The organism is Tenacibaculum geojense (assembly GCF_042676005.1).
Classification (GTDB): Bacteria; Bacteroidota; Bacteroidia; order Flavobacteriales; family Flavobacteriaceae; genus Polaribacter; species Polaribacter geojense.
Genome location: NZ_JBHTJR010000030.1, coordinates 1 through 115,343, shown reverse-complemented (window position 1 = coordinate 115,343; position 115,343 = coordinate 1). Strand labels below are relative to the sequence as shown.

General features: G+C 31.2%; 110 protein-coding genes and 2 tRNA genes (1 of these 112 running past the window's edge). 59 read left to right on the top strand and 53 right to left on the bottom strand.

Going from position 1 to position 115,343, the window contains the following annotated elements; genetic code table 11:
- The 3 genes from sufB to sufD form a co-directional block, all read left to right on the top strand.
- On the top strand, nt 1–190 hold the final stretch of the coding sequence (sufB, locus tag ACFQ1U_RS06010) for a Fe-S cluster assembly protein SufB (protein WP_386106346.1). It extends 1,259 nt beyond the left edge of the window; the window shows 190 of its 1,449 coding nt (coding positions 1,260–1,449); its start codon lies beyond the left edge, outside the window; it ends in the stop codon at nt 188–190.
- 86 nt (nt 191–276) lie between these two features.
- Nucleotides 277–1,029: a Fe-S cluster assembly ATPase SufC gene (gene sufC / locus ACFQ1U_RS06005; RefSeq protein ID WP_386106344.1), complete on the top strand. Its 753-nt coding sequence runs from the start codon at nt 277–279 to the stop codon at nt 1,027–1,029.
- Nucleotides 1,030–1,113: 84 nt separating this feature from the next.
- A complete protein-coding gene (gene sufD, locus ACFQ1U_RS06000) occupies nt 1,114–2,427 on the top strand; it encodes a Fe-S cluster assembly protein SufD (RefSeq protein ID WP_386106342.1) in 1,314 nt (437 codons plus the stop codon).
- Between the two features lie 35 nt (nt 2,428–2,462).
- On the opposite strand, the gene ACFQ1U_RS05995 is transcribed toward sufD, so the two are convergent.
- The 5 genes from ACFQ1U_RS05995 to ACFQ1U_RS05975 all read right to left on the bottom strand — a co-directional run bounded on the left by ACFQ1U_RS05995 (nt 2,463) and on the right by ACFQ1U_RS05975 (nt 8,186).
- The gene (locus ACFQ1U_RS05995) at nt 2,463–2,972 is read right to left on the bottom strand and encodes a GNAT family N-acetyltransferase (RefSeq protein WP_386106340.1); all 510 of its coding nucleotides are present in this window, start codon (nt 2,970–2,972) and stop codon (nt 2,463–2,465) included.
- Between the two features lies 1 nt (nt 2,973).
- Nucleotides 2,974–3,339 (bottom strand): DUF2200 domain-containing protein, encoded by a 366-nt coding sequence (locus ACFQ1U_RS05990; RefSeq protein WP_386106338.1) that lies wholly within the window; start codon nt 3,337–3,339, stop codon nt 2,974–2,976.
- 2 nt (nt 3,340–3,341) lie between these two features.
- Nucleotides 3,342–4,001: a hypothetical protein gene (locus tag ACFQ1U_RS05985; RefSeq protein WP_386106336.1), complete on the bottom strand. Its 660-nt coding sequence runs from the start codon at nt 3,999–4,001 to the stop codon at nt 3,342–3,344.
- A gap of 110 nt (nt 4,002–4,111) precedes the next feature.
- Nucleotides 4,112–5,323 (bottom strand): 2-oxoglutarate dehydrogenase complex dihydrolipoyllysine-residue succinyltransferase, encoded by a 1,212-nt coding sequence (gene odhB / locus ACFQ1U_RS05980; protein ID WP_386106334.1) that lies wholly within the window; start codon nt 5,321–5,323, stop codon nt 4,112–4,114.
- 112 nt (nt 5,324–5,435) lie between these two features.
- The gene (locus tag ACFQ1U_RS05975; protein ID WP_386106396.1) at nt 5,436–8,186 is read right to left on the bottom strand and encodes a 2-oxoglutarate dehydrogenase E1 component; all 2,751 of its coding nucleotides are present in this window, start codon (nt 8,184–8,186) and stop codon (nt 5,436–5,438) included.
- A 242-nt stretch (nt 8,187–8,428) separates the two neighbouring features.
- Between ACFQ1U_RS05975 and ACFQ1U_RS05970 the strand changes: the two genes are divergently transcribed.
- From ACFQ1U_RS05970 to ACFQ1U_RS05930, 9 genes are all read left to right on the top strand, one after another.
- Nucleotides 8,429–8,502 (top strand) — tRNA-Asn (locus tag ACFQ1U_RS05970).
- Nucleotides 8,503–8,563: 61 nt separating this feature from the next.
- A tRNA-Asn gene (locus ACFQ1U_RS05965) sits at nt 8,564–8,637 on the top strand.
- Nucleotides 8,638–8,682: 45 nt separating this feature from the next.
- Entirely contained in the window at nt 8,683–9,810 is a 1,128-nt protein-coding gene (locus ACFQ1U_RS05960) for an aminotransferase class I/II-fold pyridoxal phosphate-dependent enzyme (RefSeq protein WP_386106332.1), read from the top strand.
- Between the two features lie 72 nt (nt 9,811–9,882).
- On the top strand, nt 9,883–10,497 hold the full coding sequence (gene bioD / locus ACFQ1U_RS05955; RefSeq protein WP_386106330.1) for a dethiobiotin synthase: 615 nt from the start codon (nt 9,883–9,885) through the stop codon (nt 10,495–10,497).
- A complete protein-coding gene (gene bioA, locus ACFQ1U_RS05950; protein WP_386106328.1) occupies nt 10,494–11,759 on the top strand; it encodes an adenosylmethionine--8-amino-7-oxononanoate transaminase in 1,266 nt (421 codons plus the stop codon). The genes bioD and bioA overlap by 4 nt, the downstream gene beginning before the upstream one ends.
- 1 nt (nt 11,760) lies before the next feature.
- Nucleotides 11,761–12,915, top strand: coding sequence for a beta-ketoacyl synthase N-terminal-like domain-containing protein (locus ACFQ1U_RS05945; protein WP_386106326.1), 1,155 nt, complete (start codon nt 11,761–11,763; stop codon nt 12,913–12,915).
- 54 nt (nt 12,916–12,969) lie between these two features.
- Nucleotides 12,970–14,067, top strand: coding sequence for a biotin synthase BioB (gene bioB / locus ACFQ1U_RS05940; RefSeq protein WP_386106324.1), 1,098 nt, complete (start codon nt 12,970–12,972; stop codon nt 14,065–14,067).
- A 91-nt stretch (nt 14,068–14,158) separates the two neighbouring features.
- Nucleotides 14,159–15,034 carry a cupin-like domain-containing protein gene (locus tag ACFQ1U_RS05935; protein WP_386106322.1) on the top strand — a complete coding sequence of 292 codons (876 nt, stop codon included), beginning with the start codon at nt 14,159–14,161 and terminating at the stop codon, nt 15,032–15,034.
- Between the two features lie 85 nt (nt 15,035–15,119).
- Entirely contained in the window at nt 15,120–15,818 is a 699-nt protein-coding gene (locus tag ACFQ1U_RS05930; protein WP_386106320.1) for a Bax inhibitor-1/YccA family protein, read from the top strand.
- Nucleotides 15,819–16,167: 349 nt separating this feature from the next.
- On the opposite strand, the gene rseP is transcribed toward ACFQ1U_RS05930, so the two are convergent.
- Nucleotides 16,168–17,517: an RIP metalloprotease RseP gene (gene rseP / locus ACFQ1U_RS05925; RefSeq protein WP_386106318.1), complete on the bottom strand. Its 1,350-nt coding sequence runs from the start codon at nt 17,515–17,517 to the stop codon at nt 16,168–16,170.
- Between the two features lie 177 nt (nt 17,518–17,694).
- Between rseP and ACFQ1U_RS05920 the strand changes: the two genes are divergently transcribed.
- Nucleotides 17,695–18,372, top strand: coding sequence for an SCO family protein (locus ACFQ1U_RS05920; protein WP_386106315.1), 678 nt, complete (start codon nt 17,695–17,697; stop codon nt 18,370–18,372).
- Here ACFQ1U_RS05920 and ACFQ1U_RS05915 read toward each other — a convergent pair whose 3' ends face one another.
- The 9 genes from ACFQ1U_RS05915 to ACFQ1U_RS05875 all read right to left on the bottom strand — a co-directional run bounded on the left by ACFQ1U_RS05915 (nt 18,373) and on the right by ACFQ1U_RS05875 (nt 27,163).
- Entirely contained in the window at nt 18,373–18,717 is a 345-nt protein-coding gene (locus ACFQ1U_RS05915) for an SdpI family protein (protein WP_386106314.1), read from the bottom strand. It lies immediately after the preceding gene.
- 4 nt (nt 18,718–18,721) lie between these two features.
- Nucleotides 18,722–19,591 (bottom strand): acyl-CoA thioesterase, encoded by an 870-nt coding sequence (locus ACFQ1U_RS05910; RefSeq protein ID WP_386106312.1) that lies wholly within the window; start codon nt 19,589–19,591, stop codon nt 18,722–18,724.
- Nucleotides 19,592–19,622: 31 nt separating this feature from the next.
- Nucleotides 19,623–20,834: a GNAT family N-acetyltransferase gene (locus ACFQ1U_RS05905; RefSeq protein ID WP_386106310.1), complete on the bottom strand. Its 1,212-nt coding sequence runs from the start codon at nt 20,832–20,834 to the stop codon at nt 19,623–19,625.
- Nucleotides 20,835–20,876: 42 nt separating this feature from the next.
- Complete coding sequence (locus ACFQ1U_RS05900) at nt 20,877–21,830, bottom strand: hypothetical protein (protein WP_386106308.1); 954 nt, start codon at nt 21,828–21,830, stop codon at nt 20,877–20,879.
- 81 nt (nt 21,831–21,911) lie between these two features.
- The gene (locus ACFQ1U_RS05895; protein WP_386106306.1) at nt 21,912–22,169 is read right to left on the bottom strand and encodes a SemiSWEET family sugar transporter; all 258 of its coding nucleotides are present in this window, start codon (nt 22,167–22,169) and stop codon (nt 21,912–21,914) included.
- 1 nt (nt 22,170) lies between these two features.
- Nucleotides 22,171–24,984 (bottom strand): leucine--tRNA ligase, encoded by a 2,814-nt coding sequence (leuS, locus tag ACFQ1U_RS05890; protein WP_386106304.1) that lies wholly within the window; start codon nt 24,982–24,984, stop codon nt 22,171–22,173.
- 106 nt (nt 24,985–25,090) lie between these two features.
- Nucleotides 25,091–25,633 carry a DUF2911 domain-containing protein gene (locus tag ACFQ1U_RS05885; protein ID WP_386106302.1) on the bottom strand — a complete coding sequence of 181 codons (543 nt, stop codon included), beginning with the start codon at nt 25,631–25,633 and terminating at the stop codon, nt 25,091–25,093.
- A gap of 87 nt (nt 25,634–25,720) precedes the next feature.
- A complete protein-coding gene (locus ACFQ1U_RS05880; RefSeq protein WP_386106300.1) occupies nt 25,721–26,758 on the bottom strand; it encodes a transporter in 1,038 nt (345 codons plus the stop codon).
- Nucleotides 26,759–26,842: 84 nt separating this feature from the next.
- Nucleotides 26,843–27,163 (bottom strand): hypothetical protein, encoded by a 321-nt coding sequence (locus ACFQ1U_RS05875; RefSeq protein WP_386106298.1) that lies wholly within the window; start codon nt 27,161–27,163, stop codon nt 26,843–26,845.
- A 201-nt stretch (nt 27,164–27,364) separates the two neighbouring features.
- Between ACFQ1U_RS05875 and ACFQ1U_RS05870 the strand changes: the two genes are divergently transcribed.
- Nucleotides 27,365–27,559: a hypothetical protein gene (locus ACFQ1U_RS05870; protein WP_386106296.1), complete on the top strand. Its 195-nt coding sequence runs from the start codon at nt 27,365–27,367 to the stop codon at nt 27,557–27,559.
- 56 nt (nt 27,560–27,615) lie between these two features.
- On the opposite strand, the gene tyrS is transcribed toward ACFQ1U_RS05870, so the two are convergent.
- Nucleotides 27,616–28,920, bottom strand: a complete 1,305-nt coding sequence (gene tyrS / locus ACFQ1U_RS05865; RefSeq protein WP_386106294.1) for a tyrosine--tRNA ligase — start codon at nt 28,918–28,920, stop codon at nt 27,616–27,618.
- Between the two features lie 62 nt (nt 28,921–28,982).
- Here tyrS and ACFQ1U_RS05860 point away from each other — a divergent pair, with 62 nt between their 5' ends.
- Entirely contained in the window at nt 28,983–29,987 is a 1,005-nt protein-coding gene (locus ACFQ1U_RS05860; RefSeq protein WP_386106292.1) for an SDR family oxidoreductase, read from the top strand.
- Here the strand turns inward: ACFQ1U_RS05860 and ACFQ1U_RS05855 are convergent.
- Genes ACFQ1U_RS05855 through ACFQ1U_RS05845 form a run of 3 tightly spaced genes read right to left on the bottom strand, consistent with a single transcriptional unit; the run spans nt 29,979 to nt 32,502 of the window.
- Nucleotides 29,979–30,440, bottom strand: a complete 462-nt coding sequence (locus ACFQ1U_RS05855) for a DUF4296 domain-containing protein (RefSeq protein WP_386106290.1) — start codon at nt 30,438–30,440, stop codon at nt 29,979–29,981. The genes ACFQ1U_RS05860 and ACFQ1U_RS05855 overlap by 9 nt on opposite strands.
- Entirely contained in the window at nt 30,441–31,781 is a 1,341-nt protein-coding gene (locus ACFQ1U_RS05850) for a dihydroorotase (RefSeq protein ID WP_386106288.1), read from the bottom strand.
- Nucleotide 31,782: 1 nt separating this feature from the next.
- Nucleotides 31,783–32,502, bottom strand: coding sequence for a polyprenol monophosphomannose synthase (locus ACFQ1U_RS05845; protein ID WP_386106286.1), 720 nt, complete (start codon nt 32,500–32,502; stop codon nt 31,783–31,785).
- 66 nt (nt 32,503–32,568) lie between these two features.
- On the opposite strand from ACFQ1U_RS05845, the gene ACFQ1U_RS05840 reads away from it, so the two are divergent.
- On the top strand, nt 32,569–33,207 hold the full coding sequence (locus ACFQ1U_RS05840) for a DUF4271 domain-containing protein (RefSeq protein ID WP_386106284.1): 639 nt from the start codon (nt 32,569–32,571) through the stop codon (nt 33,205–33,207).
- 12 nt (nt 33,208–33,219) lie between these two features.
- Entirely contained in the window at nt 33,220–33,966 is a 747-nt protein-coding gene (locus tag ACFQ1U_RS05835) for a uroporphyrinogen-III synthase (RefSeq protein ID WP_386106281.1), read from the top strand.
- Nucleotides 33,967–34,013: 47 nt separating this feature from the next.
- Here the strand turns inward: ACFQ1U_RS05835 and radA are convergent, their stop codons facing one another.
- The 4 genes from radA to panC form a co-directional block, all read right to left on the bottom strand.
- Nucleotides 34,014–35,372, bottom strand: a complete 1,359-nt coding sequence (gene radA / locus ACFQ1U_RS05830) for a DNA repair protein RadA (protein WP_386106279.1) — start codon at nt 35,370–35,372, stop codon at nt 34,014–34,016.
- 139 nt (nt 35,373–35,511) lie between these two features.
- Complete coding sequence (locus ACFQ1U_RS05825) at nt 35,512–36,462, bottom strand: lysylphosphatidylglycerol synthase transmembrane domain-containing protein (protein ID WP_386106277.1); 951 nt, start codon at nt 36,460–36,462, stop codon at nt 35,512–35,514.
- Between the two features lies 1 nt (nt 36,463).
- Nucleotides 36,464–36,814 carry an aspartate 1-decarboxylase gene (panD, locus tag ACFQ1U_RS05820; protein ID WP_386106275.1) on the bottom strand — a complete coding sequence of 117 codons (351 nt, stop codon included), beginning with the start codon at nt 36,812–36,814 and terminating at the stop codon, nt 36,464–36,466.
- A 44-nt stretch (nt 36,815–36,858) separates the two neighbouring features.
- Nucleotides 36,859–37,716 carry a pantoate--beta-alanine ligase gene (gene panC / locus ACFQ1U_RS05815; protein WP_386106273.1) on the bottom strand — a complete coding sequence of 286 codons (858 nt, stop codon included), beginning with the start codon at nt 37,714–37,716 and terminating at the stop codon, nt 36,859–36,861.
- 98 nt (nt 37,717–37,814) lie between these two features.
- Here panC and ACFQ1U_RS05810 point away from each other — a divergent pair, with 98 nt between their 5' ends.
- The 3 genes from ACFQ1U_RS05810 to glmS are packed head-to-tail and all read left to right on the top strand — an operon-like array spanning nt 37,815 to nt 42,027.
- Nucleotides 37,815–38,633, top strand: coding sequence for a glycogen/starch synthase (locus ACFQ1U_RS05810; RefSeq protein WP_386106271.1), 819 nt, complete (start codon nt 37,815–37,817; stop codon nt 38,631–38,633).
- A 15-nt stretch (nt 38,634–38,648) separates the two neighbouring features.
- Nucleotides 38,649–40,163, top strand: coding sequence for a DUF4270 family protein (locus ACFQ1U_RS05805; protein WP_386106269.1), 1,515 nt, complete (start codon nt 38,649–38,651; stop codon nt 40,161–40,163).
- A 7-nt stretch (nt 40,164–40,170) separates the two neighbouring features.
- Entirely contained in the window at nt 40,171–42,027 is a 1,857-nt protein-coding gene (gene glmS / locus ACFQ1U_RS05800; protein WP_386106267.1) for a glutamine--fructose-6-phosphate transaminase (isomerizing), read from the top strand.
- A 51-nt stretch (nt 42,028–42,078) separates the two neighbouring features.
- Here glmS and ACFQ1U_RS05795 read toward each other — a convergent pair whose 3' ends face one another.
- Genes ACFQ1U_RS05795 through ACFQ1U_RS05785 form a run of 3 tightly spaced genes read right to left on the bottom strand, consistent with a single transcriptional unit; the run spans nt 42,079 to nt 44,729 of the window.
- Nucleotides 42,079–43,038 (bottom strand): endonuclease/exonuclease/phosphatase family protein, encoded by a 960-nt coding sequence (locus tag ACFQ1U_RS05795; protein ID WP_386106265.1) that lies wholly within the window; start codon nt 43,036–43,038, stop codon nt 42,079–42,081.
- On the bottom strand, nt 43,039–43,470 hold the full coding sequence (locus ACFQ1U_RS05790) for a LexA family protein (RefSeq protein ID WP_386106394.1): 432 nt from the start codon (nt 43,468–43,470) through the stop codon (nt 43,039–43,041). It lies immediately after the preceding gene.
- Nucleotides 43,471–43,472: 2 nt separating this feature from the next.
- Complete coding sequence (locus tag ACFQ1U_RS05785) at nt 43,473–44,729, bottom strand: Y-family DNA polymerase (RefSeq protein WP_386106263.1); 1,257 nt, start codon at nt 44,727–44,729, stop codon at nt 43,473–43,475.
- Between the two features lie 36 nt (nt 44,730–44,765).
- On the opposite strand from ACFQ1U_RS05785, the gene hflX reads away from it, so the two are divergent.
- The 3 genes from hflX (at nt 44,766) to ACFQ1U_RS05770 (ending at nt 49,735) form a co-directional block, all read left to right on the top strand.
- On the top strand, nt 44,766–45,968 hold the full coding sequence (gene hflX / locus ACFQ1U_RS05780) for a GTPase HflX (protein WP_386106261.1): 1,203 nt from the start codon (nt 44,766–44,768) through the stop codon (nt 45,966–45,968).
- Nucleotides 45,969–46,115: 147 nt separating this feature from the next.
- A complete protein-coding gene (locus ACFQ1U_RS05775; RefSeq protein WP_386106259.1) occupies nt 46,116–46,847 on the top strand; it encodes an energy transducer TonB in 732 nt (243 codons plus the stop codon).
- A 44-nt stretch (nt 46,848–46,891) separates the two neighbouring features.
- A complete protein-coding gene (locus ACFQ1U_RS05770; RefSeq protein WP_386106257.1) occupies nt 46,892–49,735 on the top strand; it encodes a TonB-dependent receptor plug domain-containing protein in 2,844 nt (947 codons plus the stop codon).
- Between the two features lie 56 nt (nt 49,736–49,791).
- Here ACFQ1U_RS05770 and ACFQ1U_RS05765 read toward each other — a convergent pair whose 3' ends face one another.
- From ACFQ1U_RS05765 to ACFQ1U_RS05740, 6 genes are all read right to left on the bottom strand, one after another.
- The gene (locus ACFQ1U_RS05765) at nt 49,792–50,889 is read right to left on the bottom strand and encodes a CNNM domain-containing protein (protein WP_386106255.1); all 1,098 of its coding nucleotides are present in this window, start codon (nt 50,887–50,889) and stop codon (nt 49,792–49,794) included.
- Between the two features lie 79 nt (nt 50,890–50,968).
- Nucleotides 50,969–51,841 (bottom strand): DUF3078 domain-containing protein, encoded by an 873-nt coding sequence (locus tag ACFQ1U_RS05760; protein ID WP_386106253.1) that lies wholly within the window; start codon nt 51,839–51,841, stop codon nt 50,969–50,971.
- Between the two features lie 83 nt (nt 51,842–51,924).
- Complete coding sequence (locus ACFQ1U_RS05755) at nt 51,925–52,434, bottom strand: DUF2480 family protein (protein ID WP_386106251.1); 510 nt, start codon at nt 52,432–52,434, stop codon at nt 51,925–51,927.
- Nucleotides 52,435–52,437: 3 nt separating this feature from the next.
- Complete coding sequence (locus tag ACFQ1U_RS05750; protein ID WP_386106249.1) at nt 52,438–53,868, bottom strand: hydroxymethylglutaryl-CoA synthase family protein; 1,431 nt, start codon at nt 53,866–53,868, stop codon at nt 52,438–52,440.
- 9 nt (nt 53,869–53,877) lie between these two features.
- A complete protein-coding gene (locus ACFQ1U_RS05745; protein WP_386106247.1) occupies nt 53,878–54,198 on the bottom strand; it encodes a DUF59 domain-containing protein in 321 nt (106 codons plus the stop codon).
- Between the two features lie 126 nt (nt 54,199–54,324).
- Nucleotides 54,325–54,750, bottom strand: a complete 426-nt coding sequence (locus ACFQ1U_RS05740; protein WP_386106245.1) for a SufE family protein — start codon at nt 54,748–54,750, stop codon at nt 54,325–54,327.
- 104 nt (nt 54,751–54,854) lie between these two features.
- Between ACFQ1U_RS05740 and ACFQ1U_RS05735 the strand changes: the two genes are divergently transcribed.
- The 4 genes from ACFQ1U_RS05735 (at nt 54,855) to glpQ (ending at nt 60,318) form a co-directional block, all read left to right on the top strand.
- Nucleotides 54,855–55,781 (top strand): PfkB family carbohydrate kinase, encoded by a 927-nt coding sequence (locus tag ACFQ1U_RS05735; protein WP_386106392.1) that lies wholly within the window; start codon nt 54,855–54,857, stop codon nt 55,779–55,781.
- 73 nt (nt 55,782–55,854) lie between these two features.
- On the top strand, nt 55,855–57,753 hold the full coding sequence (locus ACFQ1U_RS05730) for an amidophosphoribosyltransferase (protein WP_386106243.1): 1,899 nt from the start codon (nt 55,855–55,857) through the stop codon (nt 57,751–57,753).
- Between the two features lie 89 nt (nt 57,754–57,842).
- On the top strand, nt 57,843–59,336 hold the full coding sequence (locus ACFQ1U_RS05725; protein ID WP_386106241.1) for a YfcC family protein: 1,494 nt from the start codon (nt 57,843–57,845) through the stop codon (nt 59,334–59,336).
- A 1-nt stretch (nt 59,337) separates the two neighbouring features.
- Nucleotides 59,338–60,318, top strand: coding sequence for a glycerophosphodiester phosphodiesterase (glpQ, locus tag ACFQ1U_RS05720; protein WP_386106239.1), 981 nt, complete (start codon nt 59,338–59,340; stop codon nt 60,316–60,318).
- Here the strand turns inward: glpQ and ACFQ1U_RS05715 are convergent.
- Together ACFQ1U_RS05715 and aspS are read right to left on the bottom strand one after the other, a co-directional pair.
- Nucleotides 60,305–62,086, bottom strand: a complete 1,782-nt coding sequence (locus tag ACFQ1U_RS05715; protein ID WP_386106237.1) for a chloride channel protein — start codon at nt 62,084–62,086, stop codon at nt 60,305–60,307. The two genes, glpQ and ACFQ1U_RS05715, sit on opposite strands and share 14 nt — an antisense overlap.
- A gap of 85 nt (nt 62,087–62,171) precedes the next feature.
- Nucleotides 62,172–63,926, bottom strand: coding sequence for an aspartate--tRNA ligase (gene aspS, locus ACFQ1U_RS05710; protein ID WP_386106235.1), 1,755 nt, complete (start codon nt 63,924–63,926; stop codon nt 62,172–62,174).
- A gap of 118 nt (nt 63,927–64,044) precedes the next feature.
- Between aspS and ACFQ1U_RS05705 the strand changes: the two genes are divergently transcribed.
- From ACFQ1U_RS05705 to ACFQ1U_RS05695, 3 genes are all read left to right on the top strand, one after another.
- Nucleotides 64,045–64,380, top strand: a complete 336-nt coding sequence (locus tag ACFQ1U_RS05705) for a HopJ type III effector protein (RefSeq protein WP_386106234.1) — start codon at nt 64,045–64,047, stop codon at nt 64,378–64,380.
- 174 nt (nt 64,381–64,554) lie between these two features.
- Nucleotides 64,555–65,187 carry an FMN-binding negative transcriptional regulator gene (locus ACFQ1U_RS05700; RefSeq protein WP_386106232.1) on the top strand — a complete coding sequence of 211 codons (633 nt, stop codon included), beginning with the start codon at nt 64,555–64,557 and terminating at the stop codon, nt 65,185–65,187.
- A gap of 19 nt (nt 65,188–65,206) precedes the next feature.
- On the top strand, nt 65,207–65,917 hold the full coding sequence (locus tag ACFQ1U_RS05695) for a M50 family metallopeptidase (RefSeq protein WP_386106230.1): 711 nt from the start codon (nt 65,207–65,209) through the stop codon (nt 65,915–65,917).
- Between the two features lie 4 nt (nt 65,918–65,921).
- Here ACFQ1U_RS05695 and ACFQ1U_RS05690 read toward each other — a convergent pair whose 3' ends face one another.
- The 3 genes from ACFQ1U_RS05690 to pheS all read right to left on the bottom strand — a co-directional run bounded on the left by ACFQ1U_RS05690 (nt 65,922) and on the right by pheS (nt 68,897).
- Nucleotides 65,922–67,289 carry an alanine/glycine:cation symporter family protein gene (locus ACFQ1U_RS05690; protein WP_386106228.1) on the bottom strand — a complete coding sequence of 456 codons (1,368 nt, stop codon included), beginning with the start codon at nt 67,287–67,289 and terminating at the stop codon, nt 65,922–65,924.
- 105 nt (nt 67,290–67,394) lie between these two features.
- Nucleotides 67,395–67,790 carry a hypothetical protein gene (locus ACFQ1U_RS05685; protein WP_386106227.1) on the bottom strand — a complete coding sequence of 132 codons (396 nt, stop codon included), beginning with the start codon at nt 67,788–67,790 and terminating at the stop codon, nt 67,395–67,397.
- An 87-nt stretch (nt 67,791–67,877) separates the two neighbouring features.
- Nucleotides 67,878–68,897 carry a phenylalanine--tRNA ligase subunit alpha gene (gene pheS, locus ACFQ1U_RS05680; protein WP_386106225.1) on the bottom strand — a complete coding sequence of 340 codons (1,020 nt, stop codon included), beginning with the start codon at nt 68,895–68,897 and terminating at the stop codon, nt 67,878–67,880.
- A gap of 184 nt (nt 68,898–69,081) precedes the next feature.
- Here pheS and gdhA point away from each other — a divergent pair, with 184 nt between their 5' ends.
- The 23 genes from gdhA to ACFQ1U_RS05565 all read left to right on the top strand — a co-directional run bounded on the left by gdhA (nt 69,082) and on the right by ACFQ1U_RS05565 (nt 93,239).
- A complete protein-coding gene (gene gdhA / locus ACFQ1U_RS05675) occupies nt 69,082–70,425 on the top strand; it encodes an NADP-specific glutamate dehydrogenase (RefSeq protein WP_386106223.1) in 1,344 nt (447 codons plus the stop codon).
- Between the two features lie 252 nt (nt 70,426–70,677).
- The gene (locus ACFQ1U_RS05670) at nt 70,678–72,120 is read left to right on the top strand and encodes a PSP1 domain-containing protein (protein ID WP_386106221.1); all 1,443 of its coding nucleotides are present in this window, start codon (nt 70,678–70,680) and stop codon (nt 72,118–72,120) included.
- Nucleotides 72,098–72,595: a gliding motility lipoprotein GldH gene (locus ACFQ1U_RS05665; protein WP_386106219.1), complete on the top strand. Its 498-nt coding sequence runs from the start codon at nt 72,098–72,100 to the stop codon at nt 72,593–72,595. The genes ACFQ1U_RS05670 and ACFQ1U_RS05665 overlap by 23 nt, the downstream gene beginning before the upstream one ends.
- 1 nt (nt 72,596) lies before the next feature.
- Nucleotides 72,597–74,909 (top strand): transglycosylase domain-containing protein, encoded by a 2,313-nt coding sequence (locus tag ACFQ1U_RS05660; RefSeq protein WP_386106216.1) that lies wholly within the window; start codon nt 72,597–72,599, stop codon nt 74,907–74,909.
- Nucleotides 74,910–74,930: 21 nt separating this feature from the next.
- Nucleotides 74,931–75,632 carry a CoA transferase subunit A gene (locus ACFQ1U_RS05655; protein ID WP_386106214.1) on the top strand — a complete coding sequence of 234 codons (702 nt, stop codon included), beginning with the start codon at nt 74,931–74,933 and terminating at the stop codon, nt 75,630–75,632.
- A 2-nt stretch (nt 75,633–75,634) separates the two neighbouring features.
- Nucleotides 75,635–76,291 (top strand): 3-oxoacid CoA-transferase subunit B, encoded by a 657-nt coding sequence (locus ACFQ1U_RS05650; RefSeq protein ID WP_386106212.1) that lies wholly within the window; start codon nt 75,635–75,637, stop codon nt 76,289–76,291.
- Nucleotides 76,292–76,357: 66 nt separating this feature from the next.
- Nucleotides 76,358–77,119 (top strand): exodeoxyribonuclease III, encoded by a 762-nt coding sequence (locus ACFQ1U_RS05645; RefSeq protein WP_386106210.1) that lies wholly within the window; start codon nt 76,358–76,360, stop codon nt 77,117–77,119.
- Between the two features lie 21 nt (nt 77,120–77,140).
- Nucleotides 77,141–78,469, top strand: coding sequence for a lytic transglycosylase domain-containing protein (locus tag ACFQ1U_RS05640; protein WP_386106208.1), 1,329 nt, complete (start codon nt 77,141–77,143; stop codon nt 78,467–78,469).
- Nucleotides 78,470–78,520: 51 nt separating this feature from the next.
- Nucleotides 78,521–79,513 (top strand): DUF4837 family protein, encoded by a 993-nt coding sequence (locus tag ACFQ1U_RS05635; protein ID WP_386106206.1) that lies wholly within the window; start codon nt 78,521–78,523, stop codon nt 79,511–79,513.
- A 106-nt stretch (nt 79,514–79,619) separates the two neighbouring features.
- Nucleotides 79,620–81,086, top strand: a complete 1,467-nt coding sequence (locus ACFQ1U_RS05630) for a DUF5687 family protein (protein WP_386106204.1) — start codon at nt 79,620–79,622, stop codon at nt 81,084–81,086.
- 17 nt (nt 81,087–81,103) lie between these two features.
- Nucleotides 81,104–81,799 carry an ABC transporter ATP-binding protein gene (locus tag ACFQ1U_RS05625; protein WP_386106202.1) on the top strand — a complete coding sequence of 232 codons (696 nt, stop codon included), beginning with the start codon at nt 81,104–81,106 and terminating at the stop codon, nt 81,797–81,799.
- Between the two features lie 88 nt (nt 81,800–81,887).
- Complete coding sequence (gene porW / locus ACFQ1U_RS05620; protein WP_386106200.1) at nt 81,888–84,104, top strand: type IX secretion system periplasmic lipoprotein PorW/SprE; 2,217 nt, start codon at nt 81,888–81,890, stop codon at nt 84,102–84,104.
- A 7-nt stretch (nt 84,105–84,111) separates the two neighbouring features.
- A complete protein-coding gene (locus ACFQ1U_RS05615; RefSeq protein WP_386106198.1) occupies nt 84,112–84,528 on the top strand; it encodes a bactofilin family protein in 417 nt (138 codons plus the stop codon).
- Nucleotides 84,497–84,727, top strand: a complete 231-nt coding sequence (locus ACFQ1U_RS05610; protein ID WP_386106196.1) for an AtpZ/AtpI family protein — start codon at nt 84,497–84,499, stop codon at nt 84,725–84,727. Before ACFQ1U_RS05615 ends, ACFQ1U_RS05610 begins: the two co-directional genes overlap by 32 nt.
- Nucleotides 84,717–85,118 carry a DUF6168 family protein gene (locus tag ACFQ1U_RS05605; protein WP_386106194.1) on the top strand — a complete coding sequence of 134 codons (402 nt, stop codon included), beginning with the start codon at nt 84,717–84,719 and terminating at the stop codon, nt 85,116–85,118. Before ACFQ1U_RS05610 ends, ACFQ1U_RS05605 begins: the two co-directional genes overlap by 11 nt.
- A gap of 94 nt (nt 85,119–85,212) precedes the next feature.
- The gene (gene atpB, locus ACFQ1U_RS05600) at nt 85,213–86,385 is read left to right on the top strand and encodes a F0F1 ATP synthase subunit A (RefSeq protein ID WP_386106192.1); all 1,173 of its coding nucleotides are present in this window, start codon (nt 85,213–85,215) and stop codon (nt 86,383–86,385) included.
- A 36-nt stretch (nt 86,386–86,421) separates the two neighbouring features.
- Nucleotides 86,422–86,616 (top strand): ATP synthase subunit C, encoded by a 195-nt coding sequence (locus ACFQ1U_RS05595; RefSeq protein ID WP_010181760.1) that lies wholly within the window; start codon nt 86,422–86,424, stop codon nt 86,614–86,616.
- An 86-nt stretch (nt 86,617–86,702) separates the two neighbouring features.
- On the top strand, nt 86,703–87,200 hold the full coding sequence (locus ACFQ1U_RS05590; protein ID WP_386106189.1) for a F0F1 ATP synthase subunit B: 498 nt from the start codon (nt 86,703–86,705) through the stop codon (nt 87,198–87,200).
- Nucleotides 87,201–87,209: 9 nt separating this feature from the next.
- On the top strand, nt 87,210–87,767 hold the full coding sequence (gene atpH, locus ACFQ1U_RS05585; RefSeq protein ID WP_386106187.1) for an ATP synthase F1 subunit delta: 558 nt from the start codon (nt 87,210–87,212) through the stop codon (nt 87,765–87,767).
- A 5-nt stretch (nt 87,768–87,772) separates the two neighbouring features.
- Complete coding sequence (locus tag ACFQ1U_RS05580; RefSeq protein ID WP_386106185.1) at nt 87,773–89,269, top strand: hypothetical protein; 1,497 nt, start codon at nt 87,773–87,775, stop codon at nt 89,267–89,269.
- Between the two features lie 5 nt (nt 89,270–89,274).
- On the top strand, nt 89,275–90,855 hold the full coding sequence (gene atpA, locus ACFQ1U_RS05575) for a F0F1 ATP synthase subunit alpha (RefSeq protein WP_386106183.1): 1,581 nt from the start codon (nt 89,275–89,277) through the stop codon (nt 90,853–90,855).
- A gap of 62 nt (nt 90,856–90,917) precedes the next feature.
- The gene (atpG, locus tag ACFQ1U_RS05570; RefSeq protein ID WP_386106181.1) at nt 90,918–91,778 is read left to right on the top strand and encodes an ATP synthase F1 subunit gamma; all 861 of its coding nucleotides are present in this window, start codon (nt 90,918–90,920) and stop codon (nt 91,776–91,778) included.
- A gap of 117 nt (nt 91,779–91,895) precedes the next feature.
- Nucleotides 91,896–93,239 (top strand): PPC domain-containing protein, encoded by a 1,344-nt coding sequence (locus ACFQ1U_RS05565; RefSeq protein ID WP_386106179.1) that lies wholly within the window; start codon nt 91,896–91,898, stop codon nt 93,237–93,239.
- A gap of 34 nt (nt 93,240–93,273) precedes the next feature.
- On the opposite strand, the gene ACFQ1U_RS05560 is transcribed toward ACFQ1U_RS05565, so the two are convergent.
- Entirely contained in the window at nt 93,274–94,608 is a 1,335-nt protein-coding gene (locus tag ACFQ1U_RS05560) for a cytochrome-c peroxidase (protein ID WP_386106177.1), read from the bottom strand.
- 109 nt (nt 94,609–94,717) lie between these two features.
- Complete coding sequence (locus tag ACFQ1U_RS05555) at nt 94,718–96,487, bottom strand: 1-deoxy-D-xylulose-5-phosphate synthase (RefSeq protein WP_386106176.1); 1,770 nt, start codon at nt 96,485–96,487, stop codon at nt 94,718–94,720.
- A gap of 38 nt (nt 96,488–96,525) precedes the next feature.
- On the opposite strand from ACFQ1U_RS05555, the gene rsmI reads away from it, so the two are divergent.
- Nucleotides 96,526–97,197: a 16S rRNA (cytidine(1402)-2'-O)-methyltransferase gene (gene rsmI, locus ACFQ1U_RS05550; protein ID WP_386106174.1), complete on the top strand. Its 672-nt coding sequence runs from the start codon at nt 96,526–96,528 to the stop codon at nt 97,195–97,197.
- Nucleotide 97,198: 1 nt separating this feature from the next.
- Here rsmI and ACFQ1U_RS05545 read toward each other — a convergent pair whose 3' ends face one another.
- The 7 genes from ACFQ1U_RS05545 to ACFQ1U_RS05515 all read right to left on the bottom strand — a co-directional run bounded on the left by ACFQ1U_RS05545 (nt 97,199) and on the right by ACFQ1U_RS05515 (nt 101,120).
- Nucleotides 97,199–97,891: a hypothetical protein gene (locus ACFQ1U_RS05545; RefSeq protein WP_386106172.1), complete on the bottom strand. Its 693-nt coding sequence runs from the start codon at nt 97,889–97,891 to the stop codon at nt 97,199–97,201.
- Between the two features lie 3 nt (nt 97,892–97,894).
- The gene (locus tag ACFQ1U_RS05540) at nt 97,895–98,566 is read right to left on the bottom strand and encodes a hypothetical protein (protein ID WP_386106170.1); all 672 of its coding nucleotides are present in this window, start codon (nt 98,564–98,566) and stop codon (nt 97,895–97,897) included.
- Nucleotides 98,567–98,941: 375 nt separating this feature from the next.
- Nucleotides 98,942–99,211: a hypothetical protein gene (locus ACFQ1U_RS05535; RefSeq protein WP_386106168.1), complete on the bottom strand. Its 270-nt coding sequence runs from the start codon at nt 99,209–99,211 to the stop codon at nt 98,942–98,944.
- 9 nt (nt 99,212–99,220) lie between these two features.
- Nucleotides 99,221–99,475, bottom strand: a complete 255-nt coding sequence (locus ACFQ1U_RS05530; protein ID WP_386106166.1) for a hypothetical protein — start codon at nt 99,473–99,475, stop codon at nt 99,221–99,223.
- Nucleotides 99,472–100,143 (bottom strand): hypothetical protein, encoded by a 672-nt coding sequence (locus ACFQ1U_RS05525; protein WP_386106164.1) that lies wholly within the window; start codon nt 100,141–100,143, stop codon nt 99,472–99,474. Before ACFQ1U_RS05525 ends, ACFQ1U_RS05530 begins: the two co-directional genes overlap by 4 nt.
- A gap of 2 nt (nt 100,144–100,145) precedes the next feature.
- Nucleotides 100,146–100,781 carry a hypothetical protein gene (locus ACFQ1U_RS05520; RefSeq protein ID WP_386106162.1) on the bottom strand — a complete coding sequence of 212 codons (636 nt, stop codon included), beginning with the start codon at nt 100,779–100,781 and terminating at the stop codon, nt 100,146–100,148.
- Nucleotides 100,782–101,120, bottom strand: coding sequence for a PadR family transcriptional regulator (locus ACFQ1U_RS05515; protein ID WP_386106160.1), 339 nt, complete (start codon nt 101,118–101,120; stop codon nt 100,782–100,784).
- Between the two features lie 142 nt (nt 101,121–101,262).
- Between ACFQ1U_RS05515 and ACFQ1U_RS05510 the strand changes: the two genes are divergently transcribed.
- Both ACFQ1U_RS05510 and ACFQ1U_RS05505 read left to right on the top strand, forming a co-directional pair.
- On the top strand, nt 101,263–102,309 hold the full coding sequence (locus ACFQ1U_RS05510) for a 2Fe-2S iron-sulfur cluster-binding protein (protein ID WP_386106158.1): 1,047 nt from the start codon (nt 101,263–101,265) through the stop codon (nt 102,307–102,309).
- A 19-nt stretch (nt 102,310–102,328) separates the two neighbouring features.
- Entirely contained in the window at nt 102,329–103,015 is a 687-nt protein-coding gene (locus tag ACFQ1U_RS05505; protein WP_386106156.1) for a LysE family translocator, read from the top strand.
- On the opposite strand, the gene mgtE is transcribed toward ACFQ1U_RS05505, so the two are convergent.
- The 5 genes from mgtE to ACFQ1U_RS05480 are packed head-to-tail and all read right to left on the bottom strand — an operon-like array spanning nt 103,002 to nt 108,027.
- Nucleotides 103,002–104,351: a magnesium transporter gene (gene mgtE / locus ACFQ1U_RS05500; RefSeq protein WP_386106154.1), complete on the bottom strand. Its 1,350-nt coding sequence runs from the start codon at nt 104,349–104,351 to the stop codon at nt 103,002–103,004. The two genes, ACFQ1U_RS05505 and mgtE, sit on opposite strands and share 14 nt — an antisense overlap.
- Nucleotides 104,341–105,144 carry a 16S rRNA (adenine(1518)-N(6)/adenine(1519)-N(6))-dimethyltransferase RsmA gene (gene rsmA / locus ACFQ1U_RS05495; protein WP_386106152.1) on the bottom strand — a complete coding sequence of 268 codons (804 nt, stop codon included), beginning with the start codon at nt 105,142–105,144 and terminating at the stop codon, nt 104,341–104,343. Before rsmA ends, mgtE begins: the two co-directional genes overlap by 11 nt.
- On the bottom strand, nt 105,141–105,863 hold the full coding sequence (gene bla, locus ACFQ1U_RS05490) for a subclass B1 metallo-beta-lactamase (protein WP_386106150.1): 723 nt from the start codon (nt 105,861–105,863) through the stop codon (nt 105,141–105,143). Before bla ends, rsmA begins: the two co-directional genes overlap by 4 nt.
- A 4-nt stretch (nt 105,864–105,867) precedes the next feature.
- Nucleotides 105,868–106,197, bottom strand: a complete 330-nt coding sequence (locus tag ACFQ1U_RS05485) for a DUF4286 family protein (RefSeq protein ID WP_386106148.1) — start codon at nt 106,195–106,197, stop codon at nt 105,868–105,870.
- A gap of 51 nt (nt 106,198–106,248) precedes the next feature.
- Nucleotides 106,249–108,027, bottom strand: a complete 1,779-nt coding sequence (locus ACFQ1U_RS05480) for a tetratricopeptide repeat protein (protein ID WP_386106146.1) — start codon at nt 108,025–108,027, stop codon at nt 106,249–106,251.
- Between the two features lie 120 nt (nt 108,028–108,147).
- Here ACFQ1U_RS05480 and ACFQ1U_RS05475 point away from each other — a divergent pair, with 120 nt between their 5' ends.
- Nucleotides 108,148–108,291 (top strand): hypothetical protein, encoded by a 144-nt coding sequence (locus ACFQ1U_RS05475; RefSeq protein WP_386106144.1) that lies wholly within the window; start codon nt 108,148–108,150, stop codon nt 108,289–108,291.
- Nucleotides 108,292–108,351: 60 nt separating this feature from the next.
- Here the strand turns inward: ACFQ1U_RS05475 and serS are convergent, their stop codons facing one another.
- Together serS and ACFQ1U_RS05465 are read right to left on the bottom strand one after the other, a co-directional pair.
- Complete coding sequence (gene serS, locus ACFQ1U_RS05470) at nt 108,352–109,626, bottom strand: serine--tRNA ligase (RefSeq protein WP_386106142.1); 1,275 nt, start codon at nt 109,624–109,626, stop codon at nt 108,352–108,354.
- A 57-nt stretch (nt 109,627–109,683) separates the two neighbouring features.
- Entirely contained in the window at nt 109,684–110,616 is a 933-nt protein-coding gene (locus ACFQ1U_RS05465; RefSeq protein WP_386106390.1) for a bifunctional riboflavin kinase/FAD synthetase, read from the bottom strand.
- Nucleotides 110,617–110,798: 182 nt separating this feature from the next.
- Between ACFQ1U_RS05465 and ACFQ1U_RS05460 the strand changes: the two genes are divergently transcribed.
- Complete coding sequence (locus ACFQ1U_RS05460; RefSeq protein WP_386106140.1) at nt 110,799–113,549, top strand: TonB-dependent receptor; 2,751 nt, start codon at nt 110,799–110,801, stop codon at nt 113,547–113,549.
- A gap of 12 nt (nt 113,550–113,561) precedes the next feature.
- Nucleotides 113,562–115,214: a G-D-S-L family lipolytic protein gene (locus tag ACFQ1U_RS05455; protein ID WP_386106138.1), complete on the top strand. Its 1,653-nt coding sequence runs from the start codon at nt 113,562–113,564 to the stop codon at nt 115,212–115,214.
- Nucleotides 115,215–115,343: the final 129 nt, after the last annotated feature.

The window sequence follows — 115,343 nt, the reverse complement described above, 5'->3', positions numbered from 1 at the left end:
TGAAGCTACCACTAGTAAAATTGGTGAAGATCAATTATTTTATTGTAACCAAAGAGGTATTGATACGGAAAAGGCTATTGCATTAATTGTAAATGGTTTTAGTAAAGAAGTATTAAATAAACTACCTATGGAATTTGCAGTAGAAGCTCAAAAATTATTAGAAATTTCATTAGAAGGTAGTGTAGGGTAATTAACCTATACCGTTAAATTTCAACAATTATTAAAAATTAAACTTACGCTTATAGCCAACAGCTTAAAGCCAATAGCATAAGAACAATGTTAAAAATAGAAAACTTACACGCAGAAGTAGAAGAAAAATCAATCTTAAAAGGATTGAATTTAGAAGTTAAGGCAGGAGAAGTACATGCAATTATGGGACCTAATGGTGCAGGTAAAAGTACCATGGCATCTGTAATTGCTGGTAAAGAAGAATACGAAGTTACTTCTGGAACTATCGAATTAGAAGGTGAAGATATTAATGAATTAGCTCCTGAAGAAAGAGCACATAAAGGTGTATTCTTATCATTTCAATATCCTGTAGAAATACCTGGTGTAACAGTAACTAACTTTGTTAAAACATCTATTAACGAATCTAGAAAAGCACAAGGTTTAGAAGAAATGCCAGCTAAAGAAATGCTTCAAAAAATTCGTGAAAAATCTGAATTATTAGAAATAGATCGTAAGTTTTTATCTCGTTCTTTAAACGAAGGGTTTTCTGGTGGTGAGAAAAAGCGTAATGAAATATTTCAAATGGCTATGTTAGAGCCTAAACTGGCTATTTTAGATGAAACTGACTCTGGATTAGATATTGATGCTTTACGTATTGTAGCTAACGGAGTTAACAAGTTAAAATCTAAGGATAACGCTGTTATAGTAATTACGCACTATCAACGTTTATTAGATTATATAATTCCAGATTATGTACACGTTTTACACGATGGTAAGATTGTAAAAACAGGTGACGCATCTTTAGCTTTAGAATTAGAAGAAAAAGGGTACGACTGGATTAAAGAAGAGGTGAATAGTTAAGTAAAGTTTGAAAGTTATGGTTTAAAGATCAATATACTTTTACCAAAAAACATTACAACTTTATAAACTTTAGAACTTAAGAAAATGGAATTAAAAGATAAATTACTATCATCATACGTTGCCTTTGAAAACGGTAAAAACATCAATTCTGATGTTCATGACATTCGTTCAAAAGCGCTTCAAAACTTCGAGAAATTAGGTTTTCCTACAAAAAAACTAGAAGCTTGGAAATACACTTCTTTAAACGCTGTTTTAAAAGAAGACTATTGTATTTTTCCTAAGGCTAAAAAAGCTGTAGAATTAGCGGATGTAAAACAGTATTTTATTCATGATATAGATACATATAACATTGTGTTTATTGATGGTAAATACAGTTCTTTTTTATCAAATACCACACACGATGGGAAAGATATTTGTTTGTTATCGTCAGCATTAACAAAATCAAAATACAAAGCTGTTATCGAAAACTATTTTAACAAAATAGCGAAGCAAGATAATATGACTTCTTTAAACACTGCGTTTACAAACGAAGGTGCTTATATTTATATACCAAGAAATGTAGAAGTTGAAAAACCAATACAAATCATCAATTTTACAACTGGCAGTGAAGCAGCAACTATGGTTCAGCCGCGTAATTTAATTATAGCTGAAAGAAATGCACATGTTCAAATTATTGAACGTCATCAAAGCTTAACAAGTAATCCTGTTTTAACAAATGCTGTAACAGAGATTTTTGTTGACACGCATGCTAATGTTGATTACTACAAAATACAAAACGATGTAGCTACAGCATCTTTAGTAGATAATACCTATATAGAGCAACAAAAAGAAAGTTATTGTTCTGTACACACTTTTTCATTTGGAGGAAATATTACACGTAATAATTTAAATTTCTTCCAAAAAGGAGAGCACATAAACTCTGTTTTAAAAGGAGTAACTATTACTGAAGGAAAACAACATGTAGATCATCATACTTTAGTACATCATATTGAACCTAATTGTGAAAGCCATCAAGATTATAAAGGTATTTATAACGATAGATCTACAGGAGTATTTAATGGTAAAGTAGTTGTAGAAAAAGAAGCTCAAAAAACAAATGCATATCAGCAAAATAACAATATTTTGATAAGTGATAAAGCAACAATTAATGCTAAACCACAATTAGAAATATTTGCTGATGATGTAAAATGTTCACACGGTTGTACCATTGGTCAGCTAGATGATCAAGCATTATTTTATATGCAACAAAGAGGTATTCCTAAAAAAGAAGCAAATGCTTTATTAATGTATGCTTTTGCGAACACAGTTTTAGAAAGTGTAAAAATACCAGAAGTAAAACAACGAATTACTAAATTAATTGCGGATAAATTGGGCGTTAATATAGGATTTGACTTATAAATTACAAAACCGACTGATTAATCAGTCGGTTTTTTTTATAATTTAAATAGCATTAGCTCTTCATCATCGTTTGGTATTTTAATATATCTTTCAAAAGTCAAACCAAGCTTCTTTAATAACTTTTGAGAAGAAATATTCTCTTCCAATGTAATTGCACTAAGTTGATCTACATTGAATTCTTTAAAACCTAAATTTTTAATAAAATTAGCTGCTTCAAAAGCATAACCTTTACCTTCATAATCGGGTAAAAAGGCAAAACCAATATCTAAACCATCTATTCCCTCTCTATCATATAATCCACAACTTCCAATTTTAACATTATCACTTTTACGAATTACTGTAAAGTTACTGTGCCCTAATTTTTCTAATTGTGAAAGCATTCTTTTATTAATATAATTTACAGCATCATTTACGGTCTTAATATTTCTGTCACCAATAAACTGAATCCATTTTGGACTATTTAATAGTTTATAAATAAATGGAGCATCATCAACTGTAGTAAAGCGTAAAAACAACCTTTCAGTTTCATAAACTTTCATGTTCATTTTAGTTTCTTAAAATTTTATCCATTTTTTTACCTTTAGCTAATTCATCAACCAATTTATCCAAATAACGAACTTGTTGGGTTAGTTTATTATCAATTTCTTCCACTCTATACCCACAAATAACACCTTTAATTAAATTTGCATTAGGGTGTAAATTGGCTCTATTAAAAAAGTCTGAAAATGTAACCTTATCATTAATTAACTGATTTAAATCATCCACTGTAAAACCAGTTAACCACGAAATAACTTCATGTAATTCATCTTTTGTTCTTCCTTTCTTTTCCACTTTAGTAATATAATGTGGATATACGGATGCAAAAGTCATCTTAGCAATCCGTTCATTATGTTTATCTGATGTTATTGCCATAATTAATGCTTTAAGTGTTTATCATGTTTTATTAGTGATTTCATCAAAAAATAATATGCTAAATTGTATAGTAGTACGCTTAACATTAAATAAAAAGTGGTGGTACCTTCAATTTTTTTTGCTCCAGATAATGAATCTGAAACTACAAATATAAAAACTGATAATAGCATTTCTAGGTTACCATATTTAGGTCCTGTTGCTAAAATATTAGCAAAAGAAACAGCCAATAAAAACATCAAACTTACTGTTGTGAAAATTGATAAGTAAAAGAATAAAGTAGAAACATACATCGTATACAAAACAATACTAATGGCACATGTTAACACTCCAAATATGATAAATATACTTTTATAATCTTTTCTATTAGGACGTTGATATAGTAACAAAATACTCCATATTGCCCTTAAACAACATAAAGAAATTAATCCACTAATTGTATAAGCATTCAAAGAGAATAAGAAACCAGTAGAAACTATTAAAACACATAATAAAATAAAACTGATAGTTATTCTTTTTATAGCAACATACCCATATAATACAATTGATGATAAACTTAAAAACCTAGTAATAGGTAATAAATTATGTTTATTAAAATAAATCATTAAAACATCAGCAATCCAAAAAACAATAAAAAAAGATAATAGAACTTGTTTTTTGAGCATGAGGTAATATTTAATTGGGTAGCATTATAAAAATATAATAAAAATCCCACACATAAAAATGTGTGGGATTTTTAAAAAGAGTTATTTTAAAATAATTGCTTAAGCAATTATTACATTTCTAAAGCTTTTGTTGGATTACCATCCATTAATAATTCAACAGGATTTTCTAAGGCCTCTTTAACAGCAACTAAAAACCCTACAGATTCTTTCCCATCAATAATTCTATGATCATATGATAAAGCTACATACATTATTGGTTGAATTACCACCTCACCGTTAACAGCCATTGGTCTGTTAACAATATTATGCATTCCTAAAATAGCACTTTGTGGTGGGTTAATAATTGGAGTAGATAACATAGAACCAAATACTCCACCATTAGTAATCGTAAAAGTACCTCCAGTCATTTCATCAACTGTAATTTGCCCTTCACGTGCTCTAATAGCTAAGCGTTTTACTTCACTTTCTAACCCTCTAAAAGTTAAATTTTCAGCATTTCTAATTACAGGTACCATTAAACCTTTAGGACCTGATACTGCAATTGAAATATCTTGAAATTCAAAAGAAACCATTTCTTTACCATCTATCATAGAGTTAACGGCTGGGTACATTTGTAAAGCACGTACACAAGCTAAAGTAAAGAAACTCATAAAACCTAAACCAACTCCGTGTTTAGCTTTAAATGCTTCTTTATATTCATTTCTTAAATCGAATATAGGTTGCATGTTAACCTCATTAAAGGTAGTTAACATTGCTGTTTCATTTTTAACAGAAACCAAACGTTCAGCAACTTTTCTTCTAAGCATTGATAACTTTTTACGCTCAACACCTCTAGATCCTGCTCCTGGAGTTCCCATAGAAGGGACTGCTTTAACAGCATCTTCTTTTGTTACTCTTCCATCTTTACCAGTACCTTTAACATCAGAAGCACTCATCCCTTTTTCTGCTAAAACTTTTTTAGCTGCTGGTGATGCAGTTCCTGTTGCATAAGTTTCTTTAGCTGGTTCAGCTTTTGGTTCTTCTTTTTTATCTTCTGCTGGTTTCGTTTCTTCTTTTTTTGGAGCCTCAGAACCTTCAGGTTTTTTAGCATCCATATCAATTAAACATACTACAGCTCCTACCGCTACTGCGTCTCCTTCTTCTGCCTTAAGCGTAATAATTCCGCTTTCTTCAGCAGGCAACTCTAAAGTTGCTTTGTCAGAATCTACCTCGGCAATTGGCTGATCTTTCTCTACATAATCGCCATCTTCAACTAACCAAGTTGCTATTTCTACTTCCGTGATTGATTCCCCCGGAGAAGGAACTTTCATTTCTAAAATCATTAGTTCTAAATTTTATGTCTAAAATAATTCTTTTTTCTATTTGTTGGGCGTTCCCTTATGGGCCGGGCTTTTCGCGCTACATGGTAGCTAGCTTCAATCCCTAACGCAAATTTTAATCAAAAACCTTATCAATAATTGCTTGATGACGGCGTTTAAAACGTGTACTAGACCCTGCAGCTGGTGCAGCTCTGTATGCTTCAGAAGCACATTCTAATCTCGCTAACTCAAAACGCTCTAACATATAACCCCAAGCTCCCATGTTTTTAGGTTCTTCTTGAGCCCAAACATATCGTTCTACATTTGGATAAGAATCCATTACAGCTTTAATTTTATCATTGTGTAATGGAAATAATTGTTCTATTCTAACTAAAGCTACGTCTTCTCTACCTAAATTCTCACGTTCTGCTAATAAATCGTAATAGAATTTACCAGTACAGAACACCATTTTAGTAACCTTTGATTTGTCAATAGTATCATCAATTACTTCTTGGAAACCACCTTCTGCTAAATCTTCAATAGTATTAACAGCTTTAGGATGACGTAACAAACTTTTTGGAGTAAATACCACTAACGGTTTTCTAAAATCACGTTTCATTTGACGTCGCAAGATATGATACATATTTGCTGGTGTAGAACAATTAGCAATTGTCCAGTTATCAACAGCACTCGATTGCAAGAAGCGTTCAATTCTAGCAGATGAGTGTTCTGGTCCTTGACCTTCATATCCGTGAGGTAACAACATTACCAAACCGTTTTGTAGTTTCCACTTGTCTTCTGCAGATGAAATATATTGATCAAAAACAATTTGCGCTCCATTGGCAAAGTCACCAAACTGAGCTTCCCAAATTGTTAAAGTATCTGGTGAAGCCATAGCATAACCATAGTCAAAACCTAACACTCCATATTCAGATAAATGTGAATTGTATATGGTAAACTCTCCTTTAGTCTTTGGGTTTTTGTTAAGTAAGTTTACACGCTCAAGAGTTTCTTCATCTCTCATAATAGCGTGACGATGTGAGAAAGTACCACGCTCTACATCTTCTCCAGAAATACGAACATTAAATCCTTCTTCTAGTAATGTTCCATACGCAAGGTTCTCAGCAGTTCCCCAATCAAGAGAATTGTCTTCAAAAACCATTTTAGATCTTCCTTGTAAAATACGCTCTGCTTTTCTTACAAATTTGTGACCTTCTGGTGTAGATGAAATTACTTTTGCAATATCTTTTAAAGCCTCTACAGAATATTTAGTATCTACAGGCTGAAGCATGTCTTCTAACTGTTTTCTAATAAACTTATCCCAAACTTCTGGCATAAATTCACTAATAGTAGAAGTATCTTTCTTTTTTGACTCTTGGAACTCAGCTTCCAACATTTCTTTAAAATCAGTAGTAATTTGATTTAAGTAAGTTTTATCAATACTACCTTCTGCAATTAACTTTTCGGCATAAATATCTTTTGGATTTTTATGCTTAGCAATTGCCTTGTATAATTTTGGTTGTGTAAAACGCGGCTCATCTCCTTCGTTATGACCATATTTTCTATACCCTAAAAGATCTATAAAAATATCTTTCTTAAACTTCATACGGTATTCTACAGCTAATTCCATTGCATGGCATACGGCTTCTGCATCATCAGCATTCACATGTAATACCGGACATAAAGTTACTTTAGCAATATCAGTACAGTAGGTACTCGATCTAGCATCTAAATAATTAGTTGTAAAACCAACCTGGTTATTAACTACAACATGAAGTGTACCTCCTGTTTTGTATCCATTTAACTGAGCCATTTGAACCACTTCATAAACTACACCTTGACCTGCTACCGCAGCGTCTCCATGTACAAGAATTGGTAAAATTTTAGAATCGTCTCCTTCATATACCTCATCAATCTTAGCTCTGGTAATACCTTCAACTAACGGATCAACGGTTTCTAAGTGAGAAGGGTTTGGCACCAAATTCATTTTCATTTTTTGGCCACCTTTATACTCTTTACTTAATGTTAATCCTAAATGGTATTTCACATCACCATCAATAGTTTCATCTTCAAAATCTTTACCTTCAAATTCGCTAAATAAATCTCTTACTGGTTTTTTAAAGATATTTACTAATGTATTTAGACGGCCACGGTGCGCCATTCCTAAAACACATTCTTCAACTCCATAGGATTCTGCTGCTTCTCTAAGAACCATACTTAAACCAGGAATTAAAGTTTCTCCTCCTTCTACAGAAAATCGTTTTTGACCAACGTATTTAGTTTGCAAAAAACTTTCAAAAGTAGAAGCTTGGTTTAATTTAGATAAGATATATTTTTTATCATCTAAACTGTATGAGGGATGATTGTCATTTTCATTTAAACGATTTTGCCACCATTTAATCTCTTCTGGATTTCTTAGGTACATATATTCAACACCAATACTATCGCAATAAATAGCTTTTAAGTGATTGATGATATCTGATAACGGTTTAGGACCGATGCCTAAAATTTCACCAGCAGTAAAAACAGTTGATAAATCGTTGTTCGATAAGCCGAAGTTTTCAATATCTAAGGTTGGGGTGTATTTTCTACGCTCACGAACTGGGTTTGTTTTGGTAAACAAGTGACCTCTGGTTCTGTAACCATTAATAAGATCTACTACCAAAAACTCTTTACGAACTTCTGCCGGTATAGCTACCTCTACCTCTTCATCTGTTAAAGAGTAGTTTTCATTAGCAAGGTCATATCCTTGAAAAAAACTTCTCCAGCTTGGTTCTACAGCATCTGGGCTTTTTTGGTATTGTTCGTATAAATCACCAATAAAACCAGCATGCGCTGCATTTAAGAACGAAAACTTGTCCATATATTTTTTAGTACTTTTCTTTATTAAGAATAATGAACACAAAAGTACAACTTTTGATAAAATCTAGCTGTTTTTTTGCATTTTTTTGCCTTGTTTTATTTAAAACATATCATTTGTTTTTATATGTAAAATTAACAAAAACAAAATATTATCATTGTTTTAGCTTTTAAACACTTTTTTTAGCAACTTTTTTTTCAAAAAAAATTTGCAGAAATAAAAAAACTACTTAAATTTGCACTCGCATTTTAAACGATGAACGTTTAAATTCCTCCTTAGCTCAGTTGGTTAGAGCATCTGACTGTTAATCAGAGGGTCCTTGGTTCGAGCCCAAGAGGAGGAGCAAAGGCAACGTAGAAGCCGATAATTTCTACAATTTAAATATATTAGTTCTACATGAACATTCCTCAATAGCTCAGTTGGTTAGAGCATCTGACTGTTAATCAGAGGGTCCCTGGTTCGAGTCCAGGTTGAGGAGCAAAAAAGACTTACATAATTGTAAGTCTTTTTTTATTTTTACCACATGTTTTTACCTTCAAAACTTCAATCTAAATTAAAAAAACGAATAGATAATACTTCGTTAAGAAGCCTACATCAAAAAAACAATTTGATAGATTTTTCTTCAAATGATTATTTAGGTTATGCAAGTAATGAAGAATTGTTTTTTAAAACACATCAATTTTTATTAGATCGAAATTTAAAAATTAATGGAGCTACTGGCTCAAGACTTTTAACAGGTAATCATGAATTATATACCGAAACTGAAAGTTTATTAGCAACGTTTTACAAAACTGAGAGCGCTTTAATCTTTAACTCTGGTTACGATGCCAATATTGGATTTTTTTCATGTGTTCCGCAACGAGACGATATTATTTTATATGATGAATTTGTGCATGCTTCTATTAGAGATGGTATTCAGCTATCTAATGCAAAAGCTTTTAAATTCAAACATAACAACATTGCGCACTTAGAAGAATTGTTACTTAAGTTTTCATCCAAAAAAACAACCTTATATGTGGTTACAGAATCTGTTTTTTCTATGGATGGTGATTCTCCAAACCTTATCGAGATAAGTAATATTACTACAAAACATAATGCCTTATTAATTATTGATGAAGCACATGCCGTAGGTGTTTTTGGAAATGGATTAACTCCTAAATTACAATTAGAAACTACTGTGTTTGCAAGAATTATAACCTTCGGAAAAGCCTTTGGATGCCATGGAGCAGCAGTTTTAGGGAGCGGAGCGTTAATAAAATACCTTATTAATTTTGCCAGAAGTTTTATTTACACTACTGGATTATCTCCACACTCCATTGCAACTATATTACAAACACATCTGTACTACATCGAAAGTAATACACAAAAACTTCATAGTAATATTCATTTTTTCAACAAAGAAATTAAACGTTTAGATATAGCTAGTTTATTTATACAAAGCAACTCAGCAATTCATTGTTGTATAATATCTGGTAACGAGAAAACTAAGAAAGTAGCCAACAAACTTCACGAAAAAAACTTTGATGTAAAACCAATTTTATCTCCAACGGTTTCTCCAGGAAAAGAACGTCTTCGTTTTTGCTTACACAGCTATAATTCTGAACAAGAAATTACAAATGTTTTAGAGAACCTTAGTATTTTTGCTCACTAAACTCAAAAAGCTATTAGTAGCTTAAATTTTAAAAATACTTAAAAGCAATTTTTTTGCTTTACTTCATATAATATGGAACAAAAAAAATATTTCATAACAGGTATTTCTACCGAAGTTGGAAAAACTGTGGCAGCTGCTATTATAACAGAAGCGCTTCAGGCTGATTATTGGAAACCTATCCAATCAGGTGATTTAGATTATTCGGACACAGATAAAGTTAAAAAATTAGTTAGTAACCCAACTTCTGTATTTCACAAAAACTCTTATGCGCTCAAAACCCCAATGAGTCCACATGCAGCTGCAGAAATTGACGGGATTACTATTGATATTCAAAACATTAAAGAACCCACAACAAAAAACCATTTAGTTGTTGAAGGTGCTGGTGGCTTATTGGTTCCTTTAAATAATAAAGCTACCATTTTAGATATCATTCAACCTAACTATAAAGTTATTGTAGTTTCTCGTCATTATTTAGGAAGTATTAATCATACTTTACTAACCATTAAATTATTACAAGAAAAAGGATTTGATGTAATGGTTTTATTTAGTGGTAACGAGCATCCTACTACAGAAACGATTATAGAAAAAATGACAAATGTTTCTGTATTGGGTAGAATAGACGAAGAGCCTTTTATAGATGAGAATGTAGTTAAAGAATACGCTGAAAAGTTTAAAAATTTATTATGAGTTTAACCAAAAGAGACAAAAAACATCTTTGGCATCCGTTAACCCAACATAAATTACACTCAGAGCATTTAGCAATTGCTAAAGCAAAAAATGCAATATTGATAGATGATAACGGTAATGAATACATTGATGGAATAGCATCTTGGTATACATGCATGTACGGACATTGTAATGAATATATAACTCAAAAAGTTAGTGCTCAAATGCAACAATTAGATCATGTTGTTTTTGCTGGATTTACTCATGAACCTGCCATTAAACTTTCTGAAGAACTTATAAAAATACTTCCTAATAATCAGGAAAAATTATTTTTCTCTGATAACGGATCCACTTCTGTAGATATTGCCATAAAAATGTCTCTTCAATATCATTTTAATCAAGGTGAAAAAAGAGGAAAAGTAATTGCTTTAGAAGGTGGTTTTCATGGTGACACGTTTGGTGCAATGTCTGTTTCAGGGTTATCTGTATACAACGGTCCTTTTGAAGATTTTTTTATTGATGTTGCAAGAATTCCCGTTCCAACAAAAGAAAATATTTTATCAGTAAAAAAACAGTTTTTGCAATTAATTCAAGAAAATAAAGTTGCCTCTTTCATTTTTGAACCAATTGTACAAGGAGCTGCAGCCATGCAAATGCACGATCCTTCTTTGTTAGATGAGTTAATCTCTTTAGCTAAAGAAAACAATGTATTAACTATTGCTGATGAAGTTATGACTGGTTTTGGAAAAACAGGAAGTTATTTTGCTTCTGATTACCTGCAAAACAAACCAGATATTATTTGTTTATCTAAATCATTAACTGCAGGACTTGTTCCAATGGCTATAACAAGCTGCACCCAAAAGGTTTATGATGCTTTTTTAAGTAATGATATTTCAAAAGGCTTTTTCCATGGTCATACATATTCAGCAAATCCTATTGCATGTACAGCTGCGCTAGCTGGAATCGAATTATTACAAACAGAAGTTATTCAGCAACAAATAAAAAAAATCACATTAAAACACCAAACGTTTGCTAACGAAATTAAATCTCATCCTAAAGTAAAAACTACTCGACAGCAAGGAGTTATTTTTGCATTAGATTTAGATGTAGAAATGGAACGTTATGGAAACTTAAGAAATAAATTATTTAATTTTTTTATGCAAAATGGTGTATGCTTACGACCATTAGGAAATACTATTTACATTTTAGCTCCTTTCGTTATCACAAATCAACAGCTAGATAAAATATATGCAACCATTAAAAAAGCATTAGAAATTTTGTAGCATGACACAACCAATTTACATTAATTCTTGGGCTTCTATTTCTGCTTTAGGTAGTAATCCAGAAACCATTTGGCAAGCATATTTAGACAATAATCATTACTTAAAAAAAAGAGATTTTAATCAATATACGGCTTTTGTTGGTAGATTAGCTGATGAAGATTATAAGCTAATTGAAAATATAAAAAATAGCGACAATAAATATAAAAACCTTGATAAATCTGTTCTTTTTGCATTATACACCGCACGATTAGCGACAAAAAAAGCAGGATGGGATAATAATGATAATTTTGGGGTTAATTTTGGATCCTCTAGAGGAGCTACTGAATTATTTGAAAAATACCATCAAGAATTTTTAAAAACAGGGGTTTCATCAACATTAAGCTCTCCAACGACCACCTTAGGTAATATTTCTTCTTGGATTGCGCATGATTTACAAACCAACGGACCAGAAATTTCTCATTCTATAACCTGTTCAACAGCGCTACATTCGTTGTTAAATGGAATTGCTTGGCTACAAGCCGGTATGTGTTCTAAATTTTTGGTTGGCGGAAGCGAAGCTCCACTTACTGACTTTACCGTAGCACAAATGAAAGCATTAAAAGTGTATAGTACTAAAAACGACACCTATCCTTGTAAAGCTTTTGATGTGAACAAAACCAAAAATACAATGGTTTTAGGTGAAGGTGCTACCGCAGTTTGTTTAGATATTAAAAAAAATAATCAAACCGTAGCTACTATAGAAGGTATTGGCTATGCAACAGAATCTCTCCAACACAATACTTCGGTAACTAAAGATGCTGAGTGTTTTCAAAAAAGCATGAAAATGGCCTTAAAAAACACTGATCCATCTACAGTAGATGCTATTGTAATGCATGCTCCAGGAACAATTAAAGGAGATAGTTCAGAAGTTAATGCAATTGCTAAAGTTTTTGAAAATCATCAACCTTTTTTAACCACAAACAAGTGGAAAATTGGACATACATTTGGAGCATCTGGCTTATTAAGTTTGGAACTTGCTTTATTAATGCTACAACATCAAAAAACAATATCTGTACCATTTGCACCAGTCCAAAAACAACCTAAAAAATTAAACAAAATATTAGTTAATGCCGTAGGATTTGGCGGAAATGCCGTTTCGGTTTTAATTTCAAAATAGCCAAAAAAATACATTTAGTTTTCCTACATTTGAAAGCAATAAACAACGAAGTATATGAGCGAGACAAGACACAACTGGACGAAAGAAGAGATTTTAGCAATATACAACAAGCCTCTAATGGATTTATTATACGAGGCAGCTACAATACACCGTAAGCATCACGATCCAAACACCGTACAAGTTTCTACATTATTATCAATAAAAACAGGTGGATGTCCTGAAGATTGTGGATATTGTCCACAAGCAGCGAGATATCATACAGATGTAGAAGGAAATGATTTAATGACCGTACAACAAGTTAAAGCTCAAGCTTTACGTGCAAAATCCTCTGGAAGTTCTAGAGTTTGTATGGGGGCTGCATGGAGAAATGTGAAAGACGGACCAGAATTTGAACAAGTATTAGAAATGGTAAGAACCATTAATAAACTTGATATGGAAGTTTGTTGTACATTAGGTATGCTTACTGAAAACCAAGCACACCGTTTAGCAGAAGCTGGTTTATATGCCTACAATCACAATTTAGATTCATCTGAAGAATATTATAAAGAAGTAATTTCTACTAGAGGTTTTGAAGATCGTTTACAAACTATTGATAACGTTCGTAAAACTAACGTTACGGTTTGTTCTGGTGGAATTATTGGTATGGGAGAAGCAGAAGAAGATAGAGCTGGAATGTTAGTAGCATTGGCCACTTTAAATCCACAACCGGAATCTGTTCCAATTAATGCCTTAGTTGCCGTTGATGGTACGCCGTTAGAAGATCAAAAACCAGTTTCTATCTGGGAAATGGTAAGAATGGTAGCAACTACAAGAATTGTAATGCCAGAAACTCAAGTGCGTTTATCTGCTGGTAGAACTCAAATGAGCCAAGAAGGACAGGCAATGTGTTTCTTTGCAGGTGCTAACTCTATATTTGCCGGAGACAAACTATTAACAACTCCTAACCCTGATGTTAATGAAGACATGAAGTTATTTGAGTTGTTAGGATTAAATCCTCAAAAACCATTTATTAAAAAGATGCAACCTACTACAGTAGAAGCTCAAGACTCTCAATTCCAACCATTAGGAGAGAAACCAAAATGGACAAGACCAGGACATACAATTGAAAGAAACGAATTAAAAAAGGAAGAAGCTAAAAAAGTAAAAGCATAAACATTATTAATTCATGTATTTGTTTTAACAATTTGTATGTATAAACGTTTCATAACGTTTTCTTAACTTTGCGGTTATCAAATTTTAACTAATGGGATTACAATTAGTGCAAATAGATAGGGTAGAAACCATTACAAAAGAAGACTTTATCAAAAACTACTTTAAACCTCAAAAACCTGTTGTTATTGAGCGCTTTATTGAAGATTGGCCTGCATATACTAAATGGTCATTAGACTATATGAAAGAAGTTGCAGGAGATAAAACTGTACCGCTTTATGATGATAGACCTGTAGATTATAAAGATGGGTTTAATGAGCCACATGCAACCATGAAAATGAGTGAGTATGTAGATTTATTAAAACGTGAACCTACTAAATTTAGAATCTTCTTATGGAATGTTTTAAAGGAAGTACCTGTTTTACAAAAAGACTTTTCTTTTCCTGATTTTGGGTTACGATTAATGAAAGGTTTACCAATGTTATTCTTTGGAGGTAGAGACTCATATACTTTTATGCATTACGATATTGATTTAGCCAATATTTTCCACTTTCATTTTGAAGGTAAGAAAAAGTGTATTCTTTTTGATCAAAAACAAAATAAACATTTATACAAAATTCCACACTCTTTAATAACAAGAGAGGATATAGATTTTAATAATCCGGATTTTGATAAGTGGCCTGCTTTAAAGAACGCAAAAGGATTTGTTACCGAATTAGAACATGGTAATGTATTATATATGCCTGAAGGCTATTGGCATTATATGCGTTATATTACTCCAGGTTTTTCTATGAGTTTACGTGCCATAGCAAGAAACCCTAAAAACCTCGGAAAAGCTATTTATAATGTATTTATCATGCGAACTATAGATAATGTAATGAGACGTATTAAAGGTCAAAATTGGATTGACTGGAAAAACGAACAAGCAATTATCCGAACAAATAAAGTTAACGGTATATCAAAAAAATAATTAAAAGACGCTAATTTAAGCGTCTTTTTTTTTACAACGTATATTAAAATATTATGTACTTTTAACCAAACAAAATAAATTAACTATGGAAAATTTAAATAACAGAATGCTGTTAACACATGCAACTGATACTGAACGAGTAGAATTTTACAAAAAAACATACACCCATGTAGCTGGTGGTGTTTTAGTGTTTTTACTTTTCGAGTATTTATTATTTCAAAGTAGGCCAATTGTTGAATTTGCACTCTCTATGACACAAGGATATAAATGGCTGTTATTTTTAGGTGGTTTTATGCTAATTACAAATTATGCAGAGAGTACAGCTTTAAAAACAACCAATAAAAATCTTCAATACATAGCTTATACAGGTTATATTTTTGCAGAAGCTTTCATATTTATTCCTTTAATATATATGGCTATTATTTATACTGGAAGCTTTGAAATTTTAGAACAAGCTGGTATTGTTACCTTAACTTTATTTGTAGGTTTATCATCAGTGGTATTTATTACTAAAAAAGACTTTTCTTTTTTAAGAGCTGGACTTACAATAGGCTTTTTTATTGCATTAGGCTTAATAATAGCTGGCATGTTGTTTGGCTTTAACTTAGGTTTATGGTTTTCTGTAGCGATGTGTTTATTGGCAGCAGGTTCAATTTTATACCAAACCTCAAATTTAATTCATAAATTCTCTACAGATGATTATATACCAGCAGCTTTGGGGCTATTTGCCTCTTTAATGTTATTATTTTGGTATGTTTTACAAATTTTTATGTCTAGAGACTAAATCAAACAATAAATTTTAATCATAAAATAGGGGCAAAAACCCCTATTTTTAATTTAACATTTTGTTAAACAATAAAATAAAATAAAAACTACATGATATTTTGTAACTTGGTTGTTAAAAACCAAGCTTTATGAAAAGATGTCCACATTGTCATTCTAGTGAGAGAAGGAGAACTAGAAGATCAAAAATTTTCAAACTACTCCCATTTGTTCGTTTTTATTATTGTTTAAACTGTGGTAAAAAGTACTATTGGGTACATTATTTAAACGTTGGTGTTAAATTAGCCAAATAAAAAAGAGAGTGCTTTAAAACACTCTCTTTTTTATTTATATCATTATATTAAAAACTTTTAGGACGTAAAAAGTTTGAAAATATCATTCCCATTTGCTAATATTAGTAACGTTAATAAAATTAAGAATCCTACTAACTGAGCATACTCTAAAAACTTATCGTTTAATTTACGTCCGGTAATCATTTCTGCTAACGTAAATAATACATGACCTCCATCTAACGCTGGTATTGGTAACAGATTCATAAATCCTAACATAATAGACAAGAAAGCTGTTATACTCCAAAAGGTATAAGCACTCCATTGCTCTGGAAAAATACTTGCAATAGATATAAAACCTCCAACCCCTTTGTAAGCGCCTGTACTTGGATTAAAAATCTTTTTTAATTGCTTTACATAACTTGTTAACGTATTCCATGTTTTTGATGTCCCCGCCGGTATTGCCTCTCCAAATGAATATTCTTTTGTAGCAAGTGTATAATACCCTAATGCTTCTAAATCACTAAAACGTAAGGTACCAAAAACTACTTCTAATTTACCTTCATTTGACACAGATGCAGGAACTGTTAACTGTTCTTTTTTTCGTTGAACTGTTAACTGAACGTTTTTACCTTTAAACAAAGCTAATGTACTTTTAGCTTCATCATAATATTTAATTGGAGTACTATCAACAGCAATAATAACATCTCCTTTTTGCAATCCAGAATTAATATTTCTAGAGTCATTCGGAACATTATTTACTGCAAAAGGATATCTAGGAACAATAAAACTACCTCCATCTTTACCTCTATCTACGAGTTTAGAAATAAAATCTACAGGAATTTCTTTGGTTACTTTTTCTCCTTTCCTTTCAATTGTAAAGTTATTACCATTAATTAATTCCATTGGAATTTCTCCAAATTTTTGGATTTCTTTACCATCTACAGCTAAAATTTTATCTCCAGTTTGTAATCCAAGGTTTATAGCCAATGAGTCTTCTACCCAAATACCATCTTTAACACTTGAGTTTGGTAAATAACTTTCACCGTAAGACCACATTAACATTACATATATAAACCACCCTAAAACAAAATTTACAATAACACCACCTAGCATTATAATTAATCGTTGCCAAGCTGGTTTAGAACGAAACTCCCATGGTTGAGCAGGTTGTTTCATTTGTTCGGTATCCATACTTTCATCAATCATACCAGCTATTTTAACATAGCCTCCTAAAGGAATCCAACCAATACCGTATACAGTTTCTCCTATTTTCTTTTTAAATATTGAAAACTTATAATCGAAAAACAGGTAAAACTTTTCTACCTTGGTTTTAAATAATTTTGCGGGTATAAAATGTCCTAATTCGTGAAGTACAATTAATAACGATAAGCTAAGTAAAAATTGAGATGCTTTTATTAATATTTCCATAAAAGGTAATTAGACTGTAAATTAAATTAATCGAGCAAATGTACGTTTTTAAATACAGTATTAAAAGCTCATTGAATTGCAAAAAAATGTATTTAACAAACATTTTAGATATAATTTGACAATTGTCATTTCATTCTACTCTTTTTAAGCCGTATTTTTGCAATACAATTTGCAATTATGGATCTTATTTTTTTTAAAAAATCTAGAAATACTTTTATTTTTTTACTCTTTTTTACCATTGTTGGTGTTCCTGTATTTTATCATTTGGTAAAACAAGATGAACGACTTCCTATATACAACCCCGCAGATATCAATCCAAAATTAGTAGATGCTTCAGTAAGAAATAAAAGCAAAAATCATAAAGTTGGAGATTTTAAACTCATCAATCAAAATGGTGAGCTTATCACTAATAAAAATTACGATGGAAAAATCTATGTAGCCGATTTTTTCTTTACTCGTTGCCAAACTATATGTATAGCAATGGCATACAATATGAGTGAATTACAAGAACACTTTAAAAATGATGATGAAATTATGTTTTTATCTCATTCGGTAACTCCTGTAATGGATAGTGTACCGCAGCTAAGAAAATATGCTGATGAAAAAGGTGTAATTGATGGAAAGTGGAACGTTGTTACTGGTGATAAAAAACACATTTACGATTTAGCACGTAAAAGTTATTTTGCCGTTTTGGATGAAGGTAATGGTGATGAAAATGACTTTATTCATACAGAAAACTTTGTGTTAATTGATAAAGACAGACGAATTCGTGGCTCATATGATGGAACCAAGAAAGAAAACATGCAAAAAATTATTGAAGATATTGAATTGTTAAAACAAGAATATCAAGACTAATTACTTAAGTCTGTTTCCTTCATCATCAAAAGTTTTATTAATACTTTGTTCTGTTTTTAATACTGCCACACCTATACTTAACAGGAGAATTGCCATTGGCTGCCATGTTATTGATGGATTTATAGAAGCTAATACCAATGATGCAACTAATGAAATAGCTGAGTAAATTAGAAATTGTTTGGTAAAAAATGTATTAGCATATTGCCAAATATCATCATTCTTCATGCTTTTAGGTGTTCGATAACCGTATAAATGATTAATTTTTTTAGGTGGAAAAAAATAAAAAATCAAACTAAAAACAAATAATAATCCGTTTACTGATAATACGTAATAATATGGGTTCATAAATTTATTTCTTTTTTAATGGACGCATTAATCCTTCTTGAGCTACCGATGCAACTAAAGTTCCGTTTCTTGTAAAAATATTTCCTCTGGCAAAACCTCTTGCTCCATATGTATTGGGGCTTTCAATAGAAAAAAGCATCCAGTCATTAAAATCAAAATCACGATAAAACCACATAGAATGGTCTAAACTCGCCATTTGAGTATTACCAAAAGTAGCCACGCTAGCATTTGGGTTTAAACAAGCTGTTAAAATATTATAATCTGAAATATAGGTTAATATTTGTTGTTTAATCGCTAAAGATAAATCGGTAGTATTTCCTTTTACTTTAAACCATACATCTACCTGTGGTGGTAAATCTTTTTGCTCTAACGGATTAGGTACCTCAACAGGTTTAAAATCTATTGGTCGTTCTATTGCTAAAAAAGCCTTCATTTTTGAAGGTAAAAAATCACCAAATTGAGTAAGCATATCATTCCAGCTTAATAATTCTTCTGGTTGCTTTATGATTTTTTTGATGTCTTTTTGATGTTCATAACCTTCTTCTTTTTTGTGAAAAGAACAAGCTAGAATAAAAATAGTTTTATCATTTTGATGAGCGGTAACTCTTCGTGTAGAAAAACTACCACCGTCTCTTATAACTTGAACGTTATATGTAATTGGTAGTGTTAAGTCGCCTGCTTCTAAAAAATAGGAATGTAATGAGTGTAGTGTTCGAGATTCAGAAACAGTTCTGTATGCCGCATTTAGTGATTGTGCTAATACTTGCCCTCCAAAAACATTAGGACTCCCAATATCTTTACTAACTCCATTATAGTTATTGTTTCCAATATCTTCTAAAGTTAATATTTGTAATAGTTCTTGAACGTTTTTCATTAGTTGGTTTTTGTATTCAAATATACTTCTTTTACCGCGGAGTAACCAATGTTTTAGCTTTGAATGGTTTGTTTTGCCTAAATGGAGTTGGTTTGATATAACTAATTAATTTACCTAAAATTTTATTAGATAAACTACTTTTATGTCGTAAGTAAATAGTTAAATCTTGAGGCACAGCACCTACAGAACTTTTAATCTCACTTGCTGTACGTCCAAAATTAATACGATGTAATCGATTTTCGATTGCTATTTGCACATAATCATATAACATTCGTTGATATATGGCAAACTCTTTATTGTATTTGTAGTCTATACCAACAAAATGAGCATCTAAATTGTTATTATTAATCATTGCAGATAAAAAACCTACCAGTTTGTTGTTTAAAAAGTAGGCTTTTACTTTATAGTTTTCTGGAAAGTTTACAAGCAAATCTTTGAAGGTTTCAGTAGAAAACTCACCTAAATTAAAATCGGCTTTACTACTTACATTTTTGTACAAGCTATCTATCTCTGTTGCATAGTCATTAAAGTTAGTTACTGAAATGTATTGAGTAGTGAGTATATAACTTCTTTCTAAAGCTTTTTTTGCCTTAACACGAAATTTAGTTCTCATGGCTGCTAAATAATCATCAAAGCTATCCCAAGCAGCATCTAAAATTAATACCATATTAGGCTCTACATTAAAAGCGGTATAATTAAGCTCTAATAACTCGTTGGTTATCGGCAACGACTCTTTAATGAAATCTTTCATCATAAAAGCGCTGATTTTTTTCTTAAGCATAGGTGCTGTGTTAGCATAATTAACTACCGCTTTTGCTAATGCTAATATGATCTCTTTCTTATTCTGATTTTCACCAATCAAAATGCCATGTTCTCCACTAACAAAAGTATTTCCACAGGTTAAAATTTTATATGATTTTTTTGTTGAAAAGAATTGTAGACTTTTAATAAAGCATTGTAATTTTTCAATTAAATTTTGTTGACCAGATTGTATGCTTTCTATATAAAAGTTTACAATTTGAATAGTAGCTAGTGCCACAGGCTTTTCATTTAGATATAAAACTACATAATGAAATGCTATATCTGAATGGTTTTTAGCCAATGCATCTAAATAATTTGGATGATAATATAAATTAGATGATGAATTTAAAACTTCCCAAACAATTTCAGGAATATTATGTACACTAGTAAAAAATTGAAATGTATATTTTGTTGTATGTGAATTACACGCTGGTATTTGCATTAAATAGGTAATAAAACACTAAGTTACTAAACATTCATAAAATTATTGCACACCATAGTTCCAAACAGGAACTTTAAGCAATTTGCTTATTTTAACCATGTCACTTAAAAAGTATTCTTTATCACCATGATTAAGTAAGTTAATTCTCTCACCAGAATTGGTAACTAAATTTAATTCATAACAATAATATCCGCCAGATTGATTTCCTTGCACAAATTTTTGAAGAACCTGAAGTGCATAAACCTCCTGAAAAGGAATTTTTCTATCAAGAATAATCACTCTTTTTCGTTTATAAAAAAAAGCATGTGAACCAAAAAACAAGAATAAAATAAGTCCAATTATTAAAAACAAACCTCCTGAAGTAAAAAATAGCTTTCCTCCTTCCATAAAGCTCAACGATTTGTCAGATGTTTTAAAAAATTCTAAAAAAGTCCATGCAACATAATTTAAACCTATTAAAACAAAGGCTAAAGGCATTGAACTCAAAGTACTAGTAGCCGTTATTTTATAACCATAACTCGTTTCTTTTAATTGTTGACTATAAAAGTTACTTCCTGAACTTTTAACAGGGTCCCAAGAAATTGATTGGCCAATAGCATCCATATCAGGGTCTTCATAAGTAAACGTGATTTGTTTATTGGTTTTTGCTTTTTTCTTTTTCTTAGCTATATAATCTCCCCGAAACATCATGGTAAACATTATAGCTAATACTAGCAACATTCCTCCAGTTTTGTAATACGTATATCGCTCTTTTAATAACGATTTCTTATGAATAGGAACCGTAATTTCTAATGTTTTAAACCTATGGTAAGATGATGAAGTTACGGTACCTAATTGCTGAAGTGAATCTAGCTCTGCAATATCTTTTTCTAATGTTAAAGCTCTGTCTTCAAAATCATTATAAACTCTTTGTAATTGAGGAACCCCAACAAACACAAACATGCATATAGGAATAAGTAAAAACAATAAAGAGTGGTTAATTGTAATCTTTTTCATAGTTAGTTAGTTTAGCTGACACATATGACGCCATTAAAGATAATTTGTTACATAAAAAAAAGCAGCTCAAGGCTGCTTTTTTTATTTGTATTTAATTTTCATGAAAATTAGAAAAAGGGCACTAATTGCCGTAATTGTATTGGCTAAAATCATAGGTATACTTTTTAAATGGATACCATACACCAACCATAAAACAATACCTATAAAAAACATAACATACATAGTTAAAGACAACCCTTCTGTTTGTTTTGTTTGGTATGTTTTATAAACCTGAGGCAAAAAAGATGCTGTGGTTAATGTAGCTGCTACCAATCCTATTATTTCATAAAAATCAATCATATTATCCTACAATATTGATAATTTTTCCAGGAACGATGATCACTTTTTTAGGTTCACGTCCTTGTAATTGTTGTTGCGTTTTTTCATGAGCCATTACTACTTTTTCTATCTCATCTTTACTCATATCTAATGGTAAATTTAATTTAAAACGCATTTTACCATTGAATGAAACTGGATACTCTTTTTCCGACTCTACTAAATACTTTTCCTCAAATTTTGGGAAAGCCGCAAAAGCAATAGACTCCTCGTTACCCAACTTACTCCATAACTCTTCAGCAATATGCGGTGCATACGGAGAAATTAACACTAATAATGGTTCTAAAATAGCTCGTTTATTACATTTTAATGCTGATAATTCATTAGCTGCAATCATAAAAGTAGAAACGGATGTATTAAACGAGAAGTTCTCAATATCTTCTTCTACTTTTTTAATAGTTTTATGTAAGGTTTTTAACTCTTCTTTGGTTGGCTCTGCGTCTGTAACTTCAAAATTATCACCGTTATGATACAATTTCCAAAGTTTTTTTAAGAATGAATACACTCCAGAAATACCTGACGTTTTCCATGGCTTGTATTGCTCTAACGGACCTAAGAACATTTCAAATAAACGTAAACTATCTGCTCCGTACTCCTCACAAATATTATCTGGATTTACAACATTGAATTTAGATTTTGACATCTTTTCAACCTCACGACCAACAATGTATTTTCCGTCTTCTAAAACAAACTCAGCTGTTTTAAATTCTTCTCTCCAATTTTTAAATGCTTCTACATCTAATTCATCTGAAGCATTAACAAAAGAAACATCTGAATGGATAGGTTGAACTTTTTTTCCTTCAATCAATCCTTTTGATAAGAATCTATTCGTTCCTTCTTCTCTATACACAAAAGCAGAAGTTCCCAAAATCATTCCTTGATTAATCAATTTTTTTGCAAACTCATCTACAGGAACAATACCTAAGTCAAATAAGAATTTTTGCCAAAAACGTGCATATAACAGGTGTCCTGTTGCGTGCTCAGAACCACCGATATATAAATCTACTTCTTTCCAATAATTTAAAGCTTCTTTGCTTGCAAATTCATCAGTATTAGCAGCATCCATATAACGATTAAAATACCAAGAACTTCCTGCCCAACCTGGCATGGTGTTTAATTCTAACGGGAACACACTAGTGTGATTAATTTTTTCGTTACTAACTACTGAATTTGTTTCAGTATCCCAAGCCCAAACCTCAGCATTTCCTAATGGTGGTTTTCCATCTTCAGTAGGTAAATACTTTTCTACTTCTGGTAATACAATTGGTAAGTGTTTAGCTTCTATCATTTGTGGCATTCCGTCTTTGTAATATACTGGGAAAGGTTCTCCCCAATAACGTTGACGACTAAATACGGCATCACGCAAACGATAGTTTATTTTTCCGTAACCGAAACCACGTTTTTCCATTTCATAAATCACCGTTTTCATTGCTTTTTTGTACGGTAAACCGTTTAAGAAATCAGAATTTGTAATAACTGTTTTCTCTTTATCTGCAAAAGCTTCTTCAGAAATATCAACTCCTTCAAAAATATTTGGAATTTCTAACCCAAAATGCTTCGCAAAATCATAATCACGTTGGTCGCCACAAGGAACCGCCATTACAGCTCCAGTTCCGTAGCTTGCTAATACGTAATCGCCAATCCAAATTGGTACTTGTTCTCCTGTAAACGGATGCAATGCATACGCACCAGTAAATACACCTGAAATAGTTTTTACATCGGCTAACCTATCACGTTCTGAACGTTTTGAAGTTGCATCTACGTAGGCTTCAACAGCTTCACGTTGCGTATCTGTAGTAATTTTTGCTACTAACTCGTGTTCTGGAGCCAACGTCATAAAACTTACTCCATAAATAGTATCAGGACGTGTAGTAAACACATCTATTTTCGCATCATGCCCATCCACATCAAAAGAAACCATCGCTCCTTGTGAACGACCAATCCAGTTGGTTTGACTATCTTTTAAAGGTTGTGGCCAATCGATGGTATTTAATCCGTCTAACAAACGTTGTGCGTAAGCCGTGATTCTCATTGACCATTGCGTCATTTTTTTACGAACCACTGGATGACCTCCACGCTCAGAAACACCATTAATAATTTCATCATTAGCTAAAACGGTTCCTAAAGCAGGACACCAGTTTACCTCTGTATCTGATAAATAAGTTAAACGGTATTGTAATAATATTTCTTGTTGTTTTACTGATGAAAAACTATTCCATTCATCTGCAGTAAATACGGTAATCTCTTCATCAGAAACTGCATTTATAGTTGCGTTTCCTTTAGTTTCAAAAATGGATATTAAGGTTGAAATATCTTCCGCCTTATCGGTATCCTTATTATACCAAGAGTTGAACAATTGAATAAAAATCCACTGAGTCCACTTATAATATTCCGGATTCGAGGTACGAACTTCTCGTGACCAATCGAAAGAAAAACCGATTTTATCTAGCTGTTTTCTATAAGTAGCAATATTGGTTTCTGTAGTAATTGCAGGATGCTGGCCAGTTTGAATAGCATACTGCTCTGCAGGTAATCCAAAGCTATCATACCCTTGTGGATGCAATACATTAAATCCTTGATGACGCTTGTAACGCGCATAAATATCACTGGCAATATACCCCAATGGGTGTCCTACGTGTAATCCTGCTCCAGATGGATACGGAAACATATCTAACACATAATATTTTGGTTTATTTGATTGATTACTGGCTTTAAATGTTTGATTTTTTGCCCAGTATTCTTGCCATTTTTTCTCGATTTCTCGGTGATTGTATTGCATTACTCTTGTTATTTTGAAGTGGCAAATTTACGTTTATTCTAATGAAAAAGAAAAAGCTCCGTATCTTTTTAAATGATACGGAGCTTTCTAATTTATTTATTATTTGTTATCCTTTAAAAGGAACACTAACTCTAGTTGTTCCCCAACCTAAATGCATGGTAAAGTTTTCATCTTCACCCGTAAAAGCAACTGAAAAAGCTTCTAAACTCTCTTGACCTTTGGTTACTTTTCCTTTTACTCTTACTACATCTTCACTTTCATTGTACATATATGATCCCCATACGTTTAATGCTGAATTTATAATAATTGTCCATTCATCATCACCAGGAATTGTATATAAAGTATAGGTACCAGCTTTTACAGGTTTTCCAGCTATTTCTACATCTTTATAGAAAGTAATTTCTGTAGCTTCATTTGCACCAGTTCTCCAAATTTTCCCGTTTCTAATTAACCTATTAATCTTTCTTCCTTTTAATTGTGGACGGCTATAAATAACTTTAACCACCTTATCTGTTTCTCTATAACTTGACGGATATGAAGCAGCGTCCATCGGGCTTTTATTTAATTTTTCGAATTCTTGTGCTGATACAACGTTTGTTCCTAAAAACATGCTGAATACTAATACCAATATGGCTACAACTTTTTTCATGGGTTTTACTTTTTAGATTATTATCTACAGCTAAAGTACTAAATAATTAAACTTATTTTCATAAAAATATTTTGATGTATTAAACGCTTATAAAGAATACTGAATTCCGGCAGTAAATGTTTGTTGTTGTGCTAACTGAATACCTATTACCTCTTGATATATTGGTAAAGCATATTCAAAACCAAAACGAACATTTTTTAAACTACCTTTAAAAGCATATATATTAAAACCTACACCTGCGTTTATAAAAGTTCCACCAGAATTACTTGTATCTGCTGTAGTAACCATCATTGGCATTAGATTAGGATTTGCTCCGTTGATTGATTCAACCACCAAACCTTCTAAACGACCAGAAAAACTTAACCAGTTATTAGTTTTGTATGCAAACCAATTATTAAAACTATACTTATTTCCTAATGAGTATTCATATTCGTTTTTACCAAAACGGTAAGTTGCTTTTAATTGAGAACCCCAAGAAAAATCAGTAGTTTGTCCCAAATAAGTAAATCCTAAATCCAAATCATAAGTACCACTTCCAATTTGCATAGGATATGGTAGCTGTACTTTATTTGGGGATGACATTGGCGTTTCATCTTCTGCTTCAATAGTTCCTGTTGGTATTGATAAACCAACAATACCATGTAGTGAGTTTTTATTCTTATTAATAAATTTATAAAGCAATCCTAACTTTAGATCACCAAAACCATTAGATTTAGTACTGAACTTACTAGTCATTCCTGATGGCATTCTCATTTGTAAATCCATGTTATTAGTTATGTAATTCATCATTGCAGATAATGTAACCTTGTTACTTACAGCATACATTACCCCTAACATATGCATTTGCATAGGCATTTTTAATGGTGTAACCATATAACCAGCGTCATGTGCATAAGAATTATTAACCGCTGAAGTTCTTTGCAATAAATCACTCATGTTCATAAACATGTATCGATATGAAAACATTATATCTCCTTTATTATGATAGTGATCTCCCATCACACTTATTGGAGCATGACCATCAGGTCTTCCTGATTTCCATAGATTTGTTTCTTGATTAGTTTGTGCGTATATAGTTTGAGTTGCAAGTACAAAAAGTAGTGCAACTTTGTTTAAAATTTTCATTGTTATAGTTTAATTTTCACAAAATAGTATAAGACTATAACTTCTTATTAAAAGAAGTTACATAAATGTTTTAGTATGTAAAATTTAAACTGTTGGTGGGTGAAAAACACTGTTCTCTTTTAAAAAAGAATACATGTTAGAGTAAGAGAATTCCTCTTTTTTATCTGTGTAATAAAAATCATGATTGGTATCTACAGATAAAAGTGTAATGAAGCCTATTGGGTACTCTTCTATAGATATTCGTAAAGAGTTAAAATCGTCTTCTTGTTGCTGTTCTAGTTTTTGCATTAACTGACACTTACCATTACATTGCATTTCCGGCTTGTCTTTATTAATACATAATACCTTAGCTATGTAATCATAATTTATAGCATACTCTACAAAAGGAGTAATTGGTCGTAACATTGCAATAATGTACAACCAAGTAAATAGATATATGCTAAGCTTTTTAAGCAACCGATTTTAAATTTTTGCGCAAATATAGCTTCTAATTTTAATGTAATACATGACTTTTAACAGTTTATTGTTAAAACATAAAGAAATTTAAAATGTTATTTTAATTTATTCTAAATAAAATAAGTATATTTGCATCATATTTAGATAGATATGATTGTTTTTTATCAACCTCAAGTTAAAAAAATAACACCTGTTGTAACTATTCCTAAGCAAGAAAGTGGCTGTTCTGCTGCTTGTGCTTCCAATTGTTTGAAACCAAAAAGCAAATGTTGTAATAAATACAAGAAAAAAGGCATCAACTGTAAACGCTGTCCGTTAACTTTTGAGTTAAAAGCAGTGTCTTAATTCAATATATTTCCCTCAGTTAAAAAAAATCCTTAGCTAAGCCAAGGATTTTTTATTTATGATACTTTTAATAAAAAGTAATTTTTCTTTCCGCGTTGAAGTAAAACATATTTACCTGCTATTAAATGATCTTTAGCAATTATAAAATCATCTTTTACTTTTTCTTTATTAACAGATATAGAGTTTTCTTTTAAAGCTCTTCTTGCGTCTCCATTAGATTTTAAAAAGTTGGTTTTTGCTGCTAATGCTGCAATCATATCTAACCCTTCATTAATATCTTCTTCAGAAATTGAAGCTTGAGGAACACCATCAAAAACATCTAAAAATGTTTGTTCATCTAAACTTTTTAAATCATCTGCAGTAGATTTTCCAAACAAAATATTAGACGCAGCAATTGCTTTTTCTAATTCTTCTTGAGAATGTACAAAAGTTGTTACCTCTTCGGCCAATCTTTTTTGTAAAATACGTAAATGAGGTGCTTCTTTATGCTCTTCAATTAACCCATTTATAATTTCTTTATCTAAGAATGTAAATATTTTTATATACTTTTCGGCATCTTCATCAGAAGTATTTAACCAAAACTGGTAAAATTTATATACTGATGTTTTATCAGCATCTAACCAAACATTTCCTCCTTCAGATTTTCCAAACTTTGAACCGTCTGCTTTTGTAATTAAAGGACACGTCATGGCAAAAGCCTTGTCAGCGCCTTCATCGGTCATTCTTCTAATTAACTCAGTTCCTGTAGTTATATTTCCCCATTGATCTGACCCACCCATTTGTAATTTACATCCGTGGTTTTTGTATAAATGGTAAAAATCATAACCTTGAATTAGCTGATAGGTAAATTCTGTAAAGCTCATACCGCTCCCTGCATCCCCAGAAATACGCTTTTTAACAGAATCTTTAGCCATCATATAGTTTACTGTAAGCCTTTTACCTACATCACGTGCAAATTCTATGAATGAAAAATCTTTCATCCAATCGTAATTATTTACCAATACAGGTGAATTTTTAGAACCATTATCAAAATTTAAAAAACGACTTAAGGTTCTTTTTATTCCTGCTACATTATTAGCTAAAGCTTCTTCATCTAGCAGATTTCTTTCGTCAGACTTACCAGACGGGTCACCAATCATTCCTGTTGCTCCACCCACTAATGCAAATGGCTTGTGGCCAGCTTTTTCAATATGCACCAACAATATAATTGGTACTAAACTACCAATATGTAACGAATCTGAGGTTGGATCAAAACCAATATAAGCGCTTGTCATTTCTTTTTGTAATTGCTCTTCAGTTCCAGGCATCATATCATGAATCATACCTCTCCAACGTAATTCTTCTACTAAATTCTTGGTCATCGTGTTTAATTTTAGACTCACAAAGATACATTTATCATGTAAAAAAATTATATTTTCGTAGTATGATTTTAGTTACAGGAGGTACCGGTTTAGTTGGCTCGCATTTATTATATCATTTAACTCAAAATAATGATCAAATTTTTGCCATTTACAGATCTGAAGAAAAACTACAGAGCACTAAAAAAGTATTTTCTTATTACACTAACAATATTGAAAAAGAGTTTAGTAAAATATCATGGTTAAAAGCAGATATTACTGAAATTCCTGCATTACAAGAAGTTTTTTCAAAACCTATTACCAAAGTTTATCATTGTGCTGCGCTAGTTTCTTTTGATCCTAAAGATTATCTCACTATGAGAAAGATTAATATTGAAGGCACAGCTAATATTGTTAATTTTTGTATCGCTCATAATGTAACAAAACTATGCTATGTTAGTTCTATTGCTGCAATTGGAGATGCTATTAATAACAACATTGTAACCGAAGAAAACGATTGGGTTGATAATGGTAATAAACACGGGTATGCTATTACCAAATATGGTGCAGAAATGGAAGTGTGGAGAGCAAGTCAAGAAGGTGTTGATGTTGTTATTGTTAATCCTGGTGTTATTTTAGGTGGAGGATTTTTTAAAGAAGGGTCTGGTAAGCTATTTGATCAAATTTATAAAGGTTTTAAATTTTATACAGAAGGAGTTACAGGTTTTGTTGGTGTAAAAGATGTGGTTAATAGTATGATTCAACTGATGAAATCTGATATAAAAAACGAACGTTTTATTTTGGTTGCCGAAAACAAATCTTTTAAAAGCTTATTTTTTACCATTGCTGATACTTTTAATGTAAAAAGACCTTCTATAAAAATAAGTCCGTTATTAACTAGTATCTTTTGGCGTTTAGATTGGATAGTAACTAAAATTACAGGTAAAGCCCCTATGCTTACAAAAAATTCAGCTAAATCATCTCACAACAGGGAAGAATATTCTTCAGAAAAAATTAAAAAAGCCCTCAATTTTTCATTTGAGAGCCTTGATATTGTTATTAAAACTGTATGCAAAGAATATTTACTCTAATTCTTCAGTTTCATCTATTTTTTTAGGAATTGCTAAACTTTTTTTAAGTTTTTTTCTTCGAAGCGTATCTTTTTTAGGTTTGACAACATTTTTACGTTTAATAGAATCTAAACTATCCACTAATTTAACATACACTTCGTGTTTAGCTTCTAACCTTTTTTTAACCTCTTTAATTAAATCGTTATACTCTTCAATTTTAGATGTATAATAAGTGTTACTCATATCAAAACGAGTACTATCTATACCATACTTTTCATGTACTAAATACATGTAATTAACTCTATTTTGTAAAAACTTGTTTTTTGTGTTTTTTGCTGCAGAGGCAATGTACATATCTGTTAACAAAGCAATCATAGTATCTTTAGGAATTAAACCTTCTGGTTTTTTATATACTGTGTTACTTGTACAAGACAATAGTATAAAAACAAAAATTATTAAACTAGTACCTCTCATTTATCTATTAAATGTTAATCGCTTCCCTTTAATTTCTTCATTAAAAGCACCGTTATTGTACATTAAATTACCATTTACAAAAGTATGGGTTATTTTAGAAGAGAAAGTAGTTCCTTCAAACGGAGACCACCCACATTTGTATAAAACGTTATCTTTAGCTACCGTCCATGCATCATTTGGGTTTACCAATACTAAATCAGCATAAAAACCTTCTTTAACAAATCCTCTATTTTCAACTTGGAATAATTTTGCCGGGTTATGACTCATTTTTTCCACTACTTTTTCAACAGAAATTACTCCTTCTTTAACTTTTTCGAATAAAGCAATTACGGCATGTTGCACTAATGGTCCACCACTTGGTGCTTTGGTATAAACATTTGATTTTTCTTCTAAAGTATGAGGCGCATGATCGGTAGCAATCACATCTATTCTATCATCTAATAAAGCTTTCCATAAACCGTCTTTATCTTTTTGAGATTTAACAGCAGGATTCCACTTAATATGCGTGCCTTTTTTATCATAATCAGCGTCTGTAAACCATAAATGGTGAATACAAACTTCTGCAGTAATTTGCTTTTCTTCTAACGGAATGTCATTTCTGAATAAATGTGTTTCTTTCTCGGTAGAAAGATGAAAAACATGCAATCTTGCACCTGTTTTTTTAGCTAATTCTATAGCTTTTGAAGAAGATAAATAACAAGCTTCTTCGCTTCTTATTACTGGATGGTATTTAATTGGAATATCTTCTCCGTATTCTTCTTTAAATTTTGCTGTGTTTTCTCTAATTGTTTGTTCATCTTCACAATGAACAGATATTAACATTTTTGTAGATGAAAATATTTTTTCTAAAACCTCTTGGTTATCCACTAACATATTTCCTGTAGATGAGCCTAAAAACAACTTAATACCTGCTACATTTTTTTTATCTGTTTTTAATAATTCTTCTAAGTTGTCATTAGTTCCTCCAAACATAAAAGAGTAGTTTGCATAAGAGGTGTTACTGGCAATTTCAAACTTATCTTCTAAAAGCTTTTGAGTAGTAGCTTGTGGTACCGTGTTTGGCATTTCTATAAAAGAAGTTATACCTCCTGCAATAGCAGCCTTACTTTCTGTAGCAATATTAGCTTTATGAGTTAAGCCTGGTTCTCTAAAATGTACCTGATCATCAATCATTCCTGGAATTAAGTAACTTCCGTTTGCATCTATAATCTCTGCATTTTCAGGTGCTACTAAATTAGTACCTATTTTTTTTATTAACTCACCTTCAATAAGCACATCGCCTTTAAAAGTTTGATTTTCGTTAACAATATTTGCGTTTTTAATTAAGAATGATGTTGTCATGTTATTTTGGTAATCCTTTTAGTTTCATTTTTATAACTCCAAACAAAGCTTCAGAAATAATTCCGCCACTCATTTTAGATTCTCCTTTGGTTCTATCTGTAAATACCACTGATACTTCTTTAATACTAAAGCCATGTTTCCAGGCTTTAAACTTCATTTCTATTTGAAAAGCATAACCTACAAATTTAATTTTGTCTAAATTCATGGTTTCTAACACTTTTCTACTCCAACATACAAAACCTGCTGTAGTATCATGCACTGGAATTCCGGTAATAAAACGTACATATCTTGATGCAAAATAAGAAAGTAATACACGCTTCATAGGCCAGTTAACAACATTTACACCTACAGAATAACGTGAACCAACAGAAACATCTGCTCCATCTTGAGTACATGATTCATAAAGTCTTACTAAATCTTTTGGGTTGTGAGAGAAATCGGCATCCATCTCCACTATAAATTCATAGTGTCTTTGCAAAGCCCATTTAAAACCATGAATATAAGCAGTACCTAAACCGTTTTTACCAGATCTTTTTTCTAAAAATAATCTGTCAGGGTATTCTTTTTGTAATTGTGTTACAATATCTGCTGTTCCATCAGGTGAATTATCATCAACAATTAAAACATCAAAAGCTTTATCTTGATTAAAAGTAGCTTTAATAATTGCTTCAACATTTTCTTTTTCGTTATAGGTTGGAATTATAACTAGCGTATCGGACATAAATAGAATTTCATGTAAAAGTTGCACAAAGATACACTAATTTATTGCTAATTTTGTGTTAATTGAATGGAAGCTATAGAACGTAACTTTTTATCTAACGACTGGATTACCCTGTTGTTTTTAGTAGCTATTATGTTATTGGCACTAATGAAACTATACAAACCCAAACGTTTGTATGGTTACTTTGTTGCTTTTTTTGCACAAGGTTTTATAGAGAAAAGAGCGGAAGAAAATCCTTCATTTTTCTCTCCGTTTCATTTATTACTATTTTCATTTAGTATGATTATTATTACCATTGCGGGGTATTCTTTACTTCCATTTTTTAATATTCAGCAAAACTTTTGGGTGTTTAGTAGTTTATTAACAGGTGTAGTAATATATTACATAATCAAAATAGCATTAAATCAAGCTTTAGCTTATGTTTTTGATATTGAAGAAGATATTAGATATTTTTTGTTTACAAAAAACGGATACTTATATACACTAAGCTTATGGCTTTTTCCGTTGTTAATAATTCATTTGTACTGGTTAAAAAGCCCTGTTTTACTTTTATGGGTTGTTATGATAATCAGCTTATTCAGAGGTTTTTTAATCCTTTTAAACAACAAAAAAATAGTCTTTCGTAAGTTGTTTTATTTTATTTTGTACTTTTGCACTCTCGAATTAGCACCTTTGTTAATCCTCTATAAAACAATAAATAAATAAAGAAAAAGTTTTATGAAAGTTAAGACTATCTTAGTATCTCAACCAAAACCAAAAACGGAAACTTCACCGTATTTTGATTTGGCTGATAAACAAAAAGTGAAGGTTGATTTTCGTTCTTTTATTCACGTGGAAGGTATTCCTGTAAAGGAAGTTCGCGCAAATAAAATTGACTTAAAAAATTACACCGCTATCATTTTAACCAGTAGAAATGCCGTAGATCATTTTTTCAGAATTGCTGAAGAAATGCGTTATACTGTACCTGATAGCTTAAAATATTTTTGCCAATCAGAGGCTGTAGCTTATTACCTACAAAAATATGTTGTGTACCGTAAACGTAAAATTTATGTTGGTACACGTACTTTTCCTGAACTAACTGCTTTAATTAAAAAACACAAAGATGAGAAGTTTTTACTTCCATCATCTGATAAATTAAAGCCCGAGGTTCCGGAACAACTAGATAAGTTAAAAATTGACTGGACTCGTGCTGACTTATATAGAACTGTTGTAAGTGATTTATCTGATTTAGAAGATGTATTTTATGATATTTTAGTATTCTTTAGCCCATCTGGAATTGATAGTTTATTCCAGAACTTTCCAGATTTTAAGCAAAACAATACTAGAATTGCCGTGTTTGGTAACACTACTAAAAAAGCAGTTGAAGATAGAGGTTTACGTGTAGATATTGCTGCACCTACTCCAGAAACACCTTCAATGACAATGGCTCTTGAAAAATACATTAAAGAGGTAAACAAAAAGTAAACCAATTATAATTACAATCTAAAAAAACTCGTTTAAAACGAGTTTTTTTATGCAAATAAGGTAGCAAACGCTTCCTCAATTTTACCCACTAAAACAAGGCGTATTTTGTGGTTTTGAGATGAAATTTTATTGTACTTAGAAGCTACTATTGTTTTGTATCCTAACTTTTCAGCCTCATTTATTCGCTGTTCTATTCTTGAAACTGGACGAATTTCTCCTGCCAAGCCAACTTCTGCAGCAAAACACACATTTGGATTTATAGCAATATCTTGGTTAGAAGATAAAATAGCAGCAACCACCGCTAAATCAATAGCAGGATCATCCACATTTATACCGCCCGTAACATTTAAAAACACATCTTTAGCTCCTAATTTAAAACCTGCACGTTTCTCTAAGACCGCCAAAATCATGTTTAATCTCTTTAAATTATAGCCAGTAGTAGACCTCTGTGGAGTTCCGTAAACAGCTGTTGAAACTAAAGCTTGAATTTCTATCATTAAAGGCCGAACACCTTCTAGGGTAGATGCGATAGCTGTTCCACTTAAATCTGCATCTTTTTTGGAAATCAAAATTTCTGATGGATTGGATACTTCTCGTAACCCATTAGATAACATTTCATAGATACCAAGTTCTGCGGTTGATCCGAAACGGTTTTTTTGTGAACGTAAAATTCGATAAGTATGATTTCTATCGCCCTCAAACTGCAAAACTACATCAACCATGTGCTCTAAAATTTTTGGTCCAGCAATATGTCCTTCTTTATTTATATGGCCAATTAATAAAACTGGAGTAGCAGTTTCTTTTGCAAACTTTATCAACTCTGCCGATGTTTCTCTAATTTGTGAAATACTTCCTGGAGAGGCCTCAATAGTATTTGTATGAAGCGTTTGTATAGAATCTATAACCAACACATCTGGCTGGACTTCCTCTATATTTTTAAAAATATTTTGCGTATTAGTTTCTGTAAGAATTAAACAATTAGAATTTTCTGCATCTAGCCTTTCTGCTCTCATTTTTATTTGAGACTGGCTTTCTTCTCCAGACACATACAATACTTTTTGTGAAATTGTAAGCGCTACTTGTAATAATAGTGTTGACTTACCTATACCTGGTTCTCCACCTAATAAAGTTACTGAACCTTTTACTAAACCACCTCCTAATACATTATCTAACTCTGCATTATTTGTATAAATTCGTTCTTCCGGATTTAATACAATTTCATTAACACGTAATGGTTTTGATACTTTTTTAGCTTCTGATGATTGTTTCCAATTTCTTTTTTCTTCTTTTTGCAGTACTTCTTCAACTACCGTATTCCATTGTTTACACGTTGAACATTGACCAACCCATTGTGCATGTTGAGTTCCACAATTTTGACAGAAAAAAGTAGTTTTGGTTTTTGCCATTATTAGAAATTAAAAATTAGAAAATAATATTTTTTACGTTTAGTTTTAAAGTTTTCTTTAAATCCTTTTTTGGAGATTAAGTTAAACTTTAAAAAACCGAATATAAAAAGTAGATCGCTTGAAAAACGCCCTAAAACTATTATTTATTTTTATTATACAAGGGCAAAGCTAAAAATGATAGACCACCAAAAACAATTATCATTACAGTCTGAGCAGTCCACATAATCCAACCAAAAGCATTTGCTGGTTCTTCAGCTATATTAAATAATGCAAAAGCACCTGCAACAGCAACAGGATATAAGCCTATCCCTCCGTTAGTTGCAGCTATACTAAAACCACCTGCTATAAAACCAATTAAAACAGCCCCTATAGGAACACTTAAACCTTCTATAGCTGGAATTGTAGCCCAAAACATTAGCACATACATTAGCCATATAAATACGGTATGAAAAATAAAGGCCCATTTATTTTTCATTTTAAAAATACTCGTAGCTCCTTCTATTAAACCAGCTACAAAGTTTTTAATTTTTAATCCAAAACCTGATTTTGCTCTTTTTACATACTGTGTAAATAATAGAAAGCCTAAAACCAAGCCTATAAGCAATACAATTACTTTAATTGGATTAACATTTTTAGTTAATAAATTATAAATGAAATCAAACTGAACAAATAATGTAATTACAATTATTAACAACATCATTAACAAATCTGCAATTCGCTCTGCTACAATGGTACCAAATCCTTTTTCAAATGGTATTCTCTCGTAGTTAGCCATCACTGCTGCTCTTGATACTTCACCAGCTCTAGGAACTGCATAATTGACCAAGTAAGCCACTAATACAGCCATAGTACTATTTCCAAAATCCGGCTTATATCCCATTGGCTCTAATAAATATTTCCATCGATAAGCTCTTGATAGATGACTCAATACTCCAAAAAACAATCCTAAAGCAATCCACCAATAATTGGCATCTTTAAAATACTGCAATAAAGTATTAATAGATATTTTTGAGATAGAATACCATACTAAAAAACCTCCCAAAGCGAGAGGCAATATAGTTTTTATAATTTTTTTTACAGATAAATTCAAACTATGATAATAAGTTGTTTTCTTCGTTAGGAAATACTAACTGTGGTTTGAATTTTTTTGCTTCTTCTAACTCCATGAACGCATACACAATTAAAATAAGCACATCTCCTTTTTGTACTTTTCTTGCGGCAGCACCATTAAGCGTGATTTCACCACTTTTTCTTGGACCTGGAATGGCATAAGTTTCTAAACGTTCTCCATTATTGTTGTTAACAATTTGAACTCTTTCACCTTCAATAATTCCGGCCGCATCCATTAAATCTTCATCAATGGTGATGCTTCCTATGTAATTTAAATCCGCATTAGTTACTTTAACGCGGTGTATTTTAGATTTTACTACTTGTACTAACATGCTACAAAAATACTATTTTTAAGAAATTTAATCTTTTTTGTTTGTTAATTGTTTTGAATTTTAAATTGCATATTATCAATTAAGCGTATTTCACCTGCAAAAACTGCAATAAAAGCTCTGTATTTTTTATTTGGTGCTATATTTTTAATTGTTTTTAATGTGGATTCATCAGCTATGGTAAAATATTCCAAATCTAATAATGGATGTTTTTTGAATTGTTTCATTACCCAAGCCTCTATCTCTTCAACATTTTTTATGCCAAACTTCTTTTTGGCCTTTTTCAAAGTTTTATAAATAAACGGCGCAGCTTCTCTATGCTCTATTGTTAGCCTAGTGTTTCTTGAACTCATTGCCAAACCATCATTTTCTCTAAAAATAGGCATTCCCTTAACCTTAACCGGTAATTGATGCTTTTCTACTAATTTTTTTATGATTTGTAATTGCTGAAAATCTTTTTTTCCGAAGTAAGCATTGTTAGGTTTTACTATTTCAAATAATGTTTTTACAATAGTTCCTACTCCATCAAAGTGACCATCTCTAAACTTCCCTTCCATTTCAAACTCCAATCCATCAAAGTCAAATTTTTCTGCCTCTATTCTATCTTCATAAATTTCTTCAACTGATGGAGCAAACAACACATCGCAAGCTACACTTTCTAACAACTTAATGTCATTTTTTAAAGTTTGAGGATATTTATCTAAGTCCTCCTTATTATCAAACTGTGTAGGGTTAACAAAAACACTTACCACAGTGATATCATTTTTCTTTTTAGAACGTTTAACCAATGACAAATGCCCGGGATGCAAAGCTCCCATTGTTGGTACAAACCCGATGGTTTTATTATCATTTTTTAATTCTGACAGATAATTTTCAACATCAGATTTAGAATCGAATATCTTCATTATAGATTTCTTAAATAAAATGCAAAATTAGCAATTTAACAGGATTTTAGCATAAAATTTCGTAGTTTTGCGTCTTTATAAAAAAGATTTCTATTCTTATGAAGGATAAGAGAATATTGTATGTTTCTTCAGAGGTGGTTCCTTACCTACCAGAAACAGAATTATCATCTACCGCATTCAACGTTGCAAGATTTGCACACTCAAAAGGAGTACAAACTAGAATTTTTATGCCTCGTTTTGGTGTTATTAACGAACGCAGACACCAGCTTCACGAAGTAATTCGACTTTCAGGAATGAACTTAATAATTAACGACATGGATATGCCGCTGATTATTAAAGTTGCTTCAATTCCAAAAGAGCGCATGCAGGTATATTTTATTGACAACGATGAATATTTTAAGCGCAAAGCCATGTATACCGATGAAGACGATCAATTGTTTAGTGACAACGACGAACGAATGATTTTCTTTGCTAAAGGTGTTGTGGAAACTGTGAAAAAATTAAACTGGGCACCAGATATTATTCATGTTCATGGTTGGATGGCTTCTTTATTACCTCTTTACTTAAAAGAATATTACAAAGAAGAGCCTTTATTTGCTGAAAGTAAAATTGTAACTTCTTTATATAATAATGAATTTGAGGGTAACCTAAATGAAGATCTTGTTAACAAAGTAACTTTTGACAAAGTTGACACTAAAAAATCTGCATCTTTAGCTACTCCAAATCATATTAATATTTTAAAAACCGCTGTAGAAAATTCAGATGCCATTATAAAAGGTAGTGAATCTTACGATGATGAATTAGAACAATTCATTGAAAAAAGCGGAGTTAAAGTATTAAGTTATCAAGAACAAGAATTGCTAAACGAAGCCTATTTAAACTTTTACAAACAAGACGTTTTAGGTATAACCGAATAATTTAGAAATCACTAAATGAAAAAAATATTTTACTCAGCTGCCTTTGTTGCGCTATTATCTTTAAGTATTTCGTGTGAAAAAGATTTTAGAGACGTAGGAAGTAGCGTTGTTGACAACAGCCAATTCAGCACTGGTAAAGACACTATAGAAATTGAAATAACTCCTTTAGATGTTGAATCTGTAAGAGCAGACAATGTGGGTATTGGGGCATTAGGTGAGTATTTACTTGGAGTTTACAATAAACCTCAAGCAAAAACTATTGAAGCATCTATAGTAAGTCAAATTGGTTATTTATCAGCTTTACGAAATGAGCAAATATCTACGTTAGATAGTATAGATTCTATCTACACTCTTGATCATGTTGTACTGACCATTCCATATGCTTCAACTAAATTAGAAAATTTAGCAGATGGAAGACCCGTATTTGATCTAGATTCATTATTAGGAGATAACAATACCGCTGTAAACTTAAGTGTTTTAAGAAATAACACATTCTTAAACACTTTAAATCCTAACGACCCAAGTGAGTTTAACAGTTTTCAATCCAACCAAGAATATGATGATATTGAAAACTTAACAGATAATTCAGTTTATGAATTTAAACCACAAGGAACGGATACTATCGTTGAATTTACAAGAACCTTAAGTACAGGTATTGTTTTTAATGACACTATAAAGCAAGAAAACAGCGTTCCTTTTTTAGCTATTCCTCTTGATAAGAATAGAATGAAAGAATTGTTCTGGGATAAATTTAACGATCCTGAATTTGAAGGTAGTGAAGAGTTTCAAAACTACTTTAGAGGAGTAATTATTAAAGCAGAAGGAACCAACGGAAGTATGGTGCCATTATCTTTAACAAATGCTCGTTTAGAATTTTACTACAACATTACAAGAATGGAAGAAGTAGAAGGACAAACCGAACGTGTTTACAAAGACAGTATTCCTACCAAATATTCGTTCCCTTTAAGTGGAGTAAGAAATAGTCATTATAAAATGACAAATGCATCAACAACTGTACCTAATAACACATTTATGATTCAGGGTACAGCAGGAACCATGGCTGAAATTAAAATTTTAGATGATGAAAAACTAGCAGAACTTAGAGGTAAAGACTGGTTAATTAATGATGCTTTACTTACTTTTTACATTGATGAAAATCAAGATACAGAGGATGTTCCGTTACGTTTATTTGCTTACAAAAAAGGAAACCCAGGATCTCATATAAAAGATGCTTACTCAGAATCTTCTTTCTTTGGTGGCGCTCTACAATATGATACTGATGATAACCCTGAAAAATATGAAATTAGAATAGGAGACTACATATCTGATTTACTTAGTGGAGAAATAAATACTAATCCTAATTTAGTTTTGAAGGTATACAATGTAGATACTGACGTGCCTTTTTCAAACAACGCATTAGATACCATCGTTAAAACATATAATTGGAATCCAAGATCTGTACGTTTATTAAATCACCTACAAGAAAACGGATCCAAAAGAGCTAAATTAATCATTTCATATTCAGAATAAGGTTGTTATGTGTGGAATAACAGGATATATAGGAGAAAGAGACGCCTACCCAATTGTAATAAACGGGTTAAAAAGGTTAGAATATAGAGGATATGACAGTGCAGGAATCATGATGTATGATGGTGAGTTAATGCACTTATCAAAAACAAAAGGTAAAGTTGCTGACTTAGAAGTTATAACTAACAAAGATGAGCAACTAAAAAAAGGAACAATAGGAATCGGTCATACACGTTGGGCTACTCATGGAGTTCCAAATAACGTTAACTCGCATCCTCATTTTTCTCAATCTGGTGATTTAGTAATTGTTCATAATGGTATTATTGAAAACTACGATACAATTAAAAAAGAGTTAATTACACGTGGTTATGAATTTCAAAGTGATACAGATACTGAAGTTTTGATTAACCTTATTGAAGAGGTTAAGAAAAAGGAAAAGTGTAAACTTGGAAAAGCAGTTCAATTAGCACTAACCAACGTTATTGGTGCATATGCTATTGCTGTTTTTGATAAAACCAAACCTAATGAATTAGTTGTTGCTCGTTTAGGAAGTCCTATAGCTATTGGTATTGGTAAAAATAACGAAGAGTTTTTTGTTGCTTCTGATGCTTCACCTTTTATAGAGTATACTAAAGATGCTGTATACCTTGAAGATGGTGAACTAGCAATAATAAAGAAGAATAAAGGAATTAAAGTTCGTAAAATTGATGGAGATAAACTAGTTGATGCCAATATTCAAGAGCTACAATTAAGCTTAGACCAAATAGAAAAGGCCGGTTACGACCATTTTATGTTAAAAGAAATTTACGAACAACCTAAAGCTATAACAGATACCTACAGAGGTAGAATGCTCGCTGACGAAGGCATTATAAGAATGGCAGGGGTAGATGATAATATGTCTAAGTTTTTAAATGCTGACAGAATTATTATTGTTGCTTGTGGTACTTCATGGCATGCAGGTTTAGTTGGTGAATATTTATTTGAAGACTTAGCAAGGGTTCCTGTGGAAGTTGAATACGCTTCTGAATTTAGATACAGAAACCCTATTATAACTCCAAAAGATGTTGTTATCGCTATTTCTCAATCAGGAGAAACAGCAGACACTTTAGCTGCTATTAAATTAGCAAAATCTAAAGGGGCATTTGTTTTTGGTGTTTGTAATGTTGTTGGTTCATCTATAGCTAGAGAAACTAATGCTGGTGCATATACTCATGCAGGACCAGAAATTGGTGTAGCATCAACCAAAGCGTTTACTACACAAATTACAGTACTTTCTTTAATTGCTTTAAAACTTGCTCAAGCTAAAGGCACATTATCTAAATCTGCTGTAAACACCTATTTACAAACAATGCAACAAATACCTAAACAGGTTGAACAGTTGCTAAAAATAGATGATCAAGTTCAAGAAATAGCAAAAGTCTACAAAGACGCTACTAATTGCTTATACCTAGGTAGAGGGTTTAACTTCCCCGTAGCTTTAGAGGGAGCTTTAAAACTTAAAGAGATTTCATACATTCATGCAGAAGGATATCCTGCTGCAGAAATGAAACACGGACCAATTGCTTTAATTGACGAGAACATGCCTGTTTTTGTAATTGCTACACGTAAAGGTCATTATGAAAAAGTAGTTAGTAATATACAAGAAATAAAATCGAGAAGCGGTAAGATTATTGCAGTTGTTACTGAAGGAGATGAAACGGTAAAAGAAATAGCAGATCATGTTATTGAAATCCCTGAAACTGAAGAAGCATTTACCCCTTTATTAACAACAATTCCTTTCCAGCTTTTATCATATCACATTGCGGTAATGTTAGGTAAAAATGTTGATCAACCAAGAAACTTGGCTAAATCTGTTACTGTTGAGTAATTAATAAATAAATTATATAAAAAAACCGATACATTTTAGTATCGGTTTTTTTTAAATGTCTTTCTGAAAATAAACATAAACTGGTAAGTGATCAGAAAATCCTCCTTTATACCACGGACCAATATAGGTTCTAAATGGACTACCTTTTAATTTACCCTTAAAAACCTTTAACCACTCTTGCTTAAATATTTCTGCTCTTATAAAGGTGTGAATCGATTCATTTGAATTAAAAAAGTTTTTTGAAAAAATAATTTGATCAAATAAATTCCATTTTCCATTATAAGATAAACTTCCTTGGCCTTTTTTAAACAGAGAATTCATTGGATTGTACAGAGATCCATCAACTAAATGTTCTTGGATGCTTAAATTATCAGGATTATCATTAAAATCACCCATAATTACAATCTTAGGATTTGAAACTTTATCGGATAAATCATTAATGATGTTACGAACAACCTTTGCTGCCTCTATTCTTTTATACTCAGATTTCTCTTCACCTTCTCTTCTTGATGGCCAATGATTAACAATTATATGAACCAATTCTCCATTTAAATTGCCGCTAACTAGTAAAATATCTCTTGTATAATCCCTAGCTCCCTCTTCATCAAAAAGTAAAACCTGATATGTTTTTGATGATAAATATTCAAAAAATTGTTTATTGTACATCAATGCTACATCAATACCTCTTTCATCAGAAGATTCGTAATGAACATAATCATAATGATACTTTTTTAAATACTTACTATTCATTAAATCATTTACAACAGTGGAGTTTTCAACTTCTGCTAAGCCAACTAATGTTGGAGGGTATGCAGAAACATTTTTTCCTATTTGACTTATTACTGAACCTAATTTTCTTAGTTTGTGATGGTATTTTTTTAAACTCCAACGTCTAGATCCAGCCGGTGTATAATCATCATCATTTCTGAGAGGATCATTTTTGGTATCAAATAAATTTTCAACATTATAAAAAGCAACGGTGTGAATGCTCTTACGTTTACATTTAGACATTTAAACTCTTTTAATTACATTGGTTACGATACCCCAAATAACAAAATTATTGTCTTCTGTAATCTTAATTACTGGATAATTAGGATTTTCTGGTTGTAGCCATACATTTTCACCTTCAACTCGTAAACGTTTTACTGTAAACTCACCATCTAAAAAACAAACAGCAATTTTATTATCAGTAGGCTCAATGCTTCTATCAATAACTAATAAATCATTGTCATCTAAACCTGCGCCTATCATAGATTGTCCACTTACTCTAGCAAAAAAAGTAGCTTCTTTATTCTTTATAAGTTCTTCATCTAAAGAAATTCTTGTTTCTTTAAAATCATCTGCTGGAGAAGGAAAACCGGCAGAAATTCCGGTATCAAAAAAAATAGCTCCTTCGCTAAAAATGTTTTTGGGGGTGAAAAAAATTAAATTTTGAGATTGCATATTCATTTTACGATAAAGATATCATTAATATTAGTGGTATATTTTGGAGTAAGATGATTCTGTTTCATCTTCCATGTTCTCTTTAAATCTTGACTTGCTAATTTAATAGTATTTGCCTTATATTTTTTATTGATTAAATCGATTGTTTTCATTAGAGGCTTATGCTTAGGGTTTTCAGAAAGAAATAAATCTAATTGAAAATTATCATCAGGCACAAGTCCAGTAACAATTACACCTGCTTTTTTATAATGAACCCCTTGTTTAAACATACTATCTAAAGCCGTAACAGCACTTTTAGCGATTACCAAAGAAGAGTTTGTTGGATGTGGTAAAATTACAGTTCTACTTACTCTATGTTGCTCCAATTCTTTTCTGAATGAATCACTTCTTAGCGTAACAATTACCATATGACAACTGCTATTTTGTTTTCTCATCTTTTCAGCACAGGTAACTGCAAATGTTGATACACGTTCTTTTATGTATGAAATATCAGTAACAGATTGTTCAAAGCTACGCGTGGTAGCGATGGCTTTTTTGGTTTGTGGCTCATCTAAACTAATAGCAGATATGCCTTTTAAATCTTGCTGAAGTTTCCATAAGGTTATTGAAAAAGTTTTTCGCACCCATTCACTATCAAGCATAGTAAAATCATAAGCCGTACTGCAACCTTTAGCTTTCAACTTTTTTTGCAGTCTGTGACCTATTCCCCAAACCTTTTCGATTGGTAGCCATTGAAGCGCCTTAATTCTATTTTCATCAGAATTAATTACAACAACACCTTTTGATTTCTTGATATTTGATCGTGCTATTTTATTTGCAACTTTACTAAGAGCTTTGGTAGGAGCAACACCTACACAAGTTGGTATTCCAGTCCATTTAAGTATTCTTTGACGAATTTGCTGGCCATAATCTGAAAAGTCAAAACCATCAAAACCTTTAAATTCAAGAAAAGATTCGTCAATACTATAAATTTCAATATCAGGAGTAAACTGAGATAAAATACTCATTACTCGATCACTCATATCACCATATAAAGGATAATTAGAGGATAGAACATTGACATTATTAGCTTTGCAAAATGATTTCCATTTAAAAATTGGCGCTCCCATTGGTAAACCTAAAGCTTTTGCTTCATCACTGCGTGATATTACACAACCGTCGTTATTTGATAAAATAGCAACAGGTTTTCCTAATAAATTAGGATTAAACACACGTTCACAAGACGCATAAAAATTATTACAATCAACCAAAGCAAACATAGTTGCAAATTTAAGAATTTTGTACTTTTGTAAACTATGATAGAAACAAGAGAAGCCATATCAGAAAAAGCGGTTTTAATAGGAATTATAACCCAATATCAAGATGAAGCTAAATCTGAAGAATATTTAGATGAATTAGAGTTTTTAACTCATACAGCAGGTGGTGTACCTGTAAAGCGTTTTACTCAAAAACTAGATAAACCAAATCCTAAAACATTCTTAGGAACAGGAAAACTAGATGACGTTAAAGCGTACATTGAATCTAACAATATAGGAACGGCTATTTTTGATGATGAACTCTCACCTGCTCAACTAAGAAATATCGAACGTATTTTAGATTGTAAAATTTTAGATAGAACAAATTTAATCTTAGATATTTTTGCAAGCAGAGCACAAACAAGTTCTGCAAAAGCACAAGTAGAACTTGCACAATACGAATACTTACTTCCTAGACTAACAAGAATGTGGACACACCTTGACAAGCAAAAAGGGGGGATTGGTATGCGTGGACCTGGAGAAACAGAAATTGAAACAGACCGTCGTATAATTAGAGATAAAATTACGTTGCTAAAGAAAAAATTAGCCACTATTGACAAGCAAATGGCTGTTCAGCGTAAAAACAGAGGTAAATTAGTTAGAGTTGCTTTAGTAGGATACACCAACGTAGGTAAATCAACCTTGATGAATGTAATTAGTAAAAGTGATGTATTTGCAGAAAATAAGCTTTTCGCAACCTTAGATACTACAGTCAGGAAAGTTGTCATTAAAAACATTCCTTTTTTAATGGCAGATACTGTTGGTTTTATAAGAAAACTACCAACACAACTAGTAGAATCTTTCAAGTCTACTCTAGACGAAGTAAGAGAGGCCGATTTATTACTTCATGTAGTTGACATTTCTCATCCTAACTTTGAAGACCATATTTCATCTGTAAATAATATTTTAAATGAAATTAAAAGTGGTGATAAACCAACTTTAATGGTGTTTAATAAAATTGACGCATATACACATGAATCAATTGAAGAGGATGATTTGACTACAGAAAAGACAAAAAAACACTATACTTTACAAGACTGGAAGAAAACTTGGTTAAATGATTCTGATAAAGAATCTATTTTCATATCCGCAATAAATAAAGATAATTTAGAAGATTTTAAAGACAAAGTGTACGTAGAGGTGCGAAAAATTCATACACAACGTTTTCCTTATAACGATTTCTTATATGAAGAATACAGCTAAACCCCTGAAAACTAACGTTAAAAAAACGAAAAACTTTTGATAGTATTGTTTTTCTCATTATTTTTGCATACTTTTTTATGGCATTATATTTGCAGATGTTATAATGAGTAAAATTTAGATAATATTAAAGTATAACCTACCACACACATGAAAAAAATATTTGCAATAGTACTAGTACTTGTTACTAGTATTTCGTTCGCGCAAAAAAATGAGGTATGTGAAACTCCCGAAGAAAGCGCAATGTTAGATCTTAATAGTATTACAAAATGTACTATTAAACCTTCAAAAAAAGGAAAGAGTAAAAGAGCAAGACAAATCTCGGTGAATGTTTCTGCTTCAAGAAGATTTTTGAAAAAACGTACTATCCAGAAAAAACAATTAGCTACAGGTGTAGATAATTTAAACACTTCAGGAATTGCCAATACAAATACTTCCTCAGGTTTAGATAAATCATTAACCTTAAAAAGCAATGTTGCTGCGTTAAAAAACAGTCTATCAGCAGAAGAAGTAAGAATGGCTGAAAAATTTAGCACAGTAGATGATTTACCTTCGTTTGCTTCTTGTAAAGGAAAAGACAAAGAAGATCAAATCGATTGTTTTAACGTTGAAATGATCAAACATATTCAAAATTATTTCAGCTATCCAACAGAAGCTGCTATAAATAAAATTGAAGGAGAGGTTTGGGTTCGTTTTATCATTGATAAAGACGGAAATGTTTCTAACATTAAAACGTTAGGACCTAAGGGAGCTAAGCTTTTAAATGATGAAGCTGCAAGAGTAGTTTCTAACTTACCTAAGTTTATCCCTGGGGTTAAAGATGGAAAACCAACATCTGTAAAGTATGGATTCCCTATTAACTTTACTTTACAAGATAATTAAAATTTGTGTTTCTAAACAAAAATTAACAACCAAATACAGCCAAAATGACCAGATTTTTACTCACAGCATTACTGTCATTAAGCACATTTATTCTAAGTGCACAATCAGTAATTACAGGAACGGTTTATGACGAATATTTAGAGCCTTTTCCAGGAGCTACTGTTAGATTTAATAATGGTACAACAACATCAGATTTTAATGGTGAATTCAAATTAGAAATAAAAAAATTCCCATTACTAATCCAAGTTTCATCTGTTGGTTATAAAACAGAAACTATTGAAATAACTTCTGCTGAAGATGAAGTTAACGTAATATTAAAAGAAGCTTTAGCATTAGATGAGATTGTATTATCTGCATCACGTACACCTGAAAGAGTTTTAGAATCTCCGGTAACTATTGAAAGAATTGGTGCTAAAAACATAAAGAGAACAGCTTCTCCAAATTTTTATGAAAGTCTTAAGAATTTGAAAGGAATTAACATTTTAGACAACAATTACAATACTAAAATTGTTACTTCTAATCGAGGTTTTGCGAATACATTAAACAACCGTTTTGTACAATTAGTAGATGGTGCCGAAAGTTCTATTCCTACTTTTGAATATTCATTTGGTAATCTATTCGGTTTAAATGAATTAGATGTTAAAAACGTAGAGATTCTTCCAGGTGCTGCATCAGCTTTATATGGTGCAAACGCATTTAATGGTATCTTATTAATGACTAGTAAAAATCCTTTTGAAGACACTGGAATTTCTGTGTATACTAAATCAGGAGTAACTGTTCAAAATGAAGGTAATAGAGCTACTTACGGATATTATGACGTTGGTGTAAGAATGGCTGAAAAATTTAGTGAAAGTTTTGCTGCCAAAGTTAACTTAGTTTATAATAAAGGAGAAGATTGGCATGCTACTGACAAGCGAAATACTACTGGTCAGGGTGGAGAAATTATTGATGGGTTTAGCCATGCCGACAACCCTGGATATGATGGAGTAAATGTATATGGAGATGAGATTGGATTTAATTTCCGTGATATTATTAGAAACCTTGAAAATAGAGGTGTTACATTTCCTGATGGTTCTCCAATACCTGCAAATACCTACCAAAGTATTGATGAAGATGTAAATGTATCAAGAGTAGGTTATGAAGAAAAGGATTTAAATAACTATACAACAAAATATGTAACTTTTGATGGTGCTTTACATTTTAGACCTTGGGGAACTGATAACGCAGAAATCATTTTAGGATCAAAATTACATGTATCTGATAATATTATTCACGCTTCTAACAGATATGATCAGCGAGGTGGTTTTATGCAACAGTATAAGTTTGAAATAAAAGATGATAATTATTTTGTAAGAGCTTACTATACTGATAATGATTCTGGTCAAACAACTGACTCACGATTAGCAGGTATTTTTGTTGAAAATCAGTGGAAAAACCATGAAGATTACTTTGGACAATATGGTATTGCTTATTTATCTGCTGTAAACCAAGGGCAAAGCGAACAAAATGCACATGCGTTTGCAAGACAGGTAGCAGAAACAGGAAGATACCTTGTAGGGTCTCCTCAGTATAAAGCTGCCTTAGAGAATGCAAAAAACACAAGTATTAACAACGGTGGAGCAAGATTACGAGATAATACAGGATATTATCACGTAGATGCCAATTTAAATTTAGCGGGAATTGTTGAATTCGCAGACATACAATTTGGAGGTAGCTTTAGAAGTTTCGCATTAGACTCTCAGGGTGAAATTTACACAGATGATAACGATGTTATCAGACACCGAGCTTATGGTTTATATTCACAAGTTCAGAAAAGATTTGATGATGATAGATTAAAGATTACAGGAACTGTTCGTTATGATAAAGCAAAAAACTTTGAGGGTAAATTCTCTCCAAGAGCAACTGTTTCTTATGCAGCTGGAGAAAGTAAAAATCATAACTTCAGATTAGCGTTCCAGACAGCCTTCCGTAACCCTACATCACAAGATCAATATTTAGGATTACAATTAGGAGACAGGGTGTTTTTAGGAACTGTAGAAGAAAACTTGAATAGAGAAGTTTCGGTGCAACAGTTAAGATCAAACCCTAACCAAACAGTTACATTAACTGGTGAAAACGCTTTTTATAATTCGTATACTGCATCTTCTGTAGAGGCTTTTCAGAATGAGTTTAGATCATCAGGAACAATAAATCCTGCTTTATTAGAAGTTGCTCAAGTAGACTTCATTAAGCCTGAAACAGTACAATCATTTGAACTTGGTTATAGAGCTGCGGTTACAATTGGGAGTAATATTTTTGAGTTTGACATGGTTGGATTTTATAACCGTCATCAAAACTTTATTACAACTAAACAGGTATTTACTCCGTTTTACGGTGACGTAAATGACACTAACAGTAATGATGCTGTAGCTGCTGTAGCGCAACAAGATATTTTACGTTATATTTTAAGAACCAATACAGATGCAGAAATTGATGCTTATGGGTTTTCTGCAGGATTTGGAACTAAAATTTTAGGAGGTTTTGATTTAGGAGCTAGCTATGCTTTTTCTGACTATTCAGTAGACTCAGATGATTTAGATTTTAAACCATCTTTTAACACTCCTAAACATCAAATTAAAGCTTCTTTAGGTCATGAAAAACTATTTAAAAACTTTGGATTTGCAGTAGATGGTAGATGGCAAGATGAGTTTTTATACCAATCAAGGTTTATTGATGCTTTAGTTGAAGAAAGAGTTGTATTAGATGCACAATTAAACTTAACAATTCCTTCAATTAAATCATTTATTAAAGTAGGTGGAACTAATTTACTTGGTAAAGATTATGTTAGTGTACCAGGAACAGGTACTATTGGAACACAATATTATATCTCTTGGACTATTAATAATTAGTACTTTTATATAATCATAAAAAAACCGCTGTTTAAACAGCGGTTTTTTTATGATTATTATATTCCATCAACATCTTGATTATCTTCCAATAAACCTAGTTTTTTTGCTCTCTGAAGCCAACTTTTACGTGCTAAGCTCTGTAAATCGGCAACATTATCGCTTTCATCCATAATTTCAAGGCCTAATAAAGTTTCAATAACATCTTCTTGTGTTACCAAACCACTAACAGAACCATATTCATCTACAACCAAAGCAACATGTTCTCTTTGTCCAATAAACTTTTCAAACAAATCAGGAATTGGAACTTCTCTTTGAGTGATAATAATAGTTCTTTTTATTGTTGATAAAGGCTCTTCTCCTTTTCCATTTATTATGGCTTCTAGTAATTCATTTTTTAAAAAGTAGCCCGTTATATTATCAGGATTTGAACTAAAAACTGGAATACGTGAAAAACGTAAATTTTGATTCTGATTAAAAAAAGATTGAATACTATGTGATTCATCGGCTGTTTTTAATACTGTACGAGGTGTCATAACATGCTTCGCTTGAACTTCTTTAAAACTTAACATGTTTTTAATTACCTTACTTTCATTTTCTTGAAAAACACCTTCCTGTTCAGCAATTTCAGTCATAGCTGAAAAATCTTCTCTACTCAACACACTAGATCCATGCGCTCCTTTACCTCCAATTAATTTTGTTGTTAACTGCAACATCCATAATACACCAGTGTATTTAAGTGGAAAAATTAAAACATTTAAAGCTTTAGCAGTAAAATTAGCTAGAGATTTCCAATAAGTTGCACCAATGGTTTTTGGAATAATTTCAGAAACTACTAAAATTAAAATAGTCATAATAGCAGAAACAATACCAACCATGTTGATGCCTAAAAACTCAAATTTATAAGGTAATTGTTCTGCTTGAACACCTACTAAAATAGCACCAACAGTATGAGCTATTGTATTTAATGTTAAAATAGCTATTAAAGGCTTATCTACATCTTTCTTTAACGCTTCTAATTCATCTGCATAAGACTTTCCTTCATTCTTTTTAATATTAATGAACGTAGGAGTAACACTTAGTAATACTGCTTCAAGTATTGAACATAGAAAAGAAAAGAAGATGGATAAAACTGCGTAAGCAATAAGTAATGTCATTAGTATAAATTTTTTAGTAAAAATAAAAAAAACCTCAAGAGTAAACTCTTGAGGTTTAAAATATATTATAAAATTAAGATTAGAAACCGTAATTAACTCCTAAACCAAATACTTCTCTTGTTTGAAATCCTTTAAAAGCATTATCATCATAAATTGCTTGTAAAGCTAAATTAGCCGATAAATACTTGTTGATTTTCATTACAACATTTACTGTATAATCTAAATCTACGTTTTGTGGATCTTCTAGGTAGTTGCTATATAAGTTTAAAATATTTTCTACAGATACATTTTCCATTAAGGTAAACTTATAATAAGCACTAACAGCAGCACCTAATTCATAACGTAAAGTTTCATTTGCTTCAACTCCAAAGTAACCACCAGCAGCGTTAAAACTTTCAATAGCTTGTGGAGTATCTTGTGCAGTAAACTCATCATGTACTACGATTAATTTAGAAGTAGCTGGAGCAATATTAACTTTTAAATTATCATTCTTCTTCCATAACATACCAGGTCCAAATTGGAAGTATGCTGGAGAGAAAAAGTGAGATTGCTGAACACCATTTACATCTGTAGATGACATTTGAGTTTTAAAATTGAAAAAAGCAGAATAATACCAGTTTTCAGATGCTTTTTTACCTGCTAGTGAATTAAATTCAAAACGGTCATCAGTTTTTTGCATGTCTTCACCTTTTAACTTGGTGATACCATATGATGCAATAATTTTGTTATCCCATGTCCAGTCTCCTTTAACATAATTAAAATCGTAGTTTAAGCCTAAAGTACCAGAAATATTATTGGTACCTCCTGCTAACCAGTTATTAAATGCAGATTGGTTAAATAAGAAAGAAATGTTACCACTCTTTTTCCATCCTTCTTTAGGTTCTTCTTTTTTATCTTGTGCATTTAAAGTTAAAGCACCAAATAAAATTGCTAACGCTAATACTTTTTTCATTTTTAAATTTTTTAAAATTTTAGATGCGCAAAATTACGCTATACCTTAGATTTAGACAATTAATAATTTAAAAAGTCACAGTTTTATAACTTCTTTTTAAATAAAGGTACAGTAGAACATGCTTCACCAAACATAAGTGACTTAACTACAGGCTGTAATTTGGTTATTAAAAAAATATAAGCACTCTCAGGTATTGGCTTATTTGAACAACCTTTAATAATTACAGGTTTATTTGTATACACAGATACATCTATATCACTAATAATTTTATGGAAAATTACAGTTTCTAATAAGTTAAGATCACCAACAACAACCTCAGATGCGTAATTAGACAACTGTGCAGTAATTAACATATATGCCCAAGAAGGTATTATAGCATCTGAACTACAGGTTAATGCAACAAATGAATTTGAATATTGAGACCAATCATGATTTGAAACATGACTTCTAAAGTCTTTTTCTCTTAAAATTAACTCTTCATAAAGCCACGCTTTAATATCCAATACTTTTCTTGGTTTTGATATATAAAAATCTTCTAAATCAATTGTAATTAAAGCACTATTTGCTATTCTATTAATTATTTCTTCAGCCATAATTTATAAAGAATATCTTCTTAAACCTTGAATATTTGTATCCGTTTCTATACTTTTTAATCTAACCGTATTATTGCTTTCAATTGCCTTGTGGATAGCACACGTATGAATATTAGCATAATCATCAGTTGATATTTGAGTTCTGTTATTTAAATATTCAAATAATTGAATATTACTTAATTTAGATTTCCACTTATTTTGAACAGTACCTTCAAATACTTTAGATTTAGAACCACTACCGTAAGCAATAAAACCAATTTTTTGGTTAACTATATCATTTTCTGTGTTATAATGGTGGGATAGCATGCTTAACAATGACATGAAAATAGATGCTGTATACATATTACCTATTTCTGAAGAAGCTAATTCTCCAGCACTAATAGAATGTGAAATAAAGTCTGAAAATAGTTTAGATTTAACTGCTGCTTTCTTCCATGTTTTAACATCATCAAAATCATTACCTATTTCATCTTCTAACAGGTGAAATGTATTTGTAGCTTTAAGCCATTCAACCCAATTAGTAAAAATAATTCTTCTACCGTGATATGCGTATGGCAAATGAAATATTAAATGTTGCCAATCTTTTAAGAAATTGGTTGGTTGTTGGGTATTAAAATGTGAAAAAGCCTCGGTAATTCTGTCACTATAACATTGGTTTGAGAATTGACCATCAAAAACAGGTTCTTCTTTGTAAACCTTAACAAATTCATTGCTATCAGACCAAAAACTACTATCAGAATTTAATAATTCTTGAAATTTGTGGTCAGATAATGGTTCTGCATTTATTGAAGTTAAAAATTCATTTATAATATCTGATTTATTAAATGACCTTCTTGGTTTAAAAAAATCACCTTCGCTTTTGGTTGCAACTCCCCAAACATCTGAAATAGCAATTAAAGATGGATTATTACAAATAAGCATTGCTACAGCACCTCCTCCTTGAGTGTATTCTCCTGTAGAATTTAACTCATATTTAGAAACATCTGAAGCAATCACAATTGCTTTTCTATCTGGTTTATTTTGAACCCACTCTAAACAATTTTGAAAAGCATCTACCCCGCCAATGCAAGCAAAAGTCATGTCTAAAACATCGCAGTTTTTGAAACTTCTACTTCCGTATTTACTTTCAAGATGTTTTTCAACTACCTCAACAGCATAGGTAGCTGTTGGTTTTGATGAATCTAATGCACTTTCGGTACCTAAATACACACGACCAATGGTAGTAGGGTCAATATCATTGTGCTCAATAAGTTTTAATAAAGCATTAGCAGCAAAGCTAGCAGTATCTTCATCACAATCAGGAATTGCCATTTTGCGTAAACCAAGACCTTTATTTAATTTTTCATACGATATGTTTCTTAACTCTGCTAAATCTTTAATATCAACATATAAGTTGGGTACATAAAAATCAATGGCATCAATTCCTGTAGTCATAAGTGTATTTTAAAGTAATCCTAATTCTAATTTAGCCTCTTCGCTCATCATGTCTTGAGTCCAAGTAGGATCAAAAGTAATTTCAACTTCACAATTATTAATTTCAGGTAAAGTTTTTACTTTCTCTTCTACCTCAACAGGCAAAGTTTCTGCTACTGGACAATTAGGTGATGTTAATGTCATTAATATTTTTGCATCATTTTCTTCGGATACAAATACATCATAAATTAACCCCAATTCATAAATATCTACTGGTATTTCTGGATCGAATATTGTTTTCAATACACGAACAATTTTGTCTCCTAATTCTTCTAGTTTCTCTTCAGTCATTATTATCTATTGTATGTATATTCTTTAGTTTCTGATGAATTATCAGAAAAAGTTATAACTTGTTTTGTTAAAAAGTCTTCAGAATCGTGAGTATTCGTGAAGTTTACAACTTTAACAAAGTAATTTTTAATTTGAAATTTTAGTTTGTAATGCTAATGCATCCATTTTTATTTGTTTAACCATAGAAACCAAACCATTTGCTCTGGTTGGGCTTAAATGTTCTTTTAAACCAATTTCATCAATAAATTGTGTGTCTGCCTCTAAAATATCTTTAGGAGATTGGTTAGAGTACACCCTTAATAACAAAGCAACAATACCTTTGGTTAAAATAGCATCACTGTCTGCTGAATAAGCTATTTCTGTATCATTAACTTCAGAATGTAACCATACTTTAGATTGGCAACCTTTAATTAAATTTTCATCTACTTTGTACTGTTCATCTATTAAGGGAAGCGATTTTCCTAATTCAATAATGTATTCGTAACGCTCCATCCAATCCTCAAACATAGAGAACTCATCAATAATTTCTGCTTGTATTTCTTTGATAGTCATTTTTTAGAACTATTTTTGCACTTTAAATTAATTTTTGTGCTTTGTGAGTACAAAATTACTGATAAAATTTGGCATTAAAAACGCCAACTAATATAGATTATAAGATGAGTAAATTATTAGCAGTAGGTACTGTGGCGTTTGATGCTATTGAAACGCCTTTTGGAAAAACCGATAAAATTTTAGGAGGTTCTGGAACTTTTGTAGGTTTAGCAGCTTCTCAATTTGGCGTAAAAACTGGTGTTGTGTCTGTAGTTGGAGGAGATTTTCCTCAAGACTATTTAGATATGATGGAAGGTAAAGGCATCAATACAGAAGGGATTGAAATTGTAAAAGACGGTAAAACTTTTTTCTGGAGTGGAAAATATCATAACGATATGAACTCAAGAGATACGCTTGTAACTGAACTTAATGTTTTAGAGCATTTCCAACCAGTTGTTCCTAATTCTTTTAAAGACGCTCCTATTGTTATGTTAGGTAATTTACACCCATTAACACAAGCTTCTGTATTAGACCAAATGACTGAAAGACCAAAGTTAGTAGTATTAGATACTATGAACTTTTGGATGGATATTGCTTTAAACGATCTTCACGAAGTATTAAAACGAGTAGATGTAATAACTATTAATGATGAAGAAGCTCGTCAATTAAGTGGAGAATATTCTTTAGTAAATGCTGCTAAGAAAATTCATGAAATGGGTCCAAAATATGTAGTTATTAAAAAAGGAGAGCACGGAGCTTTATTATTTAATGACGGAAACATGTTCTTTGCACCAGCATTACCGTTAGCAGAGGTTTATGATCCAACAGGAGCGGGCGATACTTTTGCAGGTGGTTTCTGTGGCTATTTGGCAAAAACAGAAGATATTTCTTTTGAAAACATGAAAAATGCAATCATTTATGGCTCAAACCTTGCCTCTTTTTGTGTAGAGAAATTTGGTACACAACGCATGGAAGAACTAACAGAGCAAGAAGTAGCAACAAGATTACAAGCGTTTAAAGATTTAACGCAATTTGATATCGAATTATCATAAAAAAATCCGCGCCTTTGTGTGCGGATTTTTAATATAAAATAAACACAACAACACACAACACAACTAAATTATAATGAGCGACACTTTAAAGCATGAGTGCGGTATTGCACTGGTTAGATTAAAAAAACCTTTGCAATATTATAAAGAAAAATACGGTACTGCTTTCTACGGGTTAAACAAAATGTATTTATTAATGGAAAAACAGCACAATCGTGGTCAAGATGGTGCTGGTTTGGCCAGTATAAAATTTAATGTATCTCCAGGTACTCGTTATATAAGCAGAGTGCGTTCTAACAAAACACAGCCAATTCAAGATATTTTTAGTCAAATTAATGATAGAATTAATGGTGTTTTTGACAAAATGCCAGAAAAAATAGATGATGTAGAATGGCAAGAAGAAAACATGCCTTACATAGGTAATTTATTTCTTGGACATGTTCGATACGGAACTTTTGGTGGAAATAGTATTGAAAACGTGCATCCTTTTTTACGCCAAAGCAACTGGAAGCATAAAAACCTTATTGTAGCTGGTAACTTTAACATGACAAACTCTAAACAATTAATGGAAGAGTTAATTACGTTAGGTCAACATCCAAAAGAAGCAACTGATACCGTTACAGTAATGGAAAAAATTGGTCATTTCTTAGAAGATGAAGTTGCACAAACATACAAACAAGCTAAAGCTGCTGGTTTTAATAAAAAAGAAGCTTCTCCTTTTATTGAAGAACATTTAGACATCCAACGTATTTTAAAACGTTCTTCTAAAAACTGGGACGGAGGTTATGCTATGGCAGGTTTATTAGGCCATGGAGATGCTTTTGTATTAAGAGATCCATCTGGTATTAGACCCGCTTTTTGGTATGAAGATGATGAAGTTGTAGTTGTAGCTTCAGAAAGACCTGTAATTCAAACTACATTTAACGTTCCTATAAACACGATTAAAGAATTGCCAAGAGGTAAAGCTCTAATCATTAAAAAGAATGGAAAAACATCTTTAGAAAGAGTATTAAAAAAGAGAGATAAAAGCTCATGTTCATTTGAACGTATCTACTTTTCAAGAGGAAGTGATGCAGATATTTATCAAGAAAGAAAAAACTTAGGTAAAAATGTATTTTCAGAAGTTTTGAAATCTATTGATGATGATATTTCTAATACAGTATTTACCTACATTCCTAACACTGCTGAGACTTCATTTTATGGCATGATGGAATCTGCAGAAGATGTGTTAAATCAGCAAAAAACAGCAAAAATTTTAGCAGGAGGTACCAAATTATCTGCAGAAAAAGTAACCGAAATTTTATCAGAACGTCCTCGTTTTGAAAAAATAGCTATCAAAGATGCAAAATTAAGAACCTTTATTACTGATGATACTAGTAGAGACGACTTAGTTGCTCATGTATACGATGTTACTTATGGAGTTGTAAAATCTACAGACAACTTAGTTATTATAGACGATAGTATTGTACGTGGTACTACTTTAAAAAAGAGTATTATTAAAATTCTAGATCGTTTATCTCCTAAAAAAATCATAGTAGTATCATCAGCACCACAAATTAGATATCCAGATTGTTATGGTATAGACATGGCAAAAATTGGAGATTTTATTGCCTTTAAAGCAGCATTAGAGTTGTTAAAAGAAACAAATCAATACCAAATTGTAGACGATGTTTACAATAAATGTAAAGCACAACAAAACAAAGAGGATAAGGAAATTATTAACTTTGTTAAAGAAATTTACGCACCATTTACTAACGAACAAATTTCTTCAAAAATTGCTGAAATGTTAAAAACCTCATCGATAAAAGCAGAAGTTGAAGTAATATATCAAACAGTTGATGGTTTACATAAAGCTTGCCCTAAACATACAGGAGACTGGTATTTCACAGGAGACTACCCAACCGATGGAGGACATAGGGTTGTAAATGAGGCATTTATAAACTTTTATGAAGGAAATAATAAAAGAGCCTATTAAAAACTGTTTAAAAAATTGATAAAAAGCATCGGTAATCGATGCTTTTTTTTATTTTTATCAAAACGAAAACGAATATATTCTTAATTGTTTTGAAAAAACTGCAACTTCCTACTCCACAAACCATTCTATTGATAATAGCAGGTATAGTTGCATTACTAACATGGTTAATTCCAGCTGGTAAATTTGATTCTTTACAATACAACTCATCTTCTAAAACTTTCACATATACTAGTTTAGAAACTGTTAAAGAATTGCCCGCTACCGATAAAACTTTAGCCAATTTAAATGTTAATATTCCTTTACATAAGTTTACTAGTGGGAATATTTCAAAACCTATTAGTGTACCAGGAACGTATCAAAAAATTAAAGCACAACCACAAGGCTTTTTCGAATTTATAAAATCACCTATTAAAGGAATAATTGAATCTTCTGATATTATACTTTTTGTGTTAATTTTAGGTGGTACTATTGGTATTATGAACCATATTGGTGCTTTTAATGCGGGTATTACTTGGCTAGCTAAAAAACTTCATGGTAAAGAATACTGGTTAATTATTACCGTAACTTTTTTAATTAGTATTGGCGGAACAACTTTTGGTTTGGCTGAAGAAACTATTGCATTTTACCCAATATTAGTTCCAATTTTTTTAGCTGCTGAATATGACGCAATGGTAGCCTTAGCGTGTGTTTTTGCAGGATCATCTTTAGGAACAATGTTTTCTACTGTAAATCCGTTTAGTGTAATTATAGCTTCAGATGCCGCGGGTATTAATTGGACTACCGGGTTTTATGGAAGGGTTTTATTGTATTTAATTGGCTTAACCATTACAGTTATCTACATATTAAGATATGCTAATAAAGTAAAAAAAGATGCTTCTTATTCGTTAATATATGACCAAAAAGAAGAAATTGAACAAATATTTCGTGCAAATACCAATCAAAACCTTCATTTAACAAATCAATTTAAAATCATATTAATTGTTTTCTCATTATGCTTTTTAAGCATGATTTATGGAGTATCTCAGCTGGGTTGGTGGTTTGAAGAAATGACAGTTGTTTTTTTATTAGGCGCTATAATTATAGGATTTGTTGCTAAAATAAAAGAACAAGTTTTTGTAAATGAATTTATAAAAGGTGCTGGTGATTTATTAGGTGTTGCCTTTATTATTGGTATAGCCAGAGGAGTTTCTGTTTTAATGAACGACGGATTGGTTAGCGACACTATTTTATACCACGCTAGTAATTTTACTAGCGGAATGCCTAAAGCTATTTTTGCAAACGTTTTACTATTTATATATGCTGGATTATCGTTTTTTATACCAAGTTCATCTGGTATGGCGGTACTAACAATGCCTATTATGTCACCTTTAGCAGATACTGTTGGAGTTGGTAGAGAAGTTATTGTTAATGCGTATCAATATGGTTTAGGAATATTTGCTTTTATCAATCCAACAGGTTTGATTTTAGCTTCTTTAGCTATAGTTAAAATAGGATACGATAAGTGGTTAAAATTTGTAACTCCGTTATTAATTATTATCACTACAATAACCGTAATAGCAATCACAATACAAGTTTATTTATAACATGAGGTTTTTAGCATTTGTAACCATAATTATTTCTCTATTCACAAAATGTAAACAACAAACTAAATTGTTCTCTATGAAATCAAAAATAGTAGTAGCACACAGAGGTGCTTCAGGTTACCTACCAGAGCATACAATGGAAGCAAAAGCTATGGCATATGCCATGAACCCAGATTATATTGAACAAGATTTAGTATTAAGTAAAGACAATGTACCCATTGTAATTCATGATATTTATTTAGATGATGTAACCAATGTAGCTGTAAAATATCCAAGAAGAAAAAGACCAGATGGTAGGTATTATGTTATTGACTTTACTTTTGATGAACTACAAACCTTAACAGTTACAGAACGATTTGACCCTAAAACGGGTAAACAATTTTACCAAGATCGTTTTCCAAAAGGGAAAAGTACGTTTAAACTTCATTCTTTAGCTCAAGAAATAGAACTGATACAAGGGTTAAATAAAAGTACTGGTAAAGAAATAGGAATATACCCAGAAATAAAAGACCCTGCATTTCATCATAAAAACGGAAAAGACATTGCCAAGATCACATTACGCATTTTAAATAGCTATGGTTATAAAGATAAAGATGATCAGTGTATTTTTCAATGTTTTGATGCAATCGAACTTCAAAGAATACGTAGAGATTTAAAATCGGAATTATTTTTAGTACAATTAATAGAATTTCCAGAAGAAGTTAATCAGTTAAATTATTACGCTGTTTATGCTGATGGAATTGGACCTTGGTACAAGCAAATTTTAGACAAAAAAGTTAACGGCAAATGGCAATTTACAGATTTAGTTAAAAATGCACATGAACTAGGTTTAAAAGTACATCCGTATACGTTTAGATCTGATCAATTAGATGAATTCTCTTCATTTGAAGAAATGGTTAAAGTTTTACTTTTTGATGCCAATGCAGATGGTTGTTTTACTGATTTTCCTGACAAAGTAGTTTCTTTTTTTACGAATTCGTAACCTCAAGTAGTTTTGCACGATACGCTGATAATAATTTAGATTTTGAAATAAAACCAACATATTTATTTTGATTGCAAACAACAGGTAAATTCCAAGCACCACTTTCTTTAAATTTATCCATTACTATTTCTGTTGTATCTGTTTTAAAAATCAAAGCTGGTGCACTTTTCATAAAGTCAACAACTTTTACATTAGTGTACAATGTATGATCAAACATTATTGGCCTAATATCATCTAATAGAACTATTCCTAAAAAAGCATCCTCTTTATCAACTACTGGAAATATATTTCGACTTGATACCGCAACTGCTTCTTGCAACATTTCTCCAAGAGTCATTTCTGCATGAATACTAATAAAGTTTGTTTCAACTACTTTTTCCATATCCATCATCATCATAACATTTTTGTCTTTATTATGAGTGATTAATTCACCTTTTTCAGCTAATTCTACGGTATAAATAGAGTTTTCTATAAAGTACTTTGTAATTGCGTAAGAAATAGCAGCTACAAGCATTAAAGGAACAAATAAATCATATCCGCCAGTAATTTCCGCAATTAAGAAGATTGCTGTTAGCGGAGCATGTAAAACACCTGCCATCAATCCGGTCATACCTATAAGTGTGAAATTAGTTTCAGACACCGAAAAGCCAAACTGATTGATGATTTTTGCTGATACATTTCCTAATGCGCTTCCCATAACTAGTGTTGGAATAAAGATACCTCCAACTCCACCTGCAGCAAAGGTAGTTGTCATTGCTACCACTTTTAAAACACCAATTAAGAGTAAAAAAATGATGAGCATCCAAACATTTGAAAAATCAATATTATATGGTAAATCTTTTAAGGCTGCCTCAGAATTATTGGTTAAAAGGTTATTAATTATTCCGTAACCTTCACCATATAAGGGCGGAATTAAAAACAATAGCAAACCAATAGCTAAACCTCCCCAAATTAACCTTTTGAAAGGCGATGAAAATCGTTTAAAAAAATTAATAATCTTAAAGTATATTTTTGAAAAATACACAGATGCAAATCCCGTAAACACTGCTAAAAGTACATAAAAAAGTAAGTCATTAATCTGAAACGTATCTTGCAATGTTACTCCAAAAAGCACATCATGTCCTAAAAAGAAATACGACGTAATTACTGCTGCAACCGATGCTAATAGTAACGGAACTAAAGATCCAAAAGCCATATCTAAACTAAATATTTCTACCGCGAAAATTATAGCCGCAATTGGTGCTTGAAACATAGATGACATAGCACCGGCTGTTGCACAACCAATTAATAACATTCTTGTTTTCATGTTCATATGAAACAATTGAGCTACTCCAGAACCCAATGCTGCACCTGTACTTACCGCAGGTCCTTGTAACCCTACAGAACCTCCAAAACCAACTGTTATAGGTGCAGTTATTAATGATGCATACATTTTATACTGTTCTATTATTCCGTTTTTAGTAGATATAGACCGTAAAGTAGTAGAAATACCATGCCCGATTTCTTTTTGCAGCAAATAATTTTTAATTGCATAGACCAAAAACAATCCGATAATTGGGAATAAAAAATATAATGAATAATGATATTCTTTAATTAAATTACCCTCTAATACCCAATGAAAAAAATAAGTTAAGTTTTTTAACGCTAATGTGCCTAACCCAGCTAAAAAACCAACTAAAACACTTAAAATGTAAATAAACTGACGTTCTGAAAAGTGTTTGTAACGCCAAATAAGTATTTGTTTTAGTATGTTTTTAGATGTTATCATATCTTTTTTTCAAGCATATTAAAAATAACAAAAAATCCTGCACAATGTTGTACAGGATTTTAATTATCGTCTAAAATAAAATATTTTATTCTTGTACGTTTAGTTGTATACTTAGCTCTTGTAATTGTTGTTTATCAATAGTAGCTGGAGCATCTATCATTACATCTCTACCTGAATTATTTTTAGGGAACGCAATAAAATCACGAATGGTTTCTTGCCCACCTAAAATTGCAACTAACCTATCTAAACCGAATGCCAAACCTCCATGTGGTGGTGCACCGTATTCAAAAGCATCCATTAAGAACCCAAACTGAGCTTTTGCTTCTTCAGGAGTGAATCCTAAATGCTTAAACATAATAGCTTGTGTTTCTTTATCATGAATTCTGATAGATCCTCCTCCAATTTCATTTCCGTTTAATACTAAATCATAAGCGTTTGCTTTTACAGCTCCTGGATTTGTATCTAATAATGCTAATTGACCTGGTTTTGGTGATGTAAACGGATGGTGCATTGCATGGTAATGTCCAGTCTCTTCATCTAATTCTAATAATGGGAAATCAACTACCCATAATGGTGCAAATTCGTCTGGTTTACGTAACCCTAAACGTTCAGCCATTTCCATACGTAATGCCGATAATTGAGCTCTTACTTTATTTGTGTTTCCTGATAAGATACAAATTAAGTCTCCCACTTTTGCTCCTGTAGCTTCAGCCCATTTTGCCAAGTCATCTTGGTCATAAAACTTATCTACTGATGACTTAAAGCTTCCATCTTCATTACACTTCACATATACCATTCCTAAAGCACCTACTTGCGGACGCTTTACCCATTCTATTAACTTATCAATTTCTTTACGGGTGTATGATGCAGCTCCTGGTACAGCAATACCAACCACGAGTTCAGCATCATTAAACACTTTAAATTCTTTGTGTTGTGCAACCTCATTTAATTCACCAAACTGCATTCCAAAACGAATATCTGGCTTATCATTACCATATAAACGCATGGCATCATCAAAAGAAATCCTTGGGAATTTATCTACTTCTACCCCATTTATTTCTTTTAATAAATGTCGTGTCATTCCTTCAAAGATCTCTAAAATATCTTCTTGCTCAACAAAAGCCATTTCACAGTCTATTTGTGTAAACTCTGGTTGACGATCGGCACGTAAATCTTCATCTCTAAAACATTTTACAATTTGGAAGTACTTATCCATTCCACCAACCATTAACAACTGCTTAAACGTTTGTGGTGATTGTGGTAATGCGTAAAATTGTCCTGCATTCATTCTTGAAGGCACTAAGAAATCACGCGCTCCTTCTGGAGTAGATTTAATTAAATATGGAGTTTCCACATCAATAAATCCTTTGTCAGAAAGATATTTACGAACTTCCATTGAAACTTTATGACGGAAAACTAAGCTGTTTTTAACCGGATTACGACGAATATCTAGGTAACGATATTTCATTCGGATATCTTCACCTCCGTCAGTTTCATCTTCAATTGTAAACGGTGGTAATTTTGCCTCGTTTAAAATATCCAATTTAGTAACTAATACCTCAACATCTCCTGTTGGGATATTTGCATTTTTAGATTGGCGCTCAATTACCGTTCCTATTACTTGTACAACAAACTCACGACCTAAAGTTTTGGCTTTATCAATTATATCTTTTGGTGTACGCTCTTCATCAAAAATTAACTGTGTAATTCCGTATCTATCACGTAAATCAACCCAAATCATAAAACCTTTATCGCGCGATTTTTGAACCCAACCGGCTAACGTAACTTCAGTATTAATGTGCGATGCTCTTAACTCGCCACATGTGTGCGTTCTGTACATTTCTTGTTTATTTTAGATGCACAAAATTAACAATAAATGTTAGGATGTGAAAAATTACTATTATTTAGTTTTATAGATTTACAATGAGTTTTTTTGCAGGTATAAAATTTAATTTAAAATGACAAAAAGTACCTTTTTACAAAAGCTTAAAACCTCCCCAAAAAATATTAAATTTTCAGAAACAATTGCTGTTATTGAAAACACCTATGATTTTACTCCTTCTTCTTTTAAAAACGGGAATATGTTTAATGAAGAAACACAAAATCAAGGATCTTGTAAAGTTTTTTCTTTTGCATTAGAAGAAAACTTATCTAAAGAAGCTACACTAGCTTGTTTTGGTGAACACTATAACAATGTGCTAGAAAACCCTGATGGAGATGATCATCAAAACATAAGAAACTTTATGAAAACAGGTTTTGAGGGTCTTAGTTTTGAAAATAAAACTTTAACATAACGCTAAATCAAATCTTATAAGATTCTCTAAACTAAGATAATTTGATTAAAAATTATTTTAAGCAGACTCCTTCTTTAAAATCCATCTTAATAGGTTTTAAAGAACTAGTTAATTGCTTGTTTCATAAATACTAAAATCACTACATTGTATTTTAAATTTAAATAGTAATAACCAATGTATAAGGTGTCAAATTATAAAGTGAATAACGTTGATGAACTCATTAGTTTTATGAAGCGTTATCCATTAGCTTTTATTTCAGGTATAGATCTCAATGGAAATTTTGTGGGAACTCATATTCCATTAGCCGTTGAAAAAAGAGGTGGGCAATTGTTTTTAGTGGGCCACATGATGAAACAAACCGATCATTACCAAGCAATGAAAAACAATACAAAAGTCTTTACTGTTTTTAATGGACCTAACGGATATATAAGTGCTTCTTGGGGAACTAACAAGAGTAAAGGTTCAACATGGAATTATATGACAACTCATATAAACGGAAATATATCTTTTTTTGAAGGAGAACGACTGATATCTTTAATGAGGAATTTCACTTTGGAACACGAAAATAATGACCAGAATTCTCCCACAATTTTCGATAACCTACCAAAAAGCTATAAAGATAAATTAATGCCTCATATAATTGGTTTTGAAATTAAAATCGAAAAAATAGAAGGTGTTTTTAAGTTAAGTCAAGATGTAAATGAAGAAACATATACAAACATATTGAATGAACTTAATAAAAAAGGTAGTATGGATAAATTATTAGGAGACGAAATGAAAAATAGAAGAGAAAAGCTTTTTTCTTAGTTATATTAAAAATAAAAAAGTGATTTCTAAAAAACTTGACTATACTGTTATAATTATCGCTGTTGCAATCTTCCTGCTCTTACAGCTACCTTATTTCACTCATATTCAATATCCTTTTAGATTATTAGGTACTTGGTTTCACGAAATGGGACATGGATTAACAGCATTATTGGTTGGCGGGAAATTTAATTATTTGGAAATTTATTCAAATGGTGGTGGTGTAGCTAATATTACAGTGTCGGATAAATTATTATCAATTTCTTTAACAAGAGCATTTACCTCAGCAGGAGGATTATTGGGTCCTGCTATTGCTGGTAGTTTTTTAATTATAGCAGCTCGATCTCAAAAAAACGCTGGTATTTTACTCAGAATATTAACGTTGGTTATGCTACTCTCATTAATTATGTGGATTCGTTCTTTTTGGGGATCCATTGTTTTGAGTGGTTTTGTGATCCTTTTTACTGCAATAATGCTTTTAAAAAACAAGAAAATTGTAACTATCACTGTTTTGTTTCTTGGTTTACAATGTATATTAAGCACTTATTATCAACTCGATTACCTGTTTACAAAACAGTTTGAACGAAATGGGCAAATTATGATATCAGACACCCAAAATATAGCAACAAATACCTTCGGAACCTATTGGCTTTGGGTATTTGTATTATTATTGGTGAGCTTTTTTATGCTATGGAAAAGTCTACGTTACTATTTAAAAAGTTACAACTATTAGTATTCTAAAAATTTTCTGTTTTAAGCTTCGTAAAATACTCTTTTGCTGCTTTTTTAACTTTTGGTGCTAAAATTAAGGTAGATATTACTGTAGGTATTGCCATTAAAGCATAAGCACTGTCCATTAAATTGATAACAAAATCTAACTTAATTACAGAGGCTATTACTATTACTAAAATATAAATGTAATTGTAATACTTCCCCACTTTTAAATTGGTTAAAAAAGTTAAACAACTATAACCATAAAAAGAATATGTAAATAAGGTAGAAAAGGCAAAAATTAACACACAAAAAGTTAAAATAACACTTCCCATATTGTAAGGCAACACAGCATCAAAGGCTGCTAAGGTTAGTGAGATTCCGTTTCCTTCAAACCCTTGCCAAATTCCAGAAGCTAAAATAGCCAACGCTGTTAAAGTACACACAAGAAGCGTATCTATAGCAGGTCCTAACATTGCAACTAAACCTTCTCTAACAGGTTCTTTTGTTTTTGCAGTTCCGTGCATCATTGGTGCGGTTCCAATTCCAGCTTCATTAGAAAAAGCTGCTCTTTTTACACCCGTTATAATTAAGGTTCCTAAAGCTCCTCCTAAAACTGCATTACCAGAAAATGCGTCTGTAAAAATTAATTTAAAAATACTTGGAACATTGTCTATTTTTAATACTAAAATAGTTACTACCGTTAATAAATAAACAACTACCATTACAGGTACTAATTTTCCTGCTACACTACCTATTCTTTTAATTCCTCCAAAAATTACTATAGCGGTAATTATTGCTATTGAAAAACCTAACAGTAGTTTTGCTGTAAAATCATTTGTAGCGTTTACCTTAAAAACATCTACTAATGTTTGTGTTAATTGATTGGCTTGAAAAGCAGGTAGCGTTCCGAACAAACCTGCTATTGAAAAAAATACTGCTAAGGGCTTCCATTTCTTCCCTAATCCTTCTGTAATTACATACATTGGGCCACCTTTTGCATTGCCTTCTTCGTCTTTACCACGGTACATAATAGCTAATGTACATGTAAAAAACTTGGTTGCCATACCTACAAAAGCACTTACCCACATCCAAAATATAGCTCCAGGTCCTCCTGTTGCAATAGCAATTGCAACACCACTAATATTTCCCATACCAACAGTAGCTGCAATAGCAGATGATAATGCTTCATAATGAGATAAATCTCCAGGTGAATCATGTTTATCATATTTCCCCCTCAAAATGGCAAAAGCGTGTCCCATATATCTAAACGGAACTAAACCAGAGTAAATAAAAAGATATAACCCTCCTCCAATTAACAGAATTAACAATGGTATTCCCCATACCCAAGATGAAAACTCTGCTACTATATTTTGAATATTCAACATCATCATAATAAAATTTAAAAGCGAAATTAATGAATGCCTTAAAACAAAAAGAACGATAACTGTTATTTAACAAGTATCGTTCTTTTGTTATTTTTTGTTTATAACTTGTATTTATTTACAAACTATTCCTTTTTTTCCTAATAGAGGAATTTCTCTTAAAAAACCTTCTTGAATAGTTTCTGCCTGAAAGATAAATGTTTTTTCATGAATTTGGTTTCCTTCAAAAAAACTAACCTGAAAACGATTATCTAGTGCAAACAATTCGGGTTGCATTATTTCAAATTTTGCAAAAGAATTAGCCGGAAGTTTGTCTATTTTTCTTCTGAATAACGATGTTTTTTTAGTTGCTGAAAATCCTTGTGAAACTATCACTACCATTTCAACATCAATAGGTTTTCTATTTATGATATACACATTCCAATCATCTTCATTATGTTGTTGGTTGTGTTCTAATACTACAGCAATCTCTATTCCTTCTACTTTTGGTATGTGAATATCTTTTTTCATTTTTTATTAAGATATGACTGGTTAGAAACAAGAAAAGAGACCAGTCTGTCTCTTATCTTTACTCTATTTACTATTTTTCTATAAAATCTAAATTACTGACTTGAATTGCTCTAAGAAACGAACATCATTTTCATAAAACATACGAATATCTGGAATTTGATATAACAACATAGCAATACGTTCAATACCCATTCCAAAGGCGTAACCGCTATATTTTTCTGGATCTATATTACAATTCTTTAACACGTTTGGATCTACCATTCCACATCCCATAATTTCTAACCAACCAGTACCTTTAGTAATTCTGTAATCAGTTTCTGTTTCTAATCCCCAATAAATATCAACTTCGGCACTTGGCTCTGTAAAAGGAAAGTAAGATGGACGTAATCTAATTTTAGATTTTCCAAACATCTCTTTTGTAAAATACAATAATGTTTGTTTTAAATCAGCAAAAGACACATCTGTATCAATATATAAACCTTCAACCTGATGAAAAATACAGTGTGCACGTGCAGAAATATCTTCATTTCTAAAAACTCTTCCAGGAGAAATGGTTCTAATTGGCGGCTCGTTATTTTCCATATACCTAACCTGTACTGATGAAGTGTGGGTTCTTAATAGTGTATCAGGATTTTTTTCAATAAAAAACGTATCCTGCATATCACGAGCTGGATGATATTCTGGTAAGTTTAATGCCGTAAAGTTGTGCCAATCGTCCTCAATTTCTGGACCTTCAGAAACTGTAAATCCAATTCTATTAAAAACTTCTATAATTCTGTTTTTAACAACAGAAATTGGATGACGTGAACCTAAGTTAATAGGTTCTGCAGGTCTGGTTAAATCACCATAAACACCTCTTTCTTCAACAGCATTTTCTAGTGCTTCTTTTAAAGCATTAACTTTATCTTCTGCAGATTTTTTTAATAAATTGATGGTTTGACCAAACTCTTTCTTTTGCTCATTTGGTACATTTTTAAACTCTGCAAACAAATCTTTTAAAATTCCTTTACTTCCTAAATACTTAATTCTAAAAGCTTCTATTTCTTCTTTTGAAGTTGATGTGAAGGCGTTTACCTCACCTATCATTGCTTTAATATTGTCTAACATAATCCATCAAAAAATTAAGTGGCAAATTTAAGCTTTTTATCGTAAAAAACAGGTGAAATGAAAGAGTTTACGAAAACGTTTTAGACATAGGTTAAAAAAAGTTCCTTTTTAGAGTGCTCAAATAGTAAATTAAGTATATTTGCTATTACAATTATGATTTTAATAAAATTTGAACAACTAAATTATGGAATCAAAAATAAATGACTTTATGGACCTGGTTAAAGAGCGTAATGGCCATGAACCAGAATTTATACAAGCAGTTCAAGAAGTTGCAGAAACAGTTATTCCTTATATCGCAAGTAAAGAAATATACGACGGTAAAAATATTTTACTACGTATGGTTGAGCCTGAAAGAGTAATTACTTTTAGAGTAAACTGGGTTGATGATAGCGGCGAAATTCAAGTAAATAGAGGTTATCGTATTGAAATGAATTCGGCTATCGGACCATACAAAGGTGGTTTACGTTTTCACCCAACTGTAAATATGAGTATTTTAAAATTCTTAGCTTTTGAGCAAGTATTTAAAAACTCACTAACTACCTTACCTATGGGAGGTGGTAAAGGAGGATCTGATTTTGATCCTAAAGGAAAATCTGACGGTGAGATCATGCGTTTTTGTCAAGCGTTCATGAGTGAATTATTCCGTCATATTGGACCTAACACAGATGTTCCTGCTGGAGATATTGGTGTTGGTGGTAGAGAAATTGGATACTTATTTGGTATGTATAAAAAACTAAGAAATGAGTTTACTGGAGTATTAACTGGTAAAGGTATTTCTTGGGGAGGTTCTTTAATTAGACCAGAAGCTACAGGTTATGGCGCAGTTTATTTTGCACAAAACATGTTAGCTACCAAAAATGATTCTTTTGATGGAAAAACAGTAGCTATTTCTGGTTCTGGTAACGTGGCACAATTCGCTTGTGAAAAAGCAACACAATTAGGAGCTAAAGTAGTTACTTTATCAGACTCTTCTGGATATATTTATGATGAAGCAGGTATAGATGCTGAAAAATTAGCATTTGTAATGGAACTTAAAAATGTAAAAAGAGGAAGAATCAACGAATATGTAGAAAAGTATCCTTCAGCAAAATTCTTTAAAGGAGAACGTCCATGGAGTGTGAAATGTGATATTGCATTACCATGTGCTACTCAAAATGAATTAAACGGCGAAGAAGCTAAAACACTAGTAGAAAATGGTTGTATATGTGTTAGTGAAGGAGCTAACATGCCATCTACTCCAGAAGCAATTGAAACTTTCCATAAAAAAGAAATTTTCTTTGCACCAGGAAAAGCTTCAAACGCAGGAGGTGTAGCTACTTCTGGTTTAGAAATGAGTCAAAACTCTTTACGTTTAAATTGGTCACGTGAAGAAGTAGATGAGAAACTACAAGTAATTATGAAAAACATCCATCAAGCTTGTGTTGAATATGGAACACAAGAAAATGGATATATAGACTACGTTAAAGGAGCAAATATTGCAGGTTTTGTAAAAGTTGCAGATGCCATGTTAGCTCAAGGTGTAGTATAATCAATTCAAACAAACAAATCTTAAAGCGCTCCAATTTGGGGCGCTTTTTTTGTTTTTACCATCCAACATAACGTTAAAAAAGAATTAACAAAAAATTCAATTTTATCATGTCGGTATAATATGTATATTTACTGATTAAGAATGGCTTATTTCACATAAGCACATCTTACTGAAAATCAATTATTAAAAAGCGTGTTTTTTGATACTAATCTTGTTTAGGTTTAAAAAACACCTCAAAATATATACATTTTTATGGGTTGTAGCAGTTGCTCAACTAACAAAAACGGAACACCAAAAGGGTGTAAAAGTAACGGAAATTGCGCTACAGGAAGTTGTAGTAGCACTACCAAATTAGCTGTTTTTGATTGGTTATCTAATATGACTTTACCTACAGGTGAAGCTCCATTTAATATATACGAAGTACGTTTTAAAAACGGAAGAAAACATTTTTATAAAGACACCAATAAGCTAACTATTAGCATGGGTGATATTGTAGCGGTTGAAGGCACACCTGGTCATGATATTGGCGTGGTTTCTTTAGCAGGTGAACTTGTAAAAGTTCAAATGAAAAAAAGAAACATTACGGCAGATAGTGAAGATGTTAAAAAAATATATCGCAAAGCATCACAAAAAGATATTGATATATGGCAACAAGCCAGAGCAAGAGAACAAGAAACGCAACGAAAAGGGCGCGAAATTATTAGCAAGTTAGGCTTAAAAATGAAACTTTCTGATGTTGAGTTTCAAGGTGATGGAAATAAAGCAACTTTTTACTATACTGCTGATGATCGTGTTGATTTCAGACAGTTAATTAGGGATTTAGCAAGTGCATTTTCTATTAGAGTTGAAATGAAACAAGTAGGAATGCGTCAGGAAGCAGCTAGATTAGGCGGTGTTGGATCTTGTGGTAGAGAACTTTGTTGTTCAACGTGGTTAACGGATTTCAGAAAAGTAAATACAGCTGCAGCACGTTATCAACAACTTTCTTTAAATCCATTAAAGTTAGCTGGACAATGTGGTAAACTAAAATGCTGTTTAAACTTTGAATTAGATACTTATTTAGATGCTTTAAAAGAGTTTCCTAAACAAGATACTGTTCTAAAAACAGAAAAAGGAGAAGCTACTTTTGTTAAAATGGACATTTTTAAGAAGCTACTTTGGTTTGCTTATAAAGATGAAAGTTATAAATGGTATAAACTTACATTAGACCAAGTTTTAGAAATTATCGATATTAATCAAAATGATGAACTTGCCTCTGATTTAGATGAATACGAAGAAGAGCTTACACAAGAAACAAAAGTTGATTTTGAAAACGTTGTAGGACAAGATAGCTTAACTAGGTTTGATACTCCAAAAAAGAACAAACGTAAAAAGCGTCCTAACAGAAATAGAGGGAAAAGACCAGAAAATAAGCAAAACTCAAAAGCTACTGAAAGTAAGCCAAATAATAAGCCTCAAGCAAAAAAACAACCTAAGCAAGAAGAACAAAAGAAAAATAAACCTCAACAAAGGAGGAACAAACCTAGAAATAAAAAAACAGAAAATAAGCAACCTAATAAGGTTGCAGCTAACCCAGTAAAAAAAGAAGGGCAAAATAATAACAATCCTAAAAACACTCAGAAAAAAAGACCTAATAAAAGAAGAAACAATAGGCCTAATAACAACCAGAAAAATGACAAAAACCCTAAACAATAACATAGTAATTATACTTTTATGTGCTTGTTTTTTTATTAGTTGTGATAAAAAAAGAGTTTTTGATACCTATACATCTGTATCATCTAGTGGTTGGGAAGCAAATAGTACTATTGACTTTAATTTTGAGGTGAATGATACTATTCAGCCTAAAAACTTATTTATAAATATTAGAAACAATAACGATTATGATTACAGTAACTTGTTTCTAATAACTGAACTGAACTTTCCAGATGGTCAGAAAATAATAGATACTTTAGAGTATGATATGGCCGATAAAACAGGAAAGTTTTTAGGAACTGGATTTTCAGAAATAAAAGAAAATAAATTATTTTACAAAGAAAACATAACATTTCCTGCAACAGGTAATTATACATTTAAAGTATCACAAGCAATGCGCAAAAACGGAAAAATTAAAGGGATTGCAGTACTTGAAGGCATAACTGAAGTAGGTTTTAGAATAGAAAAAACGCAATAAAATGGCAGAAGAAAAGACAACAAATTTTAGTAAATACATCAAATGGTTTTGGATACTTATTGGTGGTGGTTTAGGATTAATTTGTTTTTTGTTTTTATTAGCTTCATGGGGTGCATTTGGTGAGTTACCAACTTTTGAAGAATTAGAAAACCCTAATAATGATCTAGCTACAGAAATCATTTCATCCGATGGAAAAACAATAGGTAAATACTACATTGAAGCTAATAGAACACCAATAACGTTTAAAGATTTACCTCAAAACCTTGTTGATGCATTAGTGTCAACTGAAGATGAAAGATATTATAATCATTCAGGCATTGATTTTAGAGGGTTAACTAGAGCTATTGCTAACTTTGGTAGAAACGGAGGGGCTAGTACTATAACACAACAATTGGCTAAGAATTTATTTCATAAAAGAGAAAGAGCATCTCTATTAAAAAAACTAAGTCAAAAGGTTAAAGAGTGGGTTATTGCCACAAGGTTAGAAAGACAATACACCAAACATGAGATTATTGCCATGTATTTAAATACCCAAGGGTTTCTTTTTAATGCCACTGGAATTCGCTCAGCCTCTAGAATATATTTTGGTAAAGAACCAAAAGAGTTAGATATTCAAGAATCTGCAATATTGGTAGGAATGTTAAAAAACCCACGTCAATATAATCCACATAGAGAGATTTCAAAAGATAAATCACTTGCTAGAAGAAATGTAGTTTTTGGACAGATGTATAAAAATGGGTTTTTAACCGAAAAACAACGTGATTCTCTTCAAAAACTACCTTTAAAAATAAATTTCACTCCCGAAAGTCATAGCGATGGGTTAGCCACTTATTTTAGAGAACACTTGAGAGATTATCTTAAAAACTGGGCAAAAAATAAATTAAAACCTGACGGTACTAATTATGATATTTATAAAGATGGATTAAAGGTTTATGTTACTATAGACTCTAGAATGCAACAGTATGCAGAAGAAGCTGTAGAAGAACACATGGCTAATCTTCAAAAATATTTTTTTGATGAACAAAAAAGAAATAATCAAGCACCCTTTTACGATATCGACAAAGATGAAATCAAAAAAATCTTAAATAGAGGTAAAAGAAATTCTGAGCGTTACAAACGCATGAAAGCACAAGGTTACACTAGAAAGCAAATTGAAGAATCTTTTACTACTAAAACAGATATGCGAGTATTTACTTGGAAAGGTGATAAAGATACCATCATGACTCCATACGACTCTATTCGTTATTATAAATACTTTTTAAGATCTGGTTTAGTTTCTATTGAACCTCAAACCGGTCATATCAAAGCATGGGTTGGTGGAATTAACAACAAGCACTTTAAATATGATGCAGTAAACCAACAAAAAAGACAAGTAGGATCTACCTTTAAACCTTTTGTGTACGCAACAGCAATTAATCAATTAAAAATGTCTCCATGTGATAAATTACCAAACATCAAATACACAATTCCAAAAGAAAAATATGGAATGCAAGATGATTGGACACCTAAAAATTCGGGAGATAAATATGGTGGAGAATTAACCTTAAAAGAGGCTTTAGCAAAATCTGTAAACACAATATCGGCTCAGTTAATTGATAAGGTATCTCCTATTAATGTAGCTCGTTTAGCTAAATCTGCTGGTATTGAAACTGAATTTCAAGCAAACCCGTCTATTGCACTTGGATCTGTAGATTTATCTCTATTAGAAATGACCAGTGCTTACTCTACATTTGCTAACAAAGGAATGCGCGTATCTCCAATGATGATTACACACATAGAAGACAAAAATGGTACAACATTAGATACTTTTGTTCCTGAAACAAAAGAGGTGTTGAGTGAAGAATCTGCTTATGTTATCCTTAATTTAATGGAAGGTGTTACAAATTCTGGTTCAGGAGTAAGATTAAGAACTGTTGGTATAAGACCAAAATTTATAACAGGATATCCTTACAAGCTTAATAACCCAATTGCAGGTAAAACAGGTACAACACAAAACCAATCAGATGGTTGGTTTATGGGGATTGTTCCAAACTTAGCAACCGGAGTTTGGTCTGGTGGAGAAGATAGATCTATTCACTTTGCGGGAATTGACAAAGGACAAGGTGCAGCCATGTCATTACCTACTTGGGCAATTTACATGAGAAAATGTTATGAAGACAAAACATTAAATGTCAGTAAAGATCCTTTTGAAGAACCAAGCGAGCTATCTATTATTGTGGATTGTGATAAAATGAAAGATAGCACTGATGAAGAAGAAGGTGAAGACGGCACTAAAAAAGGCGATACTAACGGAGGCAGTGATACCGACTTTTAAATAGCAACAAACAACTAAACCATGATAAATAAAAAAGTAAACAATGTAACCGAAGCACTTGAGGGAGTAAAAAGCGGTATGACGCTTATGCTTGGCGGTTTTGGTTTATGTGGTATTCCTGAGAATGCCATTACAGAACTTGTGCATTTAGAAGTGAATGATTTAACCTGTATATCAAACAATGCTGGAGTTGATGATTTTGGATTGGGTTTTTTACTTCAAAATAAACAGATTAAAAAAATGATTTCTTCATATGTTGGAGAAAATGATGAGTTTGAACGTCAAATGTTATCAGGTGAGCTTGATGTAGAGTTAACACCTCAAGGTACTTTAGCTGAAAAATGTAGAGCAGCACAAGCTGGTTTTCCTGCTTTTTATACCCCAGCAGGATATGGTACAGAAGTGGCTGAAGGTAAAGAAACTCGAGAATTTGATGGTAAAATGTATGTATTGGAACCAGCTTTTAAATCAGATTTTTCATTTGTAAAAGCATGGAAAGGTGATACCGCTGGTAATTTAATATTTAAAGGTACTGCTCGTAACTTTAATCCTTGTATGTGTGGAGCTTCTACAATTACTGTAGCAGAAGTTGAAGAACTAGTTCCTGCTGGAGAGTTGAACCCTAATGAAATTCATATTCCAGGTATTTTTGTACAACGAATTTTTCAAGGTAAAAATTACGAGAAAAGAATAGAACAAAGAACAGTAAGAAAAAGAAACTAACCATGGCTTTAGATAAAAACGGAATTGCAAAACGTATTGCTCAAGAAGTAAAAAACGGCTACTATGTAAACCTTGGAATTGGTATTCCAACTCTTGTTGCAAACTTTGTTCGCGAAGATATTGAAGTTGAATTTCAAAGTGAAAATGGTGTTTTAGGTATGGGACCATTTCCTTTTGAAGGAGACGAAGATGCGGATATTATTAATGCAGGTAAACAAACAATTACTACACTACCAGGTGCTAGTTTTTTTGATTCTGCTACTAGTTTCTCTATGATTAGAGGTAAACATGTACACCTTACTATTTTGGGAGCTATGGAAGTTGCCGAAAATGGAGATATTGCTAACTGGAAAATACCTGGTAAAATGGTTAAAGGTATGGGTGGAGCAATGGATTTGGTTGCTTCTGCAGATAATATTATTGTTGCCATGATGCATACCAACAAAAGAGGCGAATCTAAACTATTAAAAAAATGCTCACTACCATTAACTGGTGTTGGATGTGTTACTAAAATAGTTACCAATTTAGCTGTTTTAGAAATAAAAGATAATGCTTTTCATTTACTAGAAAGAGCTCCAGGAGTTTCTATTGAAGAAATTCAAGAAGCTACAGAAGGAACTCTAATTATAAATGGAGAAGTGCCTGAAATGGCAATTTAACAATATATAAACATCATAAAAGGCGTAAAGTTTATACTTTACGTCTTTTGTATTTAAATAAAGTCAATGAAAATAATATCTTATAACGTAAACGGTATTAGAGCTGCCATAAAAAAAGGGTTTTTAGAGTGGTTAGAAGCAGCAAATCCAGATGTAATTTGTATTCAAGAAACCAAAGCCCAAAAAGAACAGTTAAATTTATCAGATTTTGAAAATGCTGGTTATCCTCATCATTATTGGTTTTCAGCAGAAAAAAAAGGATATTCTGGTGTTGCTATTTTTTGCAAACAAAAACCCAATCATGTAGAATACGGAACGGGTATAGAATCTATGGATTTTGAGGGTAGAAATTTAAGAGTAGATTTTGATGATGTTTCTGTTATGAGTATGTACTTACCATCTGGAACTAATGATGCAAGGTTAGGATATAAATTTAACTACATGGATGAAATATTAACCTATGCTTCAGAATTAAGAAAAACTGTGCCTAACTTAATAATTTGTGGTGATTATAATATTTGTCATGAAGAAATAGATATTCATAACCCAAAAATGAAAGGAGTCTCTGGTTTTTTACCTGAAGAACGTGAATGGTTAAGTAAATTTATTAACAGTGGTTTCATAGATAGTTTTAGACATCTAAACCCTGAAAGAGAAGAATATTCTTGGTGGAGTTACAGAGCAAATGCCAGAGCTAATAATAAAGGTTGGCGTTTAGACTATGCAATGGTATCTGAACCTTTAAAAGAAAACATATCTAGGGCTTATATATTACCTGAAGCAAAACATTCAGACCATTGTCCAATTGCAGTTGAATTATCATTATAAACATTAGCATTACTCTTTTTTATGTACAAAAAACAATTCTTTTATTTAATTACTTTAGTAACTGCACACATAGCAATAGCTCAAAATCCATTAGATTCACTACAGATTCATAATATCAATAATATTGAAGCAAATAATATTACTGATAAAACTGATGCTACAGTTAAAAAAGAAGATTTATATACAATTGATGATTTAAAGTTGATGGATAGTTTATTAGTAGAAGCTAAATTCAACTCACCTTTGTATGATAATACTCAATATGTAATTAATGATAAAGATATTGTTGAAGAGGTAGAAACTATTGTTTCTAAAGATCTACTTAAAAAAAGATTGGCTGAAATTAATACCACTACTCCATTTCAGTTAAACTATAATCCAGCTTTAGAAAAGGTCATTAATAGTTACCTTAAGTATAGGAAGAAATACTATCCATCATTAATGGCAAGAGCTCAGTATTTTTTTCCAATGTTTGAGCAATATTTAGATCAATACAACATACCACTTGAAATGAAGTATTTAGCCATTGTAGAGTCTACACTAGACCCTAGAGCTAAATCAAGAGTAGGAGCAACTGGTTTATGGCAATTTATGTATGGAACAGGTAAGCAATTTAAGTTAGCTGTAAACTCTTATGTAGATGAACGTCAAGATCCAGTTAAATCAACAATTGCCGCATGTAAATACTTAACATTATTACATGATATTTTTGATGATTGGGATTTAGCATTAGCCGCTTATAATTCTGGCCCAGGAAACGTATTAAAAGCCATAAAAAGGTCTGGAGGACACAGAAACTATTGGAATATTAGGCCTTTTTTACCAACAGAAACAGCTGGTTATGTCCCAGCATTTTATGCTACAATGTATATTTTTAAATATGCAGATGAACTCGGAATTTATCCTGTAGCTCCAGATATTTTTAATTTTCAAACTGATACTGTGCATGTTAAAAGGACAATAAGTTTTGAACAGATATCAGAAAAGACAGGTGTAAATGAAGAAATATTATCATTTTTAAATCCAGCTTATAAAATGGAAGTTATTCCATATGTAACCAAGAAAAAGTTTTCTATACGGCTTCCAAGAAATAAAGTATTAACTTTTCTAGATAAAGAGAAAGAGATTTATGCCTTAGCACAATATCAAGATTCTTTAAGAGAAAAACCCTTACCTAAATATTTTGAAATGGATAAAAGAATTAGGTATAAAGTTAAAAATGGTGACTATTTAGGTAAAATTGCAAATAAATTTGGAGTTCGTGTAAAAGATATTAAACGATGGAACAACATGCGAAGTACAGCATTAAAAATTGGGCAGCGTTTATATATATATCCTAAAAGATTATAAAAAAAGGCATAATATTTGTTAATTTCATAGCACCAATCATAAAAAACTATCATGAAAAAACTATTAACCATACTTACGCTTACGTTTCTTTTTATCAGTTGTGATGAAGGTAAAAAAGAAAACGACTATATTTTACCTACCGCATCTGGTAACACTAACGAAATTTTAGTGGTAATGAAAACACTTCAATGGGAAGGCAAACCAGGTGATGAAATAAGAACTGTTTTTGGTGAACACCAAGTAGGATTACCTCAACCAGAAACACTGTTATCTGTTACACAAATTGACCCTTCAGGTTATAAAAACTTTATGCGTAACCTTAAAGCTATATTAATAGTAACAACGGGTGAAAAAGAAGAAATAAGCGTTACGAGAAATAAATATGCAGAACCTCAAATTATTGTTACAGCTACAGCCAAAGATGAGGATGGGTTAATCAATTTAATTAAAAATAGAGGTAAAGAAATTATTAAACTTTTTAAAGATGAAGATATTGCTTTTATACAACAAATATTTAAACGAGAAGCATTAGATGAATCATCATTAAAAACATTAAAAAACCTAGGTATTAGTTTAACCATTCCTAAAAGATTTAATGTAGTTGATGATAAAGGAGATTTTTTATGGCTTCGTCAACATTTAAAAAGCGGAATTGCTCGTGGTGATGGTACTAATAACATATTAGTATACAGTGTTCCTTTAGAGGATGAATCTACAGTTGAAGATAACATTACAGCCATTAGAGATACTATTGGAAAAAAACATATTCCTGGTAGCAAAGAGGGAATGTATATGATTACAGAAGCTGCTTATACTCCATTTACATATCCTACAGAAATAGACGGTAAAAAAGCTTATGAAACAAGAGGTAAATGGGAAGTAAAAAATGATTTTATGGCGGGTCCGTTCATTAATTATACGGTTATTGATAAAGCTAATAACAGGTTGATAGTAGTGGAAGGGTTTACTTATGCACCATCGGTAAATAAAAGAGATTTTATTTTCGAACTAGAAGCTATTGGTAAATCTTTAAAAATAAAATAACCGTAAACAACTAATAAATTAAAAGCATCAAATTATAATTTGATGCTTTTTTTGTAACATAAACTTAAAATTAGTTACTAATAAATATCAACTAATTTTAAATTCTATGATTAAACATTTTTTAAGTTTAGAAAAAAAGCAATTTTTTCGTTCAATGTTCTGGCAAAAAAGTATTGCGGTTAACATTATTCTTGGCTTCTTTGCTTTGTATTTTATCGTTATTTTTTTAGGAATTGGTTTTGGAGGATTCTTTATACTAAAAAAACAATTTCCGGATCAAGACCCTTTAAAAATTATAAACTCATTTTTGCTATTTTACATATTAGGAGATCTAATATTTAGGTATATGTTGCAAAAACTGCCCGTTATTAATATCAAACCATTGTTATTGCTTCCTATTAAAAAAAGTAAAATTATCAACTTTGTATTGGTAAAATCAATGTTCTCTTTCTTTAATATTTTAAGCTTATTCTTTTTTATTCCATTTGCAATTGTATTAATTAATCAAAATTATGAGGTTATAAATGTTTTAAACTGGTTATTTGGCTTTATACTTATTGGTTTAGGAATTAATTTTTTAAACTTTTTAATAAACAAAAATAATACGGCCTTTTGGGTTTTAGCAACGTCATTAGTGTCTATGTATGTTTTACAGTATTTTAATATTATAAATTTTAAAAATGTAAGCTCATTATTATTTAACGGATTGTATAACAATTCTTTTGCCGTTATAGTACCTGCTATAATATTAGCATTGTGCTATTTTTTAAATTACAAACAACTAAGTGCAAAATTATATTTAGATGATGCTGTTAATCAAAAGTCTAAAGAAGCTGCAACAGCTGATTTAAGTTTTTTAGATAAAATCGGACCATTAGCTGTATTTATCAAAAATGATATTAGACAAATTTGGAGAAATAAAAGATCTAAAACAGTATTTTTAATGTCTTTTTTGTTCCTATTCTATGGTGTCATATTTTTCTCAAATAAGACATATGAAGAAAAAATGCCCGCTTTTTTAATTTTTGCTTCGCTATTTGTAACAGGTGGTTTTGCACTTAATTATGGACAGTTTATCCCTGCATGGGATAGTGCTCATTATAGAATGCTAATGACTCAAAATTTAAGCTACCGAAAGTTTTTAGAAAGTAAATGGCTTTTAATGGTAGTGGTAACATTTGGTTTGTACATTTTAAGTATTCCTTACTTATATTATGGAGTCGATAAATTTTTAATGATTACCGCAGGAGCGATCTTCAATATTGGATTCAACACCTTGTTTTTACTTTTTGCAGGTTCTTTCAATAGAAAAAGAATTGATTTAAACGCAAGTGGTTTTGGTAATACTCAAGGAATTAGTGCCACACAATTTTTAATTATCATACCAATTATGGGAATACCCATGTTTTTATTTTGGATTTTTAATACCTATGTAAGTTTTAATGCAGGAATAATTGCTATTGCATCGGTTGGAATTATAAGTTTATTACTTAAAAAACCAATCATGAATTTTATTGAGAAAAAATATATTACAGATAAGTATGCTACAATTCATGCATTTAATCAAAAATAACTAACCATAACAATACTATGATACAAGCTAAAAATATTTCAAAAAAATACGGATCAACTGAAGTTTTAAATATTCAAAATTTAGATATTCCTAAAGGACAATCATTAGGTTTAGTTGGAAATAACGGTGCTGGTAAAACTACATTTTTTAATATATTATTAGATTTAATAAGACCAACATCTGGATCAATATCTAACCATAATGTTACAGTAAACGAAAGTGAGCAATGGAAAACTTTTACGGGTTCTTTTATTGACGAAACTTTTTTAATTGGATACTTAACACCTCAAGAATATTTTGACTTTGTAGGTGAATTACGCGGCATGAATAAAGCTGATATACAATCTTTTTTAAAGCAATTTGAAGAGTTTTTTAACGATGAAATTCTTGGTAAAAAGAAATACCTGCGTGATTTGAGTAAAGGAAATCAAAAAAAGGTTGGAATTGTAGCTGCAATGATGGGAAACCCACAAGTAGTAATTTTAGATGAGCCTTTTGCAAACTTAGATCCAACCACACAAATTCGGTTAAAAAACTTAATTAAAAACCTTACAAATGAGAAAGATGTTACTGTTTTAGTATCAAGTCATGATTTAAGCCATGTTACAGAAGTTTGTGAGCGAATTGTTGTTTTAGAAAAAGGCAATTTGGTAAAAGACATTCAAACATCACCAGAAACTTTAAAGGAATTAGAAAGCTATTTTTCGGCATAAACCAAAATTTACGTTTTTATTCCTATTTTTACGCTCTAACATGCAATATCTTACATAAAAGATAGTTGTATTTTAGAGCGTATTTTTTATGAAAAAACTTTCTCAAATAATTGCATATGCAGGTGTTATAGGCGTAACACTTTCTTGTAGCACACAAAAAAACACGGTTGTAAGCCGTAATTTCCACGCTTTAACTACAAAATTTAATGTGCTGTTTAATGGTGAACAAGCCTTTGAGAAAGGTTTGAATGACATTAATAACAATTATCAAGATAATTTTTACAAAAGATTATCAATTGAGCCAATCTCATTTGATGACAGAAAAGTTGCTGCTCCTAAATTCAACAATCCTGGTTCTAATTTTAATAAAAATCAAGATAAAAAACCAGAAACTCCATTTGATAGAGCAGAAGAAAAAGCTGTTAAAGCCATTCAAAAGCATTCAATGAACATTAATGGCTATGAAAAAAATAGTCAAATAGATGATGCATATCTTTTGCTAGGTAAATCAAGATATTACACACAACGTTTTATACCTGCCTTAGAAGCTTTTAATTACATCATTGCTAATTATCCAAACGCAAGTTTAATAGCAGAAACCAAAATTTGGCGTGCTAAAACCAATGTTAGAATTGAAAATGAAGGCTTAGCCATAGAATCTTTAAAGTTTTTATTAGAAAACGAAGAAAACGAAGCTGTACTATCTGACAGGATTAAAGAACAAGCTCATACTGCCATGGCAATGGCCTATGAAAAAACAGATACCATTCAAAAAGTTATTGAGCATTTAACTAAAGGGTCACAAACCTTTGTTAACAAAGAGCAATCTGCCAGAAATATGTTCATATTAGGTCAAATTTATAGTGAGTTAGATAGAAAAGATTCTGCAAGAATGGTTTTTCAAAAATTAGCATCACACAAAAAAGCTCCAAATAATTATAAAGTTCATGCATCTATTGAGTTAGCTAAAAATGCCAAAAAAGATTCTACCGATGTATTATTGATTAGTAAATTTAGAAAACTAATTAAAAACATAGATAATAGAGCATATTACGATCAATTATTTTATCAATTAGGAAACTTATACAGAGATAGAGGAAATACCGAAAAAGCTATTCAATACTATGAAAAATCATTAGAAACTAGCAAAAACAACTATCAAAAAACATATAGTTACGAAGGTTTAGGTAACTTATATTTTAATAAACAAAACTATGTGTTAGCAGGTACTTACTATGATAGTGTTTTAAATATTACTTCGGAAGAATTTGAAAACGAAAAAAGAATCCGAAGAATAAAAAGAAAAAACAAAGGATTAACATCATTAAGAGCTTATGAAAGTTTAATTAAAGAAAATGATAGCATCCTTAACCTAGTGTCTATGTCAAAAGAAGAACAGACATCTTATTTTGAAGAGTATATTGAAAAAATTAAAAAAGAAGATGAAGAAAGAAGACAACAACTTTTAAATTCTCAAAACTTCGGAAGTCAATTTGGAGGTGGTCTATCTTTCAATACTAATAAAAACAAGGGTAAATGGTATTTTTACAATACACAATCAAAAGCCTTTGGAGAAGCTGAATTTGAACGTATTTGGGGAAATAGAGCCTTAGAAGATAATTGGAGAAACTCAGATAAAGCTTCGGCAAAAGAAACAGAAGAGTCAATTGTTAATACAGAAGAAAATCAGAGTAGATATAAGGTAGAAACCTACTTAGCTACCATACCAACAAATGCAAAAGAAATAGAAAAACTTAAAGAAGATAGAGCTGATGCTTTGTATAAATTAGGACTTATTTATAAAGAGCAGTTTACTAATTATCCTGAAGCTCTAAAAAATTTAGATCGTTTATTAACGCTAAATAAGAATAAACAATTAGACTTACCGATTCATTATCATTTATATCAGGTTTATAAAAATAATGATAATGAAGAAAAAGCTGAGGAGAATAAAAATTACATAATCACGAATTATCCAAACTCACAATTTGCTAAAATCATTAAGAACCCTAATGATAAACTAAATGAAAATGAAGAAATTAGTGAGGTACAAAAAAAATACAAAGAGTTTTATTACCTTTATAAAGCTAAAAAATACGAAGAAACTGTAAATCAGATAAATAACTACAATTCTAGTATTGTAAATTCTGATTTAATTGCTAAATTTGCATTACTTAAAGCCTTAGCCATAGGCAAATACAAATCTAAAGAGGAATATAAAAAATCATTAGAGTTTGTAGCTTTTAAGTTTGCTAATAGAGAAGAAGGAGAGAAAGCAGAAGAGATTATTAAACTTTTAAAATAGAATCCCCATGTTCAGCAAAAACAAAAAAGAAGTAGCAGTTGAAAGAAAATCAACCAGTAGAAACGTAATTGGAAAAGGTACTAAAATTACAGGTGACTTAATTTCTGAAGGAGACTTTAGAATTGATGGAACTTTAGAAGGAACCCTTAAAACTGACGGTAGAGTTATTATTGGAGAAAATGGTTTTATTAATGGTGCTGTAGAATGTAGTAATGCAGATGTTGAAGGTCGTTTTTCTGGTGAATTTAATGTAGCCAATACATTAACAGCTAAATCAACAGCTAACATAACAGGAAATGTAAATGTTGGTCAAATATCAACAGAACCTGGTGCCTCTTTCAATGCAACATGTAATATGAAAGGAGCCGTTAAAGAATTAGGTAAAGATACAAATGCCCCAAAAGCAAAAGAAAAAACCGCTTAACAAGTACATTCAGTTTAGCGGAATTGCAATACAAATGGGCATAACCATTTACCTAGGTAGCATACTAGGTAAATGGTTAGATGTAACTTTTGTAAACGCTGATGAATTAAACACTAAAATTTGTACTTTAGCCGCCGTATTTTTAGCAATGTATTCTGTGATTAGACAGGTTACTAAATTAACTAATAATGATGACTAAACGTATCACCATATTTGTAGCAACAGTAATGTTGCTTTTTTTTATAGGTTATTTTTCACACAATTTTATACTAACCAATAATAACATAATCACTAATTTTAATCCATTATACATGTATATTTTTCATGCTATTGCATGTTTAATAGTTTATATTTTAGTAGAATTAGTACTTACAATTTTACCTAACGAAACAGGTTATTTATACCTCGCCTTAACCATGATTAAGTTAGGAGTATTTGTGTTGATATTTCAAAATCAAATATTTTCAGAAACAAAACTTACAGGAGCAGATAAAAGTGTGATTATTATTCCTCTTTTCTTATTTTTAATAACTGAAACAGCTGCTGTTGTAAACATCCTGAATAACAAACAATTCAATAAAAAGAGCTAAAAGCCAAAAGTAAATTAAAAAACCATTTGAATTTTTAATTAAATGTGTACCTTTGCACGAAATTTTACAGGCGAGAAATCACATTAATTAAAGTATGATGATAGCAAAAAAAACTATCAAAGTTTTAGCAACAGCAGTTTTAGTATTAAGTTCTTTATCAATAACTGCGGGAGGAGACAGTAACAATTCTGACAATGATGGAGGAAGAGTTAACACTAAAAAAGAAATTGAAGCTTATAAAAAGCATCACTTAGCAGACTCTCACGATTTTAATTTATTTTCTTACACTAACAGCCAAAATGAAAGAGTTCATGTTGGTTTCCCTTTACCAGTTATTGTATGGACAAGTAAAGGTTTAACAGGGTTTATGTCGTCTGAATTCCATCACAATGATGACGGTCATGTAATCGTTGAAAAAGGCGGGGTAAAATTAGCTAAAATCCATAGTAAAATTTACGAATTAGATAACGGTGCTACCGAAGTTTCTTTTGACGAAGAACATCATGCTACCAATGCACACAAAGTAATCGATTTTTCTATCACAAAAAGTATTGTAGGTGTTTTACTTGCTGGACTTTTGATGTTTTTAGGATTTGGTTCTTTAGCTAAAAGTTATAAAAAAGGAGCTATCCCTACTGGTATTGGTCGTTTTTTAGAGCCATTAGTTTTATATGTTAGAGATGAAATAGCTAGGCCTAATATTGGTGAAAAGCACTACCGTAAATTTATGGGGTTCTTGTTAACAGTATTCTTCTTTATTTGGATTTTAAATTTACTAGGTTTAACTCCATTAGGCTTTAACGTAACTGGTCAAATAACTGTTACAGTTTGTTTAGCTTTATTTACATTCTTTATTGTACAGTTTAGTGGTAATAAAGATTATTGGAAACATATTTTCTGGATGCCAGGTGTACCAGTACCAATGAAAATTATATTAGCCCCTATCGAAGTTTTAGGTATGTTAACTAAACCTTTCTCTTTATTAATTCGTTTATTTGCTAACATTACAGCAGGTCACGCAGTTGTTATGGGGTTAGTAGCAGTAGCATATACAGCAAGAGAAGTTTTAGGTACAGCAGGAGGTTTTAGCGTATCTTTATTACTTACGTTATTCATCTCTTTAATAGAAGTTTTAGTAGCTTTTTTACAAGCGTTTATTTTCACAATGTTATCTTCATTATTCATAGGTATGGCTGTTGAAGAGCACGATCATGATCACGCGCATGATGCAGAAGGACATGGTTTCGAAGATAACGCAATTATTTAAGAATAAGAATTTGTTTAATTATATAAATCAATTATTATGACAATCCCAAATTTAGTTGGAGCAGGTTTAATCGTAATCGGAGGAGGATTAGGATTAGGTAAAATCGGTGGTAGTGCAATGGAAGCTATCGCTCGTCAACCTGAAGCTGCTGGTAAAATCCAAACAGCAATGATTATCATCGGAGCATTATTAGAAGGTTTAGCATTTGGTGCTTTAATCTTAGGTGCATAATTCCGATAAAAAAAAGAACATATTCCTGTAACGGTTGGTTACAGGAAATGTTTTAAAAGTAAATTAAACAAGAAAAAATATAGAAGATGGGAATAATTAATGATTTTTCAATTGGACTATTTGTAATGATCACAGTAGTCTTAATTATTTTGATAGTTTTATTATCAAAGTTTGCTTGGAAACCAATTTTAAATGCAATTTCAGAACGTGAAGAAGGAATTCAAAATGCATTAGATGCAGCTGACAACGCACGTAAAGAAATGCAAAACCTACAAGCTGACAACGAAAGATTATTAAAAGAAGCGAGAGAAGAAAGAGATGCAATGATGAAAGAAGCTCGCGAAATTAAAGATAAGATTATTGCTGATGCAAAATCAGAAGCAGAAGAGCAAGCTGCTACTATGATAGAGAATGCAAAAGCAACTATTAAGCAAGAACAACAAGCAGCTGTTGCAGAATTAAAGAAAAATGTAGCAGAATTATCAATAGGTATAGCACAATCTGTTGTTAAAAAAGAATTAGCTTCACAAGATGATCAAATTAAGCTTGTAGAAGGAATGTTAGAAGACGTAACGTTAAACTAATTTTACAAAATGAAAGAAGCTAGACCAGCATTACGTTACGCAAAAGCAATTTTAAACCTTGCTAAAGAACAAGGTGTAGATGCAGAAGTTAATGACAACATGAAGTTGATTGCTGCAACTATTGCTGATAGTGACGATTTAGATGCAATGCTAAAAAGTCCAGTAATTAAAGCTACTGACAAAAAAAATGTTTTAGTTGCAATATTTGGCGATAAAGTGAATAATATTACCAAAGGTTTATTCAATTTATTAGTTGAAAATAAACGAGTAATAATGTTAGAGCCAATAGCTAAGCAATATAGTGTTATATTTGACTACTATAAAAACATGCAAGTTGCTACGGTAACAACTGCTGTTGCTTTAACAAGTGATTTAGAAGCTAAAATTCAACAAAAAATTGTTGAAATTACTGGAAATAGCGCAACTATAGAAAACGTTGTAAATCCAGACATTATTGGAGGATTTATTTTACGTGTAGGAGATAAGCAATATGATGCTAGTATCTCGAACCAATTTAATGAATTAAGAAGAGAATTTGACAATAGTCATTATATTCCAAAGTTATAATTGTAATGAAAAAGTTAAACAAGCATTTACTTATTAGTTTTTTATTTCTTTCAATTGCTTCATTTGCACAGAAAATAAAAATAAAAAAAGGTGTAGTATTAATAGATAAAGTCGAGTCTGCCTTGATTAAAGAAGAAGGAAGGAATGATTATACCTATTCTGATTTAAATACAAAAAAACCTGTTTTTAGATCTAAATTAGTTACTGAGAAAATTTCAGAAGAATTAATTAAACAATGGATTGAAGTATCTTCTCCTGATGGCTCAATAAAAACAGAGATACCTTATGAAATGTTAACTTTTTCTTTAAGTATGAAAAAAGTTTTTACTCTTCTTTTCTTAAAAAAATATAAACTTATTCAAAAAGGAAGTATTGACCATAATGCTGTAAAATCTTTTTTTGAAGAAGAGAGACCACTTATTTCTCAAGAAGTTAAACAACTAGTTGCTGGTGAAATCAAAAAGGCTACTCAAGAAAAAATAAAATTAGAAGCAAAAAAGGAAGAACTAGGTAAAATTAACTTCAAAATTGATTATATTAACAAATATATCTACAGTGGTGAAATTCCTTATGATTTCCATGAGGAAAAACCAAATTTAGAGCTGGTGTATCCTAATATGATCGGTAGTTATACTTCTCAAAAAAGTGTTGGTTCAGCATACAGCGGAACTATATTAACGTTTTATGATTTAGATCAAAATAAAATTGCAATTGTAAAACCGGGGGGGTATAATGAAAAAGAAGTTAATCTTGTTCAACAGAGTAAAAAATTTACATATAAAGCAGATTTTAATTCTGATTTTAGTGATTATAATGTAGGTCAGCAAGTTAAAGAAGCAGTAGAGCAATTATATTTAAATGATATTTATCTAAGAAATCAATATCGTGATAATAAATTAGTAGCTAAAGATCTTGCCAAAGAAAAATTAAATAAGGAAATAGATAAATTCAAATATAATACTATCAATTTCTATGACGTTAAAGGCTACTTTATAGATGAGAATAATCAGAAAGTTGATGGTTTGATTACTATTTGGTTTGAAAATGTTAAAAACAACTTTGGTTCGGATATTACTCACTATGATGCTAGTTTTTTGGGTAAGGTAGTAAAAATAAAAACTAAAGAAAATAATTTAACCTTAAAGGCAAGTGGAAAAAAAGTATCTTTTTGTATTAATGAGGAAGGAAAATCTGAAAAATGCTTTAAGAGCATAGCAACTAAATTTTTGGGATTAAATTATCAATTTGTCTTAGTTTTAGACGAAAATGATTCAAATATAAGTTTTTATAAAGATTATGATAGCGGCATAGTATACTTGAAAAAAACAAATAAACCACACGCTATAATGTTATCTAAGAGAAATGTAAAGTCTAATTCAAAATCTATTTCAAAGTATTTAGAATGCCCTGAAATGCGAGAAAAGCTTATGACATTAGATTACTCCAATTTAAATGAATTATATAAAATAAAAGAGTTATATAACAACTTGTGTAAAAAGTAAATTACATGGCAGCAATTAAACCAGCTGAAGTATCAGCAATTTTAAAGGAACAATTAACAAATTTCGAGTCAAAAGCTACGTTAAACGAAGTAGGGACTGTATTACAAGTAGGTGATGGTATTGCACGTGTATACGGTTTATCTAACGTACAATATGGAGAATTAGTTGAGTTTGATAACGGTTTAGAAGGAATCGTATTAAACTTAGAAGAAGACAATGTTGGTGTGGTATTATTAGGACCATCAACAGGTGTAAGTGAAGGATCTACTGTAAAACGTACAGAAAGAATTGCTTCTTTAAAAGTTGGAGAAGGGATAGTTGGTCGTGTTGTAGACACACTAGGTAACCCAATTGATGGTAAAGGACCTATTGAAGGTGAAACTTTTGAAATGCCTTTAGAGCGTAAAGCTCCAGGTGTAATTTATCGTCAGCCAGTAACTGAGCCATTACAAACAGGTGTAAAATCTGTAGATGCAATGATTCCTATTGGTCGTGGTCAACGTGAGTTAATCATTGGAGACCGTCAAACAGGAAAGTCAACAGTTGCTATTGATACGATCTTAAACCAAAAAGAATTTTTCGATGCAGGTGAGCCAGTATATTGTATCTACGTAGCAGTAGGTCAAAAAGGTTCTACAGTAGCTGCTATCGCAAACATGTTAGAAGAAAAAGGTGCTTTAGCTTACACTACAATTGTAGCTGCTAACGCTTCTGACCCTGCACCAATGCAGGTATATGCTCCATTCGCAGGTGCTGCAATTGGAGAGTATTTTAGAGATACAGGTAGACCAGCTTTAATAGTTTATGATGATTTATCTAAACAAGCTGTTGCGTACCGTGAGGTATCTTTATTATTACGTCGTCCACCAGGACGTGAGGCGTATCCTGGAGACGTTTTCTACTTACACTCTAGATTATTAGAGCGTGCTGCAAAAGTTATTAATGATGATGCTATTGCTGCAGAAATGAACGATTTACCAGAATCTTTAAAAGGTAGAGTAAAAGGTGGAGGATCTTTAACAGCTTTACCAATTATTGAAACGCAAGCTGGTGATGTATCTGCATATATTCCTACAAACGTAATTTCGATTACTGATGGGCAAATTTTCTTAGAGTCTGACTTATTCAACTCTGGAGTTCGTCCTGCAATTAACGTAGGTATCTCAGTATCTCGTGTAGGTGGTTCTGCTCAGATTAAATCAATGAAGAAAGTATCTGGTACATTAAAGTTAGATCAGGCTCAGTACCGTGAATTAGAAGCATTCGCTAAGTTTGGTTCTGATTTAGATGCTGCTACCATGAACGTAATCTCTAAAGGTCAACGTAACGTGGAGATCTTAAAACAAAATCAAGGAGATCCTTTTTCTGTTGAAGACCAAATTGCAATTATTTACGCAGGTTCTAAAAACTTATTAAAAGAAGTACCAGTTAACAAAGTAAAGGAATTTGAGGCTGATTACATTGAGTACTTAAATGCAAAGCATAGAGATACTTTAGATGTGTTAAAATCAGGTAAATTAACTGATGAAGCTACAGAAGTTTTAGCAAACGTAGCTAAAGAAATTTCAGCTAAATACTCAGCATAATAAAACACTTACCTACTGAGTTATTAATTAATTCAGTAGGTAAATAACAAGTACCTATAAGCATGGCAAACTTAAAAGAAATACGTAACAGAATTAGTTCAATTGGATCAACAATGCAGATTACCTCTGCCATGAAAATGGTATCGGCTGCTAAGTTGAAAAAAGCGCAAGATGCAATTACTGCAATGCGTCCGTATTCTTCTAAATTAACAGAATTATTACAAAGTTTAAGTGCTACTTTAGAAGGTAACACTGGAGGTGCTTATTCTGAACAAAGAGAAGTAAAAAAAGTTTTATTAGTTTCTGTAACTTCAAACAGAGGTTTATGTGGTGGATTTAATTCTTCTATTATTAAAGAAACCGTTAAAACCATTAAAGAAAAGTACAATAATACAGAAGTTGATATTTTTTCTGTTGGTAAAAAAGGAAATGATATTTTATCTAAAGAGTATAATGTAATTGAAAATAACAATGCTATTTTTGATAACCTGACTTTTGATAACGCTTCTGAAATTGCCGAGCAATTAATGAACTTGTTTGTTGAAGGTACTTACGATAAAATTGAGTTAGTTTACAACCGCTTCAAAAACGCTGCTACTCAAATAGCAATGGTTGAACAGTTTTTACCAATTCAACCAGTAGAAAGTGAAGAGAATGTAAACTTAGATTACATTTTTGAACCTTCAAAAGAAGAAATTGTTTTACAATTAATTCCTAAGTCATTAAAAACACAGTTATATAAAGCATTACGAGATTCATTTGCTGCCGAACACGGTGCTCGTATGACTGCAATGCATAAAGCAACTGATAATGCTAAAGAATTACGTGATGATTTAAAATTAACGTATAATAAGGCTAGACAAGCTGCTATTACAAACGAAATATTAGAAATTGTTGGTGGTGCAGAAGCACTAAACAATTAATAAACATTATTTTAAATAAAAAAAGCGGACCAATTGGTTCGCTTTTTTTATTTAAAATAATTAACTATCATTGCATGTTGAAAAGAAAACATTAACCTAATTTAATTTATTAAAGCTATGAGAAAATCATACCATTTTATTACATTATTTATTTTACTAATATTAACTGCTTGTAGTAGTGACGAAAAACAACCAAATGTAGCTCCTGATCCTGTTACAGGAATTAACGTAGAAATTATTTCTGAAACAATGGTGAACCTAAGCTGGAATGCTTCAGATGATCTTAATAACGACGAAGTAACCTATAACGTCGTAGTTAACGATATGGTTTTAGCTAACAGAACATCAAGCACATCAATTCAATTTGATGTTGAACAATTTATAGAACTAAACAGATCTTCTGCTTCAAGAGGTGTTGGTTTAGAACTTATAATAAACATAAGTGCTTTTGATAACCAAGGTAACGTTTCTGAGGGCAATAGTGTTAATAGATATGTTTATGTTAATAGAAACCCGGGAGAGTTTGAATTAATAAATGTTCAATTTGACTTTTATAACTATAGTAATATTACTGTAGAATGGTCTCCTGCAGATGATGCAGACAGAGATATTTTATCATACAATATCTATTTAAACGATGAAATATTGTTTGAAGATTATATTATAGGATCAAATGGTTATATGAATTATGGTAGTGTTTATGCAAATTATGATTATAGATCGTTAATAAACGAAGATATTACTGTAAGTGTAGTTGCTAATGATAGATCTGGTGGTACAAGAACAGTTTCACAAACTTTTAACTTTTCTGCTTCTGATCAAGATTTAGGATTAATAGAAAGTTTTCCATACAGTCAAAATGTAGATATAATGGATTTACCTAATGAAGCTGATAATAAAATATTATATCGATTTGAAGTAAATACGGATGTAGCGTACCAAATAAATACAAACAACTACAATGTATATTTAAACATATTAGATGAAAATTTAAACATTATAAGACAATCATCATATGATAACATAAGTGGGTTTATTTCTACACCGGGTGTATATTATATTGAAGTTTTTGGTTATAATAATTTAACTATATCTCAAGAAATGTCAATATCGCTAACCGAAGTAGATTTACTATCGGATTATCAAGATTTAGGTTTATTAAATACTCCATTTTTACAAACCTATGAGTATAGTACTGTTGGTGATAATGATACAAGAATAAGAGCATATTTTGAAGTAACGAATAGTGTAAATTATGATATTGAAATTACACAAGCTGATTACGATACGTATTTATTTTTATATGATGAAAATGGAAATTTAATAGCATCTAACGATGATGGTGGAAACGGGGTATTATCAAGAATGACAGGTTCATTAAACCCGGGTAATTATTATATTGAGGTTGGTGGATACGGAAACGGTACTGGAAGTGGTATACTATCTGTTCAACTAAATTAAAATAAACTAAAAAGCGAGCCATTCGGCTCGCTTTTTAGTTACAAATGTCTTGTTGAGATTCATAATCATTATTAGGTATACAGTTATTGGATAAAACTGATGGTACAAAACGATCTAAAGATGCGTCATTTAAAGAGTTTTCTATAAACAGTACAATATTATTAATTTCTTCAGAAGATAGCTGTATAGGAACAAAAAGAGGGTCTAGTGAACTGTTTGGTACATTGATATTTTCTTTTATAGCCTTGTTTTTATAAATAATAATATCTTTTATAGATGTGAAACTTGAACCATGACCATAAAATCCATTAGATTTAATACTGTACAACTGCGGTACTTTAAACTTGTAATTATCTTCACTTAAACCAGTAAAACCACCTCTTCCTTTTTTTGTATTATCATCTACTGGGTTTCCTAAAATGTCAATACCTGAAAGATCTTTCATTCCTAAAGCTGAAAATTTCATAGAACTTAAAGCTGGTGAACTGTGACATTCATAACATTTACCTTTTCCAAAAAAAAGTTTTGCGCCCTTTTTTTCATCAATACTCATAGCGTTAATGTCTCCTTTTAACCATAATTGAAAGGGTGCTTTATTAGCTAAAACAGTTCTTTCATAAGCTGCAATTGCTAAACCTGCATACTCAGTAGAATATCTTCTATCTAAAGAAACATTAGGAAAAGCTGTATCAAAAAAGGGTTTATAACCTAAATTAGTAATTGTTTCTTCATCTATACGTAAACGATGAACAGTTAGCCCTGCAATAGCTTGAGTTTCTACACCTTCATACCCCAAATAATTAGTTTCTTTTGGAGTACCAGAAGTCCATTGAGATTGAGTCCCTGTATTTAAATCAGTAGCACCAAACTGACCATTCCATAACATTAATTTTTGGTAAGCGGTATTTAATATAGATGGTGATTTAATAGGTTGAACATCTACATCTGTAGTTAAATAATCGGGAGAGCGCTGTCTTTCTTCACCAGTGGTGCCAAAGCCAATTCCACCATCACCAATTCCTTGTCTTTTACATGATTGAAAACCTGCTTTTGAATGATGACAACTAGCACATGAATATGTATCAATTCCTTGATCATGTTTAGCATCTTTCGCCAAACTAGTTTCATGGAATAACATTCCTCCTAAAATAACTTTTGCAGTAGTTATTGGATTGTTAGGATCTTGAGGAATGTTTACATAATCATCACTATTCGGTAATATATAATAGTTTTTAGAGCCTGTAGGAGATCTGGAAGCTAAAAGATTAGCTAAATCTTTATCGATTTGTGGTACCAATTCATAATAATCGTCCTTAGCACAACTTAAAAAAAGTGTACATGTAATAAATAATAGTAATAAATTTTTCATGGTTAGTTATGCAGGGGTGGTTAAACTGCTAACTAAGAGGTCTAACAAAATTATGTAATTAATTCTATTGATATATAGGGAATACACCCATAATCATAAAGTTAATATCCTACATTAAGTTTGTTAATAACTCATGAATACTATCCGGATCAATTTTACATTGTTGATGAAGCTCTTGTACGGTACCATGATGAATAAAAGTATGTGGTATTCCCAAGACCTTAATTGGAACTGAATAATCTTCTCGAGATGCAAACTCTAGAATAGAAGAACCAAAACCACCATTAATACAACCATCTTCAATGGTAATAATATGGTTATAATTTTGAAAAATTTTATGGAGCTGATCTTCGTCTAGTGGATAAACGAATCTCATATCATAATGTGAAATATCCTTACTATCAAATTTTGATAAAGCTTTTGTAACATTTAAAGCAATGCTACCAATGCTCAAAATAGCAATATCATTTCCTTTTTGTAAAAGTTCAGAAGTACCAATATCAATTTTTTTGAAAGGTTTTTTCCAGTTAACAATGGAACCTCTACCTCTTGGATACCTAATTGCAATTGGACCATTTATACCAAGCTGAACAGTATAAAGTATATTTCGTAATTCAATTTCGTTTCGAGGAGCAAATATGTAAATATTGGGTATACAACGTAGGTATGCGATATCAAAAACACCATGATGAGTAGCTCCATCCTCTCCTACTAAACCTGCGCGATCTAAACAGAAAATTACTGGTAAATTTTGTAACGCTACATCATGTATAACCTGATCATAAGCTCTTTGTAAAAAAGTAGAATAAATATTGCAATACGGAATTAAACCTTCGGCAGCCATTCCCCCTGCTAAAGTTACTGCATGTTGTTCAGCTATACCTACATCGAAGGTTCTATCAGGAAATTTATCCAACATAAACTTTAGAGAACTACCCGTTAACATAGCTGGGGTTATACCTACTATTTTAGTATTAATTTCAGCTAACTCAACAATTGTATGGCCAAAAACATCTTGAAACTTAGGTGGTAAATTGGTGTTTATACTAGGATACAAATCACCAGAAATTTTATCAAATTTACCAGGAGCATGATATTTAACCTGATCTTCTTCTGCTTGACGTAATCCTTTTCCTTTAGTAGTAACGACGTGAAGAAATTTAGGACCATTAATTTCTTTTAAACGTTCTAACTCTCTAATTATTTCTTCAAAATTATGACCATCTATTGGTCCAGAATAATCAAAGTTTAAAGCTTCTATAATATTTTGTTGATCAACATCAAGCCGTTTTGATTTAACTCTAGTTAAATAATCTTTTAATGCACCTACAGCTGGATCTATACCTATAGCATTGTCATTTAAAATTACTAGTAAATTAGCATTAGTATCACCAGCATGATTTAATGCTTCAAAAGCCATACCACTAGCTATGGAAGCATCACCTATTACAGCAATATGATGCTTGTTTTTGTTATTTAATTGACTTGCAATTGCCATACCTAAAGCTGCTGATATAGATGTAGAAGAATGTCCTACACCAAATGTATCATAAATACTTTCGCTACGTTTTGGAAAGCCAGAAATACCTCCCAATTGACGATTGGTATGGAATATATCTTTTCTACCAGTTAATATTTTGTGTCCATAGGCTTGATGACCTACATCCCAAACCAATAAATCTTCAGGTGTATTAAAAACGTAATGCAAAGCTATAGTTAACTCAACTACACCTAAACTGGCTCCTAAATGACCTTCTTTAGTTGCTACAATATCAATTATAAATTCACGGAGCTCTTTTGCTAATTGTGGTAAATCAGCAACTTTTAAAGTTCTAATATCATCTGGATATTGAATACTATGTAACAAGTTTGTTGGCATACAACAAATGTAATAAAACTTTGTTGTAGCTTTGTTGTATGAGTAAACTGTATTTAGTACCAACTCCTATTGGAAATTTAGAAGATATAACCCTTAGAGCTATAAGAGTTTTAAAAGAAGTTGATTTAATTTTAGCTGAAGACACTCGTACGAGTGGAAAACTTTTAAAACATTTAGAAATAGCCACACCAATGCAATCACATCATATGCATAATGAGCATAAGACTGTAGATAGTATTGTAAAAAAAATAGCTGCTGGTTTATGTGTTGCTCTTATATCTGATGCTGGAACTCCAGCAATATCTGATCCTGGATTTTTATTAACAAGATCATGTGTACAAAACAATATAGATGTTGAATGTTTACCCGGTGCAACTGCTTTTGTTCCGGCACTAGTAAACTCAGGTTTACCTAATGATAAATTTGTATTTGAAGGCTTTTTACCAGTTAAAAAAGGAAGACAAACACGTTTAAAATTATTGGCAGAGGAAACTAGAACAATGATTTTTTATGAAAGTCCACATAAACTTCTGAAAACCTTATCAAATTTCTACGAATATTTTGGGGAAGAACGTCAAGTTTCAGTTTCTCGAGAACTTACCAAAATGTTTGAGGAAACCAAGCGAGGAAGTGTAAAAGAAGTGTTATCATATTATACTGAAAAACCTGCAAAAGGTGAGATTGTTATAATAGTTGATGGTAAAAAATAAGTTAAACTAATTTATATTCAGGGTACTGTTCTTCTAATATTTTCTTGCTCTTTTTAGGAATTAAAATTAAACTTATATAACCAACAATTATAGTAATCGTTAAGCCAAATGCAATAAAAAGACTTCTAAGCATACTTAATTTGTCAAAATCTTTTGGTAGAGTGAAATAAAATAAATAATAAGAAAAAAATAAAATATTTCCATAGCCTTGCGTTTCTATTATATCTTCTAACATCCATCGTTTACCAGTACATTTTACTTTTTTATTAAAACTTATTTTTGTTTTGAACATTATTACTAACTCTACTGTAAAAATAATTATGTAAATAGAAACAAAAATAGTATAAGAATTAGGTATCTTTTGAAGAATATAAAAAACATAAATTAAAAGGAAAGTTAATATCAATTTAGGCAACTTAAACCATTCTTTAACAAAATATAGAATAACTTTTAAATATTTCTTTTGCAGTTGTTTTTGCTTTTCTTCTACCACATTCATAAATCCAAAAACACCAAATTTTTTGAACGACTTGTCGCGTGCTTTTTCAAAACTAAGATTCGGATTTTCTTCCCAAATAGCTTCGATATCATTGGCTAGATGATCCACCAATTCGGTTTGCACATCATAATGTTCAACATAATGCTTCCTAGTAAATTTATATAATTCTGTTATGTTAGTATCTGTTAGTTTCATGATTTAAAATAGTAAAGAATTAAACTTGTTAGTTAAAATAATTCTTTTTTTATGTAGACTAAATTGACTAGCTGCTGTTAAAAAAAAGAATAAAAAATTTGAATAAACGGTAATTATATGGTAGCTACTGTCAAATAATAAGTTTAGTAAGTTATTATTTATTGGTAAATAAACAGAGAACATGATTAGCATAGAACTAACTAAAAGATACGTTTGGAATAATTTAAACTCTTTTAAATGTTTAAATTTAAATGATATAAATAACAAGTTTAAATAACATAACAACAAAAAACCATAACTTATTAAAGTAAAAGACTTTAAATAAAAATTACCAAAAAAATGAATTATACTAAAAGTAATAACTATTAAAACAGAAAAATATGGTTGTTTTAAAATTGAAAGTATATCTTTAAAAATATATTTTAGATTATTCCATTGTAAAGATCTTTGTTGTGTTTGATACTTGTTAAGTAAACTCTTTTTTTTACTTAACATATATTTTATAAATGGGGTTTGAAAACCATCAAATTCAAAAAAAGCATTTATATCATCGATATTTTCTTCAATTTCAGTGGCAATATGGTCTACCATCTCAATTCGAATATCTAATAATTCAATTCCTATGGCTTTTAAAAAATTGTCTATTTTTTGTATGTTTTCATTTGAGAGATGCATAGTTAGTTAATTAACAATTGATATTTTCTTTTTTCTTGAATGTGTTTTTTATGTAAAACAACTAGGTTTATATTATAAAAAACAAATAGTAAAAAAACGTCAATAACCATACTATCTGCCCAACACATTAACAAAATAAAAAGACCCAAAAAAATAATAAGTTCCTGTGTTTTAATTAAGAAACTATATACCGTTTTGACAGTATCTTTTGATGAAGAATAAATAACTCTACTTGATAACAATATTAAAAAACAGGTAATGATGGGTATTATGGAAGTAATAAAATTCGCTGTATTATCTATAGAGAAATTACTTTTAAATAAGAACGGAACTATTATAGTTAGAAATAATATAAGTTGTAAAACATAGACTCTTTTATATTTTTTTTTTTGCTTTTGTAATAACAACTTTAGGAGCTGAATAAGCAAGTCCAAATATAAAACTAGAAGTTGAATTTAGTTGATTATTCCATTCATTTGTAACTTGATAAAATACAGTTTCAAAATCAGTACATTCATCACGTAATATTTCTTCTATTTGTGAAACTATATGATCAAAGATTTCAATTCTGAAATCAATAAACTTAACACCTTTGACATCTAAGTATTTTTGAACTCTTGCAATTTGTTCTTTTGTTAATTCCATAGTTAGGGTTTAATTAAAAATACTTGAGATATTTAAATCTGTTTTTGCTTTTTCATCTACCACATTCATAAATCCAAAAACACCAAATTTTTTGAACGACTTTTCGCGTGCTTTTTCAAAACTAAGATTCGGATTTTCTTCCCAAATAGCTTCGATATCATTGGCTAGATGGTCTACCAATTCGGTTTGCACATCATAATGTTCAACATAATGCTTCCTAGTAAATTTATATAATTCTGTTATGTTAGAATCTGTTAGTTTCATAGTGTCATCAATTTTTTGTAAACGTTATTTATTTTTTCGAATTCTTTGAAAAAAAACTTAATTCCTAGGGTAGTTTGAATTGTAGTTAACCCAAAAATAACAGCAACCAATATTGGATAATTGAAAACATTAAAGTCAAAAAACATTTTTGGTAGATAAATAGAACAGTTAAAAATACTCAATGAGAAAAAAGCAATACTAGATACATGATTTAAATAAATTGATCGATAAAACATTTTTCTTGTGAAGAAAAATATCAAAGAAAACAAAGGAACTAGTATAATCAATAAACTAAAATATTTAAATAGTTCTTTGTAATGGGCAACTTCATAAAAAAAATATAACAATACTAAACAAACAGTAATAATTAATGGACTCGAAAGATCTTCTTTCATTGCTTTTGAGAAACTTTTTCTGACTTTCTTATAGAAATTGTTATGATGATCTTTAATTAGTTCTTCAAAATTACTACCGTTAAAATTTTCTTTCCAACCAATTTTTTTGAAGACTTCAAATACCATTGTTTTAAAGTCTGAGTTTGTTTGAAGTTGATGTTCTATTTCAGAAACTACATGATCTAACAATTCAATTCGAACGTCCCAATATTTAATGCCGCTATCGTATAATAAATCATCTATATATTTTATCTGTTCTTTTGTTAATTCCATAGTTAGTTTCTAATTAAACGGTTATACTTTTTTTTAAGTTCTTTTAATTTTCTTTTGCTGTACAAAACAAAAGAAAGTGTTAGCATAAAGATTAGAAACCAAAAAACAGAAAATAACTCAATGTTTTTAAAGGGGTTATCTATATATGAAGTAATAATAAATAAAGAAGTAGGTAAAAATATAATTGAAGTTAAAGCTTTAAATTCATCCAGTTTTCTAAATCTCTTTTCAATAAATGTGTTAAAAAGTCCATATAGTTGAACTATAAAAAGACTTAATATATATGTTATTTTTATAACTTTATTATTAAAAAACCTTGTTAAACAAACAACAAATAAAAAAACTAATAATGTTATAAGTATCCTTTTAAAATCAGTAAAAAACAATGTAAACTCATTAAACATTTCTTTTAAATATATCTTATTAAGAATTTTTTCTCTTTTAAATTTTTGTTGTTCAATAAAATGTAATTTATTAGATAAATATTGAGATAAATTACCGTTACCATTTAATTCAAAATCACAAATTAAATGATCCATTAGCTCAATCTTATTTTCATTGTTAGCATAACCTTTCATAGTTAAAAAACTATCCAAAAAATCTAATTGTTTATCTGTTGTGTACTTTTTATTCATCATCTATTCTAAACTAAATTTAGGATTTACTAAATGCTGCATTGTGCTTAAAAATTCTTGCATTTGTGCCAACCGATTTACAGTTTCTTTAGTACCTGATTCCGTTAGTTTATAATACTTTCTTAATCTATTTCCTACTTTAGCAACCTCTACATCCAACAATCCTTCAGCTTCAAGCTTGTGTAATGCCGGGTATAATGCTCCTTCTGTAATTTGCAATTCTCCCTTCGTTAATTCTTTAACTTTTTGTGTTATTTCATAGCCATACATTTTATCATTTTCAGCCAGTAATTTTAAAATGATCGTTTGTAGTGAGCCTTTGTACAACTTTTGATTTCCCATGTGAAATAAATTTATACCTAAAAAACTTAGGTATGCAAATATACATAATTTTCTTATACATAAAAATCTTATGTATATTTTATGAAGCTATACAACTTACAAAACAAGATAGATTCTTATTTTTGTGATTCAAAAATTAACCATGAGTACATTTTATAAACTAAAAGTTAAAGAGGTTATTAAAGAAACCCTTAACGCTGTATCTATTATATTTGATGTTCCTGCTGCTCTTAAAGAAGAATTTACATTTTTAGCAGGACAATACATCACACTAAAAAAAGAAATAAACAACAAAGAAGTAAGACGCGCTTATTCTATTTGTTCATCTCCAAATAGTAACGAATTAAAAGTATCCGTAAAAGCTGTAGAAAATGGTGTTTTTTCTACGTATGCTACCAAAGAATTAAAAGCTAACGATGAATTAGAAGTTAGCAAACCCGAAGGAAAATTTGTTTTAACTCCACAAGCTAATAAAAATTACATTGCTTTTGCAGCAGGTAGCGGTATTACTCCCGTATTATCTATGATTAAAGCAGTATTAGAAACTGAAAAAACAGCCACATTTACATTAGTTTACGGTAACAAATCTATAGCTGATACTATTTTTTACAACGAATTAAACGCCTTAAAAAACACATTTACATCGCAATTTAACCTAAACTATGTATTTAGTAGAGAAAAACAAGACGATGCTGTTTTTGGAAGAATAGACACATCACACGTTAATTATTTTGTGAAAAATATTTATAAAGATATTTCTTTTGATACTGCTTTTTTATGTGGACCAGAGGCTATGATTAATACCGTAACCAATACCTTAAGTGATAATGGTTTTGCTAAAGAAAATATTTTATTTGAGCTTTTTACAGCCTCTATTGATGAAGATGCTGTTGCCCAAGTAAAAGAAGGAGAATCAGAAATCACTGTTTTGTTAGATGATGAAGAAACAACCTTCTCTATGAAACAAACTGACACCATTTTAGCTGCAAGTTTACGTAATAAACTAGATGCGCCTTACTCATGTCAAGGAGGTGTTTGTAGTAGCTGTATTGCCAAAGTCACAGAAGGAAAAGCAGTAATGGTTAAAAATCAAATTTTAACAGACGGTGAGTTAGAAGATGGTTTCATTTTAACTTGTCAAGCCCATCCAACAACTAGTAAATTAGTAGTAGATTTTGACGATGTTTAATAAATACTACCTTTAACTAATGGATATTTACGATTTTAAAAATGCCTTTTTTGTTGGGGTATTTATGTCTTTTATGATTGGCCCTGTATTTTTTATGCTTATAAAAACAAGCATTTTAAAAGGTGCCAGAGCAGCTATTGCTTTTGATATTGGAGTAGTTTTAGGAGATATTTCTTTTATACTAATAGCTTATTTCGGTAGTAGAAGCTTGCTTGAAAAAATTAAAGATGATCCTCGATTATTTTTCATTGGTGGTTTAGTACTCATTGTTTATGGTGTAATTACATATTTAGATAAGAGTAATAAAAAAGAGGTTGATGAAAATGAAATAAAAATACCAGAAGGTAATAACTACTTAAAACTAATTTTAAATGGGTTTTTATTAAACTTTATTAATATTGGAGTACTAGCTGGTTGGTTAGGTATTATGGTAGTTGTAGGACCAACATTAGACATGAATCCTAATGCCATTTTTTGGTATTTTACCATAATTATTATTGGCTATATATGCGCTGATATTTGTAAAATAATATTAGCCAAACAACTTAGAAAAAAACTTACACCTATAGTTATTTACCGTTTAAAAAGAGCAATGGGTGTAATTTTGATACTTTTTGGTTCTATTATGATGTTAAAAGGTTTTATTCCCAAAGATAAGCTAGAAAACTTAATGGAACAGGTAGAAACCCAAACTAAAAGCCAATAATCAACTTAGCAATAGAAAAGTAGATTAATATTCCAAAAATATCATTACTAGTAGTAATAAAAGGCCCTGTAGCAATTGCAGGGTCTATTCCATATTTATCTAATATTAATGGTATAGAAGTTCCAACCAATCCTGCTACAATTATTACTGAAAATAAAGACAAAGCAATTGCCATAGCAATTTGCAAATTCCCTTTAGTAACCCAAACAAACAAAAATAAAAGAAAAGATAAAATTACTCCGTTTAGCATTGCTAATGAAATCTCTTTTAAAAGTCTATTCCAAATAGAGCCTTTAATACCGTCATTGGCCAAACCTTGAACAATAATTGCTGAAGATTGCACACCAACATTTCCTGCCATAGCTGCAATTAACGGTGTAAATAAGAATAAAATAGGACTTTTATCCATAGCATCTTGAAAAACTCCCATAATACTAGCTGCACTTAAACCTCCAACCATGCCTAAAAATAACCATGGTAAACGGGCTCTTGTTAAAGCTAACACATTATCTTCTGAATCTACATCTTGCGTAATACCAGCCGCTAATTGATAATCTTTCTCTGCTTCCTCTTTAATTACATCTACAATATCATCAATCGTAATTCTTCCTACTAAAACACCTAATTCATCAATAACCGGAATTGCTTCTAGGTCATATTTACGCATTACATTAGCTACATCTTCTGCATAATCATGCACATTCACAAAATCTACCTTGGGTATGTAAACATCTTCTATTTTAGCTTTGGTTGAAGCCATTAGAAGATCTTTTAATGACAATCTTCCTTGTAATTTACCTTCATCATCCACCACATAAATAGAATGTACTCTAGTTACTTCTTCTGCCTGAATGCGCATTTCTTTAACACATCTTAAAACAGACCAATTCACGTTTACTTTAACTAGCTCTTTAGCCATTAAACCTCCGGCAGTATCTTCATCATAACGTAAAAGCTCTACAATTTCTTTTGCATGCTCTTTATCTTCAATCTCTTGAATTACTTCTTGTTTACGCTCTTCTGGAAGTTCTGCAATTACATCGGCAGCATCATCGGTATCTAGTTCTTCAATCTCTTCTGCAATTTCTTTGGCAGATAATTGCTCTAATACCTTTTCACGAACATCCTCATCAACTTCCATTAAAACCGCAGAAGTTGTTTCAGAATCTAATAAACGGATAATATATACAGCCTCGTCAAAGGTTAAATCATCTAAGACCTCAGCGATATCTGCATGGTGAATGTCTTCAAAAAAACGGGAGATTTGCTGGTCTTGCTTCTCCTGAATTAATGTTGATACGTTTTCTAAAAGTTCGTTAGTAATTTCAATGGCCATCTTTTGCAATTTTATCCGTCAATTCTATGAATTTTTCTACCGATAATTGTTCGGGACGCATTGCAAAGATAGGGTCTTCTTTTAAAGTATCCGATAGTTGAAAGGATTTTAAACTGCTTCTAAGCATTTTTCTTCGTTGGTTAAATGCAGTTTTCACAACTCTGAAAAATAATTTTTCATCAACAGGAAGTGTATAGTTTTCTTTTCTAATTAATCTAACTACACCAGAATCTACTTTTGGAGGTGGGTTAAATACCGATGGTGGCACTGTAAATAAGTATTCTGCATCATAAAAAGCCTGACTTAATACTGATAAGATTCCGTAGGTTTTACTTCCTTCTTTTTCGGCAATTCTTTGTGCTACTTCTTTTTGAAACATTCCAGAAAACTCTGGAACTAAATCTCTATTTTCAATTGCTTTGAAAACAATTTGAGAAGATATATTGTATGGGAAATTACCAATTATAGCTACTTGTTGATTTTTAAAGGTTGTTGTTAAGCTTTGCTTTAAAAAATCTCCTTCTACAATAGTAAATTTTTCTGGCTTTGTGTTAAGATGAATGTGCTCTAACGGAAATGTTTCTTTTAGATATACAACAGATTCACTATCCAATTCCATTACGGTTACTTTAGGTTTTTTGGCTAGTAAATATTTGGTAAGCACTCCCATACCTGGGCCAATTTCTAATACATGATCGTATCCATTTTCAGTTAACGAATCAGCTATTTTTTTAGCTATATTTTCATCATTTAAAAAATGCTGTCCTAAGTGTTTTTTGGCTCTTACTGTCATTCGTTTCTTTCTGTTTTAAATAGTTCTATTGTATAATCTAACAAAGCACTATCGCCTACTTCTCCGTGCCCTGGTATAACCTGGCTTAGTTTGGGATATGTATTCTTTATTTTTTGTATGGTATTAGACCACGCTAATGTATCTGCATCATTTAAATTTCCTTTAGAGGCTTTTAAACTTTTTACCAAACATCCTCCAAATAACACTTTATCTTTATGTACATATGCCACTGTGTTATCTGATGTATGACCTTTTCCAAAAAAAGACGTAGATACCTTAAGGCTCCCCACTGTTAAAACGGTATCAGACTTATAAATTGCTGAACTTATATTGGCTAATTCTCTAGTTTTATCTAATACTAAGCAGTCTATATATTTATTCTGAAAAGTTTCTAAACCTCCTAAACAATCTATATGGAAATGTGTAGGTATTACATATTTAACACCTGCATTAAGCGAGTTATTAATCCAATAAATTAACTCAAATGATGCTAAATTGTTTGTTGGGGTATCAAAAACAATTGCTTCATCTTTATTATAAACAATCATTCCGTTACATGCTACCTTACCATACTTTTTGGTTGATAGGTAGGAAGTATGCACATAAACTGATTCAGAAATTTGGTATATTTTTAAATTATCTGACTCGTATTTTTTTGTTTTTTTTGAACAACTAATGGTAAAAAAAATAACTAAAAAAAGTAGTACATACTTTTTCATTAAACTAGTTACTTACTTTAGTTGGGTAAAACTCATTAATTACCTTTAACTCTGTTCTAAAAGCAACCATTTTATCAGCAAATTTTTGTAACCCAGAAACACGAAGTTTATCGGCATCTTGTGAGTAATAGCTATCTAAATCTTCTCTTGTTTTAGCTGTATATTGAATTGAGTATGTTACCCCTCCCATTTCTTCTTCAACTAAAACCTGCGTCATTTTTGCACTGATAAATTTTCCTGTTGCTAAAACTTCTGGTATGTGTTGCTCTATCCAAACTAACCATTCTTTGTGAACGCTTTCGTCTATGTTAATTGTTACGTTGTATATATACATTTTTAATGTGGTAATTGTTGCTGACGTAAATAAATTACTAGCAACTTTTAATTAATTTATAGTATCTCCTCTTAGTTTCCTATATTTTTTTCTAGCATCAACTAAGTAAATGCTAGAAGCGTGGTCAAAAATAATCTTTTGGTAGTACTCTTGGGCTTTTTCTGGATTATTTAATTTAGATTGATACAATTCTGCTAAATAATACAAAGCATCATCTACATAAATTGTTTCCGACCCCATTTTTATTAATGCTTCATAGTTTTCTATAGCTTTATTGTAAGCTTCTTTTTTTACTAATAAAAAAGCTTGTTTATATAAGGCATCATCTTCTATAGATTGTCCTTTAAAATCGTTAATTAAAGTATCTAGAATAACAATAGCATCGTCTAATTGGTTTTGATACGAAAGTAAATCAGCTTTTGCATATGTTTTTAGACTTGTATCTGTACTATCTTTAGGTTCATTATCTGAAATTAATAAAAATAGATCTGCTGCGTCATTTGCTATTAATTTGCTAGCCGACTTTTTTAAGACCTTTAATTGAGCCTTGGCCCATTTAAAATCTCCTTTAAAATATGATGTTTGAGCTATTTTAAATTGTACTTGTTCAGGCAATGATCCTAGCTTTGTCTTATTGTAAATTTGCGTGTAATAAATTAATGCTTGATTAAAATAACCTTGATATACTAAAATATCTGCCAATTTATACTTACCATAAGTTTTGTTAAACGGAGTATTAGCTGTTTCTAATCCTTTTTCTATTATTTTTCTTGCTTCTTCTGGTTTATTTTTTTCAAAAGTTAAATAATCAGCATATACTAATTGAATTGGAAAAGTATTACTATTTATTCCGTGTTCTTTAAAAACTGCTTCAAACTGTTGTTCTATATCTTCTTCTTTGTTTTTAACTGCAATCATCATTTTCATTTGAATTGCGTTAAATCGATCTCTTGGATACATTGTTTTTTCTATAACAAAATCAAAACACTTTTTGGCGGCTTCATAATCTGTATTTTCAAAAGCAATTTTTCCTAGTTGTTTCATTCCTGATAAATTATCAGGATCTCTGGCATATAATGCTTTTTGCTGAATATATGCTTTATTATAATCTTTTTGCTTGGTAAACAACCAACTCAACAAATCGTTCCATATTGCTTTAGGGTTACTTGCCGATTTTCTTAGTAATGCTTGTTTGAAAAGTTTATTATTTGGGTCTTCACTATCATCAGATACATAACGGGCAGAAAAACGCTTTACCGTATTTAACTGATAATCATCTTTATCTACAAAATTGATATATTGATCAAACATGGATTTAAAATCTCCTTTTTCACCATAAATCTGAGCTACTTGAAAACCATAGTTGGCATTTTCATTTTTTGCAGATGCTTTTTCATATGCTTTAATGGCATAATCTAGCTTTGCATAATCTTTAAATAAGCCTGCTATTGTTCCGGCATAAGATTCATAAACATCTATAGAAGCCAACGCTTTTTCATAATACGTTTTGGCTTTAGCTTCTTGCTGTTGACGATCGTAGTTATAACCTAACATTACATATAAAAATGTAAGTTTAGGATTTTGCTTAATACTACTAGTTAAAATATTTTCTGCTTTGTCAAACTGATTAGTTTCTTGGTAACAACTAATCAGCCTTTTAAAGTATAAATTATTATACGGACTTTTTTGTACCAATTGTTTATACAACTGTGCTGCTTTTTCATATTCTGTATTTCTGTAATAATTTTCAGCCAGTATAAAATTATTGTTTTGCCCTAAACACAAAACACTAAAAAACAACAATATAAGTGTGTAAAAGTACTTTTTCATCAATCAAAAATAACGAACTAATTTGTTAATTTACTATTAAAAACTAGGGTTTCTTAAAAAAGTTTGTAACATTTTGGCACGAACTTTGTCTTAATAGTAGAAACTAAATAAAATTTACTTATGAAAAACTTAACTAAACAATACGAGATAGCGAAAAGAAATGCTAATAAGTTTATGAAAGCTGGTTTAATACCTCAGTACTTTGAAGCTTTGTTAGAAATGAATAAATATAAAAGATTAATGACCGCTGTGGTGGCCAACTAATATTTTGGGAGTCAGTAATCAGTTAGCGCGCAACTGACTACTGAAAAACCCAATTATAATTTAATCTATCATATCAAAACCACAATAAGGTACTAATACTTCAGGTACCTTAATTCCGTTTTCAGTTTGATAGTTTTCTAAAATTCCAGCTAATACACGTGGTAATGCTAAAGAACTACCATTTAACGTGTGAGCTAATTCATTTTTACCTTCTTTATTTTTAAAACGTAGTTTTAAACGATTGGCCTGAAAAGTTTCAAAATTAGAAGCTGAACTAATTTCTAACCATCTATCTTGAGCTGTTGAGAATAATTCAAAATCAAAAGTTAACGCAGAGGTAAATCCTGTATCTCCTCCACACAAACGTAAAATTCTGTATGGTAATTTTAACTCGCGTAGAATCTCTTTAATATGCTCAACCATTCCATTTAAAGCCTCATAAGAATTAGCTGGATGTTCTACTCTAACTATTTCAACTTTATCAAATTGATGTAAACGGTTTAAACCTCTAACATGAGCTCCGTAGCTTCCTGCCTCCCTTCTAAAACAAGGTGTATATCCTGTTAAGGTAACTGGTAAATCTGCTTCTTGTAATAGTTCTCCTCTAAATATGTTAGTAATAGGTACTTCTGCCGTTGGTATTAAGTATAAATCATCTGCACCAACATGATACATTTGCCCTTCTTTATCTGGTAACTGCCCCGTTCCAAAACCAGATGCTTCATTAACCAAATGAGGTACTTGTACTTCTTTGTAACCTGCACCAGTATTTTTATCTAAAAAATAATTGATTAAAGCGCGTTGTAAGCGAGCTCCTTTCCCTTTATAAACAGGAAAACCTGCTCCAGAAATTTTGGCACCTAAATCGAAATCTATGATATCATATTTTTTAGCTAATTCCCAGTGAGGTAAGGCATTTTCTCCTAAATCTGGAATAATACCTTCTCTAAAAACTTCTTCATTATCTTCTTCATTTTTACCTGCAACCACAGAAGCATGAGGCACGTTTGGTATTTGATAAAGTAAGTCTTGAAGTTCATTAGAAACTATAGTTAGTTTTTCAGACAATTCTTTAGATTGTTCTTTTAACTGACCTGTTTTCTCTTTTAATAAGTTTGCTTTCTGAACTTCTCCTGATTTAAAAAGATTTCCAATTTCTTTGGATATTTTATTCGATTCTGCTAAAACATTATCCAATAAAACCTGAGTTTCTCTACGAGTTTCGTCAGCCTTTAATACTTGATTAATAATGGTTTCGGCGTTGTCAAAATTTCTTTTTGCTAAGCCTTCTAAAACAGTTGATTTGTTGTCTCGAATAAACTGAACTTGTAACATCTTTTTTAATTTTAAACAGCAAAGATACACCAAGCGTTACACTTAAACAACGTGTAGTTATATATTATTACTTAAGTAATTTTTAGCTGTTAGTTCGTCTTTTTTCAATTGTTCGATTAACTCACCTACAGAATTAAATTTTTGTTCGTCGCGTAAAAAATAAAGTAATTCAATATTTAGTGTTTGATGATATAAATCTGCATTAAAATGAAAAAAGTGAACTTCAATTGTTTGATGATCGCCATTAACAGTAGGTCTATTACCAATATTCATCATTCCATACACCAATATGCCTTCAATTTTAGATTGTACTACATAAACTCCTGTTTTTGGAATTAATTTATAAGATTCTTCTACATCAATATTTGCTGTAGGAAAACCTATTTTTCCGCCTAATTGCTTACCATTAACAACGGTTCCTTTCAAAGAAAAAGGATATCCTAAATAATTATTAGCAGTTTTAAGTGCTCCACCCGCTAATGCTCTTCTAATTTTAGTAGAGCTTACTGCTACATTATCTATATCTTGAGCAGGAATTTCTTCAACAGAAAAATCGTATAACTGAGAATATTCAGTTAACTGCTCTATATTCCCTTCTCTATTTTTACCAAAGTGATGGTCGTATCCTATAATAAGTTTGGAAGTGTTTAGTTTGTTAACCAGTACATCTCTAACAAAATCTAAAGCTGTTAACCTAGAAAACTCTTTACTAAAAGGGTGAATTATTAAATAATCTAAACCTGTTTTAGCAAGTAAAGCCGTTCGTTCTTCAATAGTATTAATTAGTTCAATATTTACATCTTTTTGCAACACCATTCTTGGGTGAGGAAAAAAAGTAAGCAACACAGACTTTTTGTTGTTTGCTTTAGCTTCACTAACTAGTTTTTGAATGATTTTTTGATGACCTATATGTACTCCGTCAAAAGTACCAATAGTAACATAGGTTTTTTGCGGAGAAATAAAATCGAAAATTGAATGGACTACTTCCAAGGCTTCTACAATATTTAAGGCAAATTTACAAGGAAAAAACCAAATCGAAAACTTGAATTTGGAAATGTTAACTTCCCAAAAAAACACTAATAAATATAAGGTAATATCAAAAAAACAATACAAATATTTCACAAATGAAAAAAAATTGTATTTTGCAGTTCAGTTAACAAATTATTTACATTATGATTAAAAAAATTTTAATGGGTGCATTTTTACTGTTAGGGAGCACTGTTATGGTTGCACAAACAACCATTAGTGGAACAGTAAATGATGCTTCTATGGGTGGCCCTTTGCCTGGAGCCAACATTAAGGTTTCTAGAAAAGCTGTAGGAACGACTACAGACTTTGATGGTAAATTTATTTTAGAGGTTACAGACACACCTCCATTTACCATCGAAATATCTTCTTTAGGATACCAAACTCAAACAGTTGAGATTACTAAAAACAATCAAGTAGTAACTGTTGATTTGAAAGAAAACGCAACTTCACTAGATGAAGTTGTAGTATCAGCCTCTAGAACACCTGAGCGTGTAATGGAGTCTCCTGTTACTATTGAGCGTTTTGATGCTAGAGCTATCAAAAACACCTCTTCTCCTTCTTTTTATGAAGGATTAGAAAACTTAAAAGGTGTTGATATAAACTCTAGTAGTTTAACTTTTAAGTCCGTAAACACGCGTGGATTTGCTTCCTTTGCTAACGAACGTTTTGTTCAGTTAGTTGATGGGATGGATAACGCATCTCCAGCATTAAACTTTGCTTTAGGTAATTTATTAGGATTATCTGAGTTAGATGTAAAAAGTGTAGAAATTTTACCAGGTGCTGCTTCTGCTTTATACGGTGCCAATGCTTTTAACGGTATCATGTTAATGACAAGTAAAAGTCCATTTAACGATCAAGGTATAAGCTTGGTGTTAAAAACAGGTTTAACCAGCCAACAAGCAGCTGGTGATAACGAGTTTTATGACGTAAGTATTAGAATGGCACACACTTTTAGTGATTACTTTGCTGCTAAAGCTACCTTATCTCACTTAACAGGAGAAGAATGGCATGCAACAGATTACAGAAATACAACTGGAATTGGAGGAACTTATATTCCTGGAACAAGAAATCCTGAAAACCCACAACCAGGTGATGATCCTGCATATAACGGTGTGAATGTTTATGGAGATGAAGTTGTTACCAATTTAGGTGGTGCTATAGGAAGAGTTAGTAGAACAGGATACAATGAAGTTGATTTGATGAGTAATGAAGCTAAAAGTATGAAGTTTGGCGGATCGTTACACTACAGACCTTTAGGTAATGATAGAGTTGAAATTATTTGGAATTCTAAATACGGTAGAGGAAATACGATTTATCAAGGTCAAAACAGATACAATATCGCTAACTTTTTTATGGAGCAACATAAGCTAGAAGTAAGAGGTAAAAGTTTCTTTGTGCGAGGTTATTATACAGGTGAAGATGCTGGTGATTCATACGATTCTAGATTTGCAGCTATTAACATTAATAACGAATGGAAATCGAATACACAATGGTTTACTGAATATGCAGGAGCATATTTAATGACAGGTTCTCATGTACAAGCAAGAAGAATAGCTGATACCGGAAGATTAATGCCTGGAACTCCAGAATTCCAACAAGCTTTTGATAAAGTTACCAGTGATCCTGACTTAATAACTGGTTCAAAATTTAGAGATCAAACTAGTTTATATCATGCTGATGGTAATTTAAATTTACGTGATTATATAGATTGGGCAGAAGTTCAGTTTGGAGGTTCATACAGACAGTATAGATTAAATTCTTTTGGAACCATTTATACAGATTATGATGGTAGAATTATGTATGATGAATTCGGATTATACTCTCAGTTACAAAAGAAAATGATGGAAGATCGTTTAAAATTAACCGCTTCTATTCGTTATGACAAAGCACAAAACTTTGATGGAAACTTTTCTCCACGTGTATCTTTAGCTTACGCAGCAGGTGAAAGTAAAAATCACAACTTTAGAGCTTCATTCCAAACAGGGTTTAGAAATCCAACGACACAAGATCAATATATTGGTTTAGCAACTGGTGCTAGTTATTTATTAGGAACAGCTCCTGATAACTTAGACAGGTACTCTGTTAATTTAGAGGATGGTAATGGTACATCTTACGAAGTAACTGGTAGAGACGCCTTTGAAAGAGCTTTTTCTGCAACTTCAGTTAATAACTTTAACAGATCTGGTGATGTAAACGACTTAAACAAATCAAACTTCGATTTAGTAAGTCCAGAAAAAGTTACTTCTTTTGAAGTAGGATATCGTGCAGCAATCCCAACTGGTGACAACAAGTTAGGTGTTGACTTAAGCGCTTATTTTAACGATTATCAAGACTTTATTTCTATTAAAGATGTATTTGTTCCTTTATATGGTACTTTTGATGCTAATGGTAACCCAGATGCTGATGCTGAAAGAGCCGTTAGAAATGGAGATTTAGCTGAATTTGGTTTTAGAACAAATTCTAATGCAGATGTAAGTTCTTATGGTGTAGGTTTAGGTTTAAATACAAAAATCTTTAACGGATACACTGTAGGCTTAAACTATACATGGTCTAAATTTGAATTTGATGAGTCTTCTGATCCTGATTTTGAGCCAGCTTTCAACACACCAGAGCACAAAGTAAAATTACAATTTGGACACCCAAATTTATTTGAAAACTTTGGTTTTAATGTAAATTTACGTTGGCAAGATGAATACTACTGGCAATCAACTTTCTTACAAGGAAATGTAGATGCTAGAACAGTATTAGATGCTCAAATTAACTATGAAATACCATCAATTAAATCGGTATTTAAAGTAGGAGGATCTAACTTAACTGGTCAAGAATATTTTAGTGCTCCGGGTGTTGGTGCAGTAGGATCTCAGTTTTTTGTTTCTTGGACAATTAATAACTAAAAAAAGATTAAAATGAAATTATATAATAAATATTTAGGGTTGTTTTTACTATCAATAGGCGTTGTCTCTTGTGATGTAAATAATGATCTAGACCCTATTGTAGAATCTGAATCTAATATTGAATTAAACGTTAATGGTTTAGATTTTTCTAACTATGTTTCTGTTGGAGCTTCTTTTACAGCAGGTTTTACGGACAACGCATTATTTATTGCGGCCCAAGAAAATTCATTTCCTAACATATTAGCTTCAAAATTTTCTATGGCTAATGGTGGTGAGTTTAATCAACCTTTAATGAATGATAACATTGGTGGTTTATTATTAGGCGGTAATGTTATTCAAGCTCCTAGATTATATTTCAATGGTGCTGGTCCAGCTGTTTTAGACGCTATGCCAACTACAGAAATCACCATTCCTGTAACAGGAAGTATGAATAATTATGGTGTTCCAGGAGCTAAGAGTTTTCACTTTGTTGCACAGGGGTATGGAAATGTTCAAGGAGTAGCCTTAGGCTTAGCAAACCCTTATTTTGCAAGATTTGCCTCTAGCGCCTCTACTACTGTTATGGCTGACGTAATGGCTAAAAACCCTTCTTTTTTCACTTTATCAGAAATTGGTGGTAACGATGTTTTAGGGTATGCTTTATCTGGTGGAACCGGAGTAGATCAAACAGGAAATTTAGATCCAACAACATATGGAGGTTCTGATATTACAGATCCTAATGTATTTGCTAGTGTATTTAGTAATATGGTAACTGGTTTAACCGCTAATGGTGCTAAAGGTGTAGTAGGTAACGTACCTTATATTACCTCACTTGCACATTTTACTACAGTACCTCATAACCCTCTAGATCCTACAGACCCAACTTTTGGGGCACAAATTCCTTTACTAAATAGCGTTTATGCGGCTATTAATCAAGTTTACACTGCAGCTGGAGAACCAGAACGTTCAATTGTTTTTTCTGAAACTGCTGCAAGCGCAATGGTTATTTTTGATGAAGATGCTACAGATTTAACAACATTTATTATCAATGGTCTTCAAGCAAGTCCAACATTTGTACCTTTTGTAGAATCATTAGGTTTACCTGCGCAAGCTGCACCGCTAGTAGCTCAGTTATTAGGAAACCAATACGGAAAAGCTAGAGTTGCTACTGAAGCAGATTTATTTGTTTTACCAAGTAGTAGTATTATTGGTACAGTAAACGAAGACCATGCAGCAAATTTAATAGCTCAAAGCAATGGTTTATTACCTGCTTCACTTGCTGGACAGTTTTCTGCAGAAGGGGTAACATTACCTTTAGCAGATAAATGGGTGTTAACTCCTCAAGAACAGGAGAAAATTAAAGTAGCTACAGATGCTTACAATACTACAATTAATGCTGTAGCTTCTGCAAATGAAAATGTTGCTTTAGTAGACTTAAATGCAGTTTTACAACAAGCTGCTACTTCAGGAATTATTTTTGACGAGTATAGTATGAATACTTCATTAGTTTTTGGAGGCTTAATTAGTTTAGATGGTGTACATTTAACTGGACGCGGATATGCTTTAATGGCTAACAAAATTTTAGAAGCTATGGATGCTGAGTTTGGTACAAACTTTACTGTTGCTACTAATGGTTTGGCCAAGGCAAGAAATTACCCTACCAACTACTCACCAGCTATGCAATAATAAAAACATGTTTATAATTTAAAAAGCCTGAGCGTTTGCTCAGGCTTTTTATTTTTTCCATGTCCCGTCCTAAAATAAGTTTACACCAATAAGACTTATTTTATGAATAACAGTTTACGCAAGAAAAAG

What these genes read in the sequence shown, in the direction of transcription:
- ACFQ1U_RS05760 (WP_386106253.1), bottom strand. Translation starts at nt 51,841, where the DNA reads ATGAAAAAAGTATTAGCGTTAGCAATTTTATTTGGTGCTTTAACTTTA.
- serS (WP_386106142.1), bottom strand. Translation starts at nt 109,626, where the DNA reads ATGTTACAAGTTCAGTTTATTCGAGACAACAAATCAACTGTTTTAGAA.
- ACFQ1U_RS05910 (WP_386106312.1), bottom strand. Translation starts at nt 19,591, where the DNA reads ATGAAAAACGTTCAAGAACTATTACAAATATTAACTTTAGAAGATATT.
- ACFQ1U_RS05900 (WP_386106308.1), bottom strand. Translation starts at nt 21,830, where the DNA reads ATGAAAAAGATTACAATTAACCACTCTTTATTGTTTTTACTTATTCCT.
- ACFQ1U_RS05670 (WP_386106221.1), top strand. Translation starts at nt 70,678, where the DNA reads ATGGGTTGTAGCAGTTGCTCAACTAACAAAAACGGAACACCAAAAGGG.
- ACFQ1U_RS05935 (WP_386106322.1), top strand. Translation starts at nt 14,159, where the DNA reads ATGGGATTACAATTAGTGCAAATAGATAGGGTAGAAACCATTACAAAA.
- atpH (WP_386106187.1), top strand. Translation starts at nt 87,210, where the DNA reads ATGAAAGAAGCTAGACCAGCATTACGTTACGCAAAAGCAATTTTAAAC.
- ACFQ1U_RS05905 (WP_386106310.1), bottom strand. Translation starts at nt 20,834, where the DNA reads ATGCAAATACCAGCGTGTAATTCACATACAACAAAATATACATTTCAA.
- pheS (WP_386106225.1), bottom strand. Translation starts at nt 68,897, where the DNA reads ATGTTAGACAATATTAAAGCAATGATAGGTGAGGTAAACGCCTTCACA.
- ACFQ1U_RS05475 (WP_386106144.1), top strand. Translation starts at nt 108,148, where the DNA reads ATGAAAAACTTAACTAAACAATACGAGATAGCGAAAAGAAATGCTAAT.
- ACFQ1U_RS05515 (WP_386106160.1), bottom strand. Translation starts at nt 101,120, where the DNA reads ATGGGAAATCAAAAGTTGTACAAAGGCTCACTACAAACGATCATTTTA.
- ACFQ1U_RS05520 (WP_386106162.1), bottom strand. Translation starts at nt 100,781, where the DNA reads ATGATGAATAAAAAGTACACAACAGATAAACAATTAGATTTTTTGGAT.
- ACFQ1U_RS05630 (WP_386106204.1), top strand. Translation starts at nt 79,620, where the DNA reads ATGATTAAACATTTTTTAAGTTTAGAAAAAAAGCAATTTTTTCGTTCA.
- ACFQ1U_RS05870 (WP_386106296.1), top strand. Translation starts at nt 27,365, where the DNA reads ATGATTGTTTTTTATCAACCTCAAGTTAAAAAAATAACACCTGTTGTA.
- gdhA (WP_386106223.1), top strand. Translation starts at nt 69,082, where the DNA reads ATGGAATCAAAAATAAATGACTTTATGGACCTGGTTAAAGAGCGTAAT.
- ACFQ1U_RS05590 (WP_386106189.1), top strand. Translation starts at nt 86,703, where the DNA reads ATGGGAATAATTAATGATTTTTCAATTGGACTATTTGTAATGATCACA.
- glpQ (WP_386106239.1), top strand. Translation starts at nt 59,338, where the DNA reads ATGAGGTTTTTAGCATTTGTAACCATAATTATTTCTCTATTCACAAAA.
- ACFQ1U_RS05860 (WP_386106292.1), top strand. Translation starts at nt 28,983, where the DNA reads ATGATTTTAGTTACAGGAGGTACCGGTTTAGTTGGCTCGCATTTATTA.
- porW (WP_386106200.1), top strand. Translation starts at nt 81,888, where the DNA reads ATGAAAAAACTTTCTCAAATAATTGCATATGCAGGTGTTATAGGCGTA.
- ACFQ1U_RS05705 (WP_386106234.1), top strand. Translation starts at nt 64,045, where the DNA reads ATGACAAAAAGTACCTTTTTACAAAAGCTTAAAACCTCCCCAAAAAAT.
- ACFQ1U_RS05785 (WP_386106263.1), bottom strand. Translation starts at nt 44,729, where the DNA reads ATGTTTGCTTTGGTTGATTGTAATAATTTTTATGCGTCTTGTGAACGT.
- panC (WP_386106273.1), bottom strand. Translation starts at nt 37,716, where the DNA reads ATGAAGATATTCGATTCTAAATCTGATGTTGAAAATTATCTGTCAGAA.
- ACFQ1U_RS05810 (WP_386106271.1), top strand. Translation starts at nt 37,815, where the DNA reads ATGAAGGATAAGAGAATATTGTATGTTTCTTCAGAGGTGGTTCCTTAC.
- ACFQ1U_RS05850 (WP_386106288.1), bottom strand. Translation starts at nt 31,781, where the DNA reads ATGACAACATCATTCTTAATTAAAAACGCAAATATTGTTAACGAAAAT.
- ACFQ1U_RS05545 (WP_386106172.1), bottom strand. Translation starts at nt 97,891, where the DNA reads ATGAAACTAACAGATACTAACATAACAGAATTATATAAATTTACTAGG.
- ACFQ1U_RS05945 (WP_386106326.1), top strand. Translation starts at nt 11,761, where the DNA reads ATGACACAACCAATTTACATTAATTCTTGGGCTTCTATTTCTGCTTTA.
- ACFQ1U_RS05650 (WP_386106212.1), top strand. Translation starts at nt 75,635, where the DNA reads ATGGCTTTAGATAAAAACGGAATTGCAAAACGTATTGCTCAAGAAGTA.
- atpG (WP_386106181.1), top strand. Translation starts at nt 90,918, where the DNA reads ATGGCAAACTTAAAAGAAATACGTAACAGAATTAGTTCAATTGGATCA.
- ACFQ1U_RS05610 (WP_386106196.1), top strand. Translation starts at nt 84,497, where the DNA reads ATGCCCCAAAAGCAAAAGAAAAAACCGCTTAACAAGTACATTCAGTTT.
- ACFQ1U_RS05855 (WP_386106290.1), bottom strand. Translation starts at nt 30,440, where the DNA reads ATGAGAGGTACTAGTTTAATAATTTTTGTTTTTATACTATTGTCTTGT.
- bla (WP_386106150.1), bottom strand. Translation starts at nt 105,863, where the DNA reads ATGAAAAAGTATGTACTACTTTTTTTAGTTATTTTTTTTACCATTAGT.
- ACFQ1U_RS05510 (WP_386106158.1), top strand. Translation starts at nt 101,263, where the DNA reads ATGAGTACATTTTATAAACTAAAAGTTAAAGAGGTTATTAAAGAAACC.
- ACFQ1U_RS05740 (WP_386106245.1), bottom strand. Translation starts at nt 54,750, where the DNA reads ATGACTATCAAAGAAATACAAGCAGAAATTATTGATGAGTTCTCTATG.
- atpA (WP_386106183.1), top strand. Translation starts at nt 89,275, where the DNA reads ATGGCAGCAATTAAACCAGCTGAAGTATCAGCAATTTTAAAGGAACAA.
- ACFQ1U_RS05920 (WP_386106315.1), top strand. Translation starts at nt 17,695, where the DNA reads ATGGATCTTATTTTTTTTAAAAAATCTAGAAATACTTTTATTTTTTTA.
- rseP (WP_386106318.1), bottom strand. Translation starts at nt 17,517, where the DNA reads ATGGAAATATTAATAAAAGCATCTCAATTTTTACTTAGCTTATCGTTA.
- ACFQ1U_RS05605 (WP_386106194.1), top strand. Translation starts at nt 84,717, where the DNA reads ATGATGACTAAACGTATCACCATATTTGTAGCAACAGTAATGTTGCTT.
- ACFQ1U_RS05835 (WP_386106281.1), top strand. Translation starts at nt 33,220, where the DNA reads ATGAAAGTTAAGACTATCTTAGTATCTCAACCAAAACCAAAAACGGAA.
- bioB (WP_386106324.1), top strand. Translation starts at nt 12,970, where the DNA reads ATGAGCGAGACAAGACACAACTGGACGAAAGAAGAGATTTTAGCAATA.
- ACFQ1U_RS05480 (WP_386106146.1), bottom strand. Translation starts at nt 108,027, where the DNA reads ATGAAAAAGTACTTTTACACACTTATATTGTTGTTTTTTAGTGTTTTG.
- rsmI (WP_386106174.1), top strand. Translation starts at nt 96,526, where the DNA reads ATGAGTAAACTGTATTTAGTACCAACTCCTATTGGAAATTTAGAAGAT.
- ACFQ1U_RS05635 (WP_386106206.1), top strand. Translation starts at nt 78,521, where the DNA reads ATGAAAAAACTATTAACCATACTTACGCTTACGTTTCTTTTTATCAGT.
- ACFQ1U_RS05735 (WP_386106392.1), top strand. Translation starts at nt 54,855, where the DNA reads ATGAGTAAATTATTAGCAGTAGGTACTGTGGCGTTTGATGCTATTGAA.
- ACFQ1U_RS05715 (WP_386106237.1), bottom strand. Translation starts at nt 62,086, where the DNA reads ATGATAACATCTAAAAACATACTAAAACAAATACTTATTTGGCGTTAC.
- ACFQ1U_RS05840 (WP_386106284.1), top strand. Translation starts at nt 32,569, where the DNA reads ATGGAAGCTATAGAACGTAACTTTTTATCTAACGACTGGATTACCCTG.
- ACFQ1U_RS05730 (WP_386106243.1), top strand. Translation starts at nt 55,855, where the DNA reads ATGAGCGACACTTTAAAGCATGAGTGCGGTATTGCACTGGTTAGATTA.
- hflX (WP_386106261.1), top strand. Translation starts at nt 44,766, where the DNA reads ATGATAGAAACAAGAGAAGCCATATCAGAAAAAGCGGTTTTAATAGGA.
- tyrS (WP_386106294.1), bottom strand. Translation starts at nt 28,920, where the DNA reads ATGACCAAGAATTTAGTAGAAGAATTACGTTGGAGAGGTATGATTCAT.
- radA (WP_386106279.1), bottom strand. Translation starts at nt 35,372, where the DNA reads ATGGCAAAAACCAAAACTACTTTTTTCTGTCAAAATTGTGGAACTCAA.
- aspS (WP_386106235.1), bottom strand. Translation starts at nt 63,926, where the DNA reads ATGTACAGAACGCACACATGTGGCGAGTTAAGAGCATCGCACATTAAT.
- ACFQ1U_RS05655 (WP_386106214.1), top strand. Translation starts at nt 74,931, where the DNA reads ATGATAAATAAAAAAGTAAACAATGTAACCGAAGCACTTGAGGGAGTA.
- ACFQ1U_RS05525 (WP_386106164.1), bottom strand. Translation starts at nt 100,143, where the DNA reads ATGGAATTAACAAAAGAACAGATAAAATATATAGATGATTTATTATAC.
- ACFQ1U_RS05665 (WP_386106219.1), top strand. Translation starts at nt 72,098, where the DNA reads ATGACAAAAACCCTAAACAATAACATAGTAATTATACTTTTATGTGCT.
- ACFQ1U_RS05700 (WP_386106232.1), top strand. Translation starts at nt 64,555, where the DNA reads ATGTATAAGGTGTCAAATTATAAAGTGAATAACGTTGATGAACTCATT.
- rsmA (WP_386106152.1), bottom strand. Translation starts at nt 105,144, where the DNA reads ATGACAGTAAGAGCCAAAAAACACTTAGGACAGCATTTTTTAAATGAT.
- ACFQ1U_RS05875 (WP_386106298.1), bottom strand. Translation starts at nt 27,163, where the DNA reads ATGTTACGACCAATTACTCCTTTTGTAGAGTATGCTATAAATTATGAT.
- ACFQ1U_RS05770 (WP_386106257.1), top strand. Translation starts at nt 46,892, where the DNA reads ATGACCAGATTTTTACTCACAGCATTACTGTCATTAAGCACATTTATT.
- ACFQ1U_RS05755 (WP_386106251.1), bottom strand. Translation starts at nt 52,434, where the DNA reads ATGGCTGAAGAAATAATTAATAGAATAGCAAATAGTGCTTTAATTACA.
- odhB (WP_386106334.1), bottom strand. Translation starts at nt 5,323, where the DNA reads ATGATTTTAGAAATGAAAGTTCCTTCTCCGGGGGAATCAATCACGGAA.
- ACFQ1U_RS05565 (WP_386106179.1), top strand. Translation starts at nt 91,896, where the DNA reads ATGAGAAAATCATACCATTTTATTACATTATTTATTTTACTAATATTA.
- ACFQ1U_RS05990 (WP_386106338.1), bottom strand. Translation starts at nt 3,339, where the DNA reads ATGGCAATAACATCAGATAAACATAATGAACGGATTGCTAAGATGACT.
- ACFQ1U_RS05685 (WP_386106227.1), bottom strand. Translation starts at nt 67,790, where the DNA reads ATGAAAAAAGATATTCACATACCAAAAGTAGAAGGAATAGAGATTGCT.
- ACFQ1U_RS05530 (WP_386106166.1), bottom strand. Translation starts at nt 99,475, where the DNA reads ATGAAACTAACAGATTCTAACATAACAGAATTATATAAATTTACTAGG.
- ACFQ1U_RS05535 (WP_386106168.1), bottom strand. Translation starts at nt 99,211, where the DNA reads ATGGAATTAACAAAAGAACAAATTGCAAGAGTTCAAAAATACTTAGAT.
- ACFQ1U_RS05765 (WP_386106255.1), bottom strand. Translation starts at nt 50,889, where the DNA reads ATGACATTACTTATTGCTTACGCAGTTTTATCCATCTTCTTTTCTTTT.
- ACFQ1U_RS05645 (WP_386106210.1), top strand. Translation starts at nt 76,358, where the DNA reads ATGAAAATAATATCTTATAACGTAAACGGTATTAGAGCTGCCATAAAA.
- ACFQ1U_RS05985 (WP_386106336.1), bottom strand. Translation starts at nt 4,001, where the DNA reads ATGCTCAAAAAACAAGTTCTATTATCTTTTTTTATTGTTTTTTGGATT.
- ACFQ1U_RS05660 (WP_386106216.1), top strand. Translation starts at nt 72,597, where the DNA reads ATGGCAGAAGAAAAGACAACAAATTTTAGTAAATACATCAAATGGTTT.
- ACFQ1U_RS05555 (WP_386106176.1), bottom strand. Translation starts at nt 96,487, where the DNA reads ATGCCAACAAACTTGTTACATAGTATTCAATATCCAGATGATATTAGA.
- ACFQ1U_RS05460 (WP_386106140.1), top strand. Translation starts at nt 110,799, where the DNA reads ATGATTAAAAAAATTTTAATGGGTGCATTTTTACTGTTAGGGAGCACT.
- ACFQ1U_RS05455 (WP_386106138.1), top strand. Translation starts at nt 113,562, where the DNA reads ATGAAATTATATAATAAATATTTAGGGTTGTTTTTACTATCAATAGGC.
- atpB (WP_386106192.1), top strand. Translation starts at nt 85,213, where the DNA reads ATGATGATAGCAAAAAAAACTATCAAAGTTTTAGCAACAGCAGTTTTA.
- ACFQ1U_RS05690 (WP_386106228.1), bottom strand. Translation starts at nt 67,289, where the DNA reads ATGATGATGTTGAATATTCAAAATATAGTAGCAGAGTTTTCATCTTGG.
- panD (WP_386106275.1), bottom strand. Translation starts at nt 36,814, where the DNA reads ATGTTAGTACAAGTAGTAAAATCTAAAATACACCGCGTTAAAGTAACT.
- ACFQ1U_RS05485 (WP_386106148.1), bottom strand. Translation starts at nt 106,197, where the DNA reads ATGTATATATACAACGTAACAATTAACATAGACGAAAGCGTTCACAAA.
- ACFQ1U_RS05625 (WP_386106202.1), top strand. Translation starts at nt 81,104, where the DNA reads ATGATACAAGCTAAAAATATTTCAAAAAAATACGGATCAACTGAAGTT.
- sufC (WP_386106344.1), top strand. Translation starts at nt 277, where the DNA reads ATGTTAAAAATAGAAAACTTACACGCAGAAGTAGAAGAAAAATCAATC.
- ACFQ1U_RS05915 (WP_386106314.1), bottom strand. Translation starts at nt 18,717, where the DNA reads ATGAACCCATATTATTACGTATTATCAGTAAACGGATTATTATTTGTT.
- ACFQ1U_RS05995 (WP_386106340.1), bottom strand. Translation starts at nt 2,972, where the DNA reads ATGAACATGAAAGTTTATGAAACTGAAAGGTTGTTTTTACGCTTTACT.
- ACFQ1U_RS05885 (WP_386106302.1), bottom strand. Translation starts at nt 25,633, where the DNA reads ATGAAAAAAGTTGTAGCCATATTGGTATTAGTATTCAGCATGTTTTTA.
- sufD (WP_386106342.1), top strand. Translation starts at nt 1,114, where the DNA reads ATGGAATTAAAAGATAAATTACTATCATCATACGTTGCCTTTGAAAAC.
- ACFQ1U_RS05750 (WP_386106249.1), bottom strand. Translation starts at nt 53,868, where the DNA reads ATGACTACAGGAATTGATGCCATTGATTTTTATGTACCCAACTTATAT.
- ACFQ1U_RS05895 (WP_386106306.1), bottom strand. Translation starts at nt 22,169, where the DNA reads ATGATTGATTTTTATGAAATAATAGGATTGGTAGCAGCTACATTAACC.
- glmS (WP_386106267.1), top strand. Translation starts at nt 40,171, where the DNA reads ATGTGTGGAATAACAGGATATATAGGAGAAAGAGACGCCTACCCAATT.
- ACFQ1U_RS05880 (WP_386106300.1), bottom strand. Translation starts at nt 26,758, where the DNA reads ATGAAAATTTTAAACAAAGTTGCACTACTTTTTGTACTTGCAACTCAA.
- ACFQ1U_RS05745 (WP_386106247.1), bottom strand. Translation starts at nt 54,198, where the DNA reads ATGACTGAAGAGAAACTAGAAGAATTAGGAGACAAAATTGTTCGTGTA.
- ACFQ1U_RS05580 (WP_386106185.1), top strand. Translation starts at nt 87,773, where the DNA reads ATGAAAAAGTTAAACAAGCATTTACTTATTAGTTTTTTATTTCTTTCA.
- mgtE (WP_386106154.1), bottom strand. Translation starts at nt 104,351, where the DNA reads ATGGCCATTGAAATTACTAACGAACTTTTAGAAAACGTATCAACATTA.
- bioA (WP_386106328.1), top strand. Translation starts at nt 10,494, where the DNA reads ATGAGTTTAACCAAAAGAGACAAAAAACATCTTTGGCATCCGTTAACC.
- ACFQ1U_RS05775 (WP_386106259.1), top strand. Translation starts at nt 46,116, where the DNA reads ATGAAAAAAATATTTGCAATAGTACTAGTACTTGTTACTAGTATTTCG.
- ACFQ1U_RS05790 (WP_386106394.1), bottom strand. Translation starts at nt 43,470, where the DNA reads ATGCAATCTCAAAATTTAATTTTTTTCACCCCCAAAAACATTTTTAGC.
- ACFQ1U_RS05845 (WP_386106286.1), bottom strand. Translation starts at nt 32,502, where the DNA reads ATGTCCGATACGCTAGTTATAATTCCAACCTATAACGAAAAAGAAAAT.
- ACFQ1U_RS05795 (WP_386106265.1), bottom strand. Translation starts at nt 43,038, where the DNA reads ATGTCTAAATGTAAACGTAAGAGCATTCACACCGTTGCTTTTTATAAT.
- ACFQ1U_RS05640 (WP_386106208.1), top strand. Translation starts at nt 77,141, where the DNA reads ATGTACAAAAAACAATTCTTTTATTTAATTACTTTAGTAACTGCACAC.
- ACFQ1U_RS05960 (WP_386106332.1), top strand. Translation starts at nt 8,683, where the DNA reads ATGTTTTTACCTTCAAAACTTCAATCTAAATTAAAAAAACGAATAGAT.
- bioD (WP_386106330.1), top strand. Translation starts at nt 9,883, where the DNA reads ATGGAACAAAAAAAATATTTCATAACAGGTATTTCTACCGAAGTTGGA.
- ACFQ1U_RS05560 (WP_386106177.1), bottom strand. Translation starts at nt 94,608, where the DNA reads ATGAAAAATTTATTACTATTATTTATTACATGTACACTTTTTTTAAGT.
- ACFQ1U_RS05930 (WP_386106320.1), top strand. Translation starts at nt 15,120, where the DNA reads ATGGAAAATTTAAATAACAGAATGCTGTTAACACATGCAACTGATACT.
- ACFQ1U_RS05540 (WP_386106170.1), bottom strand. Translation starts at nt 98,566, where the DNA reads ATGCATCTCTCAAATGAAAACATACAAAAAATAGACAATTTTTTAAAA.
- ACFQ1U_RS05595 (WP_010181760.1), top strand. Translation starts at nt 86,422, where the DNA reads ATGACAATCCCAAATTTAGTTGGAGCAGGTTTAATCGTAATCGGAGGA.
- leuS (WP_386106304.1), bottom strand. Translation starts at nt 24,984, where the DNA reads ATGCAATACAATCACCGAGAAATCGAGAAAAAATGGCAAGAATACTGG.
- ACFQ1U_RS05505 (WP_386106156.1), top strand. Translation starts at nt 102,329, where the DNA reads ATGGATATTTACGATTTTAAAAATGCCTTTTTTGTTGGGGTATTTATG.
- ACFQ1U_RS05615 (WP_386106198.1), top strand. Translation starts at nt 84,112, where the DNA reads ATGTTCAGCAAAAACAAAAAAGAAGTAGCAGTTGAAAGAAAATCAACC.
- ACFQ1U_RS05805 (WP_386106269.1), top strand. Translation starts at nt 38,649, where the DNA reads ATGAAAAAAATATTTTACTCAGCTGCCTTTGTTGCGCTATTATCTTTA.